This is a genomic window from Nostoc sp. UIC 10607 (assembly GCF_047228265.1).
GTDB classification, from domain to species: domain Bacteria; phylum Cyanobacteriota; class Cyanobacteriia; order Cyanobacteriales; family Nostocaceae; genus Nostoc; species Nostoc foliaceum_A.
In genome coordinates, this window is the sequence record NZ_JBIQNW010000014.1 from 1 (window position 1) to 115343 (window position 115343).

At 41.2% G+C, this 115343-nt stretch carries 79 protein-coding genes, 1 tRNA gene and 6 pseudogenes (1 of these 86 running past the window's edge); 36 read left to right on the plus strand and 50 right to left on the minus strand.

From position 1 onward, the window contains the following. Nucleotides 1-424: 424 nt before the first annotated feature. The 12 genes from trpC to scyA all read right to left on the minus strand — a co-directional run bounded on the left by trpC (nucleotide 425) and on the right by scyA (nucleotide 16926). The gene (gene trpC, locus ACEYW6_RS14985; RefSeq protein ID WP_412980329.1) at nucleotides 425-1255 is read right to left on the minus strand and encodes an indole-3-glycerol phosphate synthase TrpC; all 831 of its coding nucleotides are present in this window, start codon (nucleotides 1253-1255) and stop codon (nucleotides 425-427) included. 223 nt (nucleotides 1256-1478) lie between these two features. Next, nucleotides 1479-3680, minus strand: coding sequence for an anthranilate synthase (locus ACEYW6_RS14990; RefSeq protein ID WP_412980330.1), 2202 nt, complete (start codon nucleotides 3678-3680; stop codon nucleotides 1479-1481). A 433-nt stretch (nucleotides 3681-4113) separates the two neighbouring features. After that, complete coding sequence (locus tag ACEYW6_RS14995) at nucleotides 4114-5310, minus strand: 3-dehydroquinate synthase (protein WP_412980331.1); 1197 nt, start codon at nucleotides 5308-5310, stop codon at nucleotides 4114-4116. Further along, complete coding sequence (locus ACEYW6_RS15000) at nucleotides 5304-5951, minus strand: DsbA family oxidoreductase (protein WP_412980332.1); 648 nt, start codon at nucleotides 5949-5951, stop codon at nucleotides 5304-5306. Before ACEYW6_RS15000 ends, ACEYW6_RS14995 begins: the two co-directional genes overlap by 7 nt. Before the next feature lie 12 nt (nucleotides 5952-5963). Beyond that, entirely contained in the window at nucleotides 5964-7052 is a 1089-nt protein-coding gene (gene tyrA, locus ACEYW6_RS15005) for a bifunctional chorismate mutase/prephenate dehydrogenase (protein WP_412980333.1), read from the minus strand. Between the two features lie 14 nt (nucleotides 7053-7066). Continuing rightward, nucleotides 7067-8356: a glycosyltransferase family 4 protein gene (locus ACEYW6_RS15010; RefSeq protein WP_412980334.1), complete on the minus strand. Its 1290-nt coding sequence runs from the start codon at nucleotides 8354-8356 to the stop codon at nucleotides 7067-7069. A gap of 194 nt (nucleotides 8357-8550) precedes the next feature. Further along, nucleotides 8551-9720 (minus strand): scytonemin biosynthesis PEP-CTERM protein ScyF, encoded by a 1170-nt coding sequence (scyF, locus tag ACEYW6_RS15015; protein WP_412980335.1) that lies wholly within the window; start codon nucleotides 9718-9720, stop codon nucleotides 8551-8553. Between the two features lie 181 nt (nucleotides 9721-9901). After that, on the minus strand, nucleotides 9902-11287 hold the full coding sequence (locus ACEYW6_RS15020; protein ID WP_412980336.1) for a ScyD/ScyE family protein: 1386 nt from the start codon (nucleotides 11285-11287) through the stop codon (nucleotides 9902-9904). After that, the gene (locus ACEYW6_RS15025) at nucleotides 11284-12591 is read right to left on the minus strand and encodes a ScyD/ScyE family protein (RefSeq protein ID WP_412980337.1); all 1308 of its coding nucleotides are present in this window, start codon (nucleotides 12589-12591) and stop codon (nucleotides 11284-11286) included. Before ACEYW6_RS15025 ends, ACEYW6_RS15020 begins: the two co-directional genes overlap by 4 nt. A gap of 77 nt (nucleotides 12592-12668) precedes the next feature. After that, nucleotides 12669-13640, minus strand: a complete 972-nt coding sequence (gene scyC / locus ACEYW6_RS15030; protein WP_412980338.1) for a scytonemin biosynthesis cyclase/decarboxylase ScyC — start codon at nucleotides 13638-13640, stop codon at nucleotides 12669-12671. Nucleotides 13641-13665: 25 nt separating this feature from the next. Then, nucleotides 13666-14727, minus strand: a complete 1062-nt coding sequence (gene scyB, locus ACEYW6_RS15035; RefSeq protein ID WP_412980339.1) for a tryptophan dehydrogenase ScyB — start codon at nucleotides 14725-14727, stop codon at nucleotides 13666-13668. A gap of 312 nt (nucleotides 14728-15039) precedes the next feature. Continuing rightward, complete coding sequence (scyA, locus tag ACEYW6_RS15040; RefSeq protein ID WP_412980340.1) at nucleotides 15040-16926, minus strand: scytonemin biosynthesis protein ScyA; 1887 nt, start codon at nucleotides 16924-16926, stop codon at nucleotides 15040-15042. Between the two features lie 1879 nt (nucleotides 16927-18805). Here scyA and ACEYW6_RS15045 point away from each other — a divergent pair. Both ACEYW6_RS15045 and ACEYW6_RS15050 read left to right on the plus strand, forming a co-directional pair. Continuing rightward, nucleotides 18806-20791 carry a scytonemin biosynthesis sensor histidine kinase gene (locus tag ACEYW6_RS15045; protein ID WP_412980341.1) on the plus strand — a complete coding sequence of 662 codons (1986 nt, stop codon included), beginning with the start codon at nucleotides 18806-18808 and terminating at the stop codon, nucleotides 20789-20791. A gap of 138 nt (nucleotides 20792-20929) precedes the next feature. Next, nucleotides 20930-21829 (plus strand): response regulator, encoded by a 900-nt coding sequence (locus tag ACEYW6_RS15050; RefSeq protein WP_412980342.1) that lies wholly within the window; start codon nucleotides 20930-20932, stop codon nucleotides 21827-21829. 124 nt (nucleotides 21830-21953) lie between these two features. Here the strand turns inward: ACEYW6_RS15050 and ACEYW6_RS15055 are convergent, their stop codons facing one another. Both ACEYW6_RS15055 and ACEYW6_RS15060 read right to left on the minus strand, forming a co-directional pair. Then, nucleotides 21954-23156 (minus strand): AAA family ATPase, encoded by a 1203-nt coding sequence (locus ACEYW6_RS15055; protein ID WP_412980343.1) that lies wholly within the window; start codon nucleotides 23154-23156, stop codon nucleotides 21954-21956. A 468-nt stretch (nucleotides 23157-23624) separates the two neighbouring features. Then, nucleotides 23625-23750 (minus strand): annotated as a pseudogene (locus ACEYW6_RS15060) (ISAs1 family transposase); the annotation flags it as partial. 316 nt (nucleotides 23751-24066) lie between these two features. On the opposite strand from ACEYW6_RS15060, the gene ACEYW6_RS15065 reads away from it, so the two are divergent. The 4 genes from ACEYW6_RS15065 to ACEYW6_RS15080 all read left to right on the plus strand — a co-directional run bounded on the left by ACEYW6_RS15065 (nucleotide 24067) and on the right by ACEYW6_RS15080 (nucleotide 28386). After that, a complete protein-coding gene (locus ACEYW6_RS15065) occupies nucleotides 24067-25401 on the plus strand; it encodes an ABC transporter substrate-binding protein (RefSeq protein WP_412980344.1) in 1335 nt (444 codons plus the stop codon). Nucleotides 25402-25474: 73 nt separating this feature from the next. Continuing rightward, nucleotides 25475-26386 carry a carbohydrate ABC transporter permease gene (locus ACEYW6_RS15070; protein ID WP_412980345.1) on the plus strand — a complete coding sequence of 304 codons (912 nt, stop codon included), beginning with the start codon at nucleotides 25475-25477 and terminating at the stop codon, nucleotides 26384-26386. Between the two features lie 3 nt (nucleotides 26387-26389). After that, nucleotides 26390-27274: a carbohydrate ABC transporter permease gene (locus ACEYW6_RS15075; protein WP_412980346.1), complete on the plus strand. Its 885-nt coding sequence runs from the start codon at nucleotides 26390-26392 to the stop codon at nucleotides 27272-27274. An 8-nt stretch (nucleotides 27275-27282) separates the two neighbouring features. Continuing rightward, nucleotides 27283-28386: an ABC transporter ATP-binding protein gene (locus tag ACEYW6_RS15080; RefSeq protein ID WP_412980347.1), complete on the plus strand. Its 1104-nt coding sequence runs from the start codon at nucleotides 27283-27285 to the stop codon at nucleotides 28384-28386. 83 nt (nucleotides 28387-28469) lie between these two features. Here the strand turns inward: ACEYW6_RS15080 and ACEYW6_RS15085 are convergent. The 3 genes and pseudogenes from ACEYW6_RS15085 to ACEYW6_RS15095 all read right to left on the minus strand — a co-directional run. Beyond that, nucleotides 28470-28838: pseudogene (locus ACEYW6_RS15085) on the minus strand (bifunctional ornithine acetyltransferase/N-acetylglutamate synthase); the annotation flags it as partial. 147 nt (nucleotides 28839-28985) lie between these two features. After that, complete coding sequence (locus ACEYW6_RS15090; RefSeq protein ID WP_412980348.1) at nucleotides 28986-30500, minus strand: response regulator; 1515 nt, start codon at nucleotides 30498-30500, stop codon at nucleotides 28986-28988. Between the two features lie 18 nt (nucleotides 30501-30518). Then, nucleotides 30519-32495 (minus strand): PAS domain S-box protein, encoded by a 1977-nt coding sequence (locus ACEYW6_RS15095; RefSeq protein ID WP_412980349.1) that lies wholly within the window; start codon nucleotides 32493-32495, stop codon nucleotides 30519-30521. Nucleotides 32496-32997: 502 nt separating this feature from the next. On the opposite strand from ACEYW6_RS15095, the pseudogene ACEYW6_RS15100 reads away from it, so the two are divergent. Continuing rightward, nucleotides 32998-33568: pseudogene (locus ACEYW6_RS15100) on the plus strand (IS66 family transposase); the annotation flags it as partial. Nucleotides 33569-33628: 60 nt separating this feature from the next. On the opposite strand, the pseudogene ACEYW6_RS15105 reads toward ACEYW6_RS15100, so the two are convergent. From ACEYW6_RS15105 to ACEYW6_RS15155, 11 genes and pseudogenes are all read right to left on the minus strand, one after another. After that, nucleotides 33629-33823: pseudogene (locus tag ACEYW6_RS15105) on the minus strand (glycosyltransferase family 1 protein); the annotation flags it as partial. 62 nt (nucleotides 33824-33885) lie between these two features. Continuing rightward, on the minus strand, nucleotides 33886-34896 hold the full coding sequence (locus ACEYW6_RS15110) for an NAD-dependent epimerase/dehydratase family protein (RefSeq protein ID WP_412980350.1): 1011 nt from the start codon (nucleotides 34894-34896) through the stop codon (nucleotides 33886-33888). Nucleotides 34897-35301: 405 nt separating this feature from the next. Beyond that, nucleotides 35302-37179 (minus strand): hypothetical protein, encoded by a 1878-nt coding sequence (locus tag ACEYW6_RS15115; protein WP_412980416.1) that lies wholly within the window; start codon nucleotides 37177-37179, stop codon nucleotides 35302-35304. Nucleotides 37180-37247: 68 nt separating this feature from the next. Further along, nucleotides 37248-38582, minus strand: coding sequence for a phthiocerol/phthiodiolone dimycocerosyl transferase family protein (locus tag ACEYW6_RS15120; protein WP_412980351.1), 1335 nt, complete (start codon nucleotides 38580-38582; stop codon nucleotides 37248-37250). A 182-nt stretch (nucleotides 38583-38764) separates the two neighbouring features. After that, nucleotides 38765-39070 carry a phosphopantetheine-binding protein gene (locus ACEYW6_RS15125; protein WP_114080668.1) on the minus strand — a complete coding sequence of 102 codons (306 nt, stop codon included), beginning with the start codon at nucleotides 39068-39070 and terminating at the stop codon, nucleotides 38765-38767. Between the two features lie 210 nt (nucleotides 39071-39280). Continuing rightward, nucleotides 39281-39568, minus strand: a complete 288-nt coding sequence (locus ACEYW6_RS15130) for a 2Fe-2S iron-sulfur cluster-binding protein (RefSeq protein ID WP_012408027.1) — start codon at nucleotides 39566-39568, stop codon at nucleotides 39281-39283. A gap of 49 nt (nucleotides 39569-39617) precedes the next feature. Then, nucleotides 39618-40916, minus strand: a complete 1299-nt coding sequence (locus ACEYW6_RS15135; protein ID WP_412980352.1) for a hypothetical protein — start codon at nucleotides 40914-40916, stop codon at nucleotides 39618-39620. 18 nt (nucleotides 40917-40934) lie between these two features. Further along, nucleotides 40935-42593: a PfaD family polyunsaturated fatty acid/polyketide biosynthesis protein gene (locus ACEYW6_RS15140; protein ID WP_412980353.1), complete on the minus strand. Its 1659-nt coding sequence runs from the start codon at nucleotides 42591-42593 to the stop codon at nucleotides 40935-40937. Between the two features lie 275 nt (nucleotides 42594-42868). Further along, the gene (locus ACEYW6_RS15145) at nucleotides 42869-46207 is read right to left on the minus strand and encodes a PfaB family protein (RefSeq protein WP_412980354.1); all 3339 of its coding nucleotides are present in this window, start codon (nucleotides 46205-46207) and stop codon (nucleotides 42869-42871) included. A 175-nt stretch (nucleotides 46208-46382) separates the two neighbouring features. Continuing rightward, a complete protein-coding gene (locus tag ACEYW6_RS15150; RefSeq protein ID WP_412980355.1) occupies nucleotides 46383-53582 on the minus strand; it encodes an SDR family NAD(P)-dependent oxidoreductase in 7200 nt (2399 codons plus the stop codon). Nucleotides 53583-54136: 554 nt separating this feature from the next. Then, the gene (locus ACEYW6_RS15155) at nucleotides 54137-54403 is read right to left on the minus strand and encodes a hypothetical protein (protein ID WP_190894213.1); all 267 of its coding nucleotides are present in this window, start codon (nucleotides 54401-54403) and stop codon (nucleotides 54137-54139) included. A 1088-nt stretch (nucleotides 54404-55491) separates the two neighbouring features. Here ACEYW6_RS15155 and ACEYW6_RS15160 point away from each other — a divergent pair. From ACEYW6_RS15160 to ACEYW6_RS15220, 13 genes are all read left to right on the plus strand, one after another. Continuing rightward, nucleotides 55492-55815 carry a hypothetical protein gene (locus tag ACEYW6_RS15160; RefSeq protein WP_190894170.1) on the plus strand — a complete coding sequence of 108 codons (324 nt, stop codon included), beginning with the start codon at nucleotides 55492-55494 and terminating at the stop codon, nucleotides 55813-55815. A gap of 365 nt (nucleotides 55816-56180) precedes the next feature. Next, complete coding sequence (locus tag ACEYW6_RS15165; protein ID WP_412980356.1) at nucleotides 56181-57368, plus strand: ABC exporter membrane fusion protein; 1188 nt, start codon at nucleotides 56181-56183, stop codon at nucleotides 57366-57368. Nucleotides 57369-57558: 190 nt separating this feature from the next. Next, the gene (gene devC, locus ACEYW6_RS15170; protein ID WP_412980357.1) at nucleotides 57559-58731 is read left to right on the plus strand and encodes an ABC transporter permease DevC; all 1173 of its coding nucleotides are present in this window, start codon (nucleotides 57559-57561) and stop codon (nucleotides 58729-58731) included. A gap of 22 nt (nucleotides 58732-58753) precedes the next feature. Continuing rightward, entirely contained in the window at nucleotides 58754-59443 is a 690-nt protein-coding gene (locus ACEYW6_RS15175) for a DevA family ABC transporter ATP-binding protein (protein ID WP_412980358.1), read from the plus strand. 1277 nt (nucleotides 59444-60720) lie between these two features. Beyond that, the gene (locus ACEYW6_RS15180) at nucleotides 60721-61404 is read left to right on the plus strand and encodes a WGxxGxxG-CTERM domain-containing protein (RefSeq protein ID WP_412980359.1); all 684 of its coding nucleotides are present in this window, start codon (nucleotides 60721-60723) and stop codon (nucleotides 61402-61404) included. A gap of 146 nt (nucleotides 61405-61550) precedes the next feature. Continuing rightward, a complete protein-coding gene (locus ACEYW6_RS15185; RefSeq protein WP_412980360.1) occupies nucleotides 61551-63302 on the plus strand; it encodes an asparagine synthetase B family protein in 1752 nt (583 codons plus the stop codon). 875 nt (nucleotides 63303-64177) lie between these two features. After that, nucleotides 64178-64765 (plus strand): TIGR02281 family clan AA aspartic protease, encoded by a 588-nt coding sequence (locus tag ACEYW6_RS15190; protein WP_190894165.1) that lies wholly within the window; start codon nucleotides 64178-64180, stop codon nucleotides 64763-64765. A gap of 109 nt (nucleotides 64766-64874) precedes the next feature. Further along, nucleotides 64875-65267, plus strand: coding sequence for a carboxymuconolactone decarboxylase family protein (locus tag ACEYW6_RS15195; RefSeq protein ID WP_412980361.1), 393 nt, complete (start codon nucleotides 64875-64877; stop codon nucleotides 65265-65267). 55 nt (nucleotides 65268-65322) lie between these two features. Then, the gene (locus tag ACEYW6_RS15200) at nucleotides 65323-66135 is read left to right on the plus strand and encodes an alpha/beta fold hydrolase (RefSeq protein WP_412980362.1); all 813 of its coding nucleotides are present in this window, start codon (nucleotides 65323-65325) and stop codon (nucleotides 66133-66135) included. A gap of 685 nt (nucleotides 66136-66820) precedes the next feature. Continuing rightward, nucleotides 66821-67048, plus strand: a complete 228-nt coding sequence (locus tag ACEYW6_RS15205) for a hypothetical protein (protein ID WP_181930493.1) — start codon at nucleotides 66821-66823, stop codon at nucleotides 67046-67048. Between the two features lie 184 nt (nucleotides 67049-67232). Beyond that, the gene (locus ACEYW6_RS15210; RefSeq protein WP_412980363.1) at nucleotides 67233-68513 is read left to right on the plus strand and encodes an acetyltransferase; all 1281 of its coding nucleotides are present in this window, start codon (nucleotides 67233-67235) and stop codon (nucleotides 68511-68513) included. Nucleotides 68514-68531: 18 nt separating this feature from the next. Continuing rightward, entirely contained in the window at nucleotides 68532-69056 is a 525-nt protein-coding gene (locus ACEYW6_RS15215) for a hypothetical protein (RefSeq protein WP_412980364.1), read from the plus strand. A 542-nt stretch (nucleotides 69057-69598) separates the two neighbouring features. Next, nucleotides 69599-69724, plus strand: coding sequence for a hypothetical protein (locus ACEYW6_RS15220; RefSeq protein ID WP_269141737.1), 126 nt, complete (start codon nucleotides 69599-69601; stop codon nucleotides 69722-69724). A gap of 279 nt (nucleotides 69725-70003) precedes the next feature. Here the strand turns inward: ACEYW6_RS15220 and ACEYW6_RS15225 are convergent, their stop codons facing one another. Next, nucleotides 70004-70660: a DUF3386 domain-containing protein gene (locus ACEYW6_RS15225; RefSeq protein ID WP_412980365.1), complete on the minus strand. Its 657-nt coding sequence runs from the start codon at nucleotides 70658-70660 to the stop codon at nucleotides 70004-70006. Nucleotides 70661-70760: 100 nt separating this feature from the next. On the opposite strand from ACEYW6_RS15225, the gene ACEYW6_RS15230 reads away from it, so the two are divergent. Continuing rightward, entirely contained in the window at nucleotides 70761-71432 is a 672-nt protein-coding gene (locus ACEYW6_RS15230) for a LuxR C-terminal-related transcriptional regulator (protein ID WP_190894157.1), read from the plus strand. A 554-nt stretch (nucleotides 71433-71986) separates the two neighbouring features. Then, nucleotides 71987-72364: a hypothetical protein gene (locus ACEYW6_RS15235; protein WP_412980366.1), complete on the plus strand. Its 378-nt coding sequence runs from the start codon at nucleotides 71987-71989 to the stop codon at nucleotides 72362-72364. Nucleotides 72365-72638: 274 nt separating this feature from the next. On the opposite strand, the gene ACEYW6_RS15240 is transcribed toward ACEYW6_RS15235, so the two are convergent. The 3 genes from ACEYW6_RS15240 to ACEYW6_RS15250 all read right to left on the minus strand — a co-directional run bounded on the left by ACEYW6_RS15240 (nucleotide 72639) and on the right by ACEYW6_RS15250 (nucleotide 76866). Next, complete coding sequence (locus tag ACEYW6_RS15240; protein WP_412980367.1) at nucleotides 72639-73295, minus strand: acetoacetate decarboxylase family protein; 657 nt, start codon at nucleotides 73293-73295, stop codon at nucleotides 72639-72641. Nucleotides 73296-73462: 167 nt separating this feature from the next. Continuing rightward, complete coding sequence (gene dnaK / locus ACEYW6_RS15245) at nucleotides 73463-75367, minus strand: molecular chaperone DnaK (protein ID WP_412980368.1); 1905 nt, start codon at nucleotides 75365-75367, stop codon at nucleotides 73463-73465. A gap of 683 nt (nucleotides 75368-76050) precedes the next feature. Continuing rightward, nucleotides 76051-76866, minus strand: a complete 816-nt coding sequence (locus ACEYW6_RS15250) for an SDR family oxidoreductase (protein WP_412980369.1) — start codon at nucleotides 76864-76866, stop codon at nucleotides 76051-76053. A 265-nt stretch (nucleotides 76867-77131) separates the two neighbouring features. On the opposite strand from ACEYW6_RS15250, the gene ACEYW6_RS15255 reads away from it, so the two are divergent. Next, nucleotides 77132-78592, plus strand: coding sequence for a sensor histidine kinase (locus tag ACEYW6_RS15255; RefSeq protein ID WP_412980370.1), 1461 nt, complete (start codon nucleotides 77132-77134; stop codon nucleotides 78590-78592). Between the two features lie 597 nt (nucleotides 78593-79189). Beyond that, nucleotides 79190-79858, plus strand: coding sequence for an AIM24 family protein (locus ACEYW6_RS15260; RefSeq protein WP_196510256.1), 669 nt, complete (start codon nucleotides 79190-79192; stop codon nucleotides 79856-79858). A gap of 194 nt (nucleotides 79859-80052) precedes the next feature. Here the strand turns inward: ACEYW6_RS15260 and ACEYW6_RS15265 are convergent, their stop codons facing one another. The 3 genes from ACEYW6_RS15265 to ACEYW6_RS15275 form a co-directional block, all read right to left on the minus strand. Then, on the minus strand, nucleotides 80053-81531 hold the full coding sequence (locus ACEYW6_RS15265; RefSeq protein WP_412980371.1) for a DICT sensory domain-containing protein: 1479 nt from the start codon (nucleotides 81529-81531) through the stop codon (nucleotides 80053-80055). Nucleotides 81532-81706: 175 nt separating this feature from the next. Then, on the minus strand, nucleotides 81707-83209 hold the full coding sequence (locus ACEYW6_RS15270; protein ID WP_412980372.1) for a UDP-N-acetylmuramoyl-L-alanyl-D-glutamate--2,6-diaminopimelate ligase: 1503 nt from the start codon (nucleotides 83207-83209) through the stop codon (nucleotides 81707-81709). Nucleotides 83210-83262: 53 nt separating this feature from the next. Further along, on the minus strand, nucleotides 83263-83544 hold the full coding sequence (locus ACEYW6_RS15275; protein WP_412980373.1) for a glutaredoxin family protein: 282 nt from the start codon (nucleotides 83542-83544) through the stop codon (nucleotides 83263-83265). 12 nt (nucleotides 83545-83556) lie between these two features. Here ACEYW6_RS15275 and ACEYW6_RS15280 point away from each other — a divergent pair, with 12 nt between their 5' ends. The 3 genes from ACEYW6_RS15280 to ACEYW6_RS15290 all read left to right on the plus strand — a co-directional run bounded on the left by ACEYW6_RS15280 (nucleotide 83557) and on the right by ACEYW6_RS15290 (nucleotide 85557). After that, a complete protein-coding gene (locus ACEYW6_RS15280; protein ID WP_412980374.1) occupies nucleotides 83557-83907 on the plus strand; it encodes a DUF952 domain-containing protein in 351 nt (116 codons plus the stop codon). 61 nt (nucleotides 83908-83968) lie between these two features. Continuing rightward, nucleotides 83969-84157 carry a DUF4089 domain-containing protein gene (locus ACEYW6_RS15285; RefSeq protein ID WP_412980375.1) on the plus strand — a complete coding sequence of 63 codons (189 nt, stop codon included), beginning with the start codon at nucleotides 83969-83971 and terminating at the stop codon, nucleotides 84155-84157. Then, on the plus strand, nucleotides 84154-85557 hold the full coding sequence (locus ACEYW6_RS15290) for an AtzE family amidohydrolase (protein ID WP_412980376.1): 1404 nt from the start codon (nucleotides 84154-84156) through the stop codon (nucleotides 85555-85557). The genes ACEYW6_RS15285 and ACEYW6_RS15290 overlap by 4 nt, the downstream gene beginning before the upstream one ends. 85 nt (nucleotides 85558-85642) lie before the next feature. Here the strand turns inward: ACEYW6_RS15290 and ACEYW6_RS15295 are convergent, their stop codons facing one another. Further along, nucleotides 85643-86152, minus strand: coding sequence for a GNAT family N-acetyltransferase (locus ACEYW6_RS15295; RefSeq protein WP_412980377.1), 510 nt, complete (start codon nucleotides 86150-86152; stop codon nucleotides 85643-85645). Between the two features lie 29 nt (nucleotides 86153-86181). Then, nucleotides 86182-86871 carry a mobilization protein gene (locus tag ACEYW6_RS15300; protein WP_412980378.1) on the minus strand — a complete coding sequence of 230 codons (690 nt, stop codon included), beginning with the start codon at nucleotides 86869-86871 and terminating at the stop codon, nucleotides 86182-86184. A gap of 498 nt (nucleotides 86872-87369) precedes the next feature. Between ACEYW6_RS15300 and nrdJ (ACEYW6_RS15305) the strand changes: the two are divergent. The 5 genes and pseudogenes from nrdJ (ACEYW6_RS15305) to uvsE form a co-directional block, all read left to right on the plus strand. After that, a pseudogene (gene nrdJ, locus ACEYW6_RS15305) lies at nucleotides 87370-88599 on the plus strand (ribonucleoside-triphosphate reductase, adenosylcobalamin-dependent); the annotation flags it as partial. 285 nt (nucleotides 88600-88884) lie between these two features. Then, nucleotides 88885-89958: pseudogene (nrdJ, locus tag ACEYW6_RS15310) on the plus strand (ribonucleoside-triphosphate reductase, adenosylcobalamin-dependent); the annotation flags it as partial. 276 nt (nucleotides 89959-90234) lie between these two features. Continuing rightward, nucleotides 90235-91248, plus strand: a complete 1014-nt coding sequence (locus ACEYW6_RS15315) for a zinc-dependent alcohol dehydrogenase family protein (RefSeq protein WP_412980379.1) — start codon at nucleotides 90235-90237, stop codon at nucleotides 91246-91248. 241 nt (nucleotides 91249-91489) lie between these two features. Next, nucleotides 91490-92233 carry a class I SAM-dependent methyltransferase gene (locus ACEYW6_RS15320; RefSeq protein ID WP_412980380.1) on the plus strand — a complete coding sequence of 248 codons (744 nt, stop codon included), beginning with the start codon at nucleotides 91490-91492 and terminating at the stop codon, nucleotides 92231-92233. A gap of 230 nt (nucleotides 92234-92463) precedes the next feature. Further along, nucleotides 92464-93420: a UV DNA damage repair endonuclease UvsE gene (gene uvsE, locus ACEYW6_RS15325; RefSeq protein ID WP_196510245.1), complete on the plus strand. Its 957-nt coding sequence runs from the start codon at nucleotides 92464-92466 to the stop codon at nucleotides 93418-93420. A gap of 44 nt (nucleotides 93421-93464) precedes the next feature. On the opposite strand, the gene ACEYW6_RS15330 is transcribed toward uvsE, so the two are convergent. The 3 genes from ACEYW6_RS15330 to ACEYW6_RS15340 all read right to left on the minus strand — a co-directional run bounded on the left by ACEYW6_RS15330 (nucleotide 93465) and on the right by ACEYW6_RS15340 (nucleotide 100391). Further along, on the minus strand, nucleotides 93465-94631 hold the full coding sequence (locus ACEYW6_RS15330) for a YbjN domain-containing protein (protein WP_412980381.1): 1167 nt from the start codon (nucleotides 94629-94631) through the stop codon (nucleotides 93465-93467). Nucleotides 94632-94840: 209 nt separating this feature from the next. Beyond that, a complete protein-coding gene (locus ACEYW6_RS15335; protein WP_412980382.1) occupies nucleotides 94841-95581 on the minus strand; it encodes a pentapeptide repeat-containing protein in 741 nt (246 codons plus the stop codon). Continuing rightward, the gene (locus ACEYW6_RS15340) at nucleotides 95568-100391 is read right to left on the minus strand and encodes a DUF4157 domain-containing protein (RefSeq protein WP_412980383.1); all 4824 of its coding nucleotides are present in this window, start codon (nucleotides 100389-100391) and stop codon (nucleotides 95568-95570) included. The genes ACEYW6_RS15335 and ACEYW6_RS15340 overlap by 14 nt, the downstream gene beginning before the upstream one ends. A 346-nt stretch (nucleotides 100392-100737) precedes the next feature. On the opposite strand from ACEYW6_RS15340, the gene ACEYW6_RS15345 reads away from it, so the two are divergent. Then, a complete protein-coding gene (locus tag ACEYW6_RS15345; protein WP_412980384.1) occupies nucleotides 100738-102624 on the plus strand; it encodes an ABC transporter ATP-binding protein in 1887 nt (628 codons plus the stop codon). Nucleotides 102625-102774: 150 nt separating this feature from the next. Here ACEYW6_RS15345 and tnpA read toward each other — a convergent pair whose 3' ends face one another. Then, nucleotides 102775-103194, minus strand: a complete 420-nt coding sequence (gene tnpA / locus ACEYW6_RS15350) for an IS200/IS605 family transposase (RefSeq protein WP_412980385.1) — start codon at nucleotides 103192-103194, stop codon at nucleotides 102775-102777. A gap of 53 nt (nucleotides 103195-103247) precedes the next feature. Between tnpA and ACEYW6_RS15355 the strand changes: the two genes are divergently transcribed. After that, nucleotides 103248-104435: an RNA-guided endonuclease InsQ/TnpB family protein gene (locus ACEYW6_RS15355; protein WP_412980386.1), complete on the plus strand. Its 1188-nt coding sequence runs from the start codon at nucleotides 103248-103250 to the stop codon at nucleotides 104433-104435. 39 nt (nucleotides 104436-104474) lie between these two features. Here ACEYW6_RS15355 and ureG read toward each other — a convergent pair whose 3' ends face one another. The 9 genes from ureG to argF all read right to left on the minus strand — a co-directional run bounded on the left by ureG (nucleotide 104475) and on the right by argF (nucleotide 114280). Further along, nucleotides 104475-105071 carry an urease accessory protein UreG gene (gene ureG / locus ACEYW6_RS15360; protein WP_412980387.1) on the minus strand — a complete coding sequence of 199 codons (597 nt, stop codon included), beginning with the start codon at nucleotides 105069-105071 and terminating at the stop codon, nucleotides 104475-104477. 5 nt (nucleotides 105072-105076) lie between these two features. Beyond that, the gene (locus tag ACEYW6_RS15365) at nucleotides 105077-105769 is read right to left on the minus strand and encodes an urease accessory protein UreF (RefSeq protein ID WP_412980388.1); all 693 of its coding nucleotides are present in this window, start codon (nucleotides 105767-105769) and stop codon (nucleotides 105077-105079) included. Next, nucleotides 105744-106190 (minus strand): urease accessory protein UreE, encoded by a 447-nt coding sequence (gene ureE, locus ACEYW6_RS15370; RefSeq protein ID WP_190894135.1) that lies wholly within the window; start codon nucleotides 106188-106190, stop codon nucleotides 105744-105746. Before ureE ends, ACEYW6_RS15365 begins: the two co-directional genes overlap by 26 nt. A 90-nt stretch (nucleotides 106191-106280) precedes the next feature. Then, nucleotides 106281-108176, minus strand: coding sequence for a DUF3370 family protein (locus ACEYW6_RS15375; protein WP_412980389.1), 1896 nt, complete (start codon nucleotides 108174-108176; stop codon nucleotides 106281-106283). A 198-nt stretch (nucleotides 108177-108374) separates the two neighbouring features. Further along, the gene (locus ACEYW6_RS15380; RefSeq protein WP_412980390.1) at nucleotides 108375-110447 is read right to left on the minus strand and encodes an AAA family ATPase; all 2073 of its coding nucleotides are present in this window, start codon (nucleotides 110445-110447) and stop codon (nucleotides 108375-108377) included. Beyond that, nucleotides 110444-110617: a hypothetical protein gene (locus ACEYW6_RS15385; protein WP_181984959.1), complete on the minus strand. Its 174-nt coding sequence runs from the start codon at nucleotides 110615-110617 to the stop codon at nucleotides 110444-110446. Before ACEYW6_RS15385 ends, ACEYW6_RS15380 begins: the two co-directional genes overlap by 4 nt. A 330-nt stretch (nucleotides 110618-110947) precedes the next feature. Then, the gene (locus tag ACEYW6_RS15390; protein ID WP_412980391.1) at nucleotides 110948-112429 is read right to left on the minus strand and encodes a DNA phosphorothioation system restriction enzyme; all 1482 of its coding nucleotides are present in this window, start codon (nucleotides 112427-112429) and stop codon (nucleotides 110948-110950) included. Between the two features lie 114 nt (nucleotides 112430-112543). After that, on the minus strand, nucleotides 112544-113149 hold the full coding sequence (gene lexA / locus ACEYW6_RS15395; RefSeq protein WP_412980392.1) for a transcriptional repressor LexA: 606 nt from the start codon (nucleotides 113147-113149) through the stop codon (nucleotides 112544-112546). A gap of 210 nt (nucleotides 113150-113359) precedes the next feature. Further along, complete coding sequence (argF, locus tag ACEYW6_RS15400) at nucleotides 113360-114280, minus strand: ornithine carbamoyltransferase (protein WP_412980393.1); 921 nt, start codon at nucleotides 114278-114280, stop codon at nucleotides 113360-113362. A gap of 368 nt (nucleotides 114281-114648) precedes the next feature. Between argF and ACEYW6_RS15405 the strand changes: the two genes are divergently transcribed. Together ACEYW6_RS15405 and ACEYW6_RS15410 are read left to right on the plus strand one after the other, a co-directional pair. Then, nucleotides 114649-114720, plus strand: a tRNA-Thr gene (locus tag ACEYW6_RS15405). A gap of 330 nt (nucleotides 114721-115050) precedes the next feature. After that, on the plus strand, nucleotides 115051-115343 hold the start of the coding sequence (locus ACEYW6_RS15410; protein ID WP_190894128.1) for a peroxiredoxin. The gene runs 346 nt beyond the window's last position; the window shows 293 of its 639 coding nt (coding positions 1-293); the start codon lies at nucleotides 115051-115053; its stop codon lies beyond the right edge, outside the window.

The window sequence follows — 115343 nt, forward strand, 5'->3', positions numbered from 1 at the left end:
CACACTGTTGGCGAGCCTCCTGCACAGGAGCTTTGCTAACGCGTAAAGTTTTAAAGGAGTCGGAGATAGAAGTCATACTGAAAAATAGTTAATGATTGGTTAATAGTTCTGGAATAATCAACACTTAGTAATTAGCGATATCCACGCTAGATTTTTGTCGTCGAGTCTTTGATACTCGTTAACGAGTCTTTTAACTCCGTTAACGAGTCTTTGATACTCGTGAACGAGTCTTTTATCTCCGCTAACGAGTCTTTGATACTCGTGAACGAGTCTTTGATCTCCGTTAACGAGTCTTTGATACTGGTGAACGAGTCTTTGATCTCCGCTAACGAGTCTTTGATACTCGTGAATGAGTCTTTGATACTCGTGAACGAGTCTTTGATACTCGTGAATGAGTATCAGAGCTTCATTTTTTAGGTTTACCTCAGCACTCAGCACTCAAAAGACTGCGTACAGCTTGTTCTATATCGCTTTGTTTAACTAAAGACTCTCCTACTAAAACCGCACGCGCACCAGCTTCAGCGACAAGAGATAAATCAGCAGGTGTATACAGTCCAGACTCGCTGACGACAGTGATATCCAAACTTTGTAATTGTTGTTGACGCTCTGCTAAGAGTTGCTGTGTTGTTCCTAAATCAAGGGTAAAATCTTCTAAATTGCGATTGTTGATTCCTACTAAATGTAAATCCTCAAGCTTTAGCACTCGATCCAGTTCAGCCAAGGTATGAACTTCTACTAGCGCAGTCATGCCCAAATCATGAATCACTCGCAAAAAGTCTTGGAGTTCTTGATCTGATAAAATGGCGGCAATCAACAACACTGCATCTGCGCCTGCTGTCCGTGCTAAATAAATTTGATAAGAGTTAATGATAAACTCCTTGCACAGTAGGGGTAATGCTACTTGCTGACGCACAGCCCGCAGATTATCAAAACTGCCCTGAAAAAACTTATGATCAGTGAGGACTGATAGACAAGCTGCACCACCTCGTTCGTAAGCTTGAGCAACAGCTACTGGATCAAAATCTGCGCGGATAACCCCACGGCTAGGTGATGCCTTTTTTACCTCGGCAATTAAGCTAGGTTGGCTGGAATTTTCTTGCAAAGCAGCCAAGAAATTTCGCACAGTCGGGGCTGTATTTAACTGTTGTCGCAAGGAGGATAAAGGCATTTCTTGCTGCATTTGTGCAACTTCTTGCCTTTTATGCAACACAATGTCTTCAAGAATATGGCGGGAAGTGGTAACTTGGTTAGTCATAAAATGCTTGGGGGAGTGGGGAGTGCCAGGAAATGGGGAAATAACTAATTATTCTCGCATTCTTGTGATTGTCGTTGATTCTCGTTCCCAGATTCCATCTGGGAATGCATTCTGTGCAGGCTCTGCCTGCCTAATACGACTAAAAACACTCATTAACTGGTATGAGGCGGTAGCCCCAAGGATCTTGTTCCCATGCTCTGCATGGGAACAAGACAACTCTTAACTAATGACCAATGACTAATGACTCTTTGGTTGTATATGCACGCACCACATTTTTAATGATTTCCAGACCGACTTCTCCCGCTAGAGTCATGATTGATTCTGGATGAAACTGAACGGCGGCGATGGGAAGTGTCTGATGTTCAATGCCCATAATTACGTCGTCATCAGAAATTGCTGTTACCTTCAGTTCTTTTGGCAAATATTGCGGTAGGGCAAACAATGAGTGATATCTACCCACTGGAAAAGATTGTGGTAAGTTTTTGAAGGTCACAGAATTAGAATCAGTGACGAAAATTCGTGAGGATTTACCATGTTGGGGATAGTTGAGAACTCCCAATTGTCCATCAAAAGCTTCAACGATGCCTTGCAGTCCCAGACAAACTCCGAAAATCGGAATTTTGCGATGAAGAAGGGCACCGACTGTCTGGGGAACCCGAAAATCACTTGGTCTACCAGGGCCAGGAGATAAAACAACTAAGTCAGGGCGTTCTGTATCGAATAGCGATTCTGAGAAACCATGACGCAGTGTGGTGACGCTTGCACCAGTTTGGCGAATGTAATTGGCTAAGGTATGAACAAATGAGTCTTCATAGTCTATTAGTAAGATGCGTTTGCCAGTTGCCGCACTTGGGAGGATTTTAGTTGATTTTATGGAACTGGATTCATCAATTTTCTGACTCGTTTGCTTAACACGGCGAATTGTTTCAAATAAAGCAGCAGCTTTGGTAATTGTTTCTTGTTCTTCTGCTTGGGGTATGGAGTCATAAAGGACTGTAGCACCAACTCGCACTTCGGCGATGCAGTCTTTTAATCGGATTGTCCGCAGAATTAATCCAGTATTTAAATTGCCATTGAAATTTAAATAACCGACTGCTCCACCATACCAACGGCGGGCGCTACGTTCATGCTGTTCAATAAAATCTATTGCGGCTTTTTTGGGTGCGCCGGTGACTGTAACCGCCCATGTATGCGAAAGAAAGGCATCTAAGGCATCAAATTGCGATCGCAGTGTCCCCTCAACATGATCCACTGTATGAATCAGGTGGCTGTATAATTCAATTTGGCGACGACCAATCACTTGTACTGAACCAGGTTCGCAAATTCGGGATTTGTCATTGCGATCGACATCAGTACACATGGTCAACTCAGCTTCATCTTTGTGTGAGTTGAGTAACTGACGAATTTGCACAGCATCGTCAAGAGCATCTTGTCCCCGGCTAATAGTCCCACTAATTGGACAAGTTTCTACCCGCCTACCTTCAACCCGCACAAACATTTCGGGAGATGCGCCAATCAAATATTCTCCACCTAAATTAAAAATAAATCCATAAGGGCTAGGATTTATTTCCTTTAAGGTGTTAAATAGTTTACTGGGTTGGTCTTCATAGCTTTCAAAAAAGTTTTGACTAGGAACCACTTCAAATAAATCGCCTCGGCGGAAATAATCGAGCGCACCCTCAACTTTTTTGGCATACTCGCCTACTTTATGGTCAGCAGTTTGATTTGGGAGAAGATGTTTTCCGCGATAGTCTACAGACTCACCTGTTCGAGGAAGATTATTAGTGCTGCCATGCACTGTTTCAAATTCATATTCTAGACGAAATGCGCGTTGCTGATAGTAGTCAACAACTATCAATTCATCAGGCAGATAAAGCACTAAATCCCGCTGATCCTTAGGACGTTCTAGGCGTTGGTTAATTGGTTCAAACTGAAAAACTAAGTCATAACCAAATGCCCCATACAATCCTAAATGCTCGTCTTCTTGACTAGAAAAAGTATATAGAATTTCCCGAATAACAGTAAAAGCTGAAGGTTGTTTACTGCGTTCTTCTTCAGCAAATAGTTTTTTTGCAGGTTTAATAAAGCCGACAAGATGCTTCTCGTCTTGGCTAATTTTCTCAAGTTGTTCTGACTGAGATAGCTGCTCTAAGAGTAATGGTAAAAGAACTTCACCGCGTTCATTCAACGCTATCAAAGTAAAAGCATTTCCCTGTGTAGTCAATTCCAATGGTGGATTGACAAATCCGATCGCCCATCTCTTATATCTGCCTGGATATTCATAGCTGCTCCTTAGCAAACCTCCACGCTGAGAATTTAAGCGAAACAGAATATCTTCCAGGGCAATGTCCATCTTCACTTCGGTGATGGAGCGAGAAACACTTACACCGCCAGAGGTTTTGTAGGAACGGGAATCAAAAATCATGGGAAATTTCTCTGAAATATTTATTAGTCAAGAGCCATTAATCATTATTTATAACTATCTTCAAATTAAAAACAAATCTAGATAACTCTATGTCAAGTTAATTCAAATTATCTAAATCTGTAGACTCGTTTATAAAGATGTAATGAAAAACTTTTCGCTTCTTATTTAAGAATACTAGATATCAAGCAAATAATACATTGAATAATTTTTCGATTAGGTGTCAATTTATTCGCTTTTTATACTGCTTTTTTGGTACATTTTCTGACAGTACTGTTTGCAATTATTCGCCTCCCTCAAAGGTAGTAGATAATCTCACAAGTTAGTAGTGAAAAATTGTCTCGCATCAAACCTCAGTGTTTCTACCCTGCGGGAAGGCGTACCACTTCGTGGAAGCAAGCTACGCGTAGCGTCTCGTAGAGAAGCGCCTATGCATTTAAAACTCGCGCAACAGCGATATTGCTTGCCTGTACAATAACAAATCCACCTTGTGAACTTCAATTGCTTTTCCAATGCGTTGTAAAAGCGTTAAAGTCAATTCTCCACCCAAGTGTTCGCGGAACTCGGTTAAACCCCGGAACAGACAATCAGGATGTTCCGGTTGTGATAACTTCTCAGCTAGTTCTGGCACATACAACGTAAAACCCAACGCTGATAAAGTATTTAATATCTGTTGCCACTCTGAACAATCAAGCAATCCTAATAAATAAGAATAGGTGCTATCCAAAGCAATACCAATCGCAACTGCTTCGCCATGACGCAAGCGATAATTTGTCAAATGCTCTAGTTTATGAGCCGCCCAATGTCCAAAATCCAGGGGACGAGACGAACCCATTTCAAAAGGATCGCCGCTATTGGCAATATGTTCTAAATGCAACTGGGCGCAACGATAAATAACTTGTTGCATGGTGTCCATGTCTCGCCGCGCCAGGGCTGCGCTGTGAGAGTGGATAAAATCAAAAAAGTTAGCATCCTTAATTAACGCCACTTTGACGGCTTCTGCAATCCCAGAACGCCAATCGCGATCGTCTAGAGTTGTCAAAAAGGCAGAATCATTGATAACTGCATAAGGTGGCGCAAATGTGCCGAGAAAGTTCTTTTTACCAAAGGCGTTGATGCCGTTTTTTACGCCAACGCCGGAATCATTTTGTGCTAACACTGTTGTCGGAATCCGAATCAGGCGAATTCCCCGGTGAGCAGTTGCAGCAGCATATCCTACCAAATCCAATATAGCCCCGCCCCCGATCGCTAATATGTAGGAGTGGCGACATAATCCGGCTGCTTCAATCTGCTGCTGGATTTGATCTACTAAAGTGCGATCGTTTTTGGCAGCTTCTCCTCCTGAAATTATCATCGGTTCAGCTGCGATCGCTAGTATCTCTGCATAAAACTTGGTATACGCTACTAATTGCTTCACCAATTCCGGTTGATGCTGCAATATTCCTGCGTCTATTACTGCTAATACTTTCTTCGGCTTTGTCTCCTCATCCCCTGAAATCACTTGGGCTAAGGTAGGGTTTTTCAACTCAAATAAATTTTGGGTGAAGTAAACTTCATAGTTGAAAGTAACCGAAACACGCTGATGAATTGGTTGCAGACTGAATCTACTTTTTTGCTTAATGTCAACTACCATATTTTTGCTGATATATCTATAAGTGCGGCACGATTAAAAGCTTGAAGGAACATTTCTACCGAATGAGAACCATTTATCTTGACTTTATTATTGATGATGAAGAATGGCACACTATTGATACCATGCGGCCGAGCAAATATTGATTCAGCCACAAAGGCTTTAACCGCAGCATCATCACTCAATTGTAGTCGTAGTTCCCTAGAATCCATTTGGTAATATCTACCTATGGCAACAAGAACATCAATATCTCCAATGTTCAAACCGTCTTCAAAGTAAGCTTTATAAATGGCTTCTACGACATCGTTTTTTACCTTTGCGGGTGCGAGTGCAATCAGACGGTGCGAAAGCTTAGTATTGACAGCCAAACGGATTTTTTCAAAATCTAGCTTGACTCCAGCCGCCTCACCTGCATATTGCGTAGAATCAAACAGATATTGTAATTCTTCCGCTTTGAGGCCTTTTCTATCTAGCATAAAACTGCGAAATTCGTACCCGTCAGCAGGAACAGTATTATCGAGAATAAAGGGATGCCAGCGGATATCTACTTCTTTTTCTGGCCATTGTGCCAGTGCATCAAATAAATGCTTTTTTCCTATTCTGCACCAGGGGCAAACGGGATCGTGAAAAATGTCTATCAGCATAGTTTTTGTTCTTCAAAGGCTAATATTTATGTGCATCTGTGGTTTAAAATCTCGTTGGACTGTTGTATTTAAAGGTTGTAGAAAAGTGTTAATTTTTTGTTCAAAAAATCTTTGAGTATTTTCAAATTCTTGAATTAATGCGTCTCTATCTTTCCCCACTACCAGTTTTGCCAATCGGCTGTAAGTATTAGCTAAAAAGCTAATTGCATCACACCTTTCTTCTGTAGCTAGCATAATATCCACACATAAGTTAGAATTTTGAGAAAACAAACGTTTAACAATGTCAATTTCTTGGCGGTAGTTAGGAGTTGACATTGTTAAACTCTGCTCTATATCAACTCTTGCTTGTGCTAAGAAAACGCCCAAGCTAAATCTACAGAAATGCTGTGTTGCTTGAATAATTACCATCATTTGATCGTGTTCTTCAGGCGTGCAAACAATTAACTCTCCCCCTATACTTTTGATCAAGTCTAATAGCCATTGAAATGAATTATCATTTCTGCCTGGACATACTACCACCTTTTGTCCCAAAAACGATTTGATATTTGGCCCAAACATTGGATGTAAACCCATGACTGGGCCGGAATGGTATTCGAGCATTGCTTGAGTTGGCTGAGTCTTTATACTCGTGATGTCACACAAAGCTGTATTTGGGGCAAGGTATTTAGCTGTACGCTTGATAACATCAACTGTATGTTCAATGGGAACGCTGACTAATACTAATTCTGCTTGACTTAATAGTTGCTCTGCATACTCCCAATCTTCATGTTCGAGAATGCTAACATTGTGACCTACTAGCGAAAGCTGCTCTTTAAATAATCTTCCCATCCTACCGCGTCCACCGATGATGGTAACTTGTCGGGGACTGACATGATTTATTGCAGATTTAGGAATCAGACTAGCATGACAACTATTTATTACACCTGCCCAAACCGACTCAGGAATACCAGCTTGAGCGAGTAAAGGAGCGACATCAGCCAGTTGTTCATCTAAAGAAGGTTGTTCTGATGCTGCTAATAATGATATGCGATCGCTCAGTAGGGCGATCAAGCTTTCGTCGGTTTTTTTAAGCTGATCAGAATAAGAGGATTTCAAAGGCATTTTTCTTCCAATTTTCAAATATCAACAAGTGATTCCTTAGAACTCAATTCGGGCAAGATATCCAAAGTTGTTGCTTCTTTGGCAATCACATCAGAAAATAGTTCTTCATACCGATCTAGCGCTTGCTCAAAGGAATAATTTTCTACGGCAAACTTTCTTCCTTTGCGTCCTAATTGTGCTGCTAATTCCGGCTGATTATATAAATCCAACACCGCCGCAGTCAAAGCATCTGCTGACTCTGGCTCAACGATAATACCGCCACCACTTTCTTTGATAGCTTTAGCAGCAGTACCAGCGGCGGGAACTGAACCCACAATTGGGCGACCACTAGCTAACAGCAGTGGTATTTTAGAAGGCATGTTGAAGGAAATTACATTGCTTTTTTGAACAATCAACCCGACATCTGCGCCTGCTAACATTTGCGGTAGTTTTTCTCGCGGTTGCAACGGTAGCAGCAAAACGTTATCTGCGCCACAAGCAAGACAATGTTTTTGCAACCTTTCGAGGGCTTGGGATTCACCTGCGATCGCAAAGACAATATCATTGATATGACGCAACTGAGATGCTGCTTCTATTACTGTCTCCAAACCTTGCGTCAGAGCAATATTACCTGAATAAAGCACTACAAATTTACCATTGAGTTGATGGGTAGCTCTCCAGGAGTTATTCTCCTTCGGTAAAGGGCGGATAAAATTTAGATTTACCCAATTTGGAATGCAGGCAATTTTATTAGCAGGTACACTTTTATTTATTAAATTATCTACAAAACCATCGGCAATCACGCTAATGGTATGTGCAGTTCGGTAGGCAAATTTCTCTAAAGCTTCCAGAGCTTGAATCATCAACTTATTTTTAATTAGCCCAACACGCACGGCAGCTTCAGGAAGGATATCTTGCACATTCAGCACTACTGGGCAGTTGTATAGCCAACCTATTAAGATTGCAGGTAAACAAACTAGTAACGGCGGCACTGTTAAAAGAATTACATCAGGTCGCTCACCCTTGAGCGCTTGTGGCAAACTTGTAAAAACAAAGCTCAACTCTAGCAGTAGTCTATCTACAAGGTTAGGTTTAGACTTAATCCGCAGGTAACTACGCTGAATGGTCACACCATTTTTTTGTTCAGTAACGTATAACTTACCTCGATACCCGTCGTAAATCTGACGCTGAGGATAGTTAGGCATACCTGTTATTACCCGCACTTGGTGCCCTCGCTTCACCAGCCCTTCTGCTAGTTCAGTCATCAAAGGTGCAATACCAATTGGTTCTGGATGATAGTTGTATGAATAAATCAGAATTTGCATGAACTCTTAATGTCCTGAAAGCACCTTGATCATGTTGGCTTTATTGTGTTATCCAGTTTTTATATCCCTAGTTCCGGATTTAATAACCTAAAATTTTCATAGGTGTATTACCGCCGAGAGTACGCCACCGAATTTATTGAGATGGTGCGCTAGCCAAGGGCATAACGCACCCTAAGAAACTTTTTAATTACGAATTACGAATTATTTTGCAGTTCCTTCTGTAAACCGAAGACCGACTTTTGTTGCCCACGTTTCCGCAATGTGATAGTAGCAGCCCCAAGTCCAAGCAATGCTAAACCTAATGCTGAATTAGGTTCCGGCACTTGCTTTCTGCCCTCTACGTTTAACACTTGGACGCGACCTTGAAAGAAATCACCCACATAAAGCTTGCCATCTTTGTAGCTTGTGCCAGCCGTCCAGTTAAATACGCCTGGTGTGAGGTCGAGGGGGTCACCAAAGGGTGGCTGACCTAGTTGGGGTGGTGCTGCTGCGGCAGCTTGACCAAATGCCGTCAAGAAATTACCGTTTTTATCGAATACTTGAACGCGGCTATTGATAGAATCAGCCACATAAATATTCTCAAACTCATCTACTTCAATACCAATTGGCTGATTAAACTCTCCGTCTCCAGTGCCTTGTTTGCCAAATGTCAACAGAGAATTACCTTCAGGATCAAGAACCTGAACACGGTTGTTAAACTGGTCACTGACGAAGAAATTGCCACTAACCGGGGAAATTCTTAAACCTGCTGGCCCTTGAAACTGTCCAGGTTCAGTGCCAGAGCTACCAATACTACCAATTAGTTCGCCGTCCTTTGTGTATTTATTGATTTTGTCGCCGCTAAAATCACCTATATACACATTGCCTGCTTTGTCAAATGTCACACCAGATGGGCCAAAGAAAGCTCTACCCTCTATGAGACCGCCAAACTCACCAAATGAGTTAATAAAGTTACCTTGAGGATTGTAGACATTAACGCGGTTGTTGAACACATCACCTACATACAGATTTCCTGTATCTGGGTCGATTTCTAAGGCTGATGGCTCGTCGAATTGTCCAGGCCCTTTGCCGCCCTCGCCGATCGCTCCAATATAATTACCTTGAGGGTCGAATACTTCAACCTTGTTACCAATATTTGGGTTAAAAGTGCCGTCTGGATTAAGACCGCGACCATTACTTATGAGGGTATTCCCGGAGCCATCTACCGTTATACCTTGGGGTACAAACAGTTCTCCAGGGCCGAAGCCGGGGCTACCAATACTTCTGTCGTAAGTTAATGTTACAGCCTTGGCTTGGGCCGCTGTTGCCAACACGGTGAATCCGGTACCGAGAATAGCAAGTGACAAATTTTTGACTAATCCCATGAGTTTGAAGTCCTGGTTGTATGAGTTATACTCTTTCCTAGACTAATTTCGTTCCCAGTCCCAGTTTGGGAACCCTAAAATTCGGGCTGCTGCCTCTTGTTTGAAATGCAACTTTCTGTGTGAGGCAGCAGCCTATTCTGTAACCATGACCTGACTGACTGAGCTAGGTAATGAGGAGGAATTAGACTGTCTCTGCTTTGGCTAGCAACTCTTCACCCAACTTTTCTTGACGTTTGCGCTTGCCGATCGCAGCAGTTGCACCTACACTAGCAAGTGCTAATAAGCCAAATATTGAAGTAGGTTCGGGGACTCTTTCTCTAACGACACCATCTACCCGAACAACCGACCCAAGTTCTGGGCCAACACCGCGCTTGGTGATGTATATATTTCCGTCAGGGCCAATATCTATTCCAGCAGACGATTCCAGCCCTTCACCGGCAGCAACCAGCGTTGTGCGAGTCAAATCTGGAGCAACTTGGATCAAAGAACCGGGAAGGAACCGCAAGTCACCCTGTAACTGAGACTCGTCGCCGAACTGCAAGACTAGTAAATTTCCTTGTTCATCAAAGGTTAAGTCAGTGATTTGTGTAAACCCATCCAGAAAAACCTCTGGGTTGCCATCTTCGCCGATGCGGAAGATCCGCGATTCACCTTCTGGATATGGAAAACCTGAATATTCAGCAACGTACAAGGCTCCATCGGGGCCAATTGTGCCACCTGTCGGTACTGATTGAATTGCGATGTTTCCTCCTGGAAGTACCTCTACTAACCCTGGAGGTAGTTCTTGTCCTGGTGGAAGGGGTGGTAATGTTGAGGCACTAAGGACTTTCTTGGGAATTGCAATTGCCTCAGACTCACTTCCGTCAAGTTTGATTTTGTAGGCGGTGTTTCCACCCCCATCAACCACATAAGCAGTATCACCACTAACGGTCAAATCAAAGGGATTGGTAACTACATCCCCACCGTCTGGGTTATTAGTAATTTCATACTTGCCGAAGTCGAAAATACTGTCCAGTTTCCCAGTATCCAAGTCAACTTTGAAAAGTTGTGCTAAAAGCGGGGTATTTAGTACTTTATCTGGTGTAGATGGCGGGAAAGTAACAAGTTGCTGCTCTGGGATAGGGAAATTAGCACCAAGGTTAAGTGATTCTAGATCGCGATTTCCGGGATAACCAGCAAACCCAGTTAGAAGATAAGCATTCCCCTGAGAGTCGAATTGTACGTCTTGAATACCAGCGCCTTGGTTGCCACTAGGTTGTTCTGCTATAGATTGAAAGTTAGTGAGGATGCGCTGTGGCTCACCACCTGGTGTAACTTTGACCAGTGAACCACTATTACCAGCACAGATAGGCTGAAACAGCGTACTCGGAGATGGTTGGCAATTTCCGTTACCTCCGATACCTGGCTCTGCTACGTAAAGTGTTCCGTCAGGGCCAAAGCTAACACCCCGTGCATTACTAATTCCATCGACAATTGTCGTTAGTGTTGCAGCTTGTACAGATGGTGTTCCACAAATAGCAGCAAAACAAAATGTTACAGATGTAAGAACAAATGACTTGAGTTTCATACCTTTAGACATTGAGAATTAAATAATTTGTTTGTGGAAACTTTTATCAAGGAAGGAGTTAGCACTCTCTTCTTGTGCAGCCAAGCAATGCCCAAAACGCCGATCGCAAATACGCCTAAAGCAGAATCGGGTTCAGGGACAGATTTGGTATTTTCAATTCTGAGAACTTGTCCTTGTCCTGGGCGATCGCCTCGGTTTGTGACATATACTGCACCGTCAGAACCAATAGTTAGGGCGCTAGGCGACTCTAATCCATTGCCACTCAGAAGAGTTGTGCGTGTCCCATCGGTAGCTATTTTGATTACAGAACCATCAAAATTACCCTTCCAGGCTGACTGATTGGCGTACTGCAAAGCATACAAATTGCCCTCAGTATCAAATTCCAAGTCTGTGAGTTGGGTAAAACCATCGGCGAAGACTGATGGCTTGCCATCAGCGCCAACTCGATAGATTTTTGCCCCACCTTCAGGAAAGGGAAAACCTGTAAATTGGCTGACATAATAAGCACCATCAAGCCCTTTTGCCACACTTGAGGGGACTGCTTGAGCTGCAAACTGCGCTCGCGGTGGTTCACCTTGAGATGGCACCTGTGACGGTTCAGTGGGTGGAGTGCCTGAAGGTGGAAAGACTGGATTAGTCAATATGTCTTGGGGAAACGCAACTATCGCCTGCACATTATTGTTTTCAGTATTAACACTTAGTAAGGTGTTTGCACCTGCATCAACCGCAACTAAATTATTCCCATCTATTACAAAACCCAAGGGATTGCTACTGACATCACCACCATCGGGATTGTTGGCGAGTTCATAGTTAGCTATATCAGCAACACTCGTCCAGGAATTGGTATTAAAGTCTGGAGCGATGATTTTACCGAGGTCAGTGTAACCTAAATTGCGATCGCGAAAGACTGGATTAGCCCCATACCCAATCAGAACATAAGGTTTACCTTTAGCATCAAATTGGATATCACGAGGGCCACCGGCTCCAGTACCATTTGGTAATGCTAAGGAAGGAAGTCCTGTAAGTATCCGCTCGGTCTTACCATTCTCAATTTTGGTAACTGCGCCACTTGTGCCATAGCATAAAGCATCGCCTTGACCACTTGCTGGTGGAACACAAGCTCCACTTCCCCCTATTCCCGCCTCTGTAACATAGAGATTACCATCAGGGCCAAAGCTCAGACCACCGGCATTATATAGACCATCAGCGATTACCGAAAATGATGCAGCTGAGGCAGCTTTCATTCCAGAAAAAGCGGTGACACAAAAGGTGAGGCAAGTAATAGTAAGTTGTTTGAGTTTCATGGTATGTCCTTTGTCATTTGTCCATTGCCTATTGTCCTTTGTTAGTTGACTAATAATCAATGACCAATGACCAATGACTAATGACTAGTGACTAGTGGTTCTTGATTTTTTGGCAAATAGCTCATTCCCCGATCAAATGATTTGAGATTGCCAGCTTTGGCTTCGAGCAAACGTTTAATGTTCATGCTCTCAGCCCCAAAGTCTTCAATCTGAAGTTTGCCGTGGGTTACAGTTCCATCTGTTTTCCAGAATGTGATTCTATGCAAGATAAAACCAGAAGCTTCGGGATCAGCAAAAGCATAAGCAGTTGGGATAAGTAACGCTACAGAACGCTGATAATATTCGTAATCTGGATAAAAGTGTTCTTGTTCAAGCAAGTAGTATTTACTTAGACTATGAACTCGTACAGAAACTTTTACCTTCTGGTCATATTCATCTTTGAATTCACCTGACTCAGATGTAATATCACCATTTGTTCGTAGTAAATGTGCCCACTCATCTATGTTTTGTAAATCCTTTAAGTATTCAATGCCGATTTCAATAGGGGCATCAACATAAATGGTATCTGTATCGATAAAGTGGCTACCTTTTGCTGCTGCGGTAAGACCAGCCTTCCGTTCCAAATTACCTTTGAGAGAACGACATTCGGAAGTGTGGACTGTATGAATTCCCTGCATAATCATCTGAGTCTGCCGTTTCGGATCGACAAAGCTCAACCAGTGAAAGTACACACCTTTCTCATCTGTTCCCGGCTCAATGTAGTCGGTAGGAAACAGCAAAACAGGGTAAACCTGAAAATATTTCTGATACTCTAAACCACAGTGCCACTCAATGCCGTAGAAAAGCGGGTTTTCTAGTTTTTTAACATGATAATAGAGATTTTTGTGATAACCAGATGCAGTTCCGAGCCAGGTATCTTCGTCAATTTGCTCCTTCATCCGGCTATAAAGCGTCCATTCGTCCAAGTTCTTTAAACTACAAAGGTAGTTAAAGGCGCTCTCTGGTGAAGTAGCAATGTAAGCTGATGTTGCAAAGGTATTCTTTTCCACTTTTTACTCCTTAAGTTAATAACAATTAAGCTGCGATCGCTTTAGTCTTGCTTAGTTTCCCATTCTGAATCCGGTCTTCTGCCAATCGTTTGGCAGCATCGTTGGTAGTAACTCCCTGCTGTTTGGCAATATCAAAAATTGCTAATAGGGTGTCATAAATGTTATGCACTTGCTTGAAAGCTTTTTCTTCGTCATAACCAATCATTTCGTTGTAAACATTGATTAGCCCTCCGGCATTAATTACATAATCAGGGCTATAAAGAATTCCTTTTTTGGTAAGCATTTGGCTATGGAGTTGCTCATTCTCCAATTGATTATTAGCTGCACCAGCAATAATAGAGGCTTGTAGAAAAGGAATTGTATGACTATTAAGAATTCCTCCTAAAGCACAAGGAGAAAATATATCTACATCAAGAGCGTAAATTTCGGTTGGCTCTACAACAGTTGCGCCAAAAAGCCGTTTTGCTTCTTCCGTTTTGGCTGGATCTACATCGCTAACAAAAAGCTTGACATCATGCTCGTGTAAGTGACGGCAGAGGTTTTTACCGACATTTCCTAAGCCTTGAACTGCAACTTTCATGCCATCAAGTCTTTTGCTCTGCCAACGAGACTCTACAGCAGCTTTAATTCCGAGAAAAACTCCTAATGATGTTATGGGAGCAGGCCCACCAGATTTTTCTGATACCCCAACAACATGTTTAGTTTCTTGACTGATTGTGCGTACATCGTCAGGAGTAATATTAACATCTTGTCCGGTAATAAAACGTCCATTCAGACTATCAACAAAACGTCCATAAGCTCTCAACAGATCATCTGTTTTATTTTCAGGATTAGCAATAATAACTGCCTTTCCGCCACCAGCCGGAATGTTTGCACAGGCAGCTTTATAGGTCATCCCTCGACTCAAACGAAGCGCATCTTTTAAAGCAGCTTCTTCGTTGACATAAGGCAAGATTCTTGTAGCTCCCATCGCTGGGCCCAAAGTCGTGTCATGGATAGCAATAATTGCCTTAATTTCGGGATTTTTACCATGACAAAAGAGAACTTGTTCGTGACCCATTTCTCTAACAGTTTCAAATAGCAGCATCTTGACCTCTCGATATTGTTTGGGATTGGTTAGAGAAAGTAATTACCATTACAAAATGTAAAGTTATAGACACAAAACTACTCTCGAATATTAAGATTAGATGGAATTAAGAAGAAACTTAGGGTTCAAAAGTCAAAAATTTGAAATCCAAGTTTTTTTGGGTGTAGTTTTTGACTGGAATAAAGTTTTTACCGCTTCTAAATCATCCTTGATCTTTTGCTGAATGGACTAATCCAAACTGCGTTGTAAATTCCGCTTTCTTGGAGTGTCTTAGTGTCTATAACAATTGAATGAGATTGCCAGCTTTTAAAATCAAACCATTGGAAATGAAACTTGCTTGGCTGAATTTTGAGCCGGACTTGATTTAACTCCTTGTGCAGCCAAACTTTTATTCCGTCCACCAGAGGGTGCTGGTCGATCAGCGTCAATCACTACATCAATGAGAAAAGGAACAGTTGATGCGATCGCTTGTTCTAATGCTGCTTCGATATCTGATTCTCTGACGACTACGATCGCTTCTGCTCCCATACCACGAGCAATCATGGCGAAGTTTGTGGGTGGAAGTGTTGCATCTGCGCCCTTTAATCCCAAGATTTTCATCCCTTGATGGCACATGTTGTAACGCGCATCGTTGAGTACAATCCAGATGGCGGGAATTTTATATTTCACGGCTGTGCTGATTTCGTTATTCATCAGCATTGCTCCATCGCCGACAATCCCTACAGCCTTGCTATTGTTCGCCAGCGCTGCACCCAATACTCCTGTGACGGCGTGACCCATTGCGCCGACTCCGGTGCTGACTCGGTAACGATTGGCTTCGGAAAATTGGAGTAGATGAGTTGACCAGGTAAACGAGTTACCACACTCTGCCATTATTACCGCATCGGTATCTTCAACAATTATCTTTTGAATTGCTGCCATCAATACTTCTGGCCGCACTGGATAATCTACGTCTGAAGCAGGTTCAATTGCTTTGTGTTCTGGACGAGGTAGCGGCAAAGTTGTGGAATCAGGTGCATCTGGTAATTGCTGCAACAACTCTTCCACAAAAGCTTTGATGTCAGACCGAACTCCGAAAGTTTCAACGTGTTGATAGGCTACACCTGGCACTTCCGGGTCAATATCTACATGGACAAAACCTCCTTTTGGAACTAGCACCGAACTCCAGAAGGAAGTCGGTTCACCAAGGCGGGTTCCTAATACGAGTGTGCGTAGTGGAGGTTGCTGTTCCATATAAGTTAAGACGGAAGCATGACCACCTAAACCTGTAACACCGACAAACTGGGGATGATCTTCAGGGAAGATACCTTTACCACGGGGTGAACACATGACGGCTGCTCCGGTTTTTTCAGCGAGTTCAAGGATTTCCTCTGCTGCGTCACGCGCACCGAAACCAACCCAGATAGCAAAGGGGCCAGATGATAATAACTCTACAGATTTTGCGATCGCTTCTTTTGAAGCAGTCATCGGAAACGGAGTAACATCTAGTTGAGGCAAGGATATATTCTCAACTAAACTTGTCTGCACTGCGGTGGGAATACTCAAATGGGCAACAAATCCGCCTGGTTGCGCCATAGCCAAAGCAAGTTTGCGGAAAATCTGCGGTAGTTGAGCCGCAGATTCAATGGTGATTGCATAGTTGAATAACGCTCCTGGGGTAAAAATTCCTCCACTGGGCAATGTGTAAGTGCTGGTTTCTTGAATTGCCCAACGTCCACGCTGCGGTGCTGAGGTGCAAGCCGACAGCAAAATCACTTTTGCACCTTCACCACGAGCCGCAAATAATCCGGTGAGAGCGTTAGTGATCCCCGGTCCTGCTGTGGTAAAAACGACAGCAGGACGACTATTGGCAAAGTAAGCTTCGGTTGCTGCAAATGCTGCTCCGGCTTCATGGCGGAAGTTCAATACCTCGATGCTGCTATTGGATAGCGCACCCCAAAGGCTGGCCATTGCTCCACCTGCGACACCAAAAGCGTAGTTTACTCCCAAATTTACCAACATTTGAGCGATCGCATCGGCAACTGAGAGCGTTGGGGGTGTTTCGTCGTTTAAAAATGGCTGAATTCCCCCGTTATTCTCCGATTCATCAAGCTGACGCGAAACGTCAGACACTGATTCTACATATCTGTTTGCTGGAAATTCCCTGTATGGCTCAGTGGTGATTAGAGGAGAGTTTGAACCAGTATAGTTTTGACTCATGGTTTCACGTAATTACATAAAGTTATACAAAAGCTTTCAGTTTACAATCACAGCAATCGCAATATTTTATACGGGCGACTCTGTTGCTTTTACAGCTATGACCTAGCCTGGTCGATTGTAGAAACGGTTAATCGCTGCTGATTGATGCTTGTGAGCGCACTACCAAAAATTTTTACCAAAAGCATACAGCAATCAAGACTGTGCTTCTTGTGACCAGAATAAAGGAGATGAAGATGGTTGTGCAATCAAAAATCCTTTGATGGGGGTGTCAAATTTTTCGCTTTTACTGTGAGAATTACAGGCTTAAGTCGGTTGGTGGGGAAAACTAAATCATCTAAAAGTATACAAATGAGCAACTAAAGCTTAATACAAGCACTTCTCATAAACTTTACAAAACTTCATTTAGTTAACTTTAATAACGCTGATTTACTTATTGAACTACCTGGAGAGGTTCTTAACTTGTGATGATTACTATGATAAAAAGGTATCTGCAATGAAAAATCTTTTGATGAAGGTGTTAATTCTTTCGCTTGTATCGTGATTGCGATATTTCTAATTTAGTCATTCTGAAAGATTGGTATGCTGCGATCGCTGATAAGTCAAATCGCCAAATTTACAATAGAAAATCTTTTGATCTGATTGTCAATTTTTTTGCTTTTCTTGCAAGTGGCTTTCCATGAGCGAGTGGCTGTTTTCTCTTTGATATGCTTTGCATAGCAAGCTTTAAGGTAGGACTTACGCATTGAAAACCTGAAACCTAGACCGCCAAACCCACGCCACTTGCTACCACGGGGAGGGAACTCCAAAAGCTCCCTATATTAATGAGATGGGAGCATCTTTCGTGAGTAAGTAGGACGAGTGATTTAGCGTTACCCTGAAGGAGTCAACAGTCTAAAAAAAGCTTGATTATTGATTCTTGACTCTTAAACTCGCCGTCACAAATTATCTAAATTAAAGCATCAGCTAAACTACAGCCGAACTACAACTCTTTGGCGGTCTTTATATTGCCACCAAAAACTGATTGAGTCAATTATTTGTAACGATAAATACATAGTTAGTTCAAATTTTATCTTTCCTTTGAGAGATGACGAAAGATTCAGCACGTAATGATTTAACAAAATTAATTATTTTTGACGCATAATCTAATTTTACTTAAGTATATTCTCCAGGAAAATGTTATATATAAGCCAAAAACTTATAGATTCGTACTTAAAAAGAACCGTAGTGCCTATAATACAGATGTATTTCTTAGGACGGATGACTAAGCATATTCATCTATAGTTAAATCCCTGAGAGAGTAAGTTAAGATAAATTAAGAAAATAAATTGATGAGTAAAATTTATTCATTTAAGTCAAGCCCAGCACTGAAAATTAATTTATGTTGAGAATCAAACGACTCTACACCAGTAGTTCGCCAAAGCCCTTGCTGAGAAAAAGGCTAAAGGAGAAAAAATTTTCTCCTTTAACCTTTGCCAGTAAAAGCCTGGCAATTTTAGGTTGTTGAACTATTACTTTGCTCTGGTGCAGGGCTAGTTTAAATGTAAAATATCTTTTCTACTTATAGATAAGAGTTTTGAACTCTTATCTAATAAGATTGATTGACTAATTTGGATTTGATTAGTCTAAATTTCGTGTAGCTATAAAAAGCTGCTTAAGTCAATAATAAATAAATTTTAAATATTTAGTTTTTTTAGGAAAATTTGGTTTAATAATTTGCTCTTTATTGGTATGATAAGTTTTGTTAAGGTGATTAGTAATATTTTTTAATTTACTAACTAATTTTATTTTTCAACAGCCGAACAGTGCGCCAAAGATTTTAGTAAGTTATGACTATTAACTCATTAATGGCTATGGTGATGATTGATTACCAGGAGGAATTATGAATATGAATTCTGGCGATTATACATTAGCTAGATCGAACAATCAATGGGCGCTACAACCTGAAGTAGAGATGAAATTTGCTCACTTCCTCATAAATCACGCTGTAGATGCTGCCTTCTGCTTAGGATCAAACGCGCAGTTTCTCTACGTCAACGATGCCACTTGCCGAATGACTGAGTATTCCCGTGAGGAATTACTTTCCATGAGGCTGCATGATATAGACGTAGATTTTTCTCTACACAATTGGTCAGATATTAGCTCACAAGATTCCCTTACTTTTAAATCTCGCTACCGGACAAAAGGAGGCAGGATATTTCTGGTAGAAATATCCATTAGCTATGTAAAACAACAAGATATGGAATTTGGCTGTGCCTTTGCTCGTGAAATAAGTGATCAAATAGTAGAATTGAGCGTGCAAAAGTGGACTGATGAATTAAGGGATGCCAAAGATAATTTACAACAAGAATTTTCTCAACTCAAGGCAAAAGAAGTAGAACTAGAAAAATCTCTTTCTTTACTTCGTTCTACTCTCGAATCTACTGCCATTGGTATTGTTGCAGTTAACTTTGAGGGAGATATTCTGAGCTTGAATCAGAAGTTTATGGATATGTGGCAGATCCCAGAGTCCCTAATCTTATCTAAGAAATGTCCTCGATGCAAAGCCTTTTTTGAGAACCAACTTAAAGACCCACAAGCCTTTAGTCGGCTGATTTGGGAAGTGTCTAGCCAATCTGATTTCGAGAGCTACGACATTCTGGAGTTGAAAGATGGGAGAGTTTTTGCACACTACTCTAAGCCTCACTTGTTGGAGGGCACAATTATTGGTAGAGTCTGGAGTATTTGGGACATTACTGAATCTAAACAGACTGAAGAAGCATTACGGCTGAATGCAGCTAGATTTCGGACTTTAGCAGAAACGACAGATGCCAGCACTTTTCTGATTCAAGGCACGCGGCTTTGCTACATAAATCCAGCAGTAGAGCAACTTACTGGCTACACAAAAGAGGAACTGCTAACTGGCTTTGATCTTCGCCGACTGATTAAGAGCAAAAAACGCAGGCAGATACGTCAGCAGAGTGAAGCAGCTAAGTTTGAATACCAGGAGATGAATATTCTGACAAAAAACGGCACGGAGCGCTGGCTAGCTTGTGCGGTTGTAATGCTGGATGGAGTAATGGATTTTGGTGGCAAACCAGTAGAAATGATTGCAGGCATTGATATTACCGATTACAAATATGCAGAATTAGGTCTTAACCAAGCTTTAGAACAAGCAAAACAACTTAGCGAACTTAGAGCACGTTTTCTTTCTATGGTTTGCCATCAATTCCGTACACCGCTGAATATTGTTTCATTTTCTAATAGTTTACTAAAGGAAGAAGTAGATAAACGTACACAGAAGAAAATCCAACCACTACTGGATCACATTGAAAAAGCTACCGAACAATTGAGTCAAATGCTAGATGATATTTTGTTCTTCTCTAAGGCAGAAGCAGCAAAAATAAACTGTGAGCCAAAACCATTTGAGTTAGTTGAGTTCTGTAAGGATTTAGTTGCACAAATGCAGATGAGCGTTAGGCAAATATCGATTAATTTTGTAAGTCAAGATAACTCCTTAATAGCCTGTATAGATAAAAAACTGTTGGAGCCGATTTTGAAGAATTTGCTCGATAATGCAATAAAGTATTCTCCCTCCCACATTGCAATTGATTTTAAACTTTCTTGCAAAAATGAGAAAGTAGTTTTTCAAGTCAAAGACAGGGGGATCGGTATTTCAGTACTAGATCAACAACGAATATTTGAGCCATTTTACCGTGGTAGTAATATTGATAGTATCCCTGGTACTGGACTAGGACTATCAATTCTTAAAACCCTTGTAGATTTACATCACGGTCAAGTCTCTGTAGAAAGCCAAGTTGATGTGGGCACTACGTTTACTGTGATGTTGCCATTAATCAAATCAGAGTTTAGTAGTTCCGAGTTATGAATGTTGAAATGAAGATAGTTATTAATTGATAACTTAACAATCATAACTCTCGGAACTAAGTAATGAATCTCCTGCCTATTTACAGACTCATCAAAGAGTCTAGTAAGCAGCTTCTACAAAAAGTTATGGGAAGACAAAATGATGCATGAATCGTCAAAGAAAATTCTCGTCATTGAAGATGATAACGTTACCCGCAATCTTTACTTAAAGGGTCTTGAGGCTAAAGGTTTTGCTACGATAGGTGCTAACAACGGTCTTGCTGGTATCCAACAAGCACAAGAGCGTATACCCGACTTAGTGATTTGCGATATCACGATGCCAGATATGGATGGTTATAGCGTTTTAACTACGTTACGCCAAGATCCTTTGACAGCAATTATTCCCTTCATTTTTCTGACTGGTAGTAGTACCAAAGCAGATGTTCGCAAAGCTATGGAATTGGGAGCAGATGACTATCTCACCAAACCCTCCACACTAGACGAATTGCTCAGAGCGATCGCTACTCGCTTGCAAAAGCAAGCTACTCTCCAATACTGGTGCGCTATGAAATTCGATAAAGCTCCAAAATCAGTATTTGCAGATAATACTACCGCGATCGCTGGAGGTGTTGCCGTTGCTATTGAAAAAACCTCTGGTACAGAAGCCCCTGATAGAGAAGCCAACATTCCTTCTAAGTCAATCTTTCCCTGCATTCCCCAATTAAAAGAAGTTTTCGACTTTATCGAAGCCCATTATCATCAAGGAATTACTTTGTGTGATGTGGCTCTTGCTGTTGGTTACTCACCTGCTTACTTAACTAACCGAGTAGCAAGGCAGACAGGAGAGACTGTAAACTGCTGGATTGTCAAACGCCGGATGGCGGGCGCTCGTTTTTTACTCCAAAATAATAATCAGACAGTTGAGAAGATAGCGAAAGCATTGGGCTATCAAGATGTGTCTCATTTCTCCCGCCAGTTTCGCCAACATCATGGTTTACCTCCCCAAGCTTGGCGCAAAGAGCATCAGCTTGGATCGCAAAAACAGGTAAAACTCTGGTGAAAGTAGATTTACAGCAATTTTCATGTAAACTACGACTGAGATCGGTAGTAGGCTTCCGCCGAGCGGGAGTGGCGAGTTGGGAGTAGTGTAGTTAACAAGAAAAGTAGTATTCTTCCTGCCTCCTTCATACAAATAGTTGCGTAAACTCATATATTAAATCCACCCTGCCCTTACGTAACATGGCTGGATCTAATCTCTCAGTAGTGTTACAAGTCATCAAGACAACTAACCGTTGCTGCATCTGAATACCAGACTCATCAATTACACTCTGATACAAAGTGCCATCCAGTAAACTGAGAATGTGTTCGGTTTTGTTATTATATTGCGCTACCTCGGAAGCACGATTTTGCGCGAGATTATCAGCTTCGTTAATAACGATACAAATACGCTCTATGTAAGTCGGTGGGACAAAGTTAGCGATCGCATCATGATCTAAAATAAAAATTACATACCCTAAAGGTACAAGAATTTCTTTTGCTACTGCCTGTGTCCACACTGTTTTACCTGTACCTGGTTGCCCATGTACAACAACCGCTAACTGGTTTTGATTCAGAATCGCTTGTTGTACAGAATCAGTAAAATTTTGGATGTCTGCGGGAAATGTCCGAATAGAAAATTGACTATGAACTTTGCCTACACGACTTTGATATCCACTCAGCATAACTGCTAAGTCGTAAGTCGCTTTGTTAATTAGTGGCGCGAGATTTTTCGCCATTAAAGTATATTGTCGTCGCCCGCGATCGTAGGGATCAATTTGCAACCAAACGTCATACTTTGCCCAGTAAGCATAAACAGTATTGATAACGTCTAAGCGTTCCCAGCTAACAAATTTCTCTATAGGAAAATAGAAATCTCTTTCTGAGTAATACTGAGTAATAATGTCAGGATTACCCAACACACCTAAAACTCGCAGTACAGTAATTTCTTGCAGTCGATTAAGAACATAATCAATGGGAATGCTACTACGACTGACAAATTGAACAATGGGCGTTTCCGTACTCAAAATATCTTTGTACCGATGATCTGGTGATTGAGGATCTGGCGTGATGTAATTCCAAAATTTTTCAACTTCGTAGCGGGTATTATCAGATACAACATTTAATAAATTAGCCCACCAAGCATAATTATTTCGTCCCAAAATATCAGCAACATTACTCGCTAAATTCAAACTTTTTTGAGTTAATTCACGGGAGTCACTATACAAAAGTTGCCACAAAAACCCCCAGTCTAATTCTCGGTTAAACGGTCGCCAACCGCTAGAAAGCAAGCTTTGGCGGGTATTATTTGTAGGAGTGCCTTCATTGCTTCTAAAATAGTCAAAATCCATATTTGTTAGTTATGCAGCGTTAATCGACTTATTTTGTGTTAATTATGAGATTTTGAAAAACTTTTCTCGTAATATTAACTAATTGTGTACAAATGGTAATTTGATTTTCACCAAGGCGGCGGGAAGCCCACTTGCTTTTTGGGGTGTCCGGGATAGCCGCCCAGCCGCCGTTAACTGTTAATTGTTAACTGTTGACTGTTGACTGATGACTGTTAACCATCATCAGTATGCGCGTGTTATCCCGTCCCCTTTTAGGGTTGGGAGTAGCTCAACTTACTGTACTAGTAAGGAAACCTTTTTAATCTAACTCATCTTTATGTAATATACTGTACTACAAAAACACTATTTGCGTCAACTTTTTTGGTAAAGCAATTGCTCGCTGGGAGTTTACTTTTAGTTTTTGATGTACCTGCACCATTTATCCATCTCTAGATGAAGATTAATATTGTCATCGTGTAATTACTAGTTCATAGTATCAATTATTACAATATTTTCAGAGAAGCTTAATACCTTTAAAAGTTCTGGAATCGCCGTTATTTCATTTGATTTCTCATGCACTTTCACCTGTGCCAACACCAATCTATTTGCATTGCTCCCTCTTCTTCTAGCTAAATCTATCTTTAGAAGGTTGCGAAAAAGAAATTAATTTACATCTATAGCAGTAGCATTTAACTGTCTGATTAAACAGTTTCTTCCTGAAATGGATACAGTCTATTTACGGTTTGTTAGCAAAATGTTACTCTTGTTTACAATCAAATTGCTTATTTTTAAGCCAGCTTGATGTTAAGTTTATTGACTTGCTTGCTTATTATTCATCGCATTTTGATAAAAAAGTAATATAAAATAATCTTTTTTCAAATATTTTCTGTTTTTATTTCCTAATAATTACTATTAGCGATCGCTAGTGGTAATGTTGTACCGAAAGCCAATAAACAAGTTGCAAAAATTCATCCAAAAACGAAGTTATCTACATATAGGGGTTTTCCTAGCAACTCTTTTGAGCATTATACTGTTCAGTTGGGTAGCATTCTCGCAGCAACCAGTTATCCTCAATCTGTTAATGACTGCCCCTGATGCCCAACCTTGGAGGCAGGGTTTAATTAGAGACTTTGAGGCTGAGAACCCAGGTATTCGCATTAACCTGGTTGAAGGGCCGAATGCCACAAATTTGCTCGAAGACCTATATACCTCATCTTTTATCTTGGGTGAATCCCCTTATGACCTGATCAATATGGATGTCATCTGGACATCCAAATTTGCTGCTGCTGGATGGTTGCTACCTTTAGGCGATCGCATTTCTAAAGAGGAGTTGGCAGCATTTTCATCCCAGGATGTAGAAGGAGGACGTTACCAAGACAAGCTGTACCGCATTCCAGTGCGTTCTGACGTGGGAATGCTCTACTACCGGGAAGATTTAATCAAACAAGCAGGATTGAAACCGCCAGAAACCTTTGATGATTTGATCCGAATTTCCCAAGTCTTGCAGAAGAAAGACGAGGTGAATTGGGGCTATGTTTGGCAAGGTCGCCAATATGAAGGACTCGTGGCGATGTTTGCAGAAGTCCTCGATGGCTTTGGTGGTTTCTGGGTTAATGCCGACACCCTCGAAGTTGGACTAGATCGACCAGAAACATTACGAGCCATTGAGTTTCTACGTAGTACCGTTAGGGAGGGCGTTTCTCCTCCTGGAGTGACAACCTACCAAGAAGAAGACACCCGACGCTTGTTTCAAAGTGGTCAAGTAGCATTTTTACGCAGTTGGCCTTATGCGTGGCCTTTAGCCCAGGCAGAAAATTCGCCAATTCGGGGCAAAATTGCGATTAAACCGATGGTTCACGCTCCTGGGCAGACGGGAGCAGCAAGTCTTGGGGGCTGGGGTTTAGGGATTTCTAAATCCTCAAAACATCCCGAAGAGGCTTGGAAAGCAATTCAATATTTTACCAGTCGAGAAGCACAGCGCCGATTTATTTTGACCGCAGGCTATGTCCCTAGTCGCCGAGAATTGTTTACAGACCCAGAGATTGTTGCTAAATACCCACACTATCCGCAGTTATTAGAAGTTGTGGACAATGCCGTTTTACGTCCGCCGATCGCGCAATATGCCCAGACCTCAGATATTTTACAGCGTTATCTCAGCGCCGCCCTATCCGGTCGGATGAATTCTGAACGCGCAATGCAAGCTGCTGCTGCTGAAACGCGGCGACTGCTAGAAGCAGGGGGAGAGCAATTAAAAATTAAAAATTAAAAATTAAAAATTAAACAACTTGTGATTTCTGCCTCCTTTTTGCCAATGCCCAATGCCCAATGACAAATGACTAATGACAAATTTAAATACACTCAGAAGTCGAGAACAACAGACAGCATGGATATTACTAACACCCGCGCTGCTGCTGCTGTTGTTTGTATTTGCCTACCCAATTTTACGAGCATTTTGGTTAAGCGTATTTACTAGAAATCTGGGAACAGAGCTACAACCCGTATTCTCTGGTTTGGACAATTATGTGCGGATGGCGGGGGATGGTCGTTTTTGGCAGAGTTTGTGGGCGACAACCGTCTTCACAACAGCATCCGTAATCTCAGAACTACTGCTAGGACTGGGGGTTGCTCTAGTTCTCAACCAGGCGTTTTTTGGGCGGGGCATAGTGCGTACAACGGCGATTATACCTTGGGCTTTGCCTACCGCTCTGATTGGTCTGGCGTGGGCTTGGATTTTTAACGACCAGTTTGGGGTTGTGAACGATATTCTGCGGCGGTTGGGACTGATTGAAACTGGGATTAACTGGTTAGGAGATCCAACGCTGGCGATGATAGCAGTGGTTTTTGCTGATGTTTGGAAAACTACGCCGTTTATCAGTATCCTGCTGCTAGCTGGCTTACAGTCGATATCACAAGACCTCTATGAAGCTTACTCGGTCGATGGGGCAACTGCTTGGCAAAGCTTCCGCAATATTACCCTGCCATTGCTGCTGCCACAAATCTTAATTGCAGTGCTATTTCGGTTTGCTCAAGCTTTCGGAATTTTCGACTTGATTGCTGTGATGACTGGAGGTGGCCCTGGTGGCGCTACGGAAGTGGTGTCATTGTACATTTACTCGACGGTGATGCGCTACTTAGATTTTGGTTATGGAGCAGCCCTTGTAGTAGTGACATTTTTAATATTAATTGCTGCGGTGACGATCGCTAGTTTCTTGCTGAACAAATATCGTGCCAAAACATCAGGAGCCATTTAACCCATGAGTGTAACTCCAGAAGCAGTTCCAACGATTCCAAGACAAACAGAGAAAACCAAGTTTTCTCTGAAAAAAATCTTGCTGTTCATCATAGTTGTATTAATAGTGCTATTCAGCCTAGCCCCAGCCCTATGGCAATTGCTGACCTCGTTTAAAGTGAATGAGGATATTGCCGCCGTTCCTACTGTCTATTTCCCGACACGATTCACTTTCAATCACTACATTGAATTATTCACCCGTCGTCCATTTTGGCGCTACATCTTCAACAGTGCCTTTGTGTCGATTACTTCCACAGCTGTATCTTTAGCGATCGGCGCACCTGCTGCCTATGCCCTCGCACGGTTACGCCCTTGGGGTGAAAGAGCTATCCTCGCCAGCGTTCTAATCGTGACCTTATTTCCTGGAATTCTGTTGTTCTTAGGACTGTTAGAAATTATCCAGGCGCTTAGATTGGGCAACAATTATTTGGCGCTAATTATACCATATACTGCGATCAATTTGCCGCTAACAATTTTGGTGCTTAGAAGCTTTTTTCAACAATTGCCGAAAGACTTGGAAGATTCCGCTAGGGTCGATGGCTACAATACTTTTCAACTTTTGTGGCAAATCGTGCTGCCTATGACCCTTCCCGCCTTAGTAACTACTGGAATTCTCACCTTTATTTTTGCTTGGAACGAGTTTATCTTCGCTCTCACGTTTATGACCCGTGAAGAGTTGAAGACAATTCCTGTTGCTGCTGCTCAGTTGGGTGGTGCGACAGTATTTGAAATTCCCTATGGTGCGATCGCTGCTGCAACTGTCGTGGGGACGTTACCCCTAATTTTACTAGTTTTGTTTTTCCAGCGCCGGATTGTCCAAGGTCTTACCGCTGGTGCTGTCAAAGGATAAAAATCAAAATGGCTAAACTCGAACTCAAAAACTTAAACAAAACCTATAATCCTAAAGTCGTCCCTGTCAAAGACGTTAGCTTAACTGTAGATAACGATGAGTTTCTCACTTTACTTGGCCCTTCTGGCTGTGGCAAATCCACCGTCCTACGAATGATTGCGGGTCTTGAAGAACCTACTCACGGTCAGATCAAGATTGGGGATGTGGATGTCACCTATAAACGAGCAGCCGATCGCAACATTGCAATGGTATTTCAAAGCTATGCACTTTATCCCCACATGACGGTGTACGAAAACCTTGCTTCTGGACTCAAGCTAAAAAAAGTACCACCTACAGAAATTAAACAGCGAGTGGCAGAAGTAGCAGAAGTTTTGGGATTAGCAGAGTTAATGAACCGTAAGCCTGGCCAAATGTCTGGAGGTCAACGCCAAAGGGTTGCTGTCGGTCGTGCTTTGGTGCGTAATGCCGATGTGTACCTGCTGGATGAACCTTTAAGTAACCTGGATGCACTTCTGCGGGAACGAGTCCGAGCCGATATCAAGCAAATTTTTGCAGCACAAAAAGTTCCGGTTGTCTACGTTACCCACGACCAAACCGAAGCGATGACGCTTTCCACGAAAGTTGCATTGCTCAACAATGGTTATGTCCAGCAACTTGACCCGCCTGAGCGCATCTATAACCATCCAGCTAATCTATTTGTGGCTGGATTTGTTGGTAGTCCGCAAATGAATTTGCTGACTCTACCTTGTAAGGGACAATATGCGATCGCGGGTAACTTCCAAGTACTTCTCCCCAATATACCAACAGTACCACCGCAGATTGTTTTAGGAATTCGCCCAGAAGATGTTCGCATTGCTCAACCAGCTGATACACAGACTATCCAAGGGCAAGTATTTTTAGTGGAAAACTTAGGTATGCACTATTTGGTCAGTGTTAAGATTCAGGGTTCACAAACCGAAGCGATTACGATACGTGCTTTGTTGCCAACAGACCAAAATTGGAGTGGCGAGGATATTACACTAGCATTGCCCCCTGAGGATATTCATTGGTTTGATGTTCAATCTGGCCATGCTCTTGTTAGGAGACAAATGTTAGGTATCAGGAGCGTGTAGATTAACCCAAGAATCTATTTCTGGCAACCATTGGCATCAATTGTCACAATACATCCAGACAATAATCTGGTTCTTCTTGTTAATCAAGTTGAGTATTTGCCATTAATTTCTATATAACCCTCTGAAAGATCGCAACCCCATACAGTTGCAGAGGCTTCCCCAATATTCAGGCTAACATGAATATCTACTTTATCTTTGGACATAATTTGCCGCAACTGTTCTAGATTTTCATCAGTTAAGCTATTAGGATAAACTTTCACATTATCAAAACTAATAACAACTCGTTCTGGATTTATTTGCTGTTGATTTTCGCATTTGCCTATAGCCATAGCAACTCGTTCCCAATTCGGATCTGCTCCATAAACGGCGGTTTTTACTAATGGTGAATTTACAATTGCTTTAGCTACTGTTTTAGCTTGTGTATAGTTAATCGCTGAATCTACAGTTTTTTCATTATTTTGCGTAATTTCTGTAATTATCTCATAGCATTTACAAAAATCTTTGCGACACATCAATCATCTATAGGGACGTGTAGATATACGCCTCTAGCAGCGTATATGTAGCAAAAATTCCATCAATTTTTAATAGAAGCTAAAAACCTATAAGTCAGTTAATGTGAGCGCAAATGTCGTCCATCCGTTACCGCTTTCTACTTGAATGTTTCCTTGCAGTTGTTCGACTAATTTCTGCACTATAGGTAAACCTAATCCCGAACCACCTTGATTCCAGATGTCTGCATTGGGGATGCGATAAAATTTCTCAAAGATTCGTGGTAACTCTGTTATCGGAATTTCTGCCGAATTACTGGTAGTAATAATAGTTTTTGCGGGCGCTTCCGAGGAATTGTGACGTACACTTAGGTTAATTTCACCACCCGCAGGTGTGTATTTACAGGCATTATTGAGCAATTCTACTAAGATCCGTTCCAAACTAATGCCATCTGAGAATAGCGGCGGGAGATTTGAAGGGAGATTTAGCTGTAAAGTTTGCTGATGTTCTTGAACACGGATTTGAAACGGCTCAATAACCCAAAGTATCCACTGTTGTAAGACTAAGGCATCAGGTGTAAGAACTGGATAGGATGAGCTTTCTAGCCGTTGTAAGTCTAGTAGATCGTTGATTAATCCTAGCTCGCGATCGCACTCACTTTCCATCAGCTGTAGATAGCGTTGAGCTTCCTCAGTACCAGGAGATAATTGTATCATTTGAATCATCATTTTCATGTTACTCAGAGGCGATCGCAGTTCGTGGGAAACCAAATTCAAAAAGTCATTTTTGAGTTGATTTATTTCCTCCCATTGGATCACAAGTTGCTCTTGCTCAATTTGCTTTTTACGCGCCTCAATCGCTCGTTTGTGCTCAGTAATATCTCGAAAAACTAACACAGCGCCTGTAATATTATCTTTATCATCTTTAATTGGTGCAGCGCTGTCATCAATTGGTCTTTCTGCACCATCTTTAGCAATCAAAATAGTTTCTGCTGGGAGATTGACTATAATACCATCTTGAAGAACTTTGATGATTGGGCTTTCAATAGGATTATGAGTTTCTGCATTGGCAATATTGAATACTTCTGATGAATTCCTGCCACAAGCTTCTTCTTGTTTCCATCCGGTTAGATTTTCAGCAACAGGATTCATAAAAATTACCAATTCTTTAAGATCGCTAGCAATCACACCATCACCGATACTTCTTAAAAGTGCATCTAGCCATTTTTGGTTTACTTTTAATTGCCTTTCTAAACCATGCTTTGTAAGGGTTATTTCAATATTTATTTGTAATTCTTTTTCTTTAAAAGGTTTCAGAAGATAGCCAAACGGCTCAGTTATTTTGGCTCGTTCTAACGTATCTTCATCTGCATAAGCAGTCAAATAAATTACTGGAATATCCAAACGCTTATAGATTTCTTGGGCAGCTTCTATCCCGTCCATTGAACCTTTTAGCTTAATATCCATTAGCACTATATCTGGGCATATTTCTACTGCTTTATTAATTGCTTCTTCTCCTGAAGAAGCGATAGCAGGAACCGTGTAACCAAATTTTATCAGTCGATGCTGTAAATCTTTAGCAACAATAGCTTCATCTTCCACAACTAAAATTTTTGCGTTTGTCATACTATAGTTATTTTATATTTAAATTAATGCAAATGTTAGTTCACACTCTACTCCCCTAGCACCTTGGATATTGATATTTCCTCCAAGTTGATTGGTTAAAGCATCTACTAACTGCCAGCCTAAAGAGGCCATGTTTTTAAAATTAAAATTTGATGGTAAACCAATTCCATTATCGCTAACTACAAGTGTGGCTTCATCTTCATTATTTTTTTTAATTCCGATATAGATTGTACCATTTCTACCTGATGGAAACGCATATTTCAAGGAATTTGATACAAGCTCATGGATGATTAAGCTACAAGGAATTGCTGTATCCAAGCCTAGAAATACATGATCATCGATATTTATTGTCAGAGCGATCGCATCTTCGTTTACTTCATATGCACTAAATAAACTTGCTACTAAATCTCGAATATATTCACCAAAATTAATTCTTGCCAAGTCTTGAGACTGATACAATTTTTCGTGAACTAAAGCCATTGATGCAATCCGCTGCTGGCTTTGTTTGAATATTACCAAATCGTGTTTATCTTTAATATAAGCAGATTGCAAGCTTAACAGACTAGAAATAACCTGTAAATTATTTTTGACCCGATGGTAAATTTCTTTTAATAACACCTCTTTTTCTAAGAGTGATGCTTGGATTTGCTCTTCCCACTGCTTGCGATCGCGCTGCGCGGCTTGCCGTTCGCTAATGTCTTCGACCACAGAAATAAAATACTTTGGCTCCCCACTAAGTTCGCGCATTAAAGACACAGTGAGATTAACCCAAACTATGGAAGTATCTTTGCAGAAATAGCGCTTTTCCATCGAGTAAGTTTGAATATTATCTGCTAAAATCTGGTCAATATATTTCAGGTCGGCGCTAAGATCATCTGGGTGAGTAATATCTTGGAAACTTAGCAACTGTAGTTCTTCGGGTGTGTAACCGAGAATATTGCAAAGCCTCTGATTAACTAACAACCACTTTCCATCTATTGCTACATGGGCGATGCCAACAGCAGCTTGATGGAATGCAGCACGAAATCGCTGTTCGCTTTCTCGCAATGCTTGTTCCATTCGGTGGCGTTCAGTAATTTCTGTCTGTAGTGATTGATTAATTCTTGTTAACTCTGCTGTTCGTTGTTCAACTATGATTTCTAGTTGGTTAAGTAGATTACTCAGTGCCTCCTCTGCTTGCTTGCGCTCAGTTATGTCAGTATGTGAGCCAACCATCCGCACTACGTTACCGTCTTCATCCCACAGTGCTTGACCTCGATCCAAAATCCATTTGTAAGTGCCATCTTTACATAAAATTCGATACTCAATAGTGTAAAACGGTGTTTTCTGAGCAAAATGCTGTTGAATTGTTTGTGTCACCCAGTCAAGTTCGTCAGGATGCACTCGTGTCACGCATTCATCTAAATGGTTAGAAATTTCGTGGTCTTCGTAACCAAGCATTTCCTTCCAGCGAACCGAGAAGAAAACTTCATTGGTTTTAACATTCCAGTCCCAAATTCCATCATTATTGCCACGCAAAGCTAATTGCCAGCGTTGTTCACTTTCTCTCAACACCTCCTCAGTCCGTATGCGTTCAGCAATTTCCTTTGCTAGTTGGTAGTTTGCAGCCTCTAGTTGGGCAGGACTAGGTAGAGCCAGTGCTTGTGGGATTAATGGCACAAGTTGTATAGCAGTTAATACTGAGACAAAAGCGGTGATAGCTTTGAGTAACCCTGATAGCCAATAAGTAGGATGCCAAAGCGTCCACACGTCCATCAAATGGGTTGTGCCACAAGCAACAATGAATGCACCAAACATCAGGAATATCCAGCCGAAAGGCACATCTCGTCGTTTACGGACAAAATAAACCAACATCACTGGAATTGAATAATAAGCAAGTCCAGTTAACACATCTGAAACCAGATGCAACCACACCAACCCTGGTTTCCAGAGGTAGCAATGTCCGTGAGGGATAAACTGGCTAGTAGAGAAAAAATTATTTAAAAATTCCATCATAAAAATCTATACATTGTATAAGTCTTCACCAAAGCCCGAAAGAAGAGGTTTTTAGCCTAAAACGTCTGTAGACCCGCAGATGCCTAGAAAGTGCTTACTCTTCATGAGAACAGATTCGGCGTTCATCAGGGCTTTACCGTACTAGCCGTAGGCTATAATCGAGTAGCAGCTAGAGCTTCTACATTCTTTATCCGTCATCCTTTCTGAGTTTTTCAACCTGATAATGTAAGGTTTATTGAAATTAAAGTACCGCGATCGCTTTGATTTTTGTTACCGTAGATTCTCTGAAATGAACCATTTACATATATAAATGCCTTCACCAAATCACGGTAATATTTCGCTTATATAATGTAATTCTTATGGGCTTGTCTAAGTAAATTTACTAGAAATTGCTTTCAAACTAATATAATTTTTATTATGTAGTATACAGATATTCTCTTAGGTAAGGATTCAGGTGGCAGAGTATTGACAAAGGGGACACTTGAGGGGGAGTATCACAAATATGAACCAAAACCTGCCGTACTGTTTTAGACCGAGAAAGTTTGAACCAGTTATCAAAAGAAGAACTGGTAGAGATAATTATTGAGCAGGGCAAGGCAATATGTGAGTTACAGAAAACAATCTTAGAACTACAGCAAGAAGTAGAACGTTTAAAAGTCAGCCGAGACTTAGATAGTTTTACCTCATCGAAACCACCATCTGGGGATATTCTGAAAAAGAGCGAAAACAAAACAGCATCCCTGGACGGAGAATCGAATCATCCCAAAACAAAACCAGGCGGGCAACCAGGGCATCAGGGAAAAACGCGTAAGGGTTTTGGCAAACCGAATGTTCATGTGGATGAAACGCCTTGGTCAGTTAAAGGTATCAAAGAATGGTTGTGGGTAGTTGCCAATTCTGATTTCTGCTTGTTTACTGCTGCTGACACTCGTTCTAGAGCCGAATTAGAAACAATTTTAGGGACTAAATATGGGGTACTCAGCAGCGACGATTTTAGTGTCTACAATGGTTATGCAGTGAGTGACCAACAGAAATGCTTGGCTCATTTACGCCGTCACTTCAAAAAACAAATTACAGCACTTTGCAACTAAATGAGGTACAGAACCAAGGATTCACAAATCAAATTATTCTTCTTCCTCCAGCCTTAACATGGGGCGATCGCGAACTTCTTTGGAGTATAGCTCATTGACTCCAGGATGGATCAGAAACACTTCATGTCCCTACTGTGGCAACCAGCGAACCTGCTGGTGTACTCCCATAGAAACCCCAGACATGAACGGAGCATATAATGCTGTAAAAATCGCAATGCGAAGAGGTTGTTTATTCATGGTCTAACACTTGATATCTATGGATAATGGTCTAACACTTGTATGAAAACTTTCTAAATCAACTAAGGTGATTCAATTATTTTTTGGATGTCTGTTTTTCTCAGCCATTCCTGTATGTGCTGCATCCCCTCTTGTAAATCAATTTTTGGTTTATAATCCAAAATTGTTTCTGCTTTAGCAATAGAATAAGCATAGGGGCGAGTGATGAAATCTATAGATTCTGGCAGAATATCGGCTTTCTTGCCAAATAGTTTTTGTCCTTGAGAACGTAGTTTTATCAGAAGTTTAAGTTCATCTTTTGGCAGAGAATTAGGCGCAGGCACACCTGCTATGTCTACCAAATAAGTAAAATATTCTTTCCAAGATGTTTCTTGTCCATCAGTGATATTAAATATTTCACCGTAGGTTTCTTTTTCAATCGCCAAAAATATAGCATCAATCAAGTTATCTACGTATACATGATTGATAACTCCCCTCCCATCGTTGGCATAGACAAATTCTTTTTGGCGCATCATCAGAATGGGTCTGACTATCCAGGGAATACTTCCTGGTCCATAAACATCGCCTGCTCTAATGATGATGATGCCAAAATCTGGCGGGGAATTCAGTTGTAATATTGCTTCTTCAGCTTCTATTTTTGTCTGACAGTAAGGATTATTTTCGCCAGACAACGGCCCAGATTCCGTGATGCGATCGCAATAGTTGAAACCATAGACCATACCACTCGAAAGATGCACAAAGTTTTTGACATCAGCATTCTTAGCAGCTTTAGCTATATTGACAGTGCCCCTAACATTTACCTCACGAAAATGGTCAATTGACCCACCTTCTTTAGCTAGTTCAGCCGTATGTGCAACAACATCTACTCCCTGACAAGCCATTTGGGCAGTAGCTGGATTAGTAACACTACCAACAATCACCTCAACACCGAGTTTTTGCGCTTTTTTAGCTTTATCTGGGGAATTTTGCAGTCCACGGACTTTCATTCCCTTTGCTATAGCTAACTCAGCAAAACGCAAGCCGATAAATCCATTAATTTCTGTGATGAGAAGAGTTTGGTTTTCGATGTTCACAGATTTAATCTACCACTGTTCTATTGTTACAAATTCAGGTGTTTTATCCACTTATTACATATAGTCAAAGTGGTTTAAATACTACCTATAAATCTCATTCGCTTGTGATTTATAAGCATATTATGACAGCAAGATACTCAAATGCAACTCAAATGCAACTCATACGCAACTTGATCAATACTTGATTAATTTTTTGTAAAAATCAAAAAGTCATCCGTATAAAAATGCTAGAAATAACGCTCTAGCATTTTTATGCGAATGACCTAAGCTTATTAGTGATTAGTCAGCTTTGCTGTCTCATGCGCTACTCTTAAAGCTTGCTACGCGCACGTGTTCCGCAGCAAAGAGAATCATGCTTTCCAATTCTTGGTTAAACAGTGAGAATTAAAAGCCTCTTTCACAAATTTAGATTTTGCATTCTTCTAGCTTCGATTTCAGAGAAGCGAAATGTTTTCCACCTAGTTCAACTTGCCCATCTGTACACCCGGCTTTCAATCTTTCGACTAGATAATCCAAGTCATTAGCTATAAAATTTGTCCCATGATCTGGTTCTATCAAACTAACTAGAGATATGTTTCTTGCTTGTTGTTCAGCCAAACTAGAAATACCTAGAAAGTTGAATACACCAGATTCATAGGTTCCACAAGGTACTGAAGGATTATTTACCCCAACACAGTATTCATTTGGTTTAAACCAATCAAATGCTGGGTAGCCGTGGAAATGAACAATTGGCGCACCATCTTTAATTAATTCTGGTGTATACAAAGCCGCAGAAAGACTAATCGCAAGCATGACATAAATATCATAAGAAGGTTTCATATCTGCTAACTCCGAACGAATCACTTTAGGTAATTGCAGATATAGCTTTTCTTTCAAACCAATTCTGATAATATCGTCAGCGATGTTCAAGTCTGTTTTATTTGACCCTGAACGAGAACTTACAAGCCAAATATCCGGTATTTGCCTAAATACATATTTTTCTAGGAGTTTGATTTTGGCATATCGTCTACCTTTTTCATTTTGACGAAGTTCGTTACTACTAAATCCTTTAACAGGTAATAGACCTTCCCACTCATTTTTAGTTACTTCTACATCTCCAAAATATTGTGGAGGTTCAACATAAGCAACAAAACCGTAAGAGACGCCTGTCCTACCATTTATGATGACGCTGACAATATCTCTATGGGATTTTCTTTTAATCACTTCATCCAACTTAAAGCCTGGAGGGAATAAGCCTGTGGATGCCAATTCTTGCCCCAGTTTCACTAATTTTGCAGCATAGCTAGATTCTTGAGGATTATACTTTCCTATCTCAAATCGACTCAATAAAAGTGGGGCGATCGGCACAAAAACTTTAGGAATTAGTGATTTCAAAACAAACCGTTCTATCTCATTTTTGGAGAAAATAGAGTCTGAAAGATTCATGTTTAATATAGAAATCTTATCAGATGATACTCCAATAACAATTTCTGAAAACGTTCTGATTAAAGTGTTTAAACCAATATTGATTTTTTGTTTATACGGAATCAGAGGGTTGATAAAATCATGGTCTATTTCAGTAAGTACAATTACTTGGGTTTTACTAGGATTGTCAACGTACTTAGCTGCATGATCCTCAGCCCAACTGCTCAATCGAGCCATTTTTATAACAGGTATTTTGCGACCATTTAAAACAAATTTAGAATAAAATTGATAGAGAAGCTCTGCTGTAAAAATACCAAGTTTTCTTAGAATAGAAGGAGGTATTTCTACATCAATAATTGCATTAACTTCTGATTTAACTCCCTTAAACGTGAATTTTTTATTTTTGTTAATTATTGGAATTGTTAGGTCATAGTTAAATTCAGCGATCGCTTCCTCCCAAGATAAAACTTTGACCCCATAATCTCTCAACTTAACTTCCAATTCTTGGCGAAATTTCCGAATCTCTTGATTTTTGTAGCTATTGGGCAAAGGTTTAAATGTAACTATCAGCTTTTGAGCCATAACTTTAGGATCGATAATTGGCGGCTTATACTCTACAGATGATTGCTCTGAAAATCCCCCAATTAGACGACCAATAGTCTGTAAATTGAGTCCTTGACTTAAAGGGACAGAATCTAAATCAGTCGCGACATCCATCTCGTGTAGAAATGCCACAATCTCCGCTTTGCAAGCAACTATTTCTGCTTGCATTTCTAATGTGATTATGCCTTTGGGTGAGCGAATCTTTAATTTGTCGTTATCAACCCACAAATGAACACCCTGTTGAGTAAGGTTTGCTATAATCTCTGATGCGTTCATATTTTCATAATCTCCTAATTGTTTCAAAGTATTAATTTTTCAAAATATCAAATGAGCAACAAATATGCCTATTTGTACGTTAAAGAAGAGTTTAAATCCAAATTGCAAATTTCATGAATATAAGACATAACATTGTTCACAAGAAGTTCCATAGTGCTTTGGCTAATTGAAGGTTGAGAAAAAACAAAATTCAACAGCATTTTTCCTTGAAAAGTTGATGCATGGATAACAAAAACACCTGCATACAAAGCATGGGAACCAGCGAAACTAATTTCTTCTAGTTCAAATTCACCGTAATGTTTGGGAATATTTACTTTACCAACATTAGAAACAGATACTGTGGCAGCTACTTGCTTGGGATAGATAAAACAAAAATCTATGAGATGCTTGGCAATCAAAATCATTTTAAAGAGATCACCGGATTTTTTACTAACTTCTAGTTTTTGTTTCACCTCACGGGCTAATTTCCAAAAAGAAGTGTTTCTCCCTATAGTATGAAATGCCATAATAGAGGAGGCTAATACAGCCATCTGATCATGACTGATTTCTGGTTCCAGATGTCTCCTCAAATCAAAATATGATAGGCAGTTTACTCGTACTTTTTTTCTATTACCTTTAATTATTTTTGTTCCTACTGTAAACATCAGCACAGCACACAAAGCACTATGCACTGTTGTATTTTCTTGCCGACAATGATTTACAAACTTTTGGGTTAGGTCTTGGTCAAGTTGTCTGTGAATAATATTGCAACTACGCTTTGTAATGGATACATACTTTTCAAAACCTAATGTTTTTGGCCGATTCCAGATTTTTTGCAACCCAAGCTGCAATAAGAAGATAATGCTATTTATCCTACCCCTGAATCCCTTAGTCCATTGGGGCATTAGTTCTTCGATGGGTGGAAGTGGAGTTAAGCTAATAAATGGATTAATTGGTTCGCCGGACACAATTTTTTGACAACAAGTCAATATTTCTGAGTGAAGTTGGATGGATGATAAACCATCTGCAATCGCATGGTGTATTGTTGTAATTAGATAACTTATATGCTCATGACCCAAGAGATGAACAAGAACAACTCGCAGCAAACCTTTGCTACTATCAATTCCGTTGTTCATTTCTTCATCAACTACTTCTTGCCACTGCTCATTGTCTAACTTTTTGACAACGCGTAAAGCAATAGTTGCTGTTTTTTGACTTTGAAAGATCAGACTATTATTATATCTGACAATTCGAGAATTTAGACGAGGGTGGCGACATTGAATCACGTCTAAAGCCTGTGTTAGAGTTTCTTCACAGATATAGCCCTTGATGCGACTAATAGTTACTATGTTCCAGGTTTTAGCACGGCTATTTAAGATTTCCATAGCTTGCTCAAGGTGTCCCAGCTTTCTGTTGTAAATCATATTTACTTTTGGTTCCCTCTAATGACTGATTATTTGCAAGCTTAGTTCTTGATTTCGGTTGTAATTATTGTTCGATAACCTGCAAAATCTTTTGAGTAAGCCTTGCTAAAAACCTGGATATATTCATAGTTTCAAACTATCAAAATCTTGTGTTGCGAACTATTCAATAACAGCTTTGTTGTTCAAATCTCAAAAATCTCTGATTGCGAAGCTTTAGATTCTTCGGCTAAACGCTGGGATAGCGTTTCAATAGTGGGGTAATGCCACAATAAGATTGGAGATAGTTCAAAACCAAACAACTTCTCCGCTTTGCTAACAAGAAACATTGCCTGCGCTGACTCTAAACCGTAGCTGTCTAAAGGCTGACTGACATCTATATCCTTGGGTTCGACTCCTAGCTGCTCTGCAATATGAGATACTAGCCAAGCTTGAATTTCTTCTGCGGTATAAGACTGCTTTTTAGTTGCCTCAGGAGTAGACTGACTCATTTACACACCTCTGAAGTGAAAGGAATAAGATATATGGCATTCCTAAATAGGATATGAACAGGCTATAATTTTTGTTCACAGCTTAGATAGGATTGCTGTACTGGCTAAAATTTTGAAAAGTTTAAGGTAGGAGATATTAGAAAAAAGATTTAACTTTTGCTACTGCTGCATATCTCCTAAGCGCATATCGAGCTACGTGACATTTATCAATTAATCAGCCACCCGAATGCGAATATCACCCTGCACTACGCATTGACAGGCTAGGCGAACATTGGGATTATCTGGAGCCAACACATCAAGTAAAATCTGCTCCTCATCCATCACAGGAGTTAGATTTTCTATCCCACTTACAACTTCTATAAGACAGGTTCCGCAAGCAACACAACGACAACCAAATAAAATTGAACTAGGATGTTCATCACAAATCTTAGTTAAGCGTTGATTTGCTTCGACTTGAAGTGTTTTTTGATCGTCTTCAAAATGAATAGATACTATCATTTCTAAACTCACTAGTGTCAAGAAAGAGGGTTAGCAGATTTAGCAACCCTTAGGCTACTTCAACAACTTTTTGAATTTCCTTAATTGCCAAAGCATCCTTGTAACGCTCATAGCGATTACCTAGCTTACTTGTATTTAACTCCAATCCCAGTGCCTTTATCAGACGCTCTAGCTGCTGAGATTTGTATTGCCAACTCTTTTGTTCCATGTAACCAATTATATTGCGCCACTTTGAACTTACCTGTCTCCAAGAATTAACTAATTGATTTATATCTACTTGCTTATCAGCTAATTCAGGATGGTGCAGAGACATACTTAGTGAGTTCAGCCCAACTCTAATATCAGTTAGCATGATTCCTTGCACAGTGAGGTCTAACTTCTCCAAATAAGTAGTGTAACTAGCACTAATATAGTCTTCCAGAATTAGCTGAATGAAATATCGAACGAAATCTTGAGCCTCTGGAGGAGCTACCCTATACAGTTCTACTCCTAAATCAAAAGATGTTGTGTAATGACGTGCTTCATCTGTTAAGTGGCCTTGATTCAATTCAAAAGCTAATGGTTCATAATCAAACTTTTCAGGGGAATCAAATAAATAGGCTTCGCTTTTTTTTAACTCCACGTTAGCCATGTACCGATACAGCAGAGTTAAGCTACCCAAGCCACTTTCTTGAACTTTTTCGGCCGGTAGCATCCTCATGGCATCCCCAATCATAAACCTTAAATTTCGGTATGTAAAATTTTGGCCTCGTTGCTGTGTCTGTTCTACAATATTTTTAAGAAAGCTTTTCCCCTTTTGAAGATTCAACAGAGTTTCATTTAAATCTTCATCAAAAGTAAAACGGGTATCGAAACTGTCAAAATCTGATTGAGGTATTGCACCAACAGAACCATAGAAAAAACCAGGCTCATCAAAGGAGCTTTGAATTCCTATTTCTCGGCAGACCATACTATATACGGTTCTAAAAGACCAAATATGATCCATTTCTTCATTAGTTTCCTGGTGAAGAATCATAAATTCGTCCGAGTAGGAAGCAAAAACTTTTTCAGCAATACTCATATTGGACATGAGAGACTGATATTCGCTATTGGCAACATACTTGTAAAAGTTAGCAAAAAATGTCGCAGATAAAATTGACATTTGACGAGCATTAAAGGAAAGTAAATACTCACAAATCGGTACCGGTAAGGGAAGCATTCCCGGATGAGAGTAGAGTTTTTCTCCTTTAATTCCCTGCTTACTCATGGCGATAGCAACAGGCTTTAATTCTAAAGAATGAGTATGTGCCTGCTCGAAAAGCTTATTTTGAATTTTGGGAATTCGGTTATCAATTTTAACAGCATTCATGTGATTTTCCTCCTTTAATTAAAATGTATCTGGGCGATATTCGCTGTAATAAGCGGGCATTTGTAAGCCTTGAATTTTCAAACTTTGTATCCGGTATAAAAACGCCGCTCCGGTCATAATATGGTTAGCAACATCAACAACCTGACGATTATTTGATTCAGATAAGTAAGAACCTCTAACCCAGTCATTAAAACTGCCCATAGCAGGGCCACACCAGATTTGATAATCCATTTCTCTGCCTTTTTCCCCAAAGTTAGACCAACGGGATGATAATCCCAGATACCAGCGGAAAATTAGAGCCATCTTCAGTTTGGGGTTGTTAATAGCTTTGGTTAATTTATCGGGATTGCGTTGAGATAAATAAGTAACTGTCTCTTCCCAAACTGCTTCTAAGCTCTTTCTCAAAACTTGTTTTTCTAATTTCTCTCTTTCTGCTAGTGGAATATTTTCAATTGAGTCATAGTTTTTGTATAACTCAAATAATTTTTGTGCTCGTAAAGGAAAGAGAGTTCCTCTTTTGAGAACTTGGAGTTTTACCCCCATTTCAAACATATCTGCCGCCGGAGCCATCATCACATCAGCCATCTCGGCTTGAGCTAGCAACTGTTTAGTATGTTGAGAAGTTCCGGCTTCAATACAAGACTGGTTAATTGAGCCGGTTACAACATAAGCAGCCCCCATCATAAAGGCAGCTAATGCTGATTTTGGCGTAGCAATTCCTCCTGCTACTCCGACTCTGACAGATTTTTCATAAGAAAATTTTCTTTGAATTTCATCTCTCAATTCCAAGATAGAAGGCAAAAGACAAACCAAAGGACGATTATCTGTATGACCTCCAGAATCTGCTTCGACAGTAATATCGTCAGCTACAGGAATTTTTTCAGCGAGGGTTGCTTGTAATTCGCTAATAAGACCTTGCTCAACTAATTGTTTCAAAATTTTGGTGGGAGCAGGTTGCAGAAATTTGATTGCAACTTCCCTCCGAGAAATTTTGGCAATGATTTTATTTTTGATTTCGATTTGGTTTGCTGCATTTAAACCAAGTCCAGCAGCGCGGTAGTAAACAATGTTGTCAGTCAAATCGAGAAAGGCGGAAGCTTCGATTGTTCTTACCTGATATTTAAGATACAAATCAACAACACCGCGTTCAATAGCAGGTTCACTGGGACTGTGGAGTAAGTTAAATGCGTAAGGCCCTTGGGGTAAAGCTTGTTGAATACGGTTAATGGCTGCTTCGACGCGAGCAGGAGATAAGCCACCAGCACCAAATGAACTTAAGATTCTCTCTTTTCCAAGGGCAATTACCAGTTCTTCAGAAGCAATCCCTTGAGCCATTGCGCCTGTCGCATAAGCATATTTTACACCATGAAAGTTAAGAAAACTTGGATCGCCTAATTGTCTAATTGATAATGGTGGAACAGCTATTAATATTTCTGCCTGTCCAGTTCTTTCTTGGTTGTAAGGATATAAATAACCTTCGTTGGTTGCGCCTATTTTTCCTTCAACTCTAATAATATAACAAGGTTTTTCTAAATTTAGCAACTTAGATTTTATACCTTTTTCATTAAAAGAAACAGAATCTAAAGCACCTTGCCAAACTTGATTTTGGTGGTAAATAAAGTCTGACACTTTCAGGTAACTACCATTGTTATTTAGTATATTATCTGCGCCAATCATATTTTTAAACCTCCAGTTATATAGAAGGGTTTACCAGATAATGTTTGAATAATTTACAGGAGAATTTCTATCGGTTCCCTGTGAGGTTGCTTCTGAACAAGGGGATTTTGTCGTTACAAAGAAAATGAGATACTTGTCATTGGGCTGCGGCCTCCAGAATTAGAGGCAGCAGCCCCCTAGTATGGATTTTCAGCTTGAGGTTAAGAACGAGGCTATATCTACGCCAGTAATTATTTGTTCAAATAATCTGGGTAGTTTGCTGCTTTAAATGATTATTATTCAAATAACTTTTGATAGCAAGCTATTTGCAACTGAATTATGGCGCTGATTTGCTTTAGCGACTCCTGTCGCGCTTGTAAAAAAACAGCGTGGGTTTTGGTCATACGGGCAGCATTTTCACTTAGCTTTTGATAGTAAGGGCTGTGTAAATTCAGAAAATAGGGTTCGTCAACAACACTGCCAGTTGTCAAACTAGGAGTCAAAACGAATTGATTATTTTCCTGTTCTGTTGCCCAAGTTTCATTAACTTGTGTTTCTACAGTTTCATTGCGCTCTTGTAGCAATAACTGAGTAGGTTCGCTGCCATTTCTGCCATTTCTGCCATTTATGAAGTTAACTTGCTCTTGGAGAATATCTAAATTTCTGGAGGTATTTTCAAGGCTTTTTGTTGGATTTGGAAGCAAAGAAGAATTCATTTGTGCAAATTCCTTTAATTCTGATAGTTGATATTGCTGCTGATTAACAGGTTTGACGGGATCTCCAAAAGATATATCTTGAAGTATTTCTTGTTTTTTCTTCTTTAAAGCTTTGTAACTAATCTTGCTATTTTGCAAGGTTATAGTTCTCACGTTAGACTGGCTTTCATTGGAAACTTCTGGTTCGTGAGAATATAATGGTGATAAATCTAGTTCAACTCTATGGCTAAGGAGTTTTGCTAAGGCTTTGATAATAGAAGCATGATCGTCTACACCTCTTTTATTAAGAGATACTGTGATCTGTTCTTTTGCCTTGAGGGTTTTATCAATCCATCTGGAACAGTTACTACCAGCACCTACTTCGAGAAATATTTTGAAGCCATCTTCATAGACACGGTTAATTAGCTGAGGAAAATTAAGCTGTTGACAGATGTTTTGAGCAATATTGCGAGCTATTGAATGACTGTCGAGGTCAATTGGTTTATACTCGGCTGTGGAGTAAAAAATAGTTTCTGATTTATTTTGGCTAGGAAATGTATTTAATCTCACAAGTTCATGGTATTCAGAGCGCATTGCCTCGCAATGGATGACATGGGTGAAGGGAGCAAGAAAAGCATCACAATTTAGATTGGCAATTACCCGCTTACAAGCTTCTATCTCACCAGCAATCACGACTTCTTCTGGAGTATTAATTAAAAGTAAATAGACGCGATCTTCATCTTGGATGGCTTCCTGAACACGAGATACTGGACACACAAGAATATAGTTGCGCCAAAAATCTCCGCTTTTATCATCCTCTCCTTGAGGTAATCCCCAATACTCGCGCACAGCATTTTTGGAACCAGATAGCCTTGTCTTAAACAGAGGAGATGAGTTAAAGCTCTTACTATTATCTAGAAACTCAGTCCAGACACCTTGAGCCAACATCATGCTAATCTCGCCCAAGCTATAACCAAAAGCACATTGGGGCTTGATCTGAAAATAATTGCTCAGAGTTGCCGTCAAAAGTGTGGCAAAGAGCATTTCTAATTCGAGTATTGCTACTGAATCGTTAATCAATTCCTTTTCAAGGGCTTCCAGTTGCCTATTTGAAAATTTTTCTAAACTTCGAGGGTAGACAAGTTTTTCTATATTCGCGAGACGGTTGTAACCACTTTTGATGAGCAGATGATCGTAAAGTTGAGGAAATAAACGAAATAGATTCCGACCTATTCCGAGATAAGCACTAAAGGCTGCTGGATAAACGAAAGCGATTTTACCTTTTTGCCCAAGTGGTTTTGCTGTAAAATAGCTGCCTAGAGGAGTTTGCCAGTCTTTACCTGTCTTGAAGGCATCGGGAATACCTTTGAGGGAATGCTGAATTTCCCGCTGCAATTCATCTTGATTGTGTCCGAGAATTGCCACAGCATAAGTTGCGTTTTGACGCTGTTGGAAAGTTGCGAAAGTTTTACTAGCAGCGGCAGATAGAGAAGAACAATCTGCGATAGTTTCTTGAAGATTGCGGATTTCGTCTAATAGAGTTGATTGATCATCAGCTGCGATCGCAAATACATAATAACGCATTTGCTCTAAATATCTGCTGCTGTGATCTTGCTGATATAGTTCCTCTGACAAAATTAAATGTGCATAACTTCCATCTATCTCCATCCCGTTAATCGCAGCTATTCTTCTAGTGGCTCCTTTTTCTAAAAACCAGGGTTTTGATTCAGAAGCCACATAAAAAGGGCTATCTTTCCAAATTTCTGGTATTTTGGGGCCAGACCACTGGGGAACTGCGGGGATGTAACGGTGATATAGGCAAAGTGCTGCTTTAACCAGACTAACTATCCCCGATGCAGCATAAGTATTACCGATATTGGCTTTGACACTACCGATCGCACAAGTTAAATTTGGTTCAGATGTACGATAAGCTGTGAGCAAGCCTTGAATTTCTGACTCATCTTGCTGAGGAATTCCACTACCAACAACTTCCAAATAGTTGATATCTCTTGGTTTGATATCTGCTAATTGAAAAGCCTGTTGACAAACTTGTGTTACCGCTTCAGAATTTGAAGCTGTAGCAGAGTGAATTTCAGATTTAGAATTTTCCACAAGACTAAGAGCGTCAATCGTTGCATATATGCGATTGTTCTCTCGTTTTGCTGTGTCGTGAAGCTTCAATACTACAGCCGCCGCACCCTCGCCTACTATCCAGCCATTGGCATTCTGGTCATAACTGAGAGTATTCACACCTGTGTTAATTTTTGCTATTTGATTTCGTTGTAAAATACTAGCGCCATCTCCAGCAAGCTCCATTGCACCAACCAAAACGGCATCTACTTCTCTGATTGCGAGTAGCTTTTGTCCAAGTTCCAAGGCTTTGAAAACAGAATTTTGTTCGGCAACTAATGTGAATGTGGGGCCAGCAAAATTCCACAGTTTGGAAATATAATCAGCCAGACTATTTTCGATGTAGGTGGGATATTCCTTGTCTTCTAGTTGCTCTTTTTCTTGATGCAGAGTTAGTTCTTTACTAGCAGCAATTATTATTGCTATTCTCGTGCCTTGATGAAGTGCCGCATCTTTCAGAGCATTATCAGCTACCTGAAGCATCAACAGTTCTTGAGGGTTAAAATTGTCTACTTCTTCTGGTGGGATTTCCAACCGGAAAGCATCAATTTCAAAATCTTTAATGTATCCACCTAATGGTACTACACCGTCGGCAAAACCATAGTTTTTCAGCAACTGTTCTTGTGCTTCTATTGTTTGCGTAGGCGTAGCCCAACCTAGGCATCGCTGAGGAGGTATGGAAATAAAATGCTGAGTTCCCTCATAAATACTACGTTCAAAGGCATCCAATCCCTTGCAGCCACCACCCAAATAGCAATCCATCCCTACAACCGCTATTTTAGGAATTTTCTTTTGTGCAAATTCTTCCATTACCTACCTCCTCAAGCTGATATATACATTTTTCAGTTGCTGATTCTCTGACTTTTCACGGTATCTGGAAAATCTCTCTCTAAATCTCTCTCCTAAAAGGAGAGAGACTTTGAATTATTTCGCTGTGGGGTAGGAGGATTTTCCACATGACATGAAAAGTCAGGCTAATTCCTACTTAAATTTCATCTAATTGCTTGGGTAAAATAGTTCCCTTGGCTCCAAGCATTCGGGTATATATCTTTCCTTGCGAATTATGTGCGATGACATCAACAACTAAACTCGATTCTGTCTTTGATTTTATTTCACAAGAAACGTAAAATGTTTCATCAAATGGGACAGCTTCAAACTGTTCAAAAGTTTTGATTTCTGAAGGTAAACAAGCTACCTGATAAAAATGCTGTGCCCAAATCCAAAATGCATGAATCTGCACATCTGCAATGTAGGGATTAAATGTTTGGACTGGGAATTGTCCTTGTTGTTTTTCTCCAGGCTCCGGCAAATAGCATTCTATAGTTATCTTGTCCAAAGTGGTATTTAAGACGGATTTTACGCCTTGAAAAGTAAATCCGTGAAACAAGCTAGTAGGCCCGTTTTGATAAAGTGATGAAGTCGTAGCGGTGATTCTATGATCCTGGCTTAAGTTCAGAAATTCGTGTGTAGGGGAATTAGGAAGTTGCCGCTTCAGTTTCATCTGGCTACTAAAATGATAGCGGATTTTACCTTCTGGAGTTTTACTCCAAATTTTGGCATCAAAATCTATCTCAGAGATATCATTTTTAGCAACTTCTTGCAATTCTAAAGTGTATTCAGTTGGTAAATTGTCATCAAAAATTAGTCCCTTCAAAACTTTATAATTTGTACAACTGAAGGCTTTGTAACCAGGATAGATTTGTTCGCAGGCGTTAGCAATCCATAATAGCCCACAAGTTGCTGGTAGAACTGGATACCCAGCAATTACATGGTCTTGTAAAAAGGGATTATCTGCTAATATTAGTTGCCGCTGGATACGAAAATTTCTCAACTCGCTTGGTAACTTTTCTGGGATATACACCAAGGGGCTACCAATCACAACTTGCACAGTTTCTTGATTTGCACTAGCTAATTCATTAACTAACATTTCAGTGCCAATCTCAATCGGAATAGTTTCGATATTTCGTTCAGCAAAAGCTTGTTTTAATTCAGGAGAGACCATACCACTGTCCCAAGGGCCCCAATTAATCGCTACTACATGAGAATGGGGATGGTTCCGTTTGACAAGGTGGGCTGATTTGTTGAGAATTTCATTAGCGATCGCATAATCCGACTGTCCCACATTTCCGTAGAAACCAACTACAGAAGAAAACAGGACTAAATAATTCAATTGACTCGGTGATACACACCGCAACAGGTTTTCTAAACCTTTAACTTTGGCTGTGTAAACTGTTTCAAAATCTTGGACTGATTTTTTCTCAATCCGCTTATCAGCCAGATTACCAGCCCCGTGAATAATTCCTGTCACCGGGCCAAAACGCTTCACCGCATTAGCAACTTGTTCCTTAAGTGCGATCGCATCAGTCACATCGACATTAAAATATTCAGCTTGTCCACCCGCCTGCTTGATAGCTTGTAAGGTTGTGGCAATTTCTCGACTAGATGAAATAGCGTTAAACTTTTTCTGCACCATTGCAGGTGTGGGTTTTTCGCCTTTGGCGAAGAAATCCTCCATAATCCGCTTTTTCAAATCTGCTTCACTCAAGTAACCTTCAGTCCACACGGGTTCTGGATCGGCGGCGGAACGACCTACCAAGATAAATTTGCATTGATAACGTTGTGCTAATTTGATCACGCACTGAGCCGTTATCCCTTTGGCACCGCCACTTACGAGAAAAACCTGAGATTGGGGGTTGGAGAGCGCAGACTGGGGAGTGGGAAGTAATCTCTCTAATTCATGTTCACACACTAGGGTTACTCGCCCTTGTGAACTATGTCCCACTTCAACAACTAATAGATTTGGATCGTGAAGTTCGGCGAGGATATGCTGTGCTGATGTTTCGGCATCTAAATCAGGGCTGAGGTCGATCGCTCGGCAAAATACAGATTCCCATTCCTGGTTCAAAGTTTTGGTGAGTCCAAATAATCCAGCGCCAATTGCACCAAAGTTAGTTTTTTGTCCGAGTCCGAATTCGCCATCCAGACGAGCCACAGTTACAAAACTACTACGTCCTTGAAGTGCTGCTTGATTGAGTGGTTCTTTGAGATATTTGGCGATGAGAAAGACATGGCGAAGGATAGCCTTTTCTGATTCCAAATAGCGGACATTATTGCTGGTATCTTCCTGAGTGGAGGGATTCAGATGGATAAACGCAGCGATTGGGCCATAGTTAGTAGCGATCGCTCCTAACTGTTCTTGCAAATGCTCCTCGCTCAAATCTGCAAGCACGACGCGACTAATCCCTTCAGGTAAAGCAGATTGCTTTGGAATCACCGTTGAGGGAAAAGTTAAGACAACGGTTTTCCAGCCTCGCTTTAACAGAGTTTCAGCTAGTTTCGTCGTGGCGAGAGAACCATCATCGGTAAGCAAGGTGATATGCTTATCGGGTAAGTTGAAATCTAAAACATCAGGTTCAGGAAGATATTTGAGTCTGACAGGAGAGCGAAGAATTGAGGATTGGAGATTAGGTATTGAGTCTCCCCTGCTCCCTGCTTCTTCCCCACTCCCTTGTCCCTTTTCTATATATGCAACAATTTGTCCGAGGGTACGTAGTTGAGCTAATGCTTCTGGATTTGGTTTGGGCAAATCAGGGTATAGTTCTAGCAACGCTCCTAGAATTTCCACAAGTTTGACACCATCAATTCCCAAATCTGTCTCAATATCCATTGACAAATCTAACATCGTCGTTGAATAGCCTGTCTTTTCACTAACGACGTTGAGCACAATGTTAGTAAGTGCTGGAGATGAAGGGGATGAAGGAGATATTACTGTTACTCCCCCTGCTCCCTGCTCCCTGCTCCCTGCCTCATTCACCGGAGCGTTAACAAAACCCGCCGCAGGAATCGCTGCTGAGATTTCTGATGCAATTTTCCCCATATACTCAGCTATTTGACCGAGGGTGCGTAGCTGTCCCACTTCTTCTGGATTTGGCTTGGGCAAATCTGGGTATAGTTCTAGCAATGCTCCTAGAATTTCTACGCGTTTGATGGAATCAATCCCCAAATCTGCCTCGATATCCATCGTCAGCTCTAACATCTCCGTTGGATAGCCTGTTTTATCACTAACAACGTTAATCAGAGTTTGGCTCAGGGCTGCTTGATCAATGATTACTGGCGCTGGTACGGGTGCTACTGGTGGTGGCGATACAATCGCTACAGTTGCAATATTATTCTCCTTTGGTGGAGTAATATCTAGAACTGCTGTTTTTTGATGATGTACACCATTTCCATTACCATTTGTGCCATTACCATTAGTTGAAACTGGCTCAGGCTTAGTGGCAGATCCGTTGCTCGGTAAAGCAACCGGTGCAGTCTCCAGAACAGGGTTATCCTCTTGGGGTGGTGCAGCTACTGGACTAGGTTGATAGCTGACTGGCGGTATCAGACTCTGTGGAGTGTTATTGCTAGAAGGCGATAGTTGATAATGTCGCTGGAGTAATTGGAAAAAGTTGTTAGTGTATTCTTGCTGATGGTTCAGATATTGCTCATGGATGCGGAGGCTGTCAGTTTGATGTTCGTGAAACCGCATGATGCTGCGTTCTGAACTGGAAACTACGAGCTGCTGTGTTTGTGTTTGTGGCTCGCTGAATTTACCATTTCCCCACAACGCATGTTGTTGCTGCATGAGTTGGAAGAAAGTTTTGGTATATTCTGTCTGATGGTTCAAAGATTGTTCATGAACCTGCAAGATATCATGTTGATGGCGATTGAATTCTATTAGAGTGCACTCTAAGTTGTCTATAGCTCTTAGGTAACTCAGAGGAAGTTCTGGACTAGGTTGCAAAGACTTGATATCTAGTTGATCTGATTGTCCGTTCTGCACAGATTTTACTCCACCATTAACTGCTACCTTCTCTGCTGGATAAGAGGGGTTAGCTTTATTGCCGTTAGTAATAGTAGATTGACCGTTAACTGCTACCTTCTCTGTTGAATGAGAGAAGTTAGGTTTATTACCATTTCCAACAAGAGATTGACCATTAACTGCTACCTTCTCTACTGAATGAGATGGGTTAGCTTTATTGCCATTTCCAACGAGAGATTGACCGTTAACAGCCTTCTCTGTTGAATGAGAGAAGTTAGGTTTATTGCCGTTCGCAACGGGAGATTGACCGTTAACTGCTACTTTCTCTACTGAATGATATGGGTTAGGTTTATTACCGTTCGCAGCGGTGGACTTGACTTGATGTCCATTTTGCATAGCTTTTTCAAAGGACTGCTTGGTTTTTTCTGATATATAGTTGGTGCTATTTAAGCGGACATTCAAGAGTTTATTTGGAGAAGCTTCTGGGATTTTGTACTCCAGTTGATAGGGGTCTAAGTTTTGCAAAGGTAATCCAGCAACGCGCAACTGGATAACAGCTTGCCGCAAAGTGCGATCGCTATCCTTGAGATGACTGGTATTTAAAGCTACAGCTAAATGGGGGCGATCGCTAAGAATATCTTTTACCAAATTGGTGAGAACGCTTCGCGGGCCAAATTCAATGAAGCAGTAACCACCTTCAGCATAAATATTTTCAATTTCCTGCTTAAACAGCACCTGATTTTTCAGGTGTTCTTTGAGGACTTTTTGAATAACTTCCGGTTCATTTGGGTAACGCTTTCCGGTCACATTGGTGTAAACCGGGATTTGTGGCTCATTGAAAGTGACTTTCTCAATTGCTCTAGCAAAAGGTTGTTGGGCATAATCCACTAGTGGAGTGTGAAAGGCTGCGGAAACTCCCAGCAAGATGGTAGAAAATCCTTGAGTTTTCAGAGCCTCTTCTACAGTGGCAATTTCAGCTTTCGTCCCTGCTAGCACCATCTGATGTGGAGAATTCAAGTTAGCAATGGTGACTTGCGGGAAATTCTGAATTAGTTCTGTAACCTGATTGACATCCCCTTTCACCGCCAGCATCGCTCCCGCATCAATCAGGGGATCTTCTGGTACAGCCATAGCTTGACCCCTAGCTTTGACCAAGAAAAAGTAATCTTTCTCACTCAAAACCCCAGCAGCCCAAAGTGCGGTAAGTTCTCCAAAGCTATGTCCGGCGACAAAATCTGGCTTGAACCCAGTTTGTTGCAATATCTTGTACAGACCAGTGCTAAAAGCCCCAATTGCCGGCTGTGCATATTCTGTTTGCTGCAACACTTTCATCTGGGCAGTCTTTAGATCCAAATCAAACACAGGGTTAGGGAAAACAACCTCCGAAAGAGGCTGCAAACCGTCTTGGCGTAAAAGGCTGTCAATTTCAGCATAAGTCTGACCCAAGGAAGGGAAGTTAATCACGAGTTCCCGACCCATCTCTAAATATTGCGAACCTTGCCCAGAAAATAGGGCAACTACCTTCCCCTCTGTTGCTATGCCGGTTTTGCGGTAGTAAATTCCTTGGGGATGCTCCCAGGATTCTGCTTGCAGCTTGTTTCTCAGCAACTCAATACTTGTTTGCAACAAGTCGCAAGCTTGAGTGAGTGAATCAGCAACAAACCCAAGTCTGGCATTTGCGATCGGAATTTCTAAAGATTGAGAAGCCGAAATCAATTCTGTATAAAGCTGCTCTCCCGTATCGGATTGCAATTGCTGTCCAATTTCTTGAGCACGCGACAACAATTCTTCAGGCGTTGACGCAAATAGCAACACCGGCTGGGAAGGTTTGTGTAAACGATAAGGTTGCTGATGTTGACTTGTGTATTCTTCCAAAACAACGTGATAATTTGTGCCGCCAAAACCAAAAGAACTTACCCCTGCACGTCTTGGCTGGTCATCGCCGCTAATCCAAGGTCTGGTTTCGGTATTTAAATAAAATGGCGAACTATCAATATCTAACTTAGGATGCGGTTTGGTGACGTTAATCGTGGCTGGTAATACTTTGTGGTGCAAAGCCAAAGCCGTTTTAATTAAACTCGCTGCACCCGCAGCAGCTTTTGTATGTCCAATCTGTGATTTGACAGTTCCAAGGGCAATATGTTGTTTTTTGGGATTGTTTTCGCCAAAAACTTCTTTTATCGATGAGAATTCGGCTGGATCTCCAGCCATAGTGCCTGTGCCGTGTGCTTCAATTAAACCGACACTCGTAGGTGAAAATCCAGCATCTTCGTAAGCACGATGTAAGGCTCTGACTTGACCTTCTGGACGTGGTGCATAGATGCTTTTATAGCGTCCATCGCTAGAAGTACCAATGCCTTTGATGACTGCATAGATTCGGTCATTATCTCGCTGGGCATCCTCAAGGCGCTTCAGGACTAACATTCCCACACCTTCACCCAGCATCATCCCATCAGATTCGGCATCGAAAGGTTTGACATTCTCACCTTGGGAAACAGCAGGAGTTTTGCTGAAACACATGTAGGCCATAATTGAGTTGTCGGTGTCAACTCCGCCAGTGATCATCATATCGGCTCGATGCTCAATTAGCTCACTAATTGCCATTTTGAGGGCACCTAATGAACTTGCACAGGCGGCATCTACGACGCAGTTAGTTCCGCCCAAATCTAGACGGTTGGCAATTCTTCCTGTAACTACATTTGCCAGCATACCGGGGAAGGCGTTCTCATCCCACTGCACATATGCACTCTTGATTTTCTCGATGATTTTTTGTGTATCCTCATCGGATAAGCCACTGCCTTTGAGGACTTTTTCCCAAACCGGGTACTGCATTCTCGCAGTCAATGGAACCGCCAATTGCCTACCTAGTGCCACACCTAAGATTACACCGGTGCGATCGCGGCTAAACTGTCGAGATTCACTGTAACCTGCATCTTCCATTGCTGCTTTCGCAACAATCAGACCTAGCAATTGTGAAATGTCTGTGACTTCTAGGCTGTTAGGTGGCAGCCCAAATTCCATCGGATTGAAATTGACATCCGGGATAAATCCGCCTCTTTTACAGTAGGTTTTATCAGGTGTTCTGGGGTTAGGATCGTAATAATCCTCTACATTCCAACGCGAAGGGGGAATATCAGTAATACAATCAACTTTGTGAATAATTTTTTCCCAATATTCCTGTAAATTTTGCGATTGGGGAAATATAGAAGCCATCCCGATAATGGCAATATCGGTTTTTTGCTGAGGTCTATTTATCTCGCTGGTTAGTGGTGCATTCTCAACCATAACTTTTTTACCCTGTATGAGCTTGAGTAGAGCCTGTTCACAGTTGCTCACTTCTTCTTGCAACTGTGCTAAAACAGCTTCAATTCTAGAAGCAGTCATGACTTTTTCTTTACTATTAGATTCTGGAACTGTAGAGATAATGATAAATTTATTATCTCTACAAATAGGAGGAACCCCAATTAGTTTTTACTTAAAAACTAAGGGCTATTGATGCTAAGTGATATACTTTTACTTGAAGAACAAGGAGCCATAAACAAGACTTCAAGAGATTGTAGAGAGGATAATTTGAAGTCTAAATACAGAATTCAGACTTTTTTAATGGAGTATTTCACGCATCTAAAGAATCGCTCTAAATTAGAGATTAGCTTCAACCTTGCAACATAAGTTGTTGAGCTAGTAAGAACTTGGATAGTTTTATTCAGAAAACTTATCCTACTCCGTGTTATTTTATCAACTTGTCGCTTTACTTAATATTAGACTGGTTAATTCTCCATTACAATTGATATGCAACTTATATACAACGAGATAAGTCTTGCTAAATGAAATCTTGTTGATCATAACTTTTTAGGCAGTTGCAAATTAAGGATACTAGATTTTTGGTTGCACATTTGCGGAATATAATTAGGTAATTGAATCAGAATCTACATATAAACTTATACAGAATCTTCTTCTGAATCAGGATTGTTATTTCCTTTATTCGTTATTACCTGATGTTGAGCAGCATCTAATAGCTTTTGCTCAAGTCTACTAATACTAATCCCAAGCTCAGAAGCTTTTTTGCTTTTCCACTCTTCTAGCTCACAATCATGTTGATTGAGCCATTCACGCACCGCAACGCGGGCCATCTCAGCTTTGCGAAGAGTCTGGCGAGCTGAATGAAAAATCAGTCGCTGGTTATCAAAGCTTGGCAATGAGAGCATGAATCGCTGTAGTTTCATTTTATCTTGGGTCTTTGGGGGGCGATCGCTGTCACTCACATAACTATTAAAACTCATTTCAATTAGTATGTCATATAGCAAAAACACATTGCTAAAATTGCATGCAAATTGCATATATGTTTGTTTGATTACTTATTACTCATTCGATAAACTAATAAACAAATGATTTTTAGCTAATGATGAGTTGTCCTGCTAGCCTCAACTCCGGCCTCCATATATCAATACCCGCATGAGAAAATAAGTTGTCTCTTGATAAACCCTGTAGAAACACGCTATCCAAGTTGCAAGAAGTTAAATTTTCCTTAATAATAGCGATTTAGACTAGATGGGTTATCAGTATTTCTCCCAATATCATTGAGTTAAAAAGAATTGTCGGTTGCAGAGCAACTTGCATAGGCAGGAAATGCACTGGCGTTAGAGGTTCAGCGAATTGTTACTCAACCAATTTAAATTTGGGATACAAGTACGTATAATAAAATATTAAGTTCTGAGACGTTGATTTTGCTAGCTAGCTTTTACATCTATCGCTAAGTTGATTTATTTTAAAAAAGAATATGTATTAATCAATCAGTTATTTTGTTTAATTTTTATTCCAAAAGAAGGAATTCTGTTGGCAATGTAACAATAACAACTAGCAACTATATCTGAAGAATGAAAAATTCTGGCAAACAACAGACCCATCACCAAGCAAATACTTATTTAGAACTGCTGAGTAACAGCGAGGACATAACACTGTTAAACAACGATAGACAATTGAAACTATTACCCATATTTTATATCGAGTATTTTGCTAGTTGTTTATCATCAAAATTGTTGCATATGGGTTGCAATTGAGTATCACTCAGTCTATCGTAAATGATTAAATAATGTAATTTAATACTGTTTGTTTAAGAAGGCGGAGAGATACATCAATAGGGAGAATATAAATATTAAATTCACCTGATTACCTGGTCACTCCATAGATTCATAAACGCACAGTATGACAATGCGATTTAATGCGATGACCCGTATTGTATAAAGCGTTCTGCATAATTGACTGTCACGAAAATATAAGATAAGGGCTTGCTGGCATGAGACTATCTGAGCTAGATCCACTCATCCCGCTAATTGAGTTAAGAGAAGAACTCCTGAAGTTACCAAAAGGCTACTCGTTTTATGAAGAGGAACTGGTAGATTTCTTATCCCGACGAAGATGGCCTGAAAGTAATCGCCGCATTGATCGGACAACTTTCTGGCGGTGGAGGAACGATAACGGAATTGAGCATCAAAAAGTATTTAGTCGATTGGATATTTTGAAACTCTGTCAGATATGCGATCACTATCGCATAGATGGAACTCGTAGCGAATACTTAGCGATCGTTAAAAGTAAAAGAGAGGTAGTGCTAAACAAATAAAGCTTCCTCTGGCTATATACATAAAGTACCAAATGGATTTACCAAAAGTTGATTCTACTAACAGATTGATGGAACATCAATACGATTGAATCTGGCTTCGGAAGATCCCCCTAACCCCCCTTTTTAAGGGGGGCAAAAACCTCTTAAAGTTCCCCTATTTTTAAGGGGATTTAGGAGGATCTACAACGATTTTGGTTTTTCACAGGGATGTGTGTAAACCGTAGCTTCAAAAGAGGGGTTTAATTCCCTCATTTGAATTAAAGTGTTCATCCAAACATGATATAAGGTCTATTTTCATCTCTGCTGTTTCTGAATAATTCGGAAGCGCCTTGTCTTTAGACATCGCTAAATTGGAAGAGATAATTATGGTACAAAAACAAAAACAGTCATTCATAAAACCTGTAGGTTGGTGGACGGTTGTGTTAGCAACCACTATGACTGTAGCTACTGGTGCAGTCTCTTTATATACCTTTTCACGATTTCAGTTGGCCTCGAAAGTGGAGCCTATCCCAAGTAGTCCTCCTAAAATTACTTCTATTGCAGCCTTAGGACGTTTAGAACCTCAAGGAGAGGTTATTCGTCTGTCGGCCCCAGAGTCGCAAGGGGGTGTAAGAGTCACAAAACTCATGGTAAAAAAAGGAGACAAAGTGCGACAGGGGCAAGTAGTTGCAATTCTTGACAGTTACTTTCCTCGTCTTGCAGCCCTAGAAAAAGCCCAACAACAAGTCCTAGTTGCCCAAGCTAGTCTTAACCAAGTAAAAGCTGGCGCAAAAGCCGGAGATATCTCTGCACAAAAAGCAACCATTGCTCGTTTGGAAGCTGAGTTGCGTGGGGAAACTTCTGCTCAACAAGCAACGATCGCTCGCTTAGAGGCCGAGTGGCGTAATGCTGAAAGCGAAAATCAGCGATATCAGCAGTTATACAAAGACGGTGCGATTTCAGCCTCTGATTCAGATACTAGGCGTTTGCGAGTAGATACAGTTCAACAGCAACTCAATGAAGCTAAAGCTTCTCTCAACCGCACTATGGAAACTCTTCAAAAGCAGTTAACTGAGGCCAAAGCCAGACTAAAGAGTATTTCTGAGATTCGTCCTACCGATATAGCAGCAGCACAAGCTGATGTCGAAAGTGCAGTAGCCTCAGTTAATCAGGCTAAGGCAGAGTTGGATTTAAGTGTTGTGCGATCGCCTATAACCGGGCAAATCATGAAAATTAATGCTTGGCCTGGAGAAATTATCGGCACTACGGGAATAGCTGATTTAGGTCGAACACAACAGATGTATGTGGTAGCAGAAGTCTATGAAACTGATATTAAAAAAGTGCGTATAGGTCAGTCGGCCATTATTACTAGTGATGCTTTACCAGGGAAATTACGAGGAAAAGTTGCAGATATTGGTTTGCAAGTTGGCAAACAAAATATCTTTAATAACAATCCTCAAGCAGACACAGATAACAAAATAGTTGATGTAAAAATTCGTATTGATAATCTGGAAGATAACCAGCGAGTGGCTGGTTTTACTGATTTACAAGTGGAGGTTATTATTAATATTTGAAGATTTCAAAGATAGCTTTGTTAACTCACTAAAAATCCTTGTACTACTTAATACTATTCCTTAATTGGCTACCTTTTTATTCTCTACCAGATGCTACACTATCGCTAATTAGGAAGTACTGATAGATTCTTGATTTCAACAAAGCATTCTTTCTTGATTTAATCTAATTTATATCTTTGAGGTTTACTAAATGATTCTCAATATTCCCCTAGCTTGGCTACAACTAGTCCGGCAAAAAATTCGCTTTATTGTAGCTTTAGCAGGGATTGCTTTTGTTGCAGTTTTAATGTTTATGCAAATTGGTTTTCAAGCTGCCCTCTATGACAGTGCTACGCAATTGCATAAGAATCTAGATGGAGACTTATTTTTAATTAGTGCTCAATATAAATCTCTAACTTCAAATCAAAGCTTTTATCGTTCAAGTTTGTATCAAATATTAGGTTTTGATAGTGTAGAATCAGTTAGCCCTTTATATGTGCAATTCGCAAAATTTAAAAATCCTAATAACGGTCTGAAGTTCCCACTATATGTCCTAGGCTTTGACCCAGTTAAATCAATCTTTAAATTCCCTAATATCGAAGAAAAACTCAACTTAATTAGAATCCCTAATATCGTCTTGTTTGACCGCGATTCTCGACCAGAATTTGGAGCGATCGCTAAAGATTTTGAGCAAGGTAAAAACATAAAAGTTGAAATATTCAGCTACACTGGATTAGTTGGCTATAAAGTTAAAATTGGTGGTTTATTTACTTTAGGGCCTTCCTTTGGAGTTGATGGTAATTTAATCGTTAGTTCTTCAACTTTCCTCCGAATATTTCAAGATCGTCCAGTACAAAAAATAGATATAGGATTAATTAAGCTCAAACCTAATGCAAACCCTGAAAAAGTTTTGGCAGATTTATCAGCCAAGCTCTCCAAAGATGTAAAAGTAATTACCCGCAAAGACTTTATCGCTATGGAAAAAAGCTATTGGTCTCTCAGAACACCCATTGGGTTTGTATTTAATCTGATGGTGTTAATGGGGTTTGTTGTTGGTGTAATCGTTGTTTATCAAATTCTTTATAGTAATATTTCTAGTCATTTAACTGAATATGCAACCTTAAAAGCAATGGGATTTAAAAATAAATACCTATTAAGTGTAGTTTTTCAACAGGCTTTAATCTTAGCATCCTTAGGTTATGTTCCGGGTTTAGCTATATCTATAGCCCTATATGATGTGTCAAAAAATGCTACTAAGTTACCAGTTATCATGAGCACCGATAAAGCAATTTTAGTATTAATCTCGGCAACATTAATGTGCTTAACTTCTGGCTTTTTATCTACGAATAAACTCCGAAATGTAGATCCAGCAGATATTTTTTAATTTGATAACATTTTATACCATCATGAAAACAAAATTTATTGTTAGCATAAATGATCTGAATCATTACTTCGGCGAGAAAAAAGTACGGAGTCAGATATTATTTGATATTAATTTTAATATCAGATTTGGAGAAATTGTGATTATGACTGGGCCATCAGGTTCAGGAAAAACAACTTTACTGACTTTAATTGGTGGGTTACGCTCTGTCCAAGAAGGAAGCCTTAAATTTTTAGGTCAAGAGCTTTCTGGAGCTACTAATGAGCAATTAGTTAAAGTCCGCCGCCATATTGGCTATATTTTTCAAGCTCATAACTTATTAGATTTCTTAACAGCTAGACAGAATGTCCAAATGTCACTTGAACTGCATAAAAATATTCCCGAATTGGAAGCTCGCAGCAAAGCCGAAGCTATGCTCAATGCCGTTAATTTGGAGAATAGAGTTAATTATTACCCATCTGATCTCTCAGGTGGACAAAAACAACGGGTAGCCATTGCTCGTGCTTTAGTAAGTCATCCGAAATTAGTTTTAGCTGATGAACCTACAGCTGCTTTAGATAGTAAGACAGGCCGAGATGTTGTCACCCTGATGCAGAAACTAGCTAAAGAGCAGAATTGTGCCATCTTAATGGTCACTCACGACAACAGAATTTTAGATATCGCAGATCGCATAATTCATATGGAAGATGGTTATCTGGTCAAAGAAGTTTCGTGATATACCAAATGGGTGAGAACTAAATGCTTCTATATTCTAAATATATCCTTGGGAATACCATTTTAGTTTAATACTGGTACAAATTATCAGTAAATAAGCAGAGGGGAAAGAATTTGTATCAGTCAGTAATTAAAATTAGATAACAAACTAACTGACAATAAACATATTCCTTAAGTCTAATGTCAAAACACACCTGGAGTATGAAGTTATAAGTTTTCAGGTGAAATAGGATTGTAGAGTATTCTTAATCTAGTTTCAACCGCTAGCAGGATCTGGCTGCTTAAAATTTCTATTCTAGTAGATTTCTATCTTACTAACTAAAACCTAATGCTAATAAAGTAATTAGATTTCTTGAGATCAAAATACTGTTTAACTTAGCGATCTCTTCTACTTATCAAGTAGGCAGGTGTGAATAAATAAAAGGTTTATATTGTCTCTCTTGGGGTAAGCAAGCTATGCGTCAAGTATCCTAGAGTTGGTTTTATGCCTTATTATAAACCACCTATTATGATTAGGTATTATAGTTTAATTTATTACTGCCTCCTTAGTTAATACATCTAAATAAGTAAATCAAAAATTGTGGTTTTCATTATAGATGGATAAATAGTAGGAAATTATATGGTTGAAGACATTGTTTTTTGTCTACAAGAAGCAGCTTTATACTTTATATCAAAAAAATACCGGACACATAAAGATCCTTCTGAATGTTTTGTGAACCCTCCCTGTGGATGTGCCAATCCTGGGCATACTTTACAGTGTGAAGATTGCACTTATCTTGAAGCCTGTTTGTCTGATTGCAAGCTCCAAAAAACTTCATTATCTTCACGTTCATAAAGTAAGTTTAATGCCAAATTAATTCCTGCGATAGAATTGGTTTTACCCCTATGGTAGAAGTCTGGCAAAAAACTAGCTGCTATCCTGAGTAAGAATGACAAAATAATTCACAATAAGTAGTAATTAAAAATCATAATATAACAAGTGAATGTAATTTTTATTATAAATTTAATTATTATTCCTTGGATGTTGTGAACAAGCGGCTTTGAACCTGGGTTCCCAATTATGAATTAGTAATTACTGATTATGAATTAGTTTGATTATGATGAATAGAAAATTGTTGTGGGAGCTTAAAATGCTTTCAATTTTTCTAAAACGAAACTAGGTAAAAGACTCCTCAATCTGTCTTGTCAAAATTTATCTGATTTAGCAGTGGATTGAGTAGGCAATATTGGTTTTGAAAATCAACCACAGAAATCTAAAACATAAAAGGAACCATAACCATGAAGCCTTTTGATTTATCTAAAGCTGTTTTGGCTACTGTCTTTGCCATCAGTTTCGCTTCTCTCTCCTTACCACCTTCTGTTTATGCCCAAAGCGGAGGCTCCGGCAGTGGAAGTTCCAGTGGTGGCAGTAGCTCAGGTACTGGCACTACTGGAACTAGCACTACTGGAACTACAGGTACTGGCACTACAGGCACTGGAACCACTGGAATTGGAACCACAGGCACTGGCACTACAGGCACTGGCACTACAGGTACTGGAACCACTGGAATTGGAACCACAGGCACTGGCACTGGCACTACAGGCACTGGCACTACAGGTACTGGAATCACAGGTACTGGAACCACAGGTACTGATCCCACAGGTACTGGAACTACAGGCACTGGAACCACAGGTGCTGATCCCGCAGGAATTGGAACTACAGGTACTGATCCCGCAGGAATTGGAACTACAGGTGATACCACAGGCACTGGAACCACAGGCACTGATCCTACAGGCGCTGGAACTACAGGTACTAACAGGAATACAGGAATCACAACTTACCAACAAACTAGCGATCGCGGTTTCGATTGGGGATGGCTAGGTTTACTTGGTCTAGGCGGTTTAGCAGGTCTGGCTCGTAATCGTCAAAAAGTCCGGGCTTATAGGGATCCTAATGAAGTGACAAGTTCTCGTTCACTCTAGGCAATCAGGTATTAGGCATTGGCAACTAGTCACATTTGATTAGTGAGCGTGGGCTTTGCTCAGTGTCCACGCTCATTTTGGACTTTTCTAAGGAGATAGGTTTGTGCAATGTCCTAAAATTACTGATTATGCGTTGACAATTTTCCATGCTATTTGATGCATTTAAAAATCGTAAATCTCCTAAAATCGGAATCATCAACTGTTCCCCAACCTGGCGCGTAGCTTGGGGAACAGTTGATGCAAATTATGAAGATATCGCTTGGCGAGATGAAAAAATTTCTGTAATTCTACCACGCACAGATTTTGGATTTATAACAGATAAATTAGCAATCAGTTCTGGAGAAAGATTTGTTGTTGTTGGTGATGTTTGGTTAACTAACCAAGTGCAGTTGCTGCAAAAGTTAGGAATTGAACCGGATAACTTTAAAGGAAGTTCTCTGCAACTAATTGCCAATCTTTGGGAACGATGGGGTAATGAAAGTCTTAGCCAACTTGTGGGGATATTTGCGTTAGTGGTTTGGGATAGAGAAAAACAGGTGTTGCGGTTAGTCCGCGATCGCATCGGTGTTCGTACCCTCTATTACACTACCACTGGTTCGGTTCGTTGGATTGCGCCTCAACTGAGAACTTTATCACCCTATCGTTCATCTGATTTAGACTTGGTGGCGTTGCGAGATTATCTTTGTTGTGCCTTTGTTCCAGGAGAACGAACGCTTTGGGAACAGGTGCGAGAACTGCGACCCGGAACCGTTTTAGAATTTCCTGACTACAAAGTTAAAGCTTATTGGCAACTTCAAGAAAAGATTATAGGGATAGATCAACCCTTAGCATGGCATGGCGATCGCTTGCGAGAATTACTAGACCAAGTTGTTCAAGAATATTTACCACCAGCCAATCAACCCGTTGGCGTTTTTCTTTCTGGTGGTTTGGATTCTAGCGTTATCACTGCTTTAGTAGCAAAATTCCACAAAGCACCAGTTCACACCTTCTCGATTCATTTTGGTTCTGAATGTCCCAATGAATTAGAATTTTCTAGTCTCGTCGCATCCCATTGTCAGACGCAGCACCACATTTTGGAAATTAGTTTTAAGGATATGTGGGAACGCCTACCGGAAACAATGGCCTATTTAGATGACCCCATTGGCGACCCACTGACTGTTCCCAACCTTTTGCTGGGACGACTGGCAAGAGAAAGCGTAGAAGTAGTTTTAAATGGTGAAGGTGGCGACCCCTGTTTTGGTGGGCCAAAAAATCAGCCAATGCTAATAAATAGCTTATATGGATCTGTTACCAATCAAGATGCATTGCAAGCTTATTTAATTTCCTTCCAAAAGTGCGCTGTTGACTTACCGCAACTTTTAAAACCAGAAGTTTGGACAGCAGTACAAACAGCACCTTGGGTTTTTGAAGAAGATTTATATTCCCAAGCTAACTATCTCAATCGTTTGATGGCAATGAACATCAAATTTAAAGGCGCTGACCAAATTCTGACGAAAGTCAGTAACTTAACTCAAGCCGCCCTTTTGAACGGTCGTTCTCCTCTGTTTGACCAACGAGTAGTAGACTTAAGCATGGAAATTCCTCCAGAGTATAAGCTTTCTGGGGTGGAAGAAAAGGCAGTCTTAAAACAAGCGATTGCAGATATTGTACCAGACGCAATTATTCATCGTCCCAAAAGTGGCATGATGGTGCCAGTACAGTTAGGATTTCGGAAATATTGGCAGCAAGAAGCCAAAGATTTATTGCTCAATCGAAATGCGGCTATCACTCCTTATTTGAACCAGTTGCCAATTCGCAATTGGTTAAACTATCAAGGAGATACTTGGAGTCGTTATGGTGTAAAACTGTGGTTACTTGTGAGTTTAGAAATTTGGTTACAGGTGAATAAAAAAGAATAGTACTGAAAGCAAGAAAATAATACACGCTGACTAGTTCAATAATGCAGAAGGCAAGATAGGTTTTAATTTTTTCAACTAGATAGTTATCGGCTGACCTGAGAGGACGTTTGAAAAGTTATTTGTGATGTATTAAAGACTTGTAGATCCTCCTAATACCATTTCACTAAAACCCTGATACATATAGATTTCGCGTAGGGGCACGGCAATGCCTGCCCCTACCAACGTATTTGTATCATAATTAAAGTCAAACAGTATAAATCCGCCGAAAAACTGGGGGACTTTGATTCCATCCCCCCTTTTTAAGGAGAGTTAGGGGGGATCAATAAGTGCCTAAAATACAAGCAACTACTCTTCAAACAACCTCTAAGTATTTTTATCATGTCTTTATCTAATCTTTAATTTATCAATCAGTAATCCTAGGTAAGATGTATTGAGTAAAATACAATTTCATCTTATAGAGGCATATAAAAAAAGTTCAATAACTAACTTGAAAATACAAAAATTGCGTGGATAGCATAGACATAAGAGGATGTTTGAAAGTGTTTAGCTTTAAGCTCATCCCACCCCAAAAAGCAAGTGGGCTTCCTGCCGCCTTGGTGATTTTAGGCACTTATCGATCACCATAACTTTCATTTTTAAGGGCAAATTACGAGAATATAAACCGTTTTATAACCAACAATAGGACTTTTACAATATCCTCTAAATATATAGAAAAAATTCTAACTTGATTACGCAAGCTGTTTAAAATCTAGCTGTAATATTAGGTTTAAAAAAGTGTTTTTTAACAAAAATTGCTTTTGATTACCAATTTATATAGCTACCATGAATAATCTAGTTTATTAAAAAATATCAGCCAAATTGGAGAGAAATCTAACATGAAGAATACTTGGAGGCATTGGATTGCGATCGTTAACCTAGCTGCGATATCTACGACGGGCTACGCCTACGCACTAATGCCAACGCTAGTATTTTTAGCATTCTCTCATCGGGCAATCGCTGACGATCCAGGAGCATGTTACATGGTAACCTCCTCTGGTAAAACTGTTGGATTGGAAAGGCTTTGTGGCAATATAGCCGCTCCTTCACCTTCAGATAACAAAGTTTTTCGAGTCTCAATCAAACGCCGCTTTGGTGGAACTCCTGTAATTGATGTTACCTTCGATGACAAAAAAACCTTTGAAATGATTGTAGATACAGGTGCTAGTGGAACCGTTATCACTCAAGATATGGCGAATACACTTAAACTCCAGGCTACAGGTACAATGCAAGCCCAAATTGCCGATGGTAGCGAAGTAGAATTCCCCACCAGTAAGGTAAAATCTATTGCAGCAGGTGGAGTTACAGCCAATAATCTTCAGGTTGCGATCGCACCAAAAGCAAGCATCGGCTTACTGGGCCACGATTTCTTTGGCAGCTATGATATTAAGATTCTAGAGAAAGAGGTCGAATTTCATCACCGCTAATGTTCGCAGCTAAAAACGTAGTATCCTACATTTTGGTATCTAAAAATAAGTCCAAAATCATGAGGAGAAATCCCATAGGATTACTAGTTAGCGGAGTGATTGTCAACTCATGACTAAGCTGATTGAATACGAAGAAGCCAGCGACGAAGTACGTACAGTATATGACGACATCCGCGCCACACGCCAGAATGACTATATCAATAACTTTTGGAAAGCTATAGCCAATCATCCCCCTACCTTGCAACGAACTTGGCAAGCAGTGAAGGAAGTGATGACCAGTCCTGGTGAGATTGATCCACTGATGCGCGAACTAATTTACATCGCCGTGAGTGCGACGAATGGCTGTGAGTACTGCATCGCCTCGCACACAGCAGGGGCGCGTGCCAAAGGTATGAATGATACCATGTTCGGGGAACTAATGGCGATCGCAGCCACTGCCAACATGACCAATCGCCTCGCCAACGGCTACCAAATTCCGGTGGACGAGAAATTTAAGACGTAGGAATGTAGGCTTGTCTATCCCTGCTTAAAAATAAGGTTTAGTAGAATTGTTGACTATGCCAAAAGTTCAGATTAACGGGATTGATTTGTTCTACGACATTAAGGGAAAGGGTGAGCCTTTGCTACTAATAGCTGGCTTCCTTTGCGATCATGCCTATTGGTCGCTGCTTATGCCATCGCTGGTTTCGCAGTATCAAGTTATTCGCTTAGACAACCGAGGTATGGGGCGAAGTTCTGCTCCTGAGAGCCAGTATAGTCTCAAACAAATGGCTAGTGACGTTGCAGCACTGCTCGACCACATTGCGATCGATAAGGTGCATCTAGCAGGTCATTCAATGGGTGGTCAGATAGCCCAAGAGTTAGTGTTAGCACATCCTGAAAAGGTACAAAGTCTGATGCTACTTTCATCCTTGGCTAAGGGTGATAGATTGTTTAACAGCATCATTGAGACTTGGGGCGAACTCTGCGGTAATGTAGACCTGAAACTTTATGAAAAAGTCGTATTACCCTGGATATTTACAGATACGTTCTACTCGATTCCTGGGATGATCGAAGGACTGATCGAATTTGCAATCAGATATCCTTTCCCGCCTGCGACTCATTCACTCAATCATCATAGCCAAGCCATGCTTGACTTTGACACAACAGACCGCCTTCAACAAATTCATTGTCCTACCCTAGTTCTAGTCGGTAAACAAGACATTCTCACCCCGCTAAAGTTTTCCCAGCAACTTGCTCAAGGCATTCCCAACGCTGAACTTTTAGTCCTCAACGGTGGAGGTCATGGCTTCTTAATTGAGTCGCCGGATACTGTGGTTTCAGCCATGCTTAACTTCTTGGGGAAGTTGAAGCCAGCTTACATAAGATAGCCTTCTACATAGCTGAAAATTTTGTATTTAATCCTCTTGAGAGGATTTTAGAATGCGCTTGGTGTGAATTGCACTTTCATGATGGAGATGTAATTGACATTGCCATGATGAAAAAACTGCAATTGACCTTAGAGGATGTTTGGAAAGTATTAAACAAATCAATTAGGCGAGTCTTCTCAGCATTAACCGAATCATTGCGATCTGCACAAAGGTTTCATGGGTCTGCGGAAAAATTTCGTAGTCTTTACTCAATCTATGACACCAAATCGATGTCTATTATCTTCTCCAAACTCTTATTTAGTATACAGCTTAAATATTTATCCCCCCAAAGATAGAATTTAAATTATTTTTTACCTATACTGATTATTAATAGCAGCAATTAATCTAAATTTATTCCTTAAGATAGATGATTTTTTTAATTAAATTATTGTTTTGTGAACACAGTTTTCCACTATAAATTTAATACTATTTTTATTATTTCCATAAATTTTTTCAATACCTAAAGCTCTAGTGTTAAACAGCAAATAGGATTACAATAGATTCTTAATTGCTGGATGTAGCAATTTGTACTTGATTAAATTTGAAAGTTATTAAGTTAGGTAAACCGAAAAGTTTAAGTATGTCCTGTAACTTTTCGCTTTACCTTACCCAATAAACTTGGCGAACTATTAGGTAACAAGGAATAATGTTGAAACGTCGCGTAATACTAGCTGGTTTGAGTGTACTTAGCTTAACGTTAGCTGTGAGTACAAAAGTCTATGGTAGTTCCACTAGCGGACCAGATGCTTGGGAGACTGTCTACAATGATGCAGTTGCTGGAGCAACAACGACAATTTCAGTGCCGCTTTTAGGCTTTTTATTGTCAGTTGTCTTACAAATATTCTTCAATTTGGCAGGTTTTTGGGGCGGTTAATTCTTGGTCTCATACCTAAAAAGAATCTCAATAGAGGCTGTTGCAGTGTAATTTTTGGTAATTTCTCAGCCTGCGTAGACGCTCTGCGTCTTGTTGCCAGACATCGCCTGAATAAATCTCTCATTCATTAACGCAGATTATCCCATAGCCAAATATTCCATAACCCGTGAGGACTTTTCTTTCTATGTTCAAACCTCGCACAATTTTTAGTGCTTTAACTGCAATTATCCTAGCGTTTGCCATCAGCACACAGATATATATACAACCCGCACTAGCTGCTGGAGGAACGTGTAATCCAACTGTGGGAAACCTACCTATATGCCCAAGTACCGCACCTTCCGAGTCAGCTAGTTTTGTTGACCCAACAGCAACAATCACCAATCCCACAAATATTACCTTGGGCGAAAAAGTCTACGTCGCTCCATTTGCCCAGTTAGATGCTACTAATGCTCCTATTAGTATTGCGGCAGATTCTAATGCTCAAGACCAAGTGAAAATCACAGCTTCAGGAACGGGAGTGGAGATTGGCGAGCGTGTCATTATGGCACACATGGCCGTTGTCAAAGGTGCAGCCAAAATCGGTACTCAAGGTTCTACAGGGCCTTTTACCGACACAGTTACCAATACTCAGTTCAGCAACACTGTTCCAGAGACTTTTCTCGCCTTCAATTGTGAAATAGATGGTGCAACTATACAAAGAAACACAGTAGTCAACTTTCTGGCGCGAGTTGGCCCTGGCGTTATCTTACCTGCTGGTAAAGTTGTCCTGCCCGGTAAAAACGTTACAACTAATCTACAAGCTACTAGCGGCAGTTTAGGGAAAGTAGTCAACCTGACACAAGCAGACGTTGCATTAATGGAAGGCATCATTGAAGTCAATGAAGCATTTGCCAAAGGTTACACAGATTTAGCTAGGGCAGACTTGACAAACTTAACAGGAATTAATTATGCTCCCGTCACCTTCTTTAATTCTGGAGGTCTGCCGCAGATAGGTGGAAGTCCAACTCGTGATCCGAACTATCGTAACCGCATTATCGGTAATCTTACTTTCCAAGATTCTTTAGCAACACTCAACCACAAACTAGCTAATAGAATTTCGCTACGTGCTGATGAAGGTGAACCTTTTAATGTTGGGTCAATTGCCGGTATGGCAAACGATGTTGTCTTTCACGCATTAGAAACCACTAGTTTGACTCTTGGTAATGGAGTTGGTTATGGACCTCGCGCTCTAGTTCATGGCGGTAGGCAGGTTGTCAATGGTGTCGCTAATGGCCCTGAAACTAGCATAGGTGATGCTGTAGGGCTAGGGCCGAACTCTGTTATATTCCGCGCCAGCATTGGCAACAGATCAGCAATTGGGCAAAGAAGCGCAGTCTTCAACTCTACAGTAGCTCCCAGAACGCATATCCGTTCTCGAACAATCTATGCAGACAACGGCAACCTAATTTTACCTGTGGAGTGGTAAGCAACTGACTTTTGCATCATGATGAATCGAAAAATATTGTCGGTGCAATTACAATGCCTACGATTGATTGTGCTGTTCACTTTGATATTCGGATTGATACTAGGTGTTGATGACAGTTCATCTATAGCTGCTGAAACCACCTCAAATCAGCCTCAAGTGGTACAACCTTCAGTCACCGGACTTGTCTCTACATTGTCGGATGAAGTCGAGGAATTACCATCAGACTTAATTCGCTGGTCAACTTACTGGCAACTTTGCTGGGAACCATATCCTGAAGCTAAAGAGTACGAACTACAAACGGTACTTGTGGAAGGGAAATCTCCAAAGTTGAAACGTCAAAGCGATCGCTGCTTTCGTATACAAGCTGCATCTAATGAAAACCAAAAATCACAAGGATTACTCAACCGTGATTTAATCTTGTTAATGCATAAAATTCAGCTTGGTTATCGAGTGCGAGCCGTTTTAGATAACAACCGCGTCAGTGAATGGTCTCAAGTAATGGCAGTTGGTGCGACTACTACCTCTGAATTGAATGGTACCTAGAACACCTGTAATAGCGCTTGTGGTACTAAAGATAGCACCGGGAGTGAGTTTTTCTAATGTTTGTGGTGGTATCCTCGCGCGAGGATACCCTAGTAAAGGTGCTTGTCCTTCATAAAAGAGAGATTTTCTCTGATGAGAATAGCTTGTGCTATTTGGGAGCGCAATGGATCAATGAGAATTGCGAAACTTTGGCTATCCATTCAGTTGAATAGTGGGATTTTAGCTTTTAAACTCATCATGAAAAACGAGAAGATTGATAAGAGTCCCTTGAATTAGTTCGTCACATATACTGGTGTCGTTAGTACATACACCATGAATGCCTAACTCAATATACAAATCTGAGACAGTAATAGTCATGCTTCCCTTTGAACCATTGTTTTGTCCTTGTTGTACTCCAGCCATATTACATTTGCTGACTCAATCCGACCTAACTCAGCACCTACTCCAATTAAAAACAAGGTCAGTTTCTGCGCCTATTCAGAAGGAATCAAAAACAGTAGCAGCGATCTCTCTATCCGTAGCAGGGAAAACGTCCAGAATGGATGGTCAAAATATCAGCAGGTAAACGAAAAGCCCTCGTGGTTTGTCGTCAGTGTCACGAGAAAATCCAATACGGACGCTACGATGGTGAAGCTCTCAAACGTTTTGATTACTGGAAAGCTACGTGATACGGAAACGGTCATGCGTAGTTTGGAGGGGGGTGGTTGGAAAAGTGCCAATAATAATGGGAACTCGCTGGCTACCTACCCTACTTCATGCACGGTTTCGGATGGGAGAGGGGTAACATTACTCTTACCCCTCGACCTATCTAAATATGAAACTCTATTTTAAAAACCTCGTCTTCATCACTCAAAACGTCAAAAATAAAAGCGATCGCTCCTTTAAACTAAAGAGCGATGCCTGCGGTGGGCTGCGCCCACGCTAATTTTTAGATTACAAAATACAGCTTAAACAGCAACAGGTTCCAACAATTTGATATCAGAGAAGATAAATTCCTGAATAGATACTTGTCCTGCTGTCTCAGTGCGAATCTCCCGACGATTTAGGATGAAATAGTCACCAACTTTTTCATACTCATCTGTAAATTCGCTTCTACCGCCCTTTTGTTCCCCAGTTTTGGGGTCATGGTACACAGAGTCATAGCGGTGGGATAGGTAACCTTCCCCAGTGTCGTGACTGCTGAAGGTGTCAATGGTCACGAAAGTACCGTGGATTAGACGGTGAACATGGCATACTTCATTATTGCGGACTTTATATTTATCGCCCTCAGCCTTACCACCAATTAAAAGCTCAACTGCACCAGTTTCGTCAGTTTTACCATAACTAAACGTATTGGCGCTGTGGGTGTCTTCAAAGCTGCGGCGGACGCGGTGAATTGCTATCTCCCATGCTTGACCATGAATTGCCTTTTGGGCTGGCTCATCATCTACATCTAAAACTTCGGCTTTGAGATTAGCACTGATGATTACTTTGCCTGTAAACACCTTATCATCATGCTTAAAGGTAATATTTGCAGTATAACCGGGGAAATTCTTGTCCCAAGTATAGCGGTTTTCATAAGCAGCCCGGAAAAGTTCCTGAGCAGAGAGTTGTGTAACTGTCATGTGCTTCTCCTAGTCGCTACTGTAATTAGCGTTTTAGTTTTATTGGTATTAGCATAGAAGTAATTGTTGAGGCTTGGATAGTCCCCAACTGGGTACACTTATGGTTAATTCTCTCCACGCCGTATTTCATGCGATCGCTAATGTCCAAAATGAGCAAGAATTAAGACTAGCTCTCACGGATAAAATTGGTAAGCATTTTGGTGTGCAAAATTGGGGTATTTATCTTCTAGATGAGCAACCAACGGCCCAAATCGATGTTCAGGGTATTCCGGCAGTATGCTTAGAAAGCAATCCAGTCGGGCGCTACGTGGTTGAGCGTCATGCTCCCGCCCATGAGCAGTTATTATTATCACCAGGAGACTGGAAGCATTTTTGCTCGCGTTCCGATCACGAACACGTAATGACTGGGCCGATAGTTTGCGATGGTCGTCTTGTCGGAACGCTCAACTTGGCTCGTGACAAGGGAAATCCTGCTTTTAATGGCAACGATTTAGCTGATTTGAGTGCCTTATGCATTCATTTATCAGCGAAAATGGCAACTCTACGGGCAAAACCAAAAATATCCAATTCCTTTTTAGTAAGCCCTCTAACAACGCGTGAGTTAGAAATTGCCGAGTTAGTGGCGCAGGGATTGACGAATGCGGAAATAGGGGAAAAACTTTGGATTACGCAAAATTCCGTCAAACAAGCTTTGAAGAGGATGTTTCGTAAGCTGAAGGTTTCGGCGCGTGCAGAAATGGTAGCAAGGCTGCAAGATATACACGTTTCTTGAAGAAGAATGCAGCAATCTTTTAATGAGAGATTCAAACCCGCCACTTTCTTGTTGACCATTAAATCTGCATATTTAGTGGTTTCACTTTGTTCAACCCAACCTACGCAGTTTATGGTTTTTAACGCTACCTGTATTGGCTGCTGATACCAATTCACGAAAATCCTCATACATATAGATTTCTCGTCGGGATATGGTAATGCCCCTACCAGCGTATTTGTATCATTATTAAAGTGAAATGATATGACTCCTGAATTCTTTCTTGATAAAAGGTAATCCAGAGAAGCATAAAACGACGTATTTTTCTTAATTTGAACGATTAAAAATTTTTAGAGTACCGAAGTCCTAAAATCACTAGGGGCTTGGCAACTAAGAGGATTAAATATCTAGTTAATGCTTAAGCCTGGATTCTATTTGTTGCAATCAATTTCTTAACTGTCTTATCTGTCATTGCATTTTCTTGGTAGTGGCGGGAAAATACGAACGTGACAGGAAAAAACATTTGTCAACAATCCAATTATCTCAATAAAGTCTACTATTTGTGAGGAGGAAAATTAATGAGTTCACTTGAGCAAACGCAGACCCATATCTTAACGCAAGGTCAAGACATTCAACTGTCTGGTAATCCTCTTAAAACTAAAAATTTTTCTATTCAAAAAACCCTACGTAATGGAGGAAAAATCCGCTTCAGAATCCGTTATTCCGCCGAACTAAAGGGTTTCTGCCTGCTGGAAGTTTTTCTGATGAGAGCAGAGAATAGAACACAAATTGCTAGCATGACTATCCCCAATGGTGGTTCGACAGCTACCGCTCAAGAACAAGAGGGAGAATTTAGTATTTGGGAGCCAGGAGATTATTACTTCTTTTTCAAAATGTCTTCCAATAATGGGAAATTTTCTATAGAGGATTATCAACTTTATTGGTCAGTTAGTTAATTATTTTTCGTTGAAAACAACAAAAATGTTAGTTAAACTAACAAGAATAAGCTCGATTAACGAAAATGAATATACCTGCGATCGCCTTACTAAATCAGCCAATTTTAAATTAATCAGAATGGCGCTCAAACAATAAAGTTTGATTAGGTAGTCATTGGTCATTGGTCATTGGTCATTGGTGCATATCCCCGTCTCTTTTGGGCGGAAAAACTTTCTATAACGGACTAATTCAAACCACGTTAAAGAGTGAGCGTGGTATCTCAAAGACTAATGACTAATAACTAATGACTCTCGCGTTGCGGTTTGATTGACAGACTACTTTTGGCGCATCAACCCGCAGACTCATCTGCTCACAACGCACAGTTAACCAAGGCTGACCTAAACCTATTCCAGAAAAAGGACTTTCGCTGGGGATTTCTAATTTAGAACCAATCAAACCCAACAGAGACTCAAATTCAGCAGGGAATATTAGCAAATCAGAACCCTTGGCGCTGAAACCAGAGGCACTTAACCCCTGTCTCCATGCCAAGCTTTGCCGATTATAGTTAAGACTACACAACTTCCGGTTTCCCTGATGCACAGTGACATGCTTTCCTTGTTCCCAGGTAAACTCAGCTAGTTCCTTTGGTAGTCCCCAAATTTCTCGACCGCCAGCCACCGAATCAGCATTATCTACATAAATATGGGAAACCCAACCACCGATTTTTCTTTGATAATTAACCAAAGCGGGGGCAACAATTAACTCACTATACTCCAGTACCGAGCCTGACCCGTAATTAGATAAATACACACTACCAAGGGTTTTACCAGGCCATACAGAAATAATTTCTAACTCTAAGGGAATCAAAGGGCGCACTCGGTCAATATTCACTAAATGCAGAGTTTGGATAGCGTAGCCTTGAAGTGTCCAAGGTGCTTGGGGATATGGCATAAGGGAGTAAATAGAGTTAGCAATAAAGTTAAGAATTAAAATCAAGAGTTAGCAATATTACTTTTACTAATAACTCATAACTCCTAAAAAAAAATCCCCACCCAGGCATTTGCTTGGGTGGGTAATATGAGGTGGGACAAAATAATCTTCCCAAAAGAAGTAGGGAATTATTTGCTCTCTGTAAAGTCAGCGTCAATTACATCGTCGCCGCTACCAGAGCTAGATGTGGAACCACCATCTTGGGGTTCAGCACCAGGTGTAGCACCGCCACCAGCTTGTTGATAGATATTGCTACCAACAGCGAATAGCGCTTGTTGCAATTCTGGAGTGAGCTTCTTGATTTGCTCATCATCTTCTTTAGCAACTGCTTCGCGCAGTTCTTTCACTAAACCTTCGACTTTGGTCTTGTCAGCATCGGGAACTTTATCGCCCAATTCTTGTAGCTGCTTTTCAGCTTGGTATGCTAAGGAGTCAGCTTGGTTCTTGCGTTCAATCTTCTCACGCCGTTCTTTGTCAGATGAAGCGTTTTGTTCAGCTTCTCTCACCATCCGGTCAACGTCATTTTTATCCAGGGTGGAAGCGCCAGTTATGCTGATGGACTGTTCTTTACCAGTACCTTTGTCCTTAGCGGTGACGTTAAGGATACCGTTAGCGTCAATATCGAACACCACTTCAATTTGAGGAACGCCGCGTGGTGCAGGAGGAATACCATCGAGGCGGAAGGTTCCCAAGCTCTTGTTATCGTTAGAGAATTCGCGTTCACCTTGGAGGACGTGAATTTCTACGTTGGTTTGTCCATCCACAGCAGTGGAGAAGACTTCCGATTTCTTGGTGGGAATTGTTGTGTTGCGGGGGATAATTTTGGTCATCACACCGCCCAATGTTTCAACACCCAAAGATAGCGGTGTCACGTCTAACAGCAAGATACCAGTTACATCACCAGCTAGTACCCCAGCTTGAATAGCTGCACCAACTGCTACGACTTCATCAGGGTTGACGGTTTGGTTGGGGTCTTTACCCAATACCTGCTTCACAATCTGTTGGACTGCGGGAATGCGGGTAGAACCACCAACTAACACCACTTCATCAATATCACCTTTGTTTAACTTGGCATCCCGAAGGGCGTTTTCCACAGGAATCCGGCAACGGTCGATTAAGTCAGAGCAAAGTTCTTCAAACTGGGCGCGAGTCAGGGTTGTATCCAGGTGCTTCGGCCCATCCTGGGTAGCGGTGATAAATGGTAAGTTAATTTCTGCTTGGCTAACGCTAGAAAGCTCAATTTTGGCTTTTTCTGCGGCCTCAGTCAGACGTTGTAAAGCTTGCTTATCTTTCCGTAGCTCAATGCCTTCGGCTTTCTTGAACTTCTCAGCTAAGAAGTCAACTATTTTTTTATCAAAGTCGTCACCACCGAGGTGAGTATCACCAGATGTGGCTAGTACTTCAAAAACTCCATCTCCTACTTCCAGCACGGATACGTCGAAGGTACCACCACCAAGGTCAAACACGAGAATGGTTTCGTTACTCTTCTTGTCAAATCCGTATGCTAGAGAAGCAGCAGTAGGCTCGTTGATAATCCGTAGAACTTCAATACCTGCAATTTTGCCAGCGTCTTTTGTCGCTTGGCGTTGCGAGTCGTTGAAGTATGCGGGAACAGTGATTACAGCTTGGGTTACAGTTTCACCCAGGTATTTGCTGGCGTCTTCAACTAGTTTGCGAAGAACTTTTGCAGAAATTTCTTCAGGAGCAAACGGTTTACCAGCTATCGGACAATCTAATTTGACATTGCCGTTGCTGCTGAGGACTTTGTAAGAAACTTCCGTAGCTTCGTTACTCACTTCCTCAAAGCGGCGTCCAATAAAGCGTTTGACTGAGTAAAACGTATTTTCGGGGTTCATCACCGCTTGGCGCTTGGCGATTTGCCCAACCAAGTTGTCGCCATTTTTCGCAAATGCGACTACTGATGGCGTTGTCCGAAAACCTTCAGCATTAGCAATTACTGTGGGTTTACCACCTTCCATCACTGCCACGCAGGAGTTCGTTGTTCCTAAGTCAATTCCAACTACTTTTGCCATTTTAGGTGCTGGCTCCGTATAACTACAAATGAATGAATGAGAATATAAAGGACTAAATTTTGAACCAACAGGGTCAATAAATCAGCCAGTTCAGCATGAATACCTTTGTTTTGGCTTTTCTGAAGTTAAAACTCCAGATATGCTGATATATATACTGAAGCTTAGTGTTAGCCAGTCCATGAAGGGTGGTTTCCCGAACCTTGCTTAGGACGGTTAAACTAACTAAATAGTTTTTTTAGTTGTTTCATGGATTGATTTGCCTTCACTCTGTCTAATGTATGAGAATTAATACTTTCAGTAATTAGGGTGAACCGTAACGGTAGAGTGGTGTTTGCCGTCTTTAGAGGTAATAAATTACAGAAACACTGAGGATAGAACAAAATTAAAAGGCGCGTAGGCTAGCAAGAACCGCAGGCATCGCTTCCGTAATTCCGTATATTCAGCAATATTTAGTATTTTTCGTGGTCGTAAATTTGCTGCCATTTTGAATCCACGGTGTGGATGACACAATCGCTGCCGCAATTACCTAGTACAACACGCCGGAAATAAACGAATCATTCCAAATCAACGAAACCCTTATGCTGTATTCATTTTTAATTTTTAATTTTTAATTCCGCATTGCGGTGGTAGCTCTTGCAACCGAAAGTTGTTGGGGATAAATGAGGAGGAGGTAAAATTTATGATTAATGCGAGGAAAAAAGAGTTTCCCAGTCAATCACAGGTGGTCTTTTTCCTTGGTTAACAATTTCAAAAATTTTCCTAGAACTACTTGGTTGGAAAAGGCATTCCACGCAAGCGTTTGCTACGTCAATCCGGCTGGTATCACCCGAAAGTGTATCGCCAGTACCTACGACTACACCGTATTTACCCCCTGTTTTTGCCTTGAGGATGGTGTTGAGGTCGTATGAAGTATAAGGCCCGTCAATGAGTCGTCCTGGGCGGATGATGGTGTGGGGTAATCCTGAATTAATAATGGACTCCTCGCCCTTCTGTTTGGCATCCAAGACACCAAAAGCATTAAGAATACTAAAAGGAAACTGATTTTTACGGAGAATTCCACAGGAAGAGACGAAAACGAATCGCTGCAAATTTCTGGGTGCTGCTGTAACTAGGTTGCTGACACCTTGGGCATCGACCTTTGCTGGACTATTCTTTGCTTTTGCTTCACTAGATTGAGGGTTCAGGAAAGTGATTCCCCATTCAATCAAGTTCGGGGATTGGTCAAACTCCCATCGCGCAGAGGGAAAGGCGGTGGTTCCAGTACAGCAGATAATGTGGGTGACATTTTGTGTTGCGGCTGGGAGTGTAGCTGGCTGGCGGATGTCACCAACGGCAATTTCCACTCTCTGGTTGAACATTTCTTCGGCTTTTGCGGCATTGCGTGTCAGAACACGAACTTTCAAACCCTTTTCCAGTAATTTGCCTACCACTAATTGCCCTACTCCACCAGTAGCACCAGCAACTAGTACCAAATCTTCAACTGAATCAAAAGAATTCATAAACTGCCTTTGAGATGGTCTATTGTTAATCTACTCAAAAAATGCGATCGCAATTCCTATCGGTAAAAATCAACGCGAGTGTTTTTCAATTCATAACTGCGTAGGCGTAGCCCGTGGTAGACATCGCAGTTAGAGGGGAAATTGCGCCCGAATTGTTCGGTTCTACCCCTGTCATCAGTACACAAATAGCTATAACCTCTTAGGTAGTAGTGAAATGTCTACCCTAGACGCTGTTAGTCGCTCTTGAATTAAGGGGTGAAAGCCTGTGTACAAATGGATATTGCCAAGCCTGAGCGAAATCTTGGCTGAAAATCAATCAAGTGTGGCTGAATGTTCACCTGCTAAAGCAGAGCGGCAGTGGCGTGTCAGCCTAGCAGCGACAGAACATTTGCTATTAAATACTTTAGCAGCTGCTTCAAGAGACACAACCCAAGGATTAGTTTTAGCTGCACCAGCACCCTTATTTAGTCAGCCAAAACTAACTCAAAGCCTACAAACAGTAACTTTTACGGCAAAACCATTTAACCCCTTGGCGCTGATGCCATTTCAGATGCCAGATGCAATCGCCTCTGTAAATGAAGAAATCGCTCCCCATGAATCGGTACTTCCCTTATTACCTGCCGATCCGCTGGGGACAGAACAGTTTTGTTTAGTTTTTACAGATAAATTTAGATTAGTACTGGTTTTAGAAACCCACAAAAACGGTAAAAAAACCTTTTCATTTTCTTTTGAGCCAGAGGTAGTGCAGCAGGCTTGGCGATCGCTAGGAGCAAGGGTAATGCTTGCTAATCCAGAATTTTTTGCCCGCCTGGATGCATTGGTACAAAAGTATTCTCCGGTAGCACCAGATTGCCGCATCATGGTTCAGTTTAGCCAGTTGTTGCTTCAAGAATTAACAGAAGCAGAAGAGACTAAGGACTCTTTACTAGGAACTGGAGACAAGGAGGACAAAGAAAATAACTCATGCCCAATCCCCAAAGCCCAATCCCCAAATCCTGATGTAGAATTGCTCCAAGCTTTCGCTCACGAAGTCCGCACACCTTTAACAACTATTCGCACCATGACTCGCCTACTGCTGAAGCGGCGAGATTTAGATGCCAGCGTGATCCATCGCTTAAAAATTATCGATCACGAGTGTACTGAGCAAATTGACCGTATGGAGTTGCTTTTTAAGGCAGCAGAATTAGAAACTACTGCCTCGGCAAAATCGTCAAAAGCTCAACTCACACCGATGTCTTTAGATCAAGTGTTGCAGCAGAGCATTCCCCGTTGGGAACAAGCAGCGCATCGGCGGAACTTAACTTTAAATGTTGTTTTACCCCAGCAACTACCAACAGTGGTAAGCAATCCCATGATGCTGGATCAGGTACTCACTGGTTTGATAGAGAATTTTACTCGCAGCTTACCTGCTGGTAGCCATATTCAAGTACAAGTTATCCCGGCGGGAGATCAATTAAAGTTACAATTATCGCCCCAATTCGGGTGCAAAGATTCAAGTAAAGCCACCATCCCTGCAACGCCACCAATTCGCAAAGCTCTAGGCCAATTGCTGATGTTCCAACCAGAAACGGGTACGATTAGTTTGAATATCGCCGCAACCAAGCATTTGTTTCAGGCGATCGGTGGCAAACTGATTGTGCGCCAGCGTCCACACTATGGGGAAGTTTTGACGATTTTCCTCCCCTTAGAAGTTAGCAGTAAGCAGAAGTCAGGAGTTAAATGTTAGATGTCAATAGTCATTAACTATTTTTCAAAATTATAAATATTCACTCTAAATTAACGTGAGTTCAACAAACCTCTCTTTATCTTGAGTCTTAATGATTGCAACACATTCTGGGGTAAAGACGCGATGAATCGCGTCTCTACAAATGGTCTATTTGTTGCATTATTTTTTTAAATTGGTATTACTTCGTAAAACCAAAGAGAGGTTTTTTTCGACTCATTTATACGGATATAATCTCAATAATTTTCGGTTAAGAATATTTGTAATATAAATGCCCGACTTCTCACATAAGTCGGGCATCAATTACCTAAAGATTTGATGTTTAATTAGGTTGATATATTTTTCTGAACAGAGATAATTCATTTCCATCAAATAAGCTTTGTCTCGCAATATACAGCACTTACGGCAGCTATGAGGTACATCCCCAAATCTGAAAGCTTTGATAGGAGAGGGCAAGGAGAAAAACTGTATTGCATAATAGCCGGAAGCGCTGTAATTAAATTTTTCTGGCTTGCCATCTGTAAAAATAGATGCCAAAAATGTATATAAATTCTGGCTAAGAGCCAAGTATACATTTCTACAAAAATCAAAAGGAAAATTATGGCAAGTTTTGAAATAATCGAAAAAGAAAGCTTACGTTTAGTCAAGGTAACTTTGCAAAACGAAACAGTACGGACTGAATCTGGTGCTATGTACTATATACGTGGCAACATTCAGATGCAATCTAAAGCCCCTTCAGCAGGCGGTTTTTTAAAATCCCTAGCCACGGGAGAAAATATTTTCCGTCCTACATATACAGGTACAGGTGAATTATATTTAGAACCTTCTTTATCGGGATATCACATCCTAGAATTAGACGGTAGTGAATGGATTTTAGATAGTGGTGCTTATTGGGCTAGTGATGGCACTGTAGAAGTAGGAATTGAACGAAACAAACTTGTATCAGGTTTAATGGGTGGCGAGGGCTTGTTTCAAACAAAAGTCAAAGGCAAGGGTACAGTGGTAATGGCGGCACAAGGCCCTGTAGAAGTAATAAATTTACGCAATGACCGATTAGTTGTCGATGGAAATTTTGCAATCGCTCGCACAAGTACTTTAAATTATCGCGTTGAGAAAGCTACCAAATCTCTTTTAGGTTCGATGTCTTCTGGTGAGTTTCTCGTCAATACTTTTGAAGGAAATGGTACTGTATTGCTAGCTCCTATACCTTATTGGCAAGTCATGATGCTCCGCCAAATTACCGCCGCGATACCAAAAACTTCTAGCTAAGAATCATCAGTAAACTGGAGAAATTAAGGAATTAAAAACTAATTATTACAGTTGAAATAATTAGCTGTTTATTAAAATTTTAATTCCTTTTATTAACTTTATAAAGCAGATAGATTATGCCTAAATTTGTGATGTTCAACAAAGGCAAAATTGTATAGCACCACAAAGTTAACTTAGGTGATAATCATAACTCATCACTCATGTTCTGTAGCGATCGCTCTTGGGGTATCACCAACGCTTGGCAGTTGCACTGTAAATGTGGAACCTTCATATAATTTACTTTTCACAGAAATAGAACCGCCACAGCGCACCAGCAATTGCTGTACAATTGTTAACCCCAATCCAGCACCACCATAATCTTCAGTTGCTGCTGTACGCACACGATAAAACCGATCAAAGATTTTAGAAATCTCGCTTTCGGCAATACCAATACCTGTGTCGCGGAATTCTAATTGGACATGATCGCCTTGAATTCGGGCACGCACCCATACTTCACCCCCATTAGGAGTAAACTTAATGCTGTTGTGCAGCAGATTAATTACAATCTGCCTCAGCCCACCACTCACACACCAAATAGATGGAAGTTCAGTAGGTACGGTGTAGGCTAGCATAATCCCTTTTTCTTGGGCTACAGGTTGGTAGGTGCTGACTACTCCAGGCACAATATCTGAGAGCCGCACCGACTCCAAAGTTGTTCCCTCTAAATTACGTTCCAACTGCACCAGTTCCAACAAACCAGTAATCAGGGAATTTTGCTGATCGCACTGGGTATTTAACATCTGTAAATAACGTTGTCGCTGCGGGGGTTTAAGATTAGGGGAATTCAATAACGAAAGTGCTGTCTTCATATGAGTCAGGGGTGTACGCAGTTCCTGACATAGATTCTTCAAATATTCATCTTGGAGTTGCTCTTTGTTGTGCAATTCTTGATTTAGCTGCTGCAACTTGGTGGTGCGGACTGTGATGATTTGACGATTAATCTCATCTTGTCGCAGGAGTTGTTTTGCGAACAGCTGATTCATCAGTGCGGCTTGGGGCGCAGTTGGACAAGTAAAATCAACAGGTATTGCGGATGATTCTGGCGCAATCGCCTGTTGGATACCATCTAATACTTGCTGAATTATTCTCCCCTCAACAGTACTTATAATCAGTAACGGCTGGCTTTTATTAGTATTTACCTTCACCGATGTCTGATTTTTGCGTTTTTTAAGTGGTCGATGAGCCAAAACTAAACTGCAAAACTGGGGCGATAACACCATCAGAAAGTTTTCCCGTCGCAGTTGGCTATCTGGTGCTAAGTGAACAGGAACATAATGAGCGGATGAGGAAGATGAGGAAGATGAGGGAGATGAGGAAGATGAGGGGGTATTTTCTTCCCCTGCTTCCCCTGCTCCTTCATCTCCCCCTTTCCCACTCTCGTCAATCTGGCAAGTATAAATCAGACTAGATGCACCTACCGAGGATTGATAACGCGCTAATTCTGATTGCCAAATTTTTTCTGGTGGTAGCTTTACCCATAAAGTGGCTGCAATTTGCTGCTCAATTAGTAAGTCAATTTGCGCTCTCACCAGTGATAGCAGAGTAGCAGGACTGAGGGACAATGGTTTAGGAGGCGCTTGCACACCCATAACCAGTTGATAAACAGACAGATCCTTAGCCAGAGAAACATTCATGAGTCAAGCACAACAAGGATGAAGCAAGAAATAATTCTGTCTTCGATTTTCACCTTTATGTGTGCATTTTTTACAAAATCCCCACGGAAATAAATATTAACTATGAATTATGGGCGATTTTAGTTGTCTAGAGTACATATTTTAGGGGCGTACAGATGTGCGCCCCTAGTTGGAATTAGGCTTGTATGTTCAGCCTTTGGTGTAAAGCGTCGCGTGCGTGTTCTCGATCATCAAAATGGATTTTTTCAGTACCAAGAATTTGGTAGTCTTCGTGACCTTTACCAGCAAGCAACACTCCATCACCGGGTTGTGCTTGTAAAATAGCGGTACGAATAGCAGTAGCCCGATCGCAAATTACAGTTGGCTGAACTGTGTCAGCGATTCCCGCTAAAATATCTTGCAAAATCCGTTCTGGATCTTCAGTCCGGGGATTATCCGATGTCACCACTGCCACATCAGCTAACTCAGCAGCAATTTTACCCATTTTTGGGCGCTTAGTGCGATCGCGATCGCCGCCACAACCAAACACGCAAATCACTTTCCCAGGTATAAACGGGCGTGCAGCTTTCAGCAAATTTTCCAAACTATCAGGTGTGTGGGCATAATCCACAATCACACTAATATCTTGGTCAGGTCTAATCTGTACCCGTTCCATCCGTCCGGGGACTCCAGGAAACTCAGGTATCACAGACGCTACTAACTGCAAATCTAGCCCTAAGTGTAAAACTGCTCCAACGGCTGCGAGAAGATTTTCTAAATTATATTGTCCGACTAGGGGCGATCGAAAAGCTACGTCACCTTTTGGTGTATGTAATGTACCACTGACACCATTTGGCTGGTAATTTAAATCACTCATCCATAAATCGGCGCTGTTGTCGTTGACACTGTAACTCCAAACGCGCTCAGAATCTAACGAGGCAATTAACCGCTTCCCGTAAGAATCATCAGCATTAATTATTGCCCGTCCCTTGAGATAATCAGGGCTAAATAACAACGCTTTGGCGGCAAAGTAATCTTCCATGTCGGTGTGATAATCGAGATGGTCTTGGGTAAGATTACTGAACACCGCTACCTCAAATTGACAACCCAACACTCTACCTTGGGCCAAAGCGTGAGAACTTACTTCCATTACCCCGAATTCACTACCAGCATTTACAGCCTCTGCTAGTTGCTGTTGCAGTTCCACAGCAAAGGGCGTAGTGTGGGCAGCAGTTTGCTCAAAACCTGCCCAACGAGTGTAGAGAGTTCCCATCAAAGCTGTAGCTAGATTAGCTTTGTTGAGCAGAAATTCAATCAGATGAGTAGTTGTAGTTTTGCCATTTGTCCCAGTCACACCCACCAGCTTGAGTTTTTGCCCCGGATAACCGTAAAAAGCACTGGCTATCTGGGCACAAGCTTGAGTTATGTTACTTGCACTGATGACTACAGCCTCATTGGTGGGAGGATTTTTCTGTGCAGCTTCAGGGGAGACGATCGCAGCTACAGCCCCGGATGCGATCGCACTTTGCCAAAATTCCCCACCATCAACCCGCGTTCCTGGCATCCCAATAAACAAATCTCCCACACGACAAGCATGGGAATTCGTCTTCAAACCCCTAACTTCCACATCCTCTAAAGTCGGATGGCTAGGCAATTGTTCAACACTGTCTACCGCTGTTAGTAATTCCCGCAATTTCATTTTGTGAACCTCGTCACCTTCTTGATCTTGCGCTTATTCTGCATTATTTTTTTCTAATTGGCTAAATACTTACGCAACATTTGCTCCAACTGCTGCACACTAGCACGAGGAGAAGGACGTGGCAATAATTTCTCACTCCCCTCCGCTTCCTCTGCGCCTCCGTGGTTCGATAAATAAAGTACTGGCACTTCATACTCATACGCAGCGAACCAATCTTCACGAGTCGTAATATCCCTAATTTCCAACTCGAAGCTAAGATTTTGGATTTGTTCTAGCTTTTCTTGCAAGCCTTCACATAAATGACAGCCGGGTTTACTGTATAAAATTAATCGCATTTGTTAATTACTATGAACATTATTTTACATATCACCAAACGCGAACAATGGGAACAAGCAAAAATCCTCGGAACTTATCGGGGTGATACGTTAGAGTCGGAAGGATTTATCCACTGTTCGACAGCAGCACAAGTTATCTGGGTTGCTAATCGTTTTTTTGTCAATCAAAAGGGTTTGGTAATTCTTTGCATTGATTCTGAACAAGTTAAAGCTGATGTTCGTTATGAGGCTGCGGAGGTAGATAACTTATTTCCTCATATTTATGGTGAGTTAAATATTGATGCTGTGTTTCAGGTTGTTGATTTTGAGGCTGGAGAAGATGGGTTTTTTGTGTTGCCGAAAGAAGTTATAAGTTTAAGATAACGTAGACGCTTCGGCTTGCCGCAGGCTACCGCAGAGGCGCAGAGGGCACAGAGGAGGAGAGATGAGAAGAGAAGAGTTTAATGTGGGTGAGTATGTTGATCAAATGGCGTTATTGTTGGATTTAGAGATAAGAGATGAGTATCGTGATGGTGTGGTGGCAAATTTTGAGAGAATTAGTGCGATCGCTAATCTTGTAAATTCTTTTCCTCTAGCGGAGGATATTGAAGTTGCACCAGTTTTTGAACCATGAATGATGCTGTATCAATCGCTGCTGCTGTGCGTGAAGGCAAAGTTAGCGCAGTGGAAGTTACCAAAGCTGCGATCGCACGAATCGCAACGCGAGATCATCAACTCAACTGTTTTACGGCTGTGACTGCTGAAGCAGCTTTAACAGATGCAGCCCGTATTGATAGGGAAATTGCCCAAGGTAATAATCCTGGAATGCTTTCTGGTGTGCCTTTTGCGGTGAAAAATCTCTTTGATATCGCTGGTTTAACGACTCTGGCGGGATCGAAAATTAATGCAGAAAACCCAGCAGCTAGTCAAGATGCAACAGCAGTAGCGAAGCTGAAACAAGCGGGTGCTGTGCTGATTGGCGCTTTGAATATGGATGAGTACGCCTATGGGTTTGTGACGGAAAACTCCCATTACGGTGCTACTCACAACCCTCATGATTTACAACGAGTTGCTGGTGGTTCATCGGGTGGTTCGGCGGTGGCTGTTGCTGCTGGGTTAGTACCGTTGACGCTGGGTTCTGATACTAATGGTTCAATTCGCGTTCCGGCGGCGTTGTGTGGCGTTTTCGGTTTAAAGCCGACTTACGGAAGGTTATCGCGTGCTGGGGTAGCTTTATTTTCTAGCAGTTTTGACCACATTGGCCCTTTTGCGCGTTCGGTGCAGGATATCGCTACGGTGTTTGATGTGCTTCAGGGAGAAGACGATCGCGATCCAGTTTGTACAAAGCGTCCACCTGAATTGGTTTTACCACAACTAAAACAAGATATTTCTGATATCAGAATTGCGATCGCTGCTGATTATTTCACCAAAGGCGCAGAACCGGAAGCTTTAGCAGCTGTGCAAAAGGTAGCTGATGCTTTTAATGTGACTGAATACGTAACCATACCAGAAGCACACCGCGCCCGTGCAGCAGCCTTTGTGATTACAGCTAGCGAGGGCGCAAATCTGCATTTGGATAATTTACGTAGGCAAAGCCCACCGAAGGTATCGCGTCCTCAAGATTTTGATTCAGCAACACGCGATCGCTTTTTGGCTGGGGCGTTAATTCCTAGTAGCTGGTATCTGCAAGCACAACGCTTTAGAAAATGGTATCGCGATCGCGTTCGGGAAGTCTTTCAAAATGTGGATGTAATTCTTGCCCCAACTACACCAATTTCCGCACCGCTAATTGGTCAACAAACCATGATTTTGGATGGGGAAGAAATTCTTGTCCGTCCCCATTTAGGATTATTTACTCAACCATTATCTTTCATCGGTTTACCAGTTTTATCAGTACCAATTCAGCGCCAAAATGCTTTACCATTCGGTGTGCAATTGATAGCAGCACCATATAATGAAGCGTTAATTTTACGGGTTGCAGCTGCGTTAGAAGACAAAGGTGTAGTTTCAGCACCAGTGATTTTTAATGGCTAATTTGCAAATTGCGCTCTAAAGTTTCTTACTTTTCAAGGCTTTTAAGTTAGGGCAGAAAATTGTAAATATCTACGCAGGAATAATACTATACTCCATCAAAAGCAGCTGGATAAACAACCTTCCCTTTATACTTTTTTTGATAGCCTTGCAGCGGTTTAACCATGAAGACATCCTCTGGTACTGGAAAAGGAGACTCAATTTCATAAACAACAGAAGGCTGAAAGCCAAAACGAGTATAGAAGTGGGGATGACCAAGGACAATCACTATGGCTTCTTTCTTTGCCTCTGCTATTTCTAACCCTGCTTTTATTAGTGCGCTGCCAATACCCTGTCTTTGAAACTGTGGATGAACTGCCAAAGGTGCTAAACCGAGAACTTGTAGTGTTTCTTCACCCACTAAATCAATGTAGCTGAATAAAATATGACCGACTACAACATTTTCAACCTCTGCAACCAGAGAAAGTTCTGGAATATAGCAGTCAGAACGGCGAATTTCCTCCACAAGTTTAGCCTCGTTTTCCTGCCCAAAGGCTAATGTATTCACCTCAGCTATTACTGTGTAGTCAGGCAGAGTTTCACAACGGATATTGATCATTGGCAATGATTAAGCCCTCTAGGGCAAAGCTATTCAACTTTTTCATACCAGATACCTACTCTCTCAAAAGCACTATAAGCAAGCTTCAGAAAATTGATTACTCTCTGTCGCCCAATTATGCCAAATTCTTTATACTCTCTTGCCTCCGCAAAAGTCAGGCGATTTTGGTCAATTATGTTTCTTTCTCTATATGCTAACTTCGGAAAATCTATAACTTTTATCTTATATTTACTTGCTATTTTCTGAAAGTTTGAGTCTGACTCTATATGCTCCCAATCATCGCACAGCCCTAAATTCCTTACCAGAATATGAGGGATTTTCTCACCATAGGTATTCACTGACTGAGCAAACAGGTTGATGCTGTCGTATCCTCCTGTTGATACAAACCATTTGCAAAACATCACTCCCTGCAAATTCCCTAGTTCCATTAATTGATTAGAATCAATCCACCCTTGTACTGCTCTATGCGATTGTGCGGGTAAATTCACAATTACTGGCTTCTCTACCGCCCACTCAAATATTTTATCTGCCTTATCTGCCTGTCGTTCATTCTCACTAAACACAGCATACTTACATATCTCCTTATACACCTCTGCTACATCTGGATTCGATCTATCTGTGTCCACTGGTACAAACGGGATTTTCTTATCCAGACAATACTGAATCATTGTTCTGGTAAAGAGAGATTTTCCTACCCCGCCTTTTTCACCATCTACCAAATGAATTGTCGGCATTACAGCCACCTCTAATACTTATTCAAGTCTGATACATCTTTCCCTGGCTGAGAACTTTTTGGCAGTTGCCGCCTAAGCAACTTGCCCTGTATAAAAGCTACATAGAGTTTACATCCAAGATTCAACACATAATACTCTTACTTGCTGAATCGGCAAAGTATTCCCAAAACAGTTTCTGTATATGAAATTTATGTTCGTCAGTCTCTACCTGCATAATTTTAAGCAAAGTTTATGCCTTTGCTAGGTAATTGAATAAAAATCGGTATAAAGATAATTTACTTATAAGTTAATTGGTGCTAATTATAACTAGTTAATGAAATTATACTCAAGGGTGAAAGACATTATACATCATAAATTTCTGTTGCAATTAGTGCAGGGTAGAGGTAGCGTAAAGTGGGTAATTTGACAATCTTTAATACTCAAACTACTTGGCGTATAGTCATAATCTGTCCGCACGCAACAAGAACGCAAGACACTTAATATATGGTTCGAGAGCTAGAAAGAAAACGCCAGAGTGCAAAGTTTCCTGAAACTGCACCGGCTGCTAATCCCGTATTTTTTAGAACCTATAGCCGCCGGACAAAGGCGGGACTAAGGGAAACATGGGATGAGGTATGCGATCGCACTCTCCTCGGCTTAGTCGAGTTGGGAAAGCTCACTCAAGAAGAAGCTGCCATACTGGATAAGATGCAGCGCAACTTGAAAGCTATGCCCAGTGGACGCTGGCTATGGGTTGGTGGTACAGACTGGATAACCAAGCCAAAGAATTTTTCCGGGGCTTATAATTGCACCTCTACCAATCTCGAAGACTGGAGTGCCTTCGGCTTAATGATGGATCTGGCAATGATGGGCTGTGGTACTGGAGCCGTCCTAGAACCACAATTTATTAACCAGTTGCCCCCCATCCGTAATCAACTGAATGTCACTGTACAAGGTGAAATTGGCAGCACTCCTGTGCAACAGCGACGTGAATATACTCAAACTCATATAGAAGGCAATAACGTCACTATTCACGTTGGAGATAGCCGTGAAGGTTGGGTTGAATCATATCAAGCCCTATTAGAACTCTCTACTGATGAACAATTTTCAGCAGAAGTTGAAGTATTAGTTGATATCAGCGATGTCCGAAAAGCAGGAGAAACTCTCAACGGCTTTGGAGGAGTTGCTAATCCTGTAAAATTGCCCGGACTTTATCAGCGTTGTGCATCTATCCTGAATAAAGCTATAGGACGACAATTAAGTTCAGTTGAATGTTGTTTGTTAATTGACCAAGCTGCTGTAACAATTGTTGCAGGTAATATCCGAAGAAGTGCGGGGATGCGTCAGTTTATTGCTGACGATGAACAAGGAGCTACCGCTAAAGATAACTTATGGCAGCAAGATGAAAATGGCAACTGGCGAATCGATCCAGAGCGTGATGCACTCAGAATGGCAAACCATACTCGAGTTTTTCACCGCAAGCCAACCTTAGAAGAATGTCTTAATGCCGTTCGCAAACAGTATTATAGCGGAGAGGGAGCGATTCAATGGGCTGGTGAATCCGTAGCGCGATCGAATATTGATTTGCTGCCAACACAAGCTCTAAAAGTTGAGTTTTTACAAGCTTATGAACAAGGAACAGCAAAACAGTGGTTAGAAGAACGTTATTCAAATCTTGATGCTAATGAGTTAGAACATCGTTTAGCTCGCTATGGGCTAAATCCGTGTGGTAAGTGATTTTGCCTCACGTTAAAAACCTCGCAAAAACGGGGAAAGCTGAGATGCTAATCCCGTGGTAATCAAAGGAATTAAAAAGTCTTTGACACCGTACAGCGTAGAGAGTGAAACTAGATGACATCAGAAATTTGTGTCTAGAATATAATCTCTCCAAGAGTGTGGGGGCGGATGTGAAAAACACTTTTATTATCTGAAGTCACATCTGCAAAAGGTACGCGGATCTACTGCAAATAATCAAGCAGTAGAACTAGGGGATAAAAAGCCTCTAGGGTAACAAATTTGGAAATCATCGGTAGTAACTTCCACTGCAATTTGTCTGAGGTTCACCTTAATCAAATCGACCCATATAACTACAAAGAACAAGAGGAAGCTTTCACTGCTGGGGCGTTATCTGTAGCAGCACTTTTAAATCACAAATTCCTGGAACCACGCTATCAATACAGTCGTGAATTAGATCCGATTGTGGGAGTTTCTTTTACAGGTTTATTTGATTTCTTTGTCCATGCTTTTGGTGTTGATTGGTTGCGCTGGTGGGAAGCCGGAAGACCTGCAACTCCACAAGGATTAGCTTTCAAGCGTGAGGAAGAAAAATATCTAAGTTCTTGGAGAGATATTGTACATCGTGTAGTTTGGGATTATTGTGATCGCCATAATTTCAAACGTCCAAATCGTTGTACCACAGTCCAACCCAGTGGCACGAAGGCATTATTAACTAATGCTAGTTCCGGATGGCATCCTCCAAAAGCGCAAAGATTTATTCGCCGCATCACCTTCGGCAAAAATGACCCAGTAGCCTTAGCCTGTATTGACTATGGTTACAACGTCATTCCTTCTCAATCAGACAAAGATGAACAGGGCAATTTGCTCAATGATCCCTTTGATTCACGGGTGAGTGAATGGTTAGTAGAAATCCCTGTCTCTGTATCTTGGGCTGATTTACCAGGGGCTGATGAAATTGATGTTTCTAAGTTTTCAGTCTTAGCTCAATTTGATTTTGTCCTCCAGGTTCAACGTTGGTATGTGACTCACAACACATCAGCAACTTTGGAACTTCGCTCTGATGAAATCGAACCTTTAGGACAGCGAATCTACGAAACTATCCAAAATGATGAAGGATATATTTCAGCAGCCCTTTTAGCCCGTTTTGACGATTTGCAATCATTCCCACGTTTGCCATTTGAACCAATAGACAAACCAACTTACGAGCGCTTGAATAGAGACGTGAAAGCACGGCGTAAAACAGATGATTTCTGTGCAGTCTTAAGCCGCTACGATTTAGGCGAAATGGCAGAGGCTGGCCCTAGTGGTTGTGACTCTGATAAGTGTATGTTTCCCGATCAGCAACCAAGCTTATAAAGCGAAGTGAGGTACACCCGAAGTGGCACGGCACTGCCGTGCTACTACACCTGGCGATATAAGATTGTACCGCATCTGAGTGTGAACTGCTATATCAACTTAGGGTAGGAACTATTTATCTATTACAATAAAAAGCAGTGTTTTCATGTGATATGAAAACACTGCTTTTTATATGAACTTAAATTACTCATTTTCCCCTCCTCGGTAACTATTTTAGTGTAGAAAAGCAGCACAAAATTTATCTATACTATGAGCTTTAAGAAAAGGAGTCCGCCAATGAAAGCTTACGAAATTCAAAGTAACGGTGGGATTGATGCCCTCAGGTTAGCCGATCGCACTGAACCAAAACCAACTGCGGGACAAGTTCTCATTCAAGTCAAAGCAACATCCCTAAATTACCGTGATCTGCTTGTCATTGAAGGAGCTTACGGTTCTGGACAGAAATATCCTTTAATTCCCCTGTCTGACGGTGCAGGAGAAGTCGTGGCGGTGGGGGAAGGTGTGACACGGGTTAAAATAGGCGATCGCGTCGCTGGTATTTTTTTCCAAGACTGGATTTATGGCTCTTTAACCAAAGAGAAAATGAAATCCGATTTAGGAGGCGGTATTAATGGAATGCTGGCTGAGTATGTCGTATTACACCAAGATGGTTTAGTGATATTACCTGACCACCTATCTTACATTGAAGGGGCAACCTTGCCCTGTGCAGCAGTCACAGCTTGGCATGGACTAGTGACAAAAGGCAATATTCGCGCAGGTGATAGTATTTTATTACTCGGTACTGGGGGAGTTTCGATTTTTGCTCTCCAGTTTGCCAAAATACATGGTGCAAGAGCAATTATTACTTCCAGCAGTGATGAGAAATTGGCACGCGCGAAACAGCTTGGTGCTGACGAAACAATCAACTACAAAACAACGCCAGATTGGGAAAAGCAAGTTTACCAATTAACCAATCGAACGGGTGTAGATCATGTAGTTGAGGTAGGCGGTGCAGGAACTCTGCCAAAATCACTACAAGCAGTCCGCATTGGGGGACGTATTAGCTTGATTGGCGTATTATCAGGCAGAGGAAATGAAATTGACCCCATGCCAATACTTTTTAAGAGTTTAACAGTTCAGGGAATTTATGTTGGCAGTCGGGAAATGTTTGAGGCGATGAATCAGGCGATGCAACAGCATCAAATCAAACCGATTATTGATCGAGTTTTTCCATTCTCTGAAGCGCCAGAAGCTTATCATTACCTCAAAAGTGCGGCTCACTTTGGTAAAGTCGTAATTCGTAATTCGTAATTCGTAATTCGTAATTTTAAAGAGTTTCATTTATGTTTAAATTGGGGTTTAAATTTCCACTTAAAACATAATTATCAATTACGTTTAAACAGGAGAGAGAGTAGGCGCTAGGTGTTTATATAGTTCCAGTTTCAACATCCTAGCCAAATTCACATGTTAAGACCGTGTTACTGATAGTTACAACTATGTATAATTGAAAACTATCAAAACAAAAGACTACCACTTTGTAACCGCAAATTATATGAGTAACTTTGTTAGCAGTTCAGTTGAAGCTTTGGATAACCTGACTGTAACTTGGGAACGCTTGATTCCCCAGCGCATGGGTAAGGATTCGGCTAGTCGCAAGATCATGGAGCTACATCTTGGACGCTACGAAACTGCAACCAAGTACGTCTTGGGAAAAAGAGTTCTAGACATCGCGTGCGGCAGTGGATATGGTAGCCAAATGCTTCGTGTTGCAGGCGCAAGCAGTGTAGTTGGAGTCGATATATGCTCACAGATTGTGGAATATGCTAAGAAACACTACCATATTCCCGGAATAAACTTCATTTGCGCTGATGCAGAGCAATTTGAGTGTTCGGAGCCTTTTGACGTTGTTATCTCGTTTGAGACGATAGAACATTTAAAAAATCCGACCAATTTTTTAAAACAACTCAGTAATTATTTAACTAGCAATGGTGTATTGATGTTGTCTGTACCACTAGGGGAGACGCGTCATTTTGATCCATACCACCTTCATGCCTTCACTCACGAGCAAATATTTACGCTTCTGGAAACAACAGGTTTTTCTGTAGATTATTACCGTTGTGACCAGTGTTTTTTGACTCGTAGTGAGTTGCTTTACTGGAAACAATTATACTCAGAATCCAGCCCATCGTTTTGGAAATTGCTGTTTACTCGTAAAGGATGGCAGGTAATACATGACCTTGTGTTTCAGGGTGGTTTTGATGCTCCTCAACTGTTGGTTATTGCTTATAAAAAATAGATAGATACACCAATACTGAGCAATATAATCTGTGATTTAGATGGGGTGCGTGCAAACGTCATTATTTGACTAAGTTTGAGGAAGACCTTGTTTAGCTAAAACGTAAGTATTACGAGCATTTACACCCTTAAGCCTTAGGACTTCATTCTTTAGGTACTCGTAAGTCAGTGGCAGAATTTGTTTAAATTAAAAAATGGCTCAAAACATGCAACAGTTAGTAAATTTAGTTAATGACCGTAATCGAGTTTCAAAATTCACCTAATACACAGCAGTATCAAAAAAGTACACTGCCCAACCTAGGGCTAGTTTGTATCACCTCTGACAAACAAGTGCGCTTTCGGACAATGACGCGCACACGATACTTAAAACTTTCCCTTAGCGATCGCAAAAGCGCCCTGAGTGAACTGTATCGGCATAACTTACATCGCTTGCATGATGCCCTCTCATTTTGCCAGCAGAATAAAATTCAGCTCTATCGGATGTCTTCTTCTTTATTTCCCCTAAGTGACTTAGAAGACAAAATCGGCGCAAATATACTAGAGGCAATGAGCGCTGATTTAGCAACAATCGGTCAACGAGCAAATGCATTAAGCATAAGAATGGTGTTGCATCCAGATCAATATGTAGTGCTAAGTTCTGATTCTCCCGAAGTGGTACAAGCAAGTATCAATAATCTAGCAGGACATTCCCGTATACTTGACTTACTGGGCTTACCGCGATCGCCTTGGTCATTGATGAATATTCATGGTGGCAAATCTCAACGTCCTGAACAACTAGTAAAAGTAATTTCCGAACTACCAGAAAATATCATTTGCCGCTTGACTTTAGAAAACGATGAATACGCCTATAGCGCCGATGAAATTTTAGCAGTATGTCAGCAAGCTGGCGTGCCGATGGTGTTTGATGCCCATCACCATATTTGCCACGAAAATTTAGATAGCTACGATCATCCGAGTGTCGCATCCATGTTTTACGCAGCGCGAGAAACTTGGGCAAATCCAGATTGGCAATTAGTCCATATTTCCAATGGTGAGCAAGCTTTCAATGACAGAAAACACAGCGACTTGATTACCGATATGCCCAAAGTTTACCACCAAGCACCGTGGATCGAAGTCGAAGCCAAACAAAAAGAAGAAGCGATCGCCCACTTGCGCTCTTGGTGGCTGATGAAAAATGATTGTATTTAAACTGTAATATGTTAGTCAACGATGACTAATGTTACTCTCGCTTCTTATACGTTGGTTTCTATTTTGGTAATTGCTTCTTGAGGTGAGGCATCATCATCAATTACTAATAAAATCCCTCGTAGGTATTCATCCATCATGGTGACGTTAGTGTAAACCAAATTTTTGATTAAAGCAAAACTGAGGCGATCGCCTGCAATATCAATACTAGTTTTATAGCGAATTTCACCATCGCTAAAGTCAAGTTCAAAGTTGCCAATCATCATGGCGTAGTTGGCACGAGTGAGGAATTCAGCAATGGCTTGTCTTTTGTCTTCAGGTGCGGTGATGGGGCAAAGAGAGTAAAAGATAAATTGCTTATTTTCTTCTATGGCTTTGGCGTAACAGTTCCATTTGCCATTTTTGCCTCCGAATGCGAGTTGTAAGACAGATTCTCCCTGCAATTTTGTAAAGTTCCAGTCGTCTTCAGTAAAGAAGTTAAGTATTTCCTGAAGAATTGTTCTGTCACCTGAAAAGGGTTTCCATTCTTTTGTAACTTGCTGATCAATATTTTTGACAAGTTTTTTCAATTCATCCAGATTGAAATCGGCGAAATCTCTGAAAAAATGAGAAATTCCATCAACAACTTCAGTAGTGGCTTTTTCAGTCACCGCAGACAAATTATTCTGCGTCCAATTTTTGAAGAAGGTTCCTAGTGCATCAGAGATTGGATTAGCTGAACCGGATGCAGCAGCTTCAGCAAGGGTGGCGGGACTGAGGTAATCCCAAAGGGTACGGTAGCCAACATCACCGGATGTTTGCGGTTGTATGGCTAATACCAACAGCCAATTTTCAGTCGCAAATAGGGGATTATCAGGTTGTTCTTGGTTTAGCTTAATGAAATTACTTGATATCTCATCTAGACTGGCAATGTGTTCACTCAGATTTGGGAGAAAATCTGGCTGTAAACTAATCTCAATTTCGATGTCTGTTTCAGATAAAAAATCTTTACTGGAAAGCGGGACACGAATTTCTGGTTTGAGATTGAATAGGGCTTCAGTTTCGATGCGTCGGTGAAGTTCTGCATTGATTTGAAACCTGAGACGACATTCAATCAAATCCTCTTCTAGTTTTGTCAAAGCTAGAGCTAGAGCGTGGATGGGTAAGGGTGAGATGGTGCGATCGCGTAGTGTCACCATCGCGTCTAAGTCACAATTTTCTGTCTTAACTTCCATGCAGGGTTTTTCCCAGCCTAATCAATTTTTTATTTTTGGTCGAGTGAACTAGATAATGAATAGCTACACGCTTATTCGCAAAGGTTTGCTGCTGCTGCGGTGAAGCCTATGTTATGATGTTGAGTCTTTTCGGCCAATGCAGTTTAATCCACTTACTTGTGATAGAGCTATCACACTCAATGTATATAGAGTGATTGCATTATCAAGTTTCAAAAGACAAATTCCTCGATAATCTCTGAGCCATCTCCCTCTTGACTTAAATCTACCTTTCTTCCAACTGAATCTGTAGTAATAGAACCCTTTATATTGATACAAAACAAACTAGATTCGATAAATTTTGACCTTGAAAGGTTGGCTTCAGAAAGATTACAAAAACGTAAATCTGAGTTAATAAATTGTGATCCTTGCAAGTCGGCTTTAGAAAATACGCTTTTTTGTAAAACTGAATGAATAAAGTTTGCTTTAGCTGCTGTGGCTTCCTCAAAATTTGCATCTTGAAAATCGCAATCATGGAAATCACCTTTAATCAAAGAAGCACGTAATCCTTCTACACTAACAAAAGAAGAACGATAGGCCCTAAGAGAATTTAAATTGGCTTGCAAGAGATTGGAAGAAGAAAAGTTGCAATCGGAAACTCGGCTTTGATCCAGACTTGCTTCTTCGAGAATTGCTTCGTTAAAGTTAACCAAAACAAATTGGGATTGCTCCCAAAAAACATTGCTTAAATTTGCACCAGAGAGATTCACGTTGACGAAATCAGCTTTGACTGTCTTGAAATCTCGAAGATCCAGACCGGAAAGATTTAAGTCTTTGAAAATAAGACGGCTAGCTTCAAAATCACCATTGTCAAATGCTTGCCTTTTTTGACATAAGATAACGTCTAATTCTGATTGCGAAAGATTTTCCATTTTCTTTACAATTGTATCTTTATTGTCATCAGACGAAAGCAAACTTTATCTGCTTATGATCTGACCCAAGACCAGCTTTTACTAAGCTTTCCACCTTTGCTCTGTCTGCTACACTCAGTCCAGTTAAATCGGCAAGAATATCTTCTCCTTTGGCATATTTTAGTAAATCTGCTGCGATCACTTCAGGAGTGCTTCCTGGTTCATAACTTTTAACATCCCAACCAAAACCATTACCATCTATGATGTCTGGATCAATGTCAGCAGGTCGCCTTACTGGCGCTTTAAGTACACCTGCTTTTTCCGCTTCTAAAGCTATCTTTGCCTCTTGAATTTTATATCGCTTTGTAGCAAAATCAAATGCTAGCTCTTTGCGACGAGGATCTGCGTTCAACCAAGTAAGGTCTGCTGGATCTACTACGACTTTCCCACTAGTTATATCTGCATCTAACTTTGCAATACCTTCGTTCAGTTTACTCATTCGAGCTTGATCCAACTGAACTCGTTTGCTTCGAGCTAAATCCTCCAACTTATTTAACTTAGACAATCTTTCAGCTTCATCGCTGATATTTGCGATTTCAGCCAACTTCTTGCGAAAAATAGGAGTCTGTTCCAATACCTCTATATAGGTGTTCGCAAACTCTGTAACATCGGTACAGTATGGCGAACAAAGAAACACTCTTCCGTCATTTAAATACTTCAAGTGATGTCCGTCAGGGAGGTTTTCTACCCGTTGAACATTACGGAGGCTCACTTCCTTAGTGACTTTTTCAACTCCTTCCTCTGTAGACTCTTTTGCGCCCTTCTCAGCAACTGTTTCGACTCCTTCTTGAGCAGTTTTCTCGGCGCTTTCCTCAGCTCCCTCCTTCGCGCCTTTCTCAGCACCTTCTTCAACTGCCTCCTTGGTTGCTTTTTCACCAGCTTCTTCGGCTACCTCCTTAGCAGCTTTCTCACCAGTTTCTTCAGCGACCTCACTAGCTGCTCCTTTAGCTGCTCTGCCAAGCAATTCGTCAGCAAAGGTAATCAGTTTTTGCCCAATCTCACCCAGAGCATCCAGGATGACTTTCGCCGCACCACCCGCCTTACCCAAAAGCTTGCCTAATCCCTTAATACCATCCAGGATAAAGCCACCAACTTTAGCCAAGCCTTTAAATGCCAACCCCATTACCTCGCCTGTCCAGTCGAGAATCTTGGCAAAGAGCTTGAGTCCTTTCATCGCACCTTTAGCGGCTGTCCAGGAACCTGCGGTTAGAATGCCAAGAACTACTTCAAAGGCGATCGTTCCGGCTAACCAACCGACCGTTTCGCCCATCTCGCCTTCGGCACTATCCTGCAACATGAATTGACACACTTTATCCGCGAGGGTGCCGCCTGCATTCATCAGCGCCGTCTCAACACTACCCCAGGCATCACCAAGCTTCTGCATCAATTGCTCGAAGGACATAGCACCGCCGCCGCTAAATACCTCCTGCACGGCTGGCATAAAGCCCTGGCTTACCTGCTCTACAGGTGGTTGCAGTTCTCCAGCCATTTGCTGCATCCGTTCACCCATTTCCACGTTGTTATTAGCAGCGGTTGCTGGCGATGCTGCTCCTTCCTGGGCTGATGCTGGCTGATCTGTCGGTGTGGGAGAAAGTGCTTGGTTCGCCACATCGTTAAGCCAGGTAACTAGATTGCCCAATCCCTTGATGGCTTCATATATCAGCACAAATGGGTCAGTGAGACCTTCCCAGATGCCCTTGAGTAAACCTTTGACAAATCCAACAATAAATGCAGGACTGCCACCGCTGATGATTTTAGCTAACTTGTTGGCGATCGCAACCTTTTCGTGATCTGGCTTACCCTTAACTCCTTGAAGAAAACCAAGAACACCTGCCTTAATTATTGGCCAGAGCAACCCAAACATGGGTAACGACGGCGCAGCCTGCAACAGTCCAATAACAATGTCAAGTAAGAAATTAATAATTGGAGCTTTGTAGCAATCATCCAAAGCTTGCCAAGCCCAACCTGCCAGGATGACCGGAATCATTGCCGGATTCACGATCGCTAACCCTAATGAAGTTAGCACGCCAATGTAGGGTTTAATCTTCGTGACAATTTTGCTGGCGAATTCTTGGACAGTCTTCGCGGCTGATTGGAATCCTTCTTGACACCAGCTGATGAATTCCTTTACCCCATTTGATACTGTTTGCACTAAGCTTTGTGCCATGCTTAATAACGGCACTCCGCTAATTGCGCCTAACAATTCTAAAACTGCTTCACTTAATTGAACTGCCTGATTTACCAAACTGCTAACTGTAGATTGCATCGTTTGAGCAAATCCTTCTACATTACTCAGCAGTTCCGGCAAAATCGTATCGCCCATTTCCTCATGAGCTTTTTTGACAATATCTTTATCATCTTTATGCGCCCATAACCATTGCACCGCTTTGACTAGCTGTGGCACATATTTGACGATGAGGTAGATTGAACCCACTGGTGAAAAAGCTAGTAAGACACTGCCCACCGTCTTCAAAGGGCCAAGTACTGGGGCAAGAGTGCCTTTAATTTCTGTCCACACCTGCGAGGCTTTGGTCTTCAGCCATCCCAGAACGCCACCTTCGCCATCACCACCAATGCCGAGTTGTTCTTTCACCCAATCCCAGGCAGCACCTAGAGTATTGCGAACGGGGGCACCCCATTCCCAGATTGTGGTTGCCAGTCCCTTAACGGTGTCAAATACGCCGCCTGCAACACTCATCAACGCATCAAACGCTGGGGCGATCGCTAAATCAGTAACTTTTTGGAAAACGCCTTTAACTTGAGAAAACACCGCCTGAATTTGTTTGACAGCGGCATTGTCCATGAAGGCATGTCCTAAGTCTTGCAACGCCTTTAAACTATTGGCAAAATTCCGACAAGAGGCTGGATCGCCTTTGGTAACATCCTGAATTGCTTCAAACACGCCTGTAAAACTGCCCTGCAATTGAGCAATCACACCAGCAATATCGATGTTTCCAGTGATGCTAGAAACCCAGCTTTTGATGCCGTCTTTGATTTTTTCACCCACTAACCCCATCGGCCCTTGACGAATCAAATCAGCCAAACCAGGGGCGACTCTCGCAACTAGGGCAGCAAAGGCATCTTTACCCATAGAAGCCACATCACTAGCCTTATCTCCGACCCATTCAGCGCCTGCACTAGCTTGATCACCAACCCAGTTAGCACCTGCACCTGCTGCATCCTTGATATCATTCCAACCCAGTTTTTGAATTGATTTGTTGTCTTTGTGGGAAGTGATGTTTTGAGCGATCGTCTTACGTTGTACACTATCCTCTAGATCACAAGCACTACATTTCATCTGCACTTTGTTAGTCTGCGGTTGTGCTTGTATGGTCGAATAGGGCTGCGAAGTAACTGAGAGAGTAGGGCTAAGTTTTGTTTGCAGTGTCGTTTTATTAGACAGAAAATCGTTACTAGACTTGTGCTGTAGGGTTTTTATCCCCGCCTGCTGCTTAGTTTGAACTTCTGTCTCTGCATTTGATCCATCTTCACTTTGAGAAACTTTTTCTGGGCCACACTGTACCGGGGTTACTCCTGTACCTTGAGTCAGTCCGTGCTTAGTTGTGGTGTCGTAGGTATTGTTATCAGTATTTGCTTGGGCGTAATTATCATTAAAAATCTTGTCAGATGCTGAGGTTGTTTTGCCAAGAAGCTTTTTGTGTAAATCTTTAAAAGCCTTCTCGTCAATACTAATGTGCCCATTTTCGTGCGTATCTAGAGCGCTATAAAACCTTGCCCATTCTTTTTTAACGGGTTCGCACTGTTGGTCGAGTTCAGTCCAGACGGGCATTGCCTTAGTTTCTGTAACTAGAACGTCTGCTTCATAGACAATTTCAGCAGATTGATCATCAGCTTGGTAAGTTTTGACACTTTTCTCTGGGGCACAAGTAACACTGCCTGCTTCGCCCTTTCCTTGTGATGTTAAGTTTGTAATTGCTTCGGTGATGTTTTTCCCAGAAGCGGTAATTGTGCTATTTTTTTTGTCAATTTTGGTTGTGCCTTTTTTGGGCGGCATACCACTCGCTGTCTGTTCAACGGGGGCTGGTGCTGTGGATGTATCGCTTTGTTTTTGCACCTTGCCTGTCTGCTGTACCACATGGGTTAACTCATGGGCTGTCAACTCGTTATTTCCAGGTGATTTCCCTGCACCAAAGTAAACATCACTACCATGAGTAAACGCCTGCGCTCCCAACGACTGGCTCATCTGCACAGCATTGGAGCCAGTATGTACTCGCACATTGTCAAAGTTACTACCAAAGCGTGGTTCCATAAAGTCTCGCACTTCAGCAGATAATGGGTTTCCCCCACCCTTACTATTATTTAACTGAGTCTCAATATTCTCTTGGGTCGGAACGCTGTGATCACTAGCGCGTTGTACTTCCTCTTCTTCTTGCTCACAAGCTGCACATTTTCGCTGCACTATATCTTGTGAATCTATTTCACCGGGATTTATCTTGGATTGAGGTCTAGGCAGGAGCATAATTTGGTTAGCCACCCAGTCAGCTGACTGCTCATACTGGTCTCCTGGCTGGCTAACTGTAAGTTGCGGCTGTGGACGACGCAAAGATATGCGACTAATGTCATGAACAAGAGGCTTTTCTTTGATCGCTTCTGGTTCTAATGATTGCTCATCAGCAGATTGGGCTTCTTGAAGGTCGCCTGCTACCTCTGTGACTGTTGCGAGTGGAGTATTATTTGTTGGTAAACCAAAACCGCGTGTTGGATTGGCCAATGTGGGAATATTGGATGAGACAAGCGATGGATTTGTAAATGATGTCCCTGCATTGTGTCGCGTCCATGTGCGATCGCTCATCTCTCAATTCCTAGGTTAAATTAGCCAACCCCTTATCTTTGTATTCCAGTATCTTCTATCAAGAATTTAACTATTTTATTGACATACTTATGTATAGACCTTAGTCTAATTTTGTCATCAATCATTCAACTGCCCAAAATGTAGAACAACTTCAAATCTACCTATTCAATAACTTAACCTTATTGCAAATGCGTGTATATTGTGGAAGTATGTGATGTCAATTGTGGTTGAGGTTTAAGCAGTGCAAAACTGCCAAGGAGCATAAAAACCATATTTACCGACATAATAGATCAAAACTATTGTTAAAATCCAAATAATTTTAAGTTAAGATTCACACCCAATTCCTATGATAGAAACTGTCCTAGAGGTTCGCAATCTACAAGTTGAATTTCCCAGTGATGGCAACACTGTCAGAGCTTTGGATGGTATTTCCTTTGGCTTGCATCGAGGTGAAACTCTAGGAATAGTAGGAGAATCGGGGAGTGGTAAATCAGTGACAGCCCTAGCTGTGATGGGTTTGTTGCAAACTCCCGGTATAGTTACTGGCGGTGAAATCTGGTTTCGTCCGCAGGAGAATGCCAACGCCATCGATTTGGTAAAATTGCCTCCTGAGCAAATGCAGCTACACCGGGGTGGCGACATCGCCATGATTTTTCAGGAACCGATGAGTTCGCTAAATCCGGTTTATAACATCGGGTTTCAGCTAACAGAAGCAATTATGCGGCATCAAAATGTGTCAGCAGCCCAAGCACGACAAATTGCGATCGCAGGTCTACAAGAGGTTAAACTTCTCGCTAGCGATGAGGAGATCCAGCAGCAGTATATCGAAACTTGGCATCAAACCAACAGCAATTCATCGAAACCAGAACCATCAAAGTTGGCCCAGTTGGTTAAAGAACACAAAGAAGCCATGCTGGAACGCTACCCTCATGAACTTTCTGGGGGTCAGTTGCAACGGGTGATGATTGCAATGGCAATTTCTTGCAACCCGTTAATTTTAATTGCTGATGAACCAACCACAGCCTTGGATGTGACGGTGCAAGCGACTATTTTAGATTTGTTGCGGCAATTGCAGCAAAGCCGTGATATGGCAATGATTTTCATCACTCACGACTTGGGGCTAATTTCGGAAATTGCTGACCAAGTAGCGGTGATGTATAGAGGTAAAGTTGTCGAATCTGGTACTTCTGAGCAAATTTTCAGCAGTCCCCAGCATCCATATACTAAAGGTTTAATAGCTTGTCGCCCCACACTCAACCGCCGTCCCCAAAAATTACTCACCGTTTCTGATTACATGAGTGCAGAAGAGACAGCAACGGGACAAGTAGTAATTCAAGCCAAAGAACCCACACAACCCACAGAAGTCACCACTGAAGAGATTGCTGCAAGATTGGCAAACTTCAATGAGAAGGAACCTTTGCTGCAAATCCGCAACCTGAAAGTTGGTTTTCCAGTGCGCGGGGTGTTTGGTGGGACAAAACGCTACAATATGGCAGTTAATGGCGTTTCCTTTGATGTCAAACCAGGGGAAACACTAGGTTTGGTGGGAGAATCTGGTTGCGGTAAAACCACCCTTGGCAGAACCTTGTTGCGATTAATTGAACCGATGAGTGGTCAGATAATCTTTGAGAAACAAGATATTACTAGCCTCAAAGGAGAACCGTTGCAAAAACTGCGGCGGGAAATGCAAATAGTCTTCCAAAACCCTTTCAGTTCCCTCGATCCCCGGATGAAGGTTGGGGACGCGGTGATGGAACCATTGTTAATTCACGCTGTTGGTAAAACAAAGCAACAACGACGAGTGCGAGTAGCCGAACTCTTAGAACGGGTGGGTTTGAGTGCAGATGCGATGAACCGCTATCCTCATCAGTTTTCTGGCGGTCAACGCCAGCGGATTTGCATAGCCCGTTCTTTGGCATTAAATCCTAAGTTTATCATCTGCGATGAATCAGTTTCAGCGCTGGATGTTTCCGTACAGGCGCAGGTATTAAATCTTCTCAAAGAATTACAAGAAGATTTTCAGCTTACTTATATCTTTATTTCTCATGATTTAAGTGTGGTGAAATTTATGAGCGATCGCATTTTAGTCATGAATCGCGGTCAAATTGTTGAAGAAGGGACAGCCGAAAGCATTTACCAAGAACCCAAAGAGGAATATACGCAAAAATTAATTGCTGCGATTCCTACTGGTAGTGCTGAACGTGTGCGAAGTCGTCATCTAAGGGCTTTATAGAAAATCTTCAGGTTTAACTAATTTCAGCAGAAGTCCCACGTCTCACTCTTAGGAGCGTGGGATGAATGCGCGTGAGTTGACGACTGTCCTCTGACCGATATTGAGCGTAAGCGAAATCAAAGAAGAGGACATGGAGGGAACGAACAATTTCTAAATTGATTCTGTGGGTGATTCTTGTGCTTCAATGTATTTTATAAGAGTTGATATGGTAACACCACCACAACTAGCAACAAAATAAGAACCACTCCAGAACACATCTTTCCAATAAAAACTCTCGCTTGTTTCTGTAAATTCTTGTCGGAGTTTTCTAGATGATACAGACTTCAAATTATTTACTAATTTGCTCAATTCAACATCTGGGTGGTACTGAAAGAGTAGATGTACGTGATCCTCTTCACCATTAAACTCTACCAGCTTACAATCCCACTTTTCTAGTAATTCTTGCATTACAACATTTAGCCTACCCAGCATAACTGAAGTGAAGGCTTTACGCCGATATTTAGTAACCAACACTAAATGTACCTTCAGATCACTAACAGACCTTCCTTTGGAAACAAAATCATTTTTCATATTATATCTAAATCAGTGTATACTAAAAAATTGACACTTATTTAGTCGAACAAGTGAAAACATCCTACCAGTACAGATTAAAGCCAACAAAAGAACAAGCTGAAAAAATTGATAACACATTAGATATGCTGCGTTATCAATATAATTATCAACTTGCTCAAAGGTTTGACTGGTATGAGCAAAATCGTTGCTCTATAGATAGATGTTCACTTATTGTTTGCCATATCCCAGAGCTAAAAGATAAACCTAATAGGTTTAGTCAGCAAGCAACGCTAACCCAGCTCAAAAAAGACCGTCCCTGGTACAAAAGCATTCATTCTCAAGTTCTACAGGAAGTCCCTAAAAAAGTCGAGATAGCTTTTGACCGTTGGCTAAAAGGCGACGCTAATGGCAAACATAGCGGTAAGCCTAGATTCAAAGGTAAAGGTCAATACAAAACTTTCACCTATCCACAATTCAAAAAAGAACATTTTGCTAATGATAAAATAACATTGTCAAAAATAGGCGCTGTCAAAGTAATCATCCATCGTCAAATACCAGATGGTTTTGATATTAAAACTGTATCTGTAACCAAAAAAGCCGATGGTTACTATGTGACTTTGAGCTTAGAAGATAAGACAGTCCCAATTGTTAGTCCTGATTTTGATGTTAATAATATCGTTGGCATTGATGTAGGACTAATAGATTTTATCGTTACTTCAGACGACGACAGGATAGCAGCGCCTAAGTTTTTGCGTAAAGCCGAACGTCAGCTTAAATCAGTACATCGCCGTGTTTCTCGCAGAAAAAAGGGTTCTAATCGTCGTAAGAAAGCAATCAAAAAGTTAGGTATCCAACACAAAAAAGTTGCTGACACACGTAAAGATTTTCATTTCAAGACCGCTAATAACTTACTTAAAAAGTATGACGTTGTTGCAGTAGAGAAGTTAAATATTAAAGGACTGGCTAAAACAAAACTAGCTAAAAGTATAAACGACGCTGGTTGGGGTCAATTTATTTCGATACTGACAGTCAAAGCCGAAAATGCTGGACTCAAAGTAATCGCTGTAAACCCAAACGGCACAAGTTCTGAATGTTCTAGTTGCAGTCAAAAAGTTTTGAAGCCTCTGTCTCAAAGAATGCACAATTGCCCTAATTGTAAGGTCAGTTTGTGCAGGGATTTGAATGCAAGCTTGAATATAAAAGCGCGTGGGACACACGCCTTAAAAGCTCAGATAATGTCTTCATTGAAGAGTCTCTGAGAAGCTCACGCTTACCTGTACTCAGGAAGCGTGAGTATGTCACCAGATATTTGTGCAAACAAAGTTAATTACATCTGCAAGTCCTGACTGAGTTTTTAAATTAGTAAAAATAAAAGGTTTATCACCGCGCATTTTTTTAGCATCTCGTTCCATCACACTTAAATCTGCACCAACATAGGGTGCAAGATCAGTTTTGTTAATTACCAACAAATCAGATTTAGTAATACCGGGGCCACCCTTGCGGGGAATTTTATCGCCTGCTGCAACATCGATGACGTAAATTGTTAAATCCACCAATTCGGGACTAAAGGTAGCAGCTAAATTATCGCCGCCACTTTCTAAAAATACTAAATCCAAATCGAGAAAACGTTCTTCTAACTGTTCAATTGCCGCCAAATTCATCGAAGCATCTTCACGGATAGCAGTGTGAGGACAACCACCAGTCTCTACACCCAAAATGCGATCGCTTGCCAATGCCTGAGAACGCACTAAAAACTGAGCATCCTCCTGAGTATAAATATCATTTGTCACCACCGCAATCTCATACTGCTCACGCAATCCCTTACACAAAGCATCAACTAAAGCCGTTTTCCCCGAACCCACTGGCCCAGCAACTCCCACTCGAAATGCATTCATAACTCCTAACTCCTAAACAACCTTGTATACTGCGTTTCATGCTGCATACTCGCCAGCGACAAACCCCAACTGCAACAGGCGAGTTGATCATCCTCCAACGCGATAATTTCCAATGCCGCAGCACTAATTAATGGTTGTAAATCTAGCAATAACTGCTGTCCTGCGGTTTGCCCAAGGGGGATCAGTTTCACACCAGCAGTAATCAAATTACTTGCCCAACTATGCAGATATCCGAGTAATCCGGCTTGGATACTGATTTGCCAATGGGCAATGGCAATGCCAAAAGCGATCGCATAATTGCAAGGATTACCTACACCATTGACAATAGGCACAATCTGTGGTTCCAGTTTACCAAGTAATTGGATGAGCGATCGCCCCATCTGCCAACTAGAGGCGCGTAACTCTTCTGTTTCCCTAGCAGCGGATAACCACAGATTCCAACGGCATAGCGACTCTACATCATGCATTTTGGCAGCTTGCTGCGATCGTACCATTACCGCCGCTTCTAGCCGAATTGCCCCGTAGAGTAACTCTGCTTTTAACCAATCTTTGAGATGTGTGTGGTTAGCGATCGTACCATTTTCCACCAGCATTTCCAAACCTTCAGAATAGCTATATGCTCCCACAGGTAAAGCGGGGCTAGCCAGTTGTAAAATACTCAAAAGATGGCTATCAGTGAGCATGATGGTGTTGTCCATAAGCTCCCAATTCTGGCTGAAACGGTAAAATTTCTTCTTTAACTTCTAACCCCAATTGTTTCAACATTGTGTGTAAAACCGAATCTGAGGACAAGCGTAAATAAGTCGGGGTAATTTCTACAGGTACATGGCGATTTCCGAGATGGTATGCCGCCCGTAGTAATAAAAGTGGTGTTTGGGCAAAGGCAGTCAGCACTAGTTCTGGTTTGGCAGTAATTCTGATTAAACTGCTATGGGTTTCTTCTTGGAGAATATCACCATCATGTAAAACAGTTCCCCTGGGTAAATGTAGAAACACAACCTTGCTATCTTCTGTTTCAAAGCGATGACGGCTGCGGGTACGTTCTTCTGCTGTCAGCGCCAGAGTAAAGGTGACTGCGGCATCAGGATTAGGTGGTTTAAGTTGGGTAAATGTCAGCATAAGAGTTTTGCCTGAATTTCCGCTTTTCATTATGATTTGAGTGTGAACACCAATTAGCACAGGGCTTCTGAAAGCTGTGTAGTGAAAAAATCACCCCTCCGTTCTCACCGTCAACACCTGCGGCGGCGTAGAATCTGGAGGATACAAAAAGTCCACCTGTACTTCTCGCTTCCCACCCGCCAACATCTTCAGCGTCACCAACGGTTCACCCCTTTGTCCCCGACGCTGTACCAAATGCACATAGCGCGTCTTTTCCACACCATTATCATCGATATAACGCACCCGCACCGTTCCCCGAAAGAATATTTGTTCTACACCTGGCTTTAAAAACAGCAGTCTATCTATTCCTCCTTCATCCTTCACAGGAGTCTGGATTGATACAGTTACAGTCTGAATTTGACTAGTAATATTGCTTAGGGGTAAAGTCAGATTATATTCAACACCATAGTTACTGTGAGCAAAGTACGCCGTATCAGGATAGCGTTTTAACATCGGTGCGCTTTGAATTTGTCCAGTGCTAAGAGTAATTAAATGTACAGTTCCCAAAGGATAAGAAAACGCCTTTCCTGGTTGGGGTATCGTTAACTCAGACACATTAAGATTATCCGTAAGCTGTGTTTGCCATTGCGTTCCTTGGGAGACACCAGCGACGCGACTAAATACCGTTGGTTCTCTGGGAGGGTCGAGAGGTGTTGGAATGGGGTCACGCTTTCCTGCTAAATTGGCTGTATCCAGAAGCTTTTGCCACTCGGCTAAGGTGGGTGAAATATTACTATTTTTAACTAAATTTGCGAGATAAACTGGGCTACTACTTGCCAAGCGCATCATCGTAGTGCGACCGTTAGAAGCAGGAGCCTGTACAGGAATGGGTAAATTCGCTAGGATTTGAGTTTCTTTTGGTTCTATTACCAGCTTTTGGGGAAAAATCCCTTGGCGAACTCCCCGCAATACATCATTCATTGTGCGATCGCCCGGCCCAGAGTAAACTGTACCTTGGGGATTTTCCACCACATCAGGTAAAGCGATAAACGGTGCTTCTCTGGTGAGGTGACTAGCTGCTTGTAATACTTGCAACGTGACAGGTTCATTTCCTGGATTATGTACGATTATCCCTTGGTAAACAGTGCGGTTTTGGGCTGGTGTTTCCGCCCTGACGATATGATGAGCAAATATATCAAATCTGCCTTGAAAGGGATAATTTAAATGTGCTTCCTGTACTTGTTTTCCATCTGGGGGGAAAGTTGATAGTAAAATTCCTTCAGTTGTTACCAGTTCGGGACTATTGCTGTTAAAGGTGGGAATAATATCGAGTTTTCCTGGTAAAGGGCGTACTTCTTGGGGATGTACTTCGACTCCAGCAATATATTGTGGTGGAACCGTGTAGATATTTAACGCCCGACATATCAAAGCTGCAACTTCGCCTCTAGTAGCGCTTTGCAATGGTTTTAGCTGTTTGACATTAGGATAATTGACAACAATACTATTAATAGTCGCAGATGCGATCGCATTTTGGGCATAGTTAGGAATTTGTCCCGCGTCGTTAAAATATTGTTGTAATATCTGCATTGGGCTGGATACAAGGCTGTAATTTTTCCCGCCAGCTACGACGCCAATAATTTGGGCGCGAGGAATTGGCTGGTTAGGCTGGAAAATCCCACCGGGATAACCAGAAAAAAATCCTTTTTGGTAAGCGGTAGAAATTGCTTTATTTGCCCAGTAATTAGCGGGTACATCTTTAAATGATGCAGCGGTGCGTTTCACTGGTGAATCAGGAAAAGCATTTAGCATTAACACTGCTGCTTCAGCGCGTGTCACCGTTGCTTCTGGGCGAAAACTACCATCAGGATAGCCTGTAATCAGTTTACGCTCTCCTAATTGCTGAACACAATTTTTTGCCCAATAGTTTTGGGTGTCAGAAAAGGCTAGAGCGTTGGGGGTTGATAGAGTTAAGAGGGAGATGAGTACTGTAGTTTTTCTGAGGAGCATTAAAATAATTCGTAATTCGTAATTCGTAATTCGTAATTTCTATAGAACTTAATAAAGGCGGTTAGAAACCGCGTCTACAGAGACAAAACCCGCCTGCGCGGGTTGCAAAACCTGAATTTTCTCTTAGCCCACGGAGGAAAGCTCTTGTTTGTGTAGCTGCGAATTCCATTCGCCCTGGCTTTTTGTTGACATGCTTAATTACCTATCCCGTTCAATTTCCATAATTTCCGTATACTCAAACTCGTTTGGGCTTTGTTTCACCAAAGGATATCTTTCCCCAGCCAACTCAATATAATCTTGTTCGCAATCCGGCTTAGAAGAATAATATGTAAGCACATATTCTCTACCAATTCTGTCTGTCATTTCTGCTTCTACTTCACCCCGCCACTGAGTCTTAGTAACTAATACTATCAACTGATTCGCTAATTGGGGAATTGTCTTAGCAATGTGTCGCCGCGAATTCTCATCCAAACTACCAAAGGGTGAATCCATGACAATTGGGAAAGTACTACTATCGGGAATCATCATCATTTTTCTTTTCTCACTCCATTCCCGTACTTTGTCAATGATGCTGGCAATAAAGGATAAACTGAGAATCTGATTTTCCCCGGTGGATGCTGCAACTGGTGCTTCTATACCTGTGGTATTTTCTACTAATGTCAGTTCATATTTATCGCTGATTTTAGGAATGTATGGAGTCACAGAAATTTCCATAAATATTTCTTGTACTCGCTTTTCTAGTTGCAGACGAAATTGTTGCTCTTGACGATTCCTAACTTCTGTTAACCGTTCGATTGCATCTTGAGTAGCTTTAATTCGCCGCTGTGCTAAAGTTTGTTTGTCTTCATTCAGCTTTTGTTTGGCGATTTGTTTGTTCAAACCTTCAATTTCAGTTGTGAGTTGAGCAATTTGCTGCTGATTTGCACCTTGTTCTCGGTTTAATTCATCAATTTTACTTTCAATTTCATCTAACCGTTTTTGCAAACTGCTAATTTCTTCATTAGCATCTTTTCGCAACCGTTCTTGAATATTGTCTAAATCACTTTCAATTTGGGATATGATTTGCCTTAACTGATTAATCCTAGTTTGTTCTCTATCAACTTCTTCCCAAAATCCTATGGCTTGCTTATCAATTTCATCTACTTGAGCGCTCATCCGAATTGCAGTTTCTTCCACCGCCGAGGAACCTGCTTTATTTAACCAAGCACTCACATGAGTATGAGAATGATTACCCTCATGTAGCTCTGCACCACAAATACAGCGTTGGGAATTGAGTAAATCATTCACAAATTCCCGCGAAATCCCAGATGTTAACTCACCTCGCTGCTTCAAATCATTAATAATTCCTCGAAACTGGGATGTAGTTTCTGAGAGTAAAACTGTATAACCCCGCGCGGAAATAACTTTTTTCAGCGCTTCCTTAGTTTTTTTGTATTCTTCTTGATTCGTCGCTTTCTGCGATTCTAAATCCTGCCATCTTTCTTGCAATTCTTTCGCAGCACTCAATTCTCGTAAACGATTGCTTGTCTCTTTTTTAAAAGTTTGTTGATATTCTAACTCTTCTTTAATTTCAGTTTGCCGTTTGGTAATGCGTTCTCGCTCTCGTTCTAGCTTTTCTTGCTGTCGTAATAGTTGTTTGGTTTCAGAATCACCAATCGCTTTTAACTCATTTTCTAGAGTTTTTTTAGCATCTCCCAAATGTCTGATGGAACGGTTGATTACTTCCACACCCAAGAAGATTTTTGTAGCTTCGGCAATTTCAGTTTTTTTATCAGAACGGACTATTTCTTCAATTCGTTCGCCGTCAAAGAAAAAATATTGATGTAAAGTAGCGGGTAAAATTTGATTAATTATATCGTCTGGTTGCTGAGTTGGTATATTCCATTTGCCATCATCCGCACCAACCCACATGGTTAATTGAGTTTTGCCAGCGTCAAAATCACCTTCGTTTTTATAACCTCGACAAGCGCGTTTAACTCGATAGCGCTTACCTTCATGTTCCCAGCCAATCTCTACCCAACATTCTACAGCTTGACCTTTTTGAGTTTCGGCGATCGCACGTTTATTCACCAACTGTTCTATCGATGCAAATGCTGCACTAAATTTATCATACAATACCCACGTAAAGGCATTTAGCAAGCTAGTTTTACCAGAGCCATTATTACCATGAATAATCGTCGTGTTCTGAGCATCTCCACCAGCCAGGATCATCTCTGGTGTCATACCATAAAAGGAGCGAAAGTTGCATAGCTTGATTGAAGTCAGCTTCATCGCACCTCTTCCTTAATAATGTCCAAAATATTATCATTTATATGGGTGTTAATCTTCTTATCTAGCCTGCCTTTTTCCAGCTTCCATACCCGCTCAATGATTTGCCGTACTTCTGGTGGAGCACTGGTTATTGGCTCCTGTACATCATCGATATTCGTCTCTTGTGACATATCGGATTTTGAAATATGCTTTTTCTATATTTTAACTTTCTCTAGTGTTGAGATTGCCTCCGTAAAGCCACTGTTTGCATTATCTTTAATTTTGCAAAAACTATTTTTTTAAATTTATAATTTTATTTGAAAAAATACTTTATTATTTAATCGCTCTCTGTTACTATTAATAGTAACAATCTAGATAATAATGGGATGCAAGTGAAATTTTTAACGCCGCTTACATCCCATTATGATCTAATTCATAATTTTATTATTTCATACTTAATGCTTCTTTTTTCAAATCTCGAAAAATTTTACAAAAACATACAACTATTCTCTGGTTCATCATCAAATATCTAATAAACCATATCGCTTTTGTAAATCAAGTAACTTCATTCTTGCAACGCCTGCATTATCAGCCAAATCAGCAAACTCTACAAAGCGGCGCAATTCCTTTTTTAACAGATTACGCTCAACTTCTATAGTTTCTCTATCTAAATCTGGTGGTAAAACAATCATGTCAAATATAGTAGCGCGTTCCTTAGCAGGATGAGGACGTAAAACTCGCCCCCGTCGCTGGATAAATTGGCGGGGATTACCAGAACTTGATAAAATTACCGCAGTTTGAATTGCCGGAATATCGACACCTTCATCTAAACAACGAATTGCCACTAAACCCTGTAATTCTCCGCTTTCAAATTGATGACGTAATATTTCTCTTTCTTGTAAAGTTGTTTGGGCTGTATAGGTACTTACCTTGTAACCCAAATCCACCCCCAGAATTTTAGCAACAGCTTTAAGTTGGCGTAGAGATGAGCGTTGTCCTGCATCTTGGGAACCATCACTACAATAAAAAAGTGTATGAGTAGTTTCGCGGCGAGTTGCCATTAAATCCCGTAAAGCATTTAATTTATTTTCTGCTGCACCAATTAATCTTGCTCTTTGCATCAATAAAGGCTTTAAATCTTCATTGTCTTCAAAGTTTCCCGTTTCGCCATTTTCTCGATCTCGATAAAGTAGCGATCGCCCAATTCTTTTAGTTAACTTTAAATAAGCAATGCTTTCTGCTTCAGTTAACTCTACCAACACCGGATAATACAGATAATGCACCAAAGCACCTTGAGCGATCGCATCCCTCAAAGTAAACTCTGGCTGGAGAACTGGGCCAAAATAATCAAATAAAGATTGCGTGCCAAAATCATCAAAATACCTTTCCGGTGTAGCAGATAAAGCTAGTCTCAACCCAACACTACGCGGTAAACTTTCTTCTAATTTGGGTGCGCCTAAATTATGCGCCTCATCACCAATAATTAAAGTTTTGGCGGGGAAATATTTGAGTTGAGACTGAAACCCATCTCCAATTAAAGTGGAGTTCGTAGTAATTACAGTAATAAACCTTTGAGAACCAGAACGCAGATTATAAATTTGGGTAGAAAGTTGACTTTGCCAAGTGCGTAGATTCTCAAAAGCTAAAATGGGTTGCAAATTAAACTTTTCGCATTCTCGCGCCCATTGGGTAACGAGATGACGGTAGGGACATACTACCAACAAGACTTGTAAATTAATCTGTTGGTACAATTCACAAGCGATCGCTAATGCGGTAATGGTTTTACCACTACCAGTAGCCATTTTCAGCGTCCCTCTGCCATTGTTGGTAAACCAGCTAGCGATCGCTTCTCGCTGATATTGCCGCAATTGCAGAGACGGAGGCATTCTTGGGCATCCTGGTAATGGTTGCGAAGTGTGATAACTGCCCTTACTTTCCCTTGCAAATGGCAATTTTAATCGGAAAGTGGGCAGTTGCTGCACTGAATTTTGCGTCAGGTACATAGTCGGAGTTAGGAGTTAGGAGTTAGGAGTTGGGAGTTGGGAGTTGGTAATTTAAAACTCATCACGGGCTAAACGCCCCGCTATCGCTAACATCACTCATCACTTTCTTACTACTCAGTTGTAACCCCTCCAAACACCGATGAGAGAACCTTGTACCTGCACTTGTATGGCGCTGACTTCAATGGGATTGTACTTAGAATTTGCTGGTTTGAGGGTAACGCGATCGCCTTGGCGATAAAAACGTTTTAATGTGGTACCAAATCCATCTACTCTGGCGGCGACAATGGTGCCGTTTTTTAAATGATTTGGTTCTGCTACTGGACGCAGGAATACGACATCGCCATCAGCAATTAAGTCTTCAATCATGCTATCGCCAGCAACGCGCAAAGCGTAGGTTTGGGCAGGTAACGAAATATTAGAAAAGTCTAAATGATCTACAGCATCAGTAAACGGTTCTATTAAACCACCAGCAGCGATTGTCCCCAAAATTGGTACACCTTGCTTCACTGGACGCAAAATCCGAATCGTTCGTGCTTGACCTTCAGTCCATTCTATATATCCTTTAGTGCGTAAATGTTCCAAGCGACTTTGAATTGGTGCTGGTGACTTCAAGTTCATCGCTTGCATCATTTGCCGAATTGAAGGCGAATGCTGGTGCGATCTGATGTACTCTGCCAACCATTCGTAAAGTTCTTGTTGAGCTTCAGTTAGACGTTCCATAAAGAAAGCCGGAAGTAATTATAAATGTCTCTAGAACATTAGTACTACAAAAAACTCCCCATAACAAGAGAAAAGTAAAAATATGAAAGGCAAAAGAAAAATAATTCTCTTTTCTTTTACCCATGTATTTTGGATTTTTTACCAGGAAGTAGTTAGGAGCCAATCGCACATTCGCTATTTTGACTCCTAACTCCTAACTCCTAACTTCTTTCATTCTGCCCCTAAGATACTGGCAAGCAAAGCCTTTTGGGCGTGTAAGCGATTTTCTGCTTGTTCCCAAACTCGTGATTGAGAACCTTCAATAACAGATCCGGTAATTTCTTCACCACGGTGGGCTGGTAAGCAGTGTAAAACAATTGCCTCTGGGTCAGCAAGACTTAATAGCTGCTCTGAAATTTGGTAAGGCTGGAAAATTGGCATTCGGTTGTCTGCTTCTGCTTCTTGCCCCATACTTGCCCAAACATCAGTGTAAAGTACAGCAGAACCCTTAGCTGCTAATTCTGGATCATGAGTGACGAGGACTTCCGTTTTGTTATTAGCGATCGCTCTTGCTTGTTCTACAATTTTAGAATCTGGCTCATATCCGCTAGGAGTGGCAATTCTGACATTCATCCCCACCAAAGCACAGCCCAACATCAAAGAATTAGCCATATTATTCCCATCACCCACGTAGGTTAAAGTTAACCCAGCAAGGGTGTCAAAGCTTTCTTTAATCGTTAATAAATCCGCTAAGACTTGACAGGGGTGTTCTGCATCAGTAAGCGCATTAATCACCGGAATCTTGGCATAGTGAGCAAAAGTTTCCAGATCCTGCTGTGCAAAAGTGCGAATTGCCAAAATATCCAGATATCGGTCTAACACCCGCGCCGTATCCTGTAAAGGTTCCCCGCGACTAACTTGAGTGACATTGGGGTTGAGATCGATTACCTGTCCACCCAGTTGGTACATCGCCACAGTAAAACTTACCCGTGTGCGAGTTGAAGCTTTGGAGAACAACAACCCCAAAACTTTATTACACTGCAACTTCAGTTGTTGTGATTTAAGTTGAGTTGCCAATTGCAGAAGTTCTTGAACTTCCATTGGACTGAAGTCCGCTAGACTTAATAAATCTCGTCCGAGCAATGCTGCCATGCTTGTGATCTGTAAAAAATAATTATATATTTCTGTTCCTTTATTCAGCCGTGTCAAGAAAATACACTTTTAGAACTGTACACAATATTTTTGCGTCCAGCCCAGGATTTGAGTTAGCTTTTGCCATGAATATCAATTTATCAACATAATTTTTTTCTGTTTCGTCACAATTGCAACGCCAACGCTCCCATCTAAGGGCACAAAAACAGCGTTATTGCCAAAATATCAGGTCTTTGAGCCTAATTTCTGAAGAGGCAGATATTTTTTAGCAATTACAGGTAGACAAATAAATTAATTATGGTACAATCATAAATTGTGGTTGCTATTTAAAAGCAATGCCTACAGTAGGCTACACCTACGCCAAAGTTGCCAGCATAGCACAGTGGTAGTGCATCCGACTTGTAATCGGAAGGTCGCGAGTTCAAATCCCGCTGCTGGCTTTAACGCAAAATCCCCCAAATCTGGGGGATTTTTGACTATAGATTACACGAGTTTATGTTTTAGTATCTAAACTATGGCGGTTCCCGCATGGATCAGGTACGGAAAAAATAATTAACCACAGATAAGCACAGATACTCGTAGGGAAAACCGCTTGTAAAAGTGTGGGAGTATGTCACTTAATAATCTTTACCTTCCCTCGTTCCTTATCCGAGAGTGGTGACAACCTAAAATTTTGTTTCAAACCGCTAAAGTCCGATTGGGGAATAGGGGTTTTATGTCATGATGGCAAAGTAGAACACATATGCTTTTCTAATTACAGGGAATCTCACATGGCTCTCCGTCTAGGTGACACAGTACCCAACTTTACGCAAGCCTCAACACACGGCGACATCGATTTTTACGAATGGGCAGGTGACAGCTGGGTTGTGCTGTTCTCTCACCCTGCTGATTTTACACCTGTTTGCACAACAGAACTTGGCACAGTTGCCAAGCTAAAACCAGAATTTGACAAGCGCAATGTCAAAGCGATCGCACTCAGTGTTGATGATGTTGAATCCCACAAAGGCTGGGTGGGAGACATCGAAGAAACTCAAAGCACCACCCTCAACTACCCAATTTTGGC

Coding starts and splice junctions, on each gene's coding strand:
- ACEYW6_RS15340 (WP_412980383.1), bottom strand. CDS start 100,391: ATGAGCGATCGCACATGGACGCGACACAATGCAGGGACATCATTTACA.
- ACEYW6_RS15130 (WP_012408027.1), bottom strand. CDS start 39,568: ATGATAGTATCTATTCATTTTGAAGACGATCAAAAAACACTTCAAGTC.
- ACEYW6_RS15375 (WP_412980389.1), bottom strand. CDS start 108,176: ATGCTCCTCAGAAAAACTACAGTACTCATCTCCCTCTTAACTCTATCA.
- ureE (WP_190894135.1), bottom strand. CDS start 106,190: ATGCTGACATTTACCCAACTTAAACCACCTAATCCTGATGCCGCAGTC.
- ACEYW6_RS15220 (WP_269141737.1), top strand. CDS start 69,599: ATGGTCAAAATATCAGCAGGTAAACGAAAAGCCCTCGTGGTTTGTCGT.
- ACEYW6_RS15020 (WP_412980336.1), bottom strand. CDS start 11,287: ATGAAACTCAAGTCATTTGTTCTTACATCTGTAACATTTTGTTTTGCT.
- tnpA (WP_412980385.1), bottom strand. CDS start 103,194: ATGAAAAATGATTTTGTTTCCAAAGGAAGGTCTGTTAGTGATCTGAAG.
- ACEYW6_RS15055 (WP_412980343.1), bottom strand. CDS start 23,156: ATGGATTTTGACTATTTTAGAAGCAATGAAGGCACTCCTACAAATAAT.
- devC (WP_412980357.1), top strand. CDS start 57,559: ATGATTCTCAATATTCCCCTAGCTTGGCTACAACTAGTCCGGCAAAAA.
- ACEYW6_RS15065 (WP_412980344.1), top strand. CDS start 24,067: ATGTTGTACCGAAAGCCAATAAACAAGTTGCAAAAATTCATCCAAAAA.
- ACEYW6_RS15070 (WP_412980345.1), top strand. CDS start 25,475: ATGACAAATTTAAATACACTCAGAAGTCGAGAACAACAGACAGCATGG.
- ACEYW6_RS15160 (WP_190894170.1), top strand. CDS start 55,492: ATGAGACTATCTGAGCTAGATCCACTCATCCCGCTAATTGAGTTAAGA.
- ACEYW6_RS15285 (WP_412980375.1), top strand. CDS start 83,969: ATGAGAAGAGAAGAGTTTAATGTGGGTGAGTATGTTGATCAAATGGCG.
- ACEYW6_RS15315 (WP_412980379.1), top strand. CDS start 90,235: ATGAAAGCTTACGAAATTCAAAGTAACGGTGGGATTGATGCCCTCAGG.
- ACEYW6_RS15265 (WP_412980371.1), bottom strand. CDS start 81,531: ATGAATGTTTCTCTGGCTAAGGATCTGTCTGTTTATCAACTGGTTATG.
- ACEYW6_RS15080 (WP_412980347.1), top strand. CDS start 27,283: ATGGCTAAACTCGAACTCAAAAACTTAAACAAAACCTATAATCCTAAA.
- ACEYW6_RS15390 (WP_412980391.1), bottom strand. CDS start 112,429: ATGTACCTGACGCAAAATTCAGTGCAGCAACTGCCCACTTTCCGATTA.
- ACEYW6_RS15295 (WP_412980377.1), bottom strand. CDS start 86,152: ATGATCAATATCCGTTGTGAAACTCTGCCTGACTACACAGTAATAGCT.
- ACEYW6_RS15250 (WP_412980369.1), bottom strand. CDS start 76,866: ATGAATTCTTTTGATTCAGTTGAAGATTTGGTACTAGTTGCTGGTGCT.
- ACEYW6_RS15345 (WP_412980384.1), top strand. CDS start 100,738: ATGATAGAAACTGTCCTAGAGGTTCGCAATCTACAAGTTGAATTTCCC.
- ACEYW6_RS15225 (WP_412980365.1), bottom strand. CDS start 70,660: ATGACAGTTACACAACTCTCTGCTCAGGAACTTTTCCGGGCTGCTTAT.
- ACEYW6_RS15330 (WP_412980381.1), bottom strand. CDS start 94,631: ATGGAAGTTAAGACAGAAAATTGTGACTTAGACGCGATGGTGACACTA.
- ACEYW6_RS15205 (WP_181930493.1), top strand. CDS start 66,821: ATGTTGAAACGTCGCGTAATACTAGCTGGTTTGAGTGTACTTAGCTTA.
- ACEYW6_RS15095 (WP_412980349.1), bottom strand. CDS start 32,495: ATGATGGAATTTTTAAATAATTTTTTCTCTACTAGCCAGTTTATCCCT.
- ACEYW6_RS15075 (WP_412980346.1), top strand. CDS start 26,390: ATGAGTGTAACTCCAGAAGCAGTTCCAACGATTCCAAGACAAACAGAG.
- ACEYW6_RS15320 (WP_412980380.1), top strand. CDS start 91,490: ATGAGTAACTTTGTTAGCAGTTCAGTTGAAGCTTTGGATAACCTGACT.
- ACEYW6_RS15275 (WP_412980373.1), bottom strand. CDS start 83,544: ATGCGATTAATTTTATACAGTAAACCCGGCTGTCATTTATGTGAAGGC.
- ACEYW6_RS15230 (WP_190894157.1), top strand. CDS start 70,761: ATGGTTAATTCTCTCCACGCCGTATTTCATGCGATCGCTAATGTCCAA.
- ACEYW6_RS14990 (WP_412980330.1), bottom strand. CDS start 3,680: ATGATTTTTGATTCCCGTTCCTACAAAACCTCTGGCGGTGTAAGTGTT.
- ACEYW6_RS15380 (WP_412980390.1), bottom strand. CDS start 110,447: ATGAAGCTGACTTCAATCAAGCTATGCAACTTTCGCTCCTTTTATGGT.
- ACEYW6_RS15200 (WP_412980362.1), top strand. CDS start 65,323: ATGCCAAAAGTTCAGATTAACGGGATTGATTTGTTCTACGACATTAAG.
- ACEYW6_RS15115 (WP_412980416.1), bottom strand. CDS start 37,179: ATGAACGCATCAGAGATTATAGCAAACCTTACTCAACAGGGTGTTCAT.
- ACEYW6_RS15280 (WP_412980374.1), top strand. CDS start 83,557: ATGAACATTATTTTACATATCACCAAACGCGAACAATGGGAACAAGCA.
- ACEYW6_RS15215 (WP_412980364.1), top strand. CDS start 68,532: ATGATGAATCGAAAAATATTGTCGGTGCAATTACAATGCCTACGATTG.
- ACEYW6_RS15025 (WP_412980337.1), bottom strand. CDS start 12,591: ATGAAACTCAAACAACTTACTATTACTTGCCTCACCTTTTGTGTCACC.
- ACEYW6_RS15090 (WP_412980348.1), bottom strand. CDS start 30,500: ATGACAAACGCAAAAATTTTAGTTGTGGAAGATGAAGCTATTGTTGCT.
- ACEYW6_RS15145 (WP_412980354.1), bottom strand. CDS start 46,207: ATGGAAGAATTTGCACAAAAGAAAATTCCTAAAATAGCGGTTGTAGGG.
- ACEYW6_RS15150 (WP_412980355.1), bottom strand. CDS start 53,582: ATGACTGCTTCTAGAATTGAAGCTGTTTTAGCACAGTTGCAAGAAGAA.
- ACEYW6_RS15165 (WP_412980356.1), top strand. CDS start 56,181: ATGGTACAAAAACAAAAACAGTCATTCATAAAACCTGTAGGTTGGTGG.
- scyF (WP_412980335.1), bottom strand. CDS start 9,720: ATGGGATTAGTCAAAAATTTGTCACTTGCTATTCTCGGTACCGGATTC.
- ACEYW6_RS15260 (WP_196510256.1), top strand. CDS start 79,190: ATGGCAAGTTTTGAAATAATCGAAAAAGAAAGCTTACGTTTAGTCAAG.
- scyA (WP_412980340.1), bottom strand. CDS start 16,926: ATGAGTCAAAACTATACTGGTTCAAACTCTCCTCTAATCACCACTGAG.
- ACEYW6_RS15290 (WP_412980376.1), top strand. CDS start 84,154: ATGAATGATGCTGTATCAATCGCTGCTGCTGTGCGTGAAGGCAAAGTT.
- uvsE (WP_196510245.1), top strand. CDS start 92,464: ATGACCGTAATCGAGTTTCAAAATTCACCTAATACACAGCAGTATCAA.
- ACEYW6_RS15210 (WP_412980363.1), top strand. CDS start 67,233: ATGTTCAAACCTCGCACAATTTTTAGTGCTTTAACTGCAATTATCCTA.
- ACEYW6_RS15175 (WP_412980358.1), top strand. CDS start 58,754: ATGAAAACAAAATTTATTGTTAGCATAAATGATCTGAATCATTACTTC.
- ACEYW6_RS14995 (WP_412980331.1), bottom strand. CDS start 5,310: ATGGTAGTTGACATTAAGCAAAAAAGTAGATTCAGTCTGCAACCAATT.
- ACEYW6_RS15010 (WP_412980334.1), bottom strand. CDS start 8,356: ATGCAAATTCTGATTTATTCATACAACTATCATCCAGAACCAATTGGT.
- ACEYW6_RS15140 (WP_412980353.1), bottom strand. CDS start 42,593: ATGATTGGCGCAGATAATATACTAAATAACAATGGTAGTTACCTGAAA.
- ACEYW6_RS15120 (WP_412980351.1), bottom strand. CDS start 38,582: ATGATTTACAACAGAAAGCTGGGACACCTTGAGCAAGCTATGGAAATC.
- ACEYW6_RS15385 (WP_181984959.1), bottom strand. CDS start 110,617: ATGTCACAAGAGACGAATATCGATGATGTACAGGAGCCAATAACCAGT.
- trpC (WP_412980329.1), bottom strand. CDS start 1,255: ATGACTAACCAAGTTACCACTTCCCGCCATATTCTTGAAGACATTGTG.
- ACEYW6_RS15050 (WP_412980342.1), top strand. CDS start 20,930: ATGATGCATGAATCGTCAAAGAAAATTCTCGTCATTGAAGATGATAAC.
- ACEYW6_RS15195 (WP_412980361.1), top strand. CDS start 64,875: ATGACTAAGCTGATTGAATACGAAGAAGCCAGCGACGAAGTACGTACA.
- ACEYW6_RS15185 (WP_412980360.1), top strand. CDS start 61,551: ATGCTATTTGATGCATTTAAAAATCGTAAATCTCCTAAAATCGGAATC.
- lexA (WP_412980392.1), bottom strand. CDS start 113,149: ATGGAACGTCTAACTGAAGCTCAACAAGAACTTTACGAATGGTTGGCA.
- ACEYW6_RS15125 (WP_114080668.1), bottom strand. CDS start 39,070: ATGAGTCAGTCTACTCCTGAGGCAACTAAAAAGCAGTCTTATACCGCA.
- scyB (WP_412980339.1), bottom strand. CDS start 14,727: ATGCTGCTATTTGAAACTGTTAGAGAAATGGGTCACGAACAAGTTCTC.
- ACEYW6_RS15155 (WP_190894213.1), bottom strand. CDS start 54,403: ATGCTCTCATTGCCAAGCTTTGATAACCAGCGACTGATTTTTCATTCA.
- ACEYW6_RS15365 (WP_412980388.1), bottom strand. CDS start 105,769: ATGGACAACACCATCATGCTCACTGATAGCCATCTTTTGAGTATTTTA.
- ACEYW6_RS15270 (WP_412980372.1), bottom strand. CDS start 83,209: ATGAAATTGCGGGAATTACTAACAGCGGTAGACAGTGTTGAACAATTG.
- ACEYW6_RS15135 (WP_412980352.1), bottom strand. CDS start 40,916: ATGAATGCTGTTAAAATTGATAACCGAATTCCCAAAATTCAAAATAAG.
- ACEYW6_RS15045 (WP_412980341.1), top strand. CDS start 18,806: ATGAATATGAATTCTGGCGATTATACATTAGCTAGATCGAACAATCAA.
- ACEYW6_RS15240 (WP_412980367.1), bottom strand. CDS start 73,295: ATGCCATATCCCCAAGCACCTTGGACACTTCAAGGCTACGCTATCCAA.
- tyrA (WP_412980333.1), bottom strand. CDS start 7,052: ATGCCTTTGAAATCCTCTTATTCTGATCAGCTTAAAAAAACCGACGAA.
- dnaK (WP_412980368.1), bottom strand. CDS start 75,367: ATGGCAAAAGTAGTTGGAATTGACTTAGGAACAACGAACTCCTGCGTG.
- argF (WP_412980393.1), bottom strand. CDS start 114,280: ATGGCAGCATTGCTCGGACGAGATTTATTAAGTCTAGCGGACTTCAGT.
- ureG (WP_412980387.1), bottom strand. CDS start 105,071: ATGAATGCATTTCGAGTGGGAGTTGCTGGGCCAGTGGGTTCGGGGAAA.
- ACEYW6_RS15000 (WP_412980332.1), bottom strand. CDS start 5,951: ATGCTGATAGACATTTTTCACGATCCCGTTTGCCCCTGGTGCAGAATA.
- ACEYW6_RS15190 (WP_190894165.1), top strand. CDS start 64,178: ATGAAGAATACTTGGAGGCATTGGATTGCGATCGTTAACCTAGCTGCG.
- ACEYW6_RS15180 (WP_412980359.1), top strand. CDS start 60,721: ATGAAGCCTTTTGATTTATCTAAAGCTGTTTTGGCTACTGTCTTTGCC.
- ACEYW6_RS15235 (WP_412980366.1), top strand. CDS start 71,987: ATGAGTTCACTTGAGCAAACGCAGACCCATATCTTAACGCAAGGTCAA.